The sequence below is a fragment of the Roseovarius sp. YIN77 genome, from assembly GCF_057219155.1.
The window spans coordinates 1-100,341 of the sequence record NZ_JBXVVI010000012.1; the positions used below are offsets into that span (position 1 = coordinate 1).

At 55.9% G+C, this 100,341-nt stretch carries 90 protein-coding genes, 2 tRNA genes and 1 other RNA gene; 32 read left to right on the forward strand and 61 right to left on the reverse strand.

Annotated features, from left to right (window positions below; all coding sequences use genetic code 11):
- From AC2D8P_RS11075 to rpsL, 4 genes are all read right to left on the reverse strand, one after another.
- A partial coding sequence (locus tag AC2D8P_RS11075; RefSeq protein ID WP_484702852.1) for a GTP-binding protein occupies positions 1–125 on the reverse strand: 125 nt, incomplete at its 3' end.
- Positions 126–178: 53 nt separating this feature from the next.
- The gene (gene fusA / locus AC2D8P_RS11080) at positions 179–2,296 is read right to left on the reverse strand and encodes an elongation factor G (RefSeq protein WP_484702739.1); all 2,118 of its coding nucleotides are present in this window, start codon (positions 2,294–2,296) and stop codon (positions 179–181) included.
- 18 nt (positions 2,297–2,314) lie between these two features.
- Positions 2,315–2,785 (reverse strand): 30S ribosomal protein S7, encoded by a 471-nt coding sequence (gene rpsG, locus AC2D8P_RS11085; RefSeq protein WP_484702741.1) that lies wholly within the window; start codon positions 2,783–2,785, stop codon positions 2,315–2,317.
- 12 nt (positions 2,786–2,797) lie between these two features.
- Positions 2,798–3,169 carry a 30S ribosomal protein S12 gene (rpsL, locus tag AC2D8P_RS11090; RefSeq protein WP_484702742.1) on the reverse strand — a complete coding sequence of 124 codons (372 nt, stop codon included), beginning with the start codon at positions 3,167–3,169 and terminating at the stop codon, positions 2,798–2,800.
- Between the two features lie 668 nt (positions 3,170–3,837).
- Here rpsL and AC2D8P_RS11095 point away from each other — a divergent pair.
- The 3 genes from AC2D8P_RS11095 to AC2D8P_RS11105 all read left to right on the forward strand — a co-directional run bounded on the left by AC2D8P_RS11095 (position 3,838) and on the right by AC2D8P_RS11105 (position 8,842).
- On the forward strand, positions 3,838–4,749 hold the full coding sequence (locus AC2D8P_RS11095) for a LysR substrate-binding domain-containing protein (protein WP_484702744.1): 912 nt from the start codon (positions 3,838–3,840) through the stop codon (positions 4,747–4,749).
- 102 nt (positions 4,750–4,851) lie between these two features.
- A complete protein-coding gene (locus AC2D8P_RS11100; protein ID WP_484702746.1) occupies positions 4,852–6,405 on the forward strand; it encodes a trimethylamine methyltransferase family protein in 1,554 nt (517 codons plus the stop codon).
- Between the two features lie 25 nt (positions 6,406–6,430).
- Positions 6,431–8,842 (forward strand): FAD-dependent oxidoreductase, encoded by a 2,412-nt coding sequence (locus AC2D8P_RS11105; protein ID WP_484702747.1) that lies wholly within the window; start codon positions 6,431–6,433, stop codon positions 8,840–8,842.
- A 218-nt stretch (positions 8,843–9,060) separates the two neighbouring features.
- On the opposite strand, the gene rpoC is transcribed toward AC2D8P_RS11105, so the two are convergent.
- The 6 genes from rpoC to AC2D8P_RS11135 all read right to left on the reverse strand — a co-directional run bounded on the left by rpoC (position 9,061) and on the right by AC2D8P_RS11135 (position 21,583).
- Complete coding sequence (gene rpoC, locus AC2D8P_RS11110) at positions 9,061–13,305, reverse strand: DNA-directed RNA polymerase subunit beta' (protein WP_484702749.1); 4,245 nt, start codon at positions 13,303–13,305, stop codon at positions 9,061–9,063.
- Between the two features lie 51 nt (positions 13,306–13,356).
- Positions 13,357–17,496, reverse strand: a complete 4,140-nt coding sequence (rpoB, locus tag AC2D8P_RS11115) for a DNA-directed RNA polymerase subunit beta (RefSeq protein WP_484702853.1) — start codon at positions 17,494–17,496, stop codon at positions 13,357–13,359.
- A 248-nt stretch (positions 17,497–17,744) separates the two neighbouring features.
- A complete protein-coding gene (gene rplL / locus AC2D8P_RS11120; protein ID WP_484702751.1) occupies positions 17,745–18,125 on the reverse strand; it encodes a 50S ribosomal protein L7/L12 in 381 nt (126 codons plus the stop codon).
- 69 nt (positions 18,126–18,194) lie between these two features.
- The gene (gene rplJ / locus AC2D8P_RS11125) at positions 18,195–18,710 is read right to left on the reverse strand and encodes a 50S ribosomal protein L10 (protein ID WP_484702752.1); all 516 of its coding nucleotides are present in this window, start codon (positions 18,708–18,710) and stop codon (positions 18,195–18,197) included.
- Positions 18,711–19,164: 454 nt separating this feature from the next.
- On the reverse strand, positions 19,165–21,072 hold the full coding sequence (locus AC2D8P_RS11130; protein WP_484702754.1) for an ATP-binding protein: 1,908 nt from the start codon (positions 21,070–21,072) through the stop codon (positions 19,165–19,167).
- A gap of 7 nt (positions 21,073–21,079) precedes the next feature.
- On the reverse strand, positions 21,080–21,583 hold the full coding sequence (locus AC2D8P_RS11135; protein ID WP_484702756.1) for a putative pterin-binding protein: 504 nt from the start codon (positions 21,581–21,583) through the stop codon (positions 21,080–21,082).
- A 115-nt stretch (positions 21,584–21,698) separates the two neighbouring features.
- On the opposite strand from AC2D8P_RS11135, the gene AC2D8P_RS11140 reads away from it, so the two are divergent.
- Entirely contained in the window at positions 21,699–22,592 is an 894-nt protein-coding gene (locus tag AC2D8P_RS11140) for a sulfotransferase domain-containing protein (RefSeq protein WP_484702757.1), read from the forward strand.
- A gap of 48 nt (positions 22,593–22,640) precedes the next feature.
- Here the strand turns inward: AC2D8P_RS11140 and rplA are convergent, their stop codons facing one another.
- The 5 genes from rplA to irrA all read right to left on the reverse strand — a co-directional run bounded on the left by rplA (position 22,641) and on the right by irrA (position 25,303).
- The gene (rplA, locus tag AC2D8P_RS11145) at positions 22,641–23,339 is read right to left on the reverse strand and encodes a 50S ribosomal protein L1 (RefSeq protein ID WP_484702759.1); all 699 of its coding nucleotides are present in this window, start codon (positions 23,337–23,339) and stop codon (positions 22,641–22,643) included.
- Between the two features lies 1 nt (position 23,340).
- Entirely contained in the window at positions 23,341–23,790 is a 450-nt protein-coding gene (rplK, locus tag AC2D8P_RS11150; RefSeq protein ID WP_484702761.1) for a 50S ribosomal protein L11, read from the reverse strand.
- A 104-nt stretch (positions 23,791–23,894) separates the two neighbouring features.
- Positions 23,895–24,428 (reverse strand): transcription termination/antitermination protein NusG, encoded by a 534-nt coding sequence (nusG, locus tag AC2D8P_RS11155; protein ID WP_484702762.1) that lies wholly within the window; start codon positions 24,426–24,428, stop codon positions 23,895–23,897.
- A gap of 192 nt (positions 24,429–24,620) precedes the next feature.
- Positions 24,621–24,818, reverse strand: a complete 198-nt coding sequence (secE, locus tag AC2D8P_RS11160; protein WP_484702764.1) for a preprotein translocase subunit SecE — start codon at positions 24,816–24,818, stop codon at positions 24,621–24,623.
- Positions 24,819–24,886: 68 nt separating this feature from the next.
- On the reverse strand, positions 24,887–25,303 hold the full coding sequence (gene irrA, locus AC2D8P_RS11165) for an iron response transcriptional regulator IrrA (RefSeq protein ID WP_484702765.1): 417 nt from the start codon (positions 25,301–25,303) through the stop codon (positions 24,887–24,889).
- 182 nt (positions 25,304–25,485) lie between these two features.
- Between irrA and fabA the strand changes: the two genes are divergently transcribed.
- The 3 genes from fabA to AC2D8P_RS11180 are packed head-to-tail and all read left to right on the forward strand — an operon-like array spanning position 25,486 to position 28,046.
- A complete protein-coding gene (gene fabA, locus AC2D8P_RS11170; protein ID WP_484702767.1) occupies positions 25,486–25,995 on the forward strand; it encodes a bifunctional 3-hydroxydecanoyl-ACP dehydratase/trans-2-decenoyl-ACP isomerase in 510 nt (169 codons plus the stop codon).
- Between the two features lie 27 nt (positions 25,996–26,022).
- Complete coding sequence (gene fabB / locus AC2D8P_RS11175) at positions 26,023–27,249, forward strand: beta-ketoacyl-ACP synthase I (protein ID WP_484702768.1); 1,227 nt, start codon at positions 26,023–26,025, stop codon at positions 27,247–27,249.
- Between the two features lie 8 nt (positions 27,250–27,257).
- Positions 27,258–28,046: an enoyl-ACP reductase FabI gene (locus AC2D8P_RS11180; protein WP_484702770.1), complete on the forward strand. Its 789-nt coding sequence runs from the start codon at positions 27,258–27,260 to the stop codon at positions 28,044–28,046.
- A 148-nt stretch (positions 28,047–28,194) separates the two neighbouring features.
- Here the strand turns inward: AC2D8P_RS11180 and AC2D8P_RS11185 are convergent, their stop codons facing one another.
- From AC2D8P_RS11185 to AC2D8P_RS11195, 3 genes are all read right to left on the reverse strand, one after another.
- On the reverse strand, positions 28,195–29,703 hold the full coding sequence (locus AC2D8P_RS11185; protein ID WP_484702771.1) for an HlyD family type I secretion periplasmic adaptor subunit: 1,509 nt from the start codon (positions 29,701–29,703) through the stop codon (positions 28,195–28,197).
- A gap of 5 nt (positions 29,704–29,708) precedes the next feature.
- Positions 29,709–31,409: a type I secretion system permease/ATPase gene (locus AC2D8P_RS11190; RefSeq protein WP_484702773.1), complete on the reverse strand. Its 1,701-nt coding sequence runs from the start codon at positions 31,407–31,409 to the stop codon at positions 29,709–29,711.
- A gap of 96 nt (positions 31,410–31,505) precedes the next feature.
- Entirely contained in the window at positions 31,506–32,147 is a 642-nt protein-coding gene (locus AC2D8P_RS11195; protein ID WP_484702774.1) for a SapC family protein, read from the reverse strand.
- 351 nt (positions 32,148–32,498) lie between these two features.
- On the opposite strand from AC2D8P_RS11195, the gene AC2D8P_RS11200 reads away from it, so the two are divergent.
- Entirely contained in the window at positions 32,499–33,659 is a 1,161-nt protein-coding gene (locus AC2D8P_RS11200; RefSeq protein ID WP_484702776.1) for an IS30 family transposase, read from the forward strand.
- A 500-nt stretch (positions 33,660–34,159) separates the two neighbouring features.
- Here AC2D8P_RS11200 and AC2D8P_RS11205 read toward each other — a convergent pair whose 3' ends face one another.
- From AC2D8P_RS11205 to AC2D8P_RS11245, 9 genes are all read right to left on the reverse strand, one after another.
- Positions 34,160–34,915 (reverse strand): NAD(P)-binding domain-containing protein, encoded by a 756-nt coding sequence (locus AC2D8P_RS11205; RefSeq protein WP_484702777.1) that lies wholly within the window; start codon positions 34,913–34,915, stop codon positions 34,160–34,162.
- Between the two features lie 126 nt (positions 34,916–35,041).
- Complete coding sequence (locus AC2D8P_RS11210; RefSeq protein WP_484702779.1) at positions 35,042–35,815, reverse strand: type 1 glutamine amidotransferase; 774 nt, start codon at positions 35,813–35,815, stop codon at positions 35,042–35,044.
- Between the two features lie 180 nt (positions 35,816–35,995).
- Entirely contained in the window at positions 35,996–36,658 is a 663-nt protein-coding gene (locus AC2D8P_RS11215; protein WP_484702780.1) for a GntR family transcriptional regulator, read from the reverse strand.
- Positions 36,659–36,693: 35 nt separating this feature from the next.
- Positions 36,694–37,659, reverse strand: coding sequence for a threonine ammonia-lyase (locus AC2D8P_RS11220; RefSeq protein ID WP_484702782.1), 966 nt, complete (start codon positions 37,657–37,659; stop codon positions 36,694–36,696).
- Positions 37,660–37,663: 4 nt separating this feature from the next.
- A complete protein-coding gene (locus AC2D8P_RS11225; protein WP_484702784.1) occupies positions 37,664–38,467 on the reverse strand; it encodes an aspartate dehydrogenase in 804 nt (267 codons plus the stop codon).
- A gap of 52 nt (positions 38,468–38,519) precedes the next feature.
- Positions 38,520–39,335, reverse strand: coding sequence for an ectoine/hydroxyectoine ABC transporter ATP-binding protein EhuA (gene ehuA, locus AC2D8P_RS11230; protein WP_484702785.1), 816 nt, complete (start codon positions 39,333–39,335; stop codon positions 38,520–38,522).
- On the reverse strand, positions 39,335–40,003 hold the full coding sequence (ehuD, locus tag AC2D8P_RS11235; protein ID WP_484702787.1) for an ectoine/hydroxyectoine ABC transporter permease subunit EhuD: 669 nt from the start codon (positions 40,001–40,003) through the stop codon (positions 39,335–39,337). Before ehuD ends, ehuA begins: the two co-directional genes overlap by 1 nt.
- A gap of 3 nt (positions 40,004–40,006) precedes the next feature.
- On the reverse strand, positions 40,007–40,672 hold the full coding sequence (ehuC, locus tag AC2D8P_RS11240; RefSeq protein ID WP_484702789.1) for an ectoine/hydroxyectoine ABC transporter permease subunit EhuC: 666 nt from the start codon (positions 40,670–40,672) through the stop codon (positions 40,007–40,009).
- 65 nt (positions 40,673–40,737) lie between these two features.
- Positions 40,738–41,583, reverse strand: a complete 846-nt coding sequence (locus tag AC2D8P_RS11245; RefSeq protein WP_484702790.1) for a transporter substrate-binding domain-containing protein — start codon at positions 41,581–41,583, stop codon at positions 40,738–40,740.
- Between the two features lie 186 nt (positions 41,584–41,769).
- Between AC2D8P_RS11245 and AC2D8P_RS11250 the strand changes: the two genes are divergently transcribed.
- Together AC2D8P_RS11250 and AC2D8P_RS11255 are read left to right on the forward strand one after the other, a co-directional pair.
- Positions 41,770–42,927, forward strand: a complete 1,158-nt coding sequence (locus tag AC2D8P_RS11250; protein ID WP_484702792.1) for a M24 family metallopeptidase — start codon at positions 41,770–41,772, stop codon at positions 42,925–42,927.
- 23 nt (positions 42,928–42,950) lie between these two features.
- Positions 42,951–43,757, forward strand: coding sequence for a phytanoyl-CoA dioxygenase family protein (locus AC2D8P_RS11255; protein ID WP_484702794.1), 807 nt, complete (start codon positions 42,951–42,953; stop codon positions 43,755–43,757).
- 337 nt (positions 43,758–44,094) lie between these two features.
- Here AC2D8P_RS11255 and AC2D8P_RS11260 read toward each other — a convergent pair whose 3' ends face one another.
- On the reverse strand, positions 44,095–44,334 hold the full coding sequence (locus AC2D8P_RS11260) for a helix-turn-helix domain-containing protein (RefSeq protein ID WP_484702855.1): 240 nt from the start codon (positions 44,332–44,334) through the stop codon (positions 44,095–44,097).
- A 67-nt stretch (positions 44,335–44,401) separates the two neighbouring features.
- On the opposite strand from AC2D8P_RS11260, the gene AC2D8P_RS11265 reads away from it, so the two are divergent.
- Positions 44,402–45,313 (forward strand): restriction endonuclease, encoded by a 912-nt coding sequence (locus tag AC2D8P_RS11265; RefSeq protein WP_484702795.1) that lies wholly within the window; start codon positions 44,402–44,404, stop codon positions 45,311–45,313.
- Between the two features lie 138 nt (positions 45,314–45,451).
- Here AC2D8P_RS11265 and AC2D8P_RS11270 read toward each other — a convergent pair whose 3' ends face one another.
- The 4 genes from AC2D8P_RS11270 to AC2D8P_RS11285 all read right to left on the reverse strand — a co-directional run bounded on the left by AC2D8P_RS11270 (position 45,452) and on the right by AC2D8P_RS11285 (position 49,927).
- On the reverse strand, positions 45,452–47,848 hold the full coding sequence (locus tag AC2D8P_RS11270) for a TOTE conflict system archaeo-eukaryotic primase domain-containing protein (RefSeq protein WP_484702796.1): 2,397 nt from the start codon (positions 47,846–47,848) through the stop codon (positions 45,452–45,454).
- Positions 47,845–48,060, reverse strand: coding sequence for a helix-turn-helix transcriptional regulator (locus AC2D8P_RS11275; RefSeq protein ID WP_484702797.1), 216 nt, complete (start codon positions 48,058–48,060; stop codon positions 47,845–47,847). The genes AC2D8P_RS11270 and AC2D8P_RS11275 overlap by 4 nt, the downstream gene beginning before the upstream one ends.
- Positions 48,061–48,156: 96 nt before the next feature.
- A complete protein-coding gene (locus AC2D8P_RS11280; protein WP_484702799.1) occupies positions 48,157–48,789 on the reverse strand; it encodes a hypothetical protein in 633 nt (210 codons plus the stop codon).
- Positions 48,782–49,927, reverse strand: coding sequence for a tyrosine-type recombinase/integrase (locus AC2D8P_RS11285; RefSeq protein WP_484702801.1), 1,146 nt, complete (start codon positions 49,925–49,927; stop codon positions 48,782–48,784). The genes AC2D8P_RS11280 and AC2D8P_RS11285 overlap by 8 nt, the downstream gene beginning before the upstream one ends.
- A gap of 328 nt (positions 49,928–50,255) precedes the next feature.
- Here AC2D8P_RS11285 and AC2D8P_RS11290 point away from each other — a divergent pair, with 328 nt between their 5' ends.
- Positions 50,256–51,143, forward strand: coding sequence for a DNA adenine methylase (locus AC2D8P_RS11290; RefSeq protein ID WP_484702802.1), 888 nt, complete (start codon positions 50,256–50,258; stop codon positions 51,141–51,143).
- Here the strand turns inward: AC2D8P_RS11290 and AC2D8P_RS11295 are convergent.
- The 4 genes from AC2D8P_RS11295 to AC2D8P_RS11310 all read right to left on the reverse strand — a co-directional run bounded on the left by AC2D8P_RS11295 (position 51,106) and on the right by AC2D8P_RS11310 (position 54,713).
- Positions 51,106–51,831, reverse strand: a complete 726-nt coding sequence (locus tag AC2D8P_RS11295) for a helix-turn-helix domain-containing protein (RefSeq protein ID WP_484702803.1) — start codon at positions 51,829–51,831, stop codon at positions 51,106–51,108. The two genes, AC2D8P_RS11290 and AC2D8P_RS11295, sit on opposite strands and share 38 nt — an antisense overlap.
- 143 nt (positions 51,832–51,974) lie before the next feature.
- Positions 51,975–52,607, reverse strand: coding sequence for a hypothetical protein (locus tag AC2D8P_RS11300; protein ID WP_484702804.1), 633 nt, complete (start codon positions 52,605–52,607; stop codon positions 51,975–51,977).
- Between the two features lie 159 nt (positions 52,608–52,766).
- Positions 52,767–52,842, reverse strand: a tRNA-Thr gene (locus tag AC2D8P_RS11305).
- Between the two features lie 191 nt (positions 52,843–53,033).
- Positions 53,034–54,713 carry an ABC transporter permease gene (locus tag AC2D8P_RS11310; protein WP_484702805.1) on the reverse strand — a complete coding sequence of 560 codons (1,680 nt, stop codon included), beginning with the start codon at positions 54,711–54,713 and terminating at the stop codon, positions 53,034–53,036.
- 84 nt (positions 54,714–54,797) lie between these two features.
- Here AC2D8P_RS11310 and AC2D8P_RS11315 point away from each other — a divergent pair, with 84 nt between their 5' ends.
- Positions 54,798–55,676: a hypothetical protein gene (locus AC2D8P_RS11315; protein ID WP_484702806.1), complete on the forward strand. Its 879-nt coding sequence runs from the start codon at positions 54,798–54,800 to the stop codon at positions 55,674–55,676.
- A 46-nt stretch (positions 55,677–55,722) separates the two neighbouring features.
- On the opposite strand, the gene AC2D8P_RS11320 is transcribed toward AC2D8P_RS11315, so the two are convergent.
- Positions 55,723–56,187: a DUF3592 domain-containing protein gene (locus AC2D8P_RS11320; protein WP_484702807.1), complete on the reverse strand. Its 465-nt coding sequence runs from the start codon at positions 56,185–56,187 to the stop codon at positions 55,723–55,725.
- A 210-nt stretch (positions 56,188–56,397) separates the two neighbouring features.
- Here AC2D8P_RS11320 and AC2D8P_RS11325 point away from each other — a divergent pair, with 210 nt between their 5' ends.
- The gene (locus AC2D8P_RS11325; RefSeq protein WP_484702809.1) at positions 56,398–56,949 is read left to right on the forward strand and encodes a 2OG-Fe(II) oxygenase; all 552 of its coding nucleotides are present in this window, start codon (positions 56,398–56,400) and stop codon (positions 56,947–56,949) included.
- A gap of 107 nt (positions 56,950–57,056) precedes the next feature.
- Here the strand turns inward: AC2D8P_RS11325 and AC2D8P_RS11330 are convergent, their stop codons facing one another.
- On the reverse strand, positions 57,057–57,317 hold the full coding sequence (locus tag AC2D8P_RS11330) for a DUF2312 domain-containing protein (RefSeq protein ID WP_484702811.1): 261 nt from the start codon (positions 57,315–57,317) through the stop codon (positions 57,057–57,059).
- A 118-nt stretch (positions 57,318–57,435) separates the two neighbouring features.
- On the opposite strand from AC2D8P_RS11330, the gene AC2D8P_RS11335 reads away from it, so the two are divergent.
- A complete protein-coding gene (locus AC2D8P_RS11335; RefSeq protein ID WP_484702812.1) occupies positions 57,436–57,651 on the forward strand; it encodes a hypothetical protein in 216 nt (71 codons plus the stop codon).
- On the opposite strand, the gene AC2D8P_RS11340 is transcribed toward AC2D8P_RS11335, so the two are convergent.
- The 5 genes from AC2D8P_RS11340 to AC2D8P_RS11360 form a co-directional block, all read right to left on the reverse strand.
- A complete protein-coding gene (locus tag AC2D8P_RS11340; protein WP_484702813.1) occupies positions 57,652–59,757 on the reverse strand; it encodes an enoyl-CoA hydratase-related protein in 2,106 nt (701 codons plus the stop codon).
- A gap of 79 nt (positions 59,758–59,836) precedes the next feature.
- On the reverse strand, positions 59,837–62,491 hold the full coding sequence (locus AC2D8P_RS11345) for an ATP-binding protein (RefSeq protein WP_484702814.1): 2,655 nt from the start codon (positions 62,489–62,491) through the stop codon (positions 59,837–59,839).
- Positions 62,488–62,781, reverse strand: a complete 294-nt coding sequence (locus AC2D8P_RS11350) for a hypothetical protein (RefSeq protein ID WP_484702816.1) — start codon at positions 62,779–62,781, stop codon at positions 62,488–62,490. The genes AC2D8P_RS11345 and AC2D8P_RS11350 overlap by 4 nt, the downstream gene beginning before the upstream one ends.
- Positions 62,778–63,146 (reverse strand): response regulator transcription factor, encoded by a 369-nt coding sequence (locus AC2D8P_RS11355; RefSeq protein ID WP_484702817.1) that lies wholly within the window; start codon positions 63,144–63,146, stop codon positions 62,778–62,780. The genes AC2D8P_RS11350 and AC2D8P_RS11355 overlap by 4 nt, the downstream gene beginning before the upstream one ends.
- Positions 63,147–63,263: 117 nt before the next feature.
- Positions 63,264–64,574: a helix-turn-helix domain-containing protein gene (locus AC2D8P_RS11360; protein WP_484702818.1), complete on the reverse strand. Its 1,311-nt coding sequence runs from the start codon at positions 64,572–64,574 to the stop codon at positions 63,264–63,266.
- 207 nt (positions 64,575–64,781) lie between these two features.
- On the opposite strand from AC2D8P_RS11360, the gene AC2D8P_RS11365 reads away from it, so the two are divergent.
- The 6 genes from AC2D8P_RS11365 (at position 64,782) to acs (ending at position 72,065) form a co-directional block, all read left to right on the forward strand.
- The gene (locus AC2D8P_RS11365; protein WP_484702819.1) at positions 64,782–66,134 is read left to right on the forward strand and encodes a substrate-binding protein; all 1,353 of its coding nucleotides are present in this window, start codon (positions 64,782–64,784) and stop codon (positions 66,132–66,134) included.
- Between the two features lie 112 nt (positions 66,135–66,246).
- Positions 66,247–67,269: a branched-chain amino acid ABC transporter permease gene (locus AC2D8P_RS11370; protein ID WP_484702820.1), complete on the forward strand. Its 1,023-nt coding sequence runs from the start codon at positions 66,247–66,249 to the stop codon at positions 67,267–67,269.
- 3 nt (positions 67,270–67,272) lie between these two features.
- Positions 67,273–68,487, forward strand: coding sequence for a branched-chain amino acid ABC transporter permease (locus AC2D8P_RS11375; RefSeq protein WP_484702821.1), 1,215 nt, complete (start codon positions 67,273–67,275; stop codon positions 68,485–68,487).
- A 13-nt stretch (positions 68,488–68,500) separates the two neighbouring features.
- Entirely contained in the window at positions 68,501–69,256 is a 756-nt protein-coding gene (locus tag AC2D8P_RS11380) for an ABC transporter ATP-binding protein (protein ID WP_484702822.1), read from the forward strand.
- 18 nt (positions 69,257–69,274) lie between these two features.
- Positions 69,275–70,024: an ABC transporter ATP-binding protein gene (locus AC2D8P_RS11385; protein WP_484702856.1), complete on the forward strand. Its 750-nt coding sequence runs from the start codon at positions 69,275–69,277 to the stop codon at positions 70,022–70,024.
- A gap of 97 nt (positions 70,025–70,121) precedes the next feature.
- Positions 70,122–72,065 (forward strand): acetate--CoA ligase, encoded by a 1,944-nt coding sequence (acs, locus tag AC2D8P_RS11390; RefSeq protein WP_484702824.1) that lies wholly within the window; start codon positions 70,122–70,124, stop codon positions 72,063–72,065.
- A gap of 142 nt (positions 72,066–72,207) precedes the next feature.
- Here acs and AC2D8P_RS11395 read toward each other — a convergent pair whose 3' ends face one another.
- A complete protein-coding gene (locus AC2D8P_RS11395; protein ID WP_484702825.1) occupies positions 72,208–72,672 on the reverse strand; it encodes a MarR family winged helix-turn-helix transcriptional regulator in 465 nt (154 codons plus the stop codon).
- A 97-nt stretch (positions 72,673–72,769) separates the two neighbouring features.
- Between AC2D8P_RS11395 and AC2D8P_RS11400 the strand changes: the two genes are divergently transcribed.
- Entirely contained in the window at positions 72,770–73,726 is a 957-nt protein-coding gene (locus AC2D8P_RS11400) for a catalase (protein WP_484702826.1), read from the forward strand.
- Between the two features lie 127 nt (positions 73,727–73,853).
- On the opposite strand, the gene AC2D8P_RS11405 is transcribed toward AC2D8P_RS11400, so the two are convergent.
- The 3 genes from AC2D8P_RS11405 to rpmG form a co-directional block, all read right to left on the reverse strand.
- Entirely contained in the window at positions 73,854–74,765 is a 912-nt protein-coding gene (locus tag AC2D8P_RS11405; RefSeq protein ID WP_484702828.1) for an NAD(P)-dependent oxidoreductase, read from the reverse strand.
- 284 nt (positions 74,766–75,049) lie between these two features.
- A complete protein-coding gene (locus AC2D8P_RS11410; protein WP_484702829.1) occupies positions 75,050–75,559 on the reverse strand; it encodes a GNAT family N-acetyltransferase in 510 nt (169 codons plus the stop codon).
- A 96-nt stretch (positions 75,560–75,655) separates the two neighbouring features.
- Positions 75,656–75,823 carry a 50S ribosomal protein L33 gene (gene rpmG, locus AC2D8P_RS11415; protein ID WP_008554190.1) on the reverse strand — a complete coding sequence of 56 codons (168 nt, stop codon included), beginning with the start codon at positions 75,821–75,823 and terminating at the stop codon, positions 75,656–75,658.
- Between the two features lie 230 nt (positions 75,824–76,053).
- Here rpmG and ggt point away from each other — a divergent pair, with 230 nt between their 5' ends.
- Positions 76,054–77,865: a gamma-glutamyltransferase gene (gene ggt, locus AC2D8P_RS11420; protein WP_484702830.1), complete on the forward strand. Its 1,812-nt coding sequence runs from the start codon at positions 76,054–76,056 to the stop codon at positions 77,863–77,865.
- A 40-nt stretch (positions 77,866–77,905) separates the two neighbouring features.
- Here the strand turns inward: ggt and AC2D8P_RS11425 are convergent, their stop codons facing one another.
- From AC2D8P_RS11425 to gatC, 6 genes are all read right to left on the reverse strand, one after another.
- Positions 77,906–78,817 (reverse strand): AEC family transporter, encoded by a 912-nt coding sequence (locus AC2D8P_RS11425; RefSeq protein WP_484702831.1) that lies wholly within the window; start codon positions 78,815–78,817, stop codon positions 77,906–77,908.
- Between the two features lie 59 nt (positions 78,818–78,876).
- An RNA gene (gene rnpB, locus AC2D8P_RS11430) (RNase P RNA component class A) lies at positions 78,877–79,278 on the reverse strand.
- 12 nt (positions 79,279–79,290) lie between these two features.
- Complete coding sequence (locus AC2D8P_RS11435; RefSeq protein ID WP_484702832.1) at positions 79,291–79,986, reverse strand: N-acetylmuramoyl-L-alanine amidase; 696 nt, start codon at positions 79,984–79,986, stop codon at positions 79,291–79,293.
- A complete protein-coding gene (locus tag AC2D8P_RS11440; RefSeq protein WP_484702833.1) occupies positions 79,987–80,724 on the reverse strand; it encodes a hypothetical protein in 738 nt (245 codons plus the stop codon). It lies immediately after the preceding gene.
- Between the two features lie 36 nt (positions 80,725–80,760).
- Positions 80,761–82,248 (reverse strand): Asp-tRNA(Asn)/Glu-tRNA(Gln) amidotransferase subunit GatA, encoded by a 1,488-nt coding sequence (gatA, locus tag AC2D8P_RS11445; protein WP_484702834.1) that lies wholly within the window; start codon positions 82,246–82,248, stop codon positions 80,761–80,763.
- A complete protein-coding gene (gene gatC, locus AC2D8P_RS11450; protein WP_484702835.1) occupies positions 82,248–82,535 on the reverse strand; it encodes an Asp-tRNA(Asn)/Glu-tRNA(Gln) amidotransferase subunit GatC in 288 nt (95 codons plus the stop codon). The genes gatA and gatC overlap by 1 nt, the downstream gene beginning before the upstream one ends.
- 167 nt (positions 82,536–82,702) lie before the next feature.
- Here gatC and AC2D8P_RS11455 point away from each other — a divergent pair, with 167 nt between their 5' ends.
- Positions 82,703–83,350 (forward strand): imm11 family protein, encoded by a 648-nt coding sequence (locus AC2D8P_RS11455; RefSeq protein ID WP_484702836.1) that lies wholly within the window; start codon positions 82,703–82,705, stop codon positions 83,348–83,350.
- Positions 83,351–83,440: 90 nt separating this feature from the next.
- Here the strand turns inward: AC2D8P_RS11455 and AC2D8P_RS11460 are convergent, their stop codons facing one another.
- Entirely contained in the window at positions 83,441–85,966 is a 2,526-nt protein-coding gene (locus AC2D8P_RS11460) for an ATP-dependent helicase (protein WP_484702857.1), read from the reverse strand.
- A 107-nt stretch (positions 85,967–86,073) separates the two neighbouring features.
- Between AC2D8P_RS11460 and AC2D8P_RS11465 the strand changes: the two genes are divergently transcribed.
- Together AC2D8P_RS11465 and AC2D8P_RS11470 are read left to right on the forward strand one after the other, a co-directional pair.
- Positions 86,074–87,222: an alpha-hydroxy acid oxidase gene (locus AC2D8P_RS11465; protein ID WP_484702837.1), complete on the forward strand. Its 1,149-nt coding sequence runs from the start codon at positions 86,074–86,076 to the stop codon at positions 87,220–87,222.
- A 162-nt stretch (positions 87,223–87,384) separates the two neighbouring features.
- Entirely contained in the window at positions 87,385–90,822 is a 3,438-nt protein-coding gene (locus AC2D8P_RS11470; protein WP_484702839.1) for a pyruvate carboxylase, read from the forward strand.
- A gap of 65 nt (positions 90,823–90,887) precedes the next feature.
- Here AC2D8P_RS11470 and AC2D8P_RS11475 read toward each other — a convergent pair whose 3' ends face one another.
- Entirely contained in the window at positions 90,888–91,616 is a 729-nt protein-coding gene (locus tag AC2D8P_RS11475; protein ID WP_484702840.1) for a hypothetical protein, read from the reverse strand.
- Positions 91,617–91,891: 275 nt separating this feature from the next.
- Between AC2D8P_RS11475 and AC2D8P_RS11480 the strand changes: the two genes are divergently transcribed.
- The 5 genes from AC2D8P_RS11480 (at position 91,892) to pyrC (ending at position 95,795) form a co-directional block, all read left to right on the forward strand.
- Positions 91,892–91,966 (forward strand) — tRNA-Gly (locus AC2D8P_RS11480).
- A gap of 379 nt (positions 91,967–92,345) precedes the next feature.
- Positions 92,346–92,657 (forward strand): hypothetical protein, encoded by a 312-nt coding sequence (locus AC2D8P_RS11485; protein ID WP_484702841.1) that lies wholly within the window; start codon positions 92,346–92,348, stop codon positions 92,655–92,657.
- Positions 92,658–92,803: 146 nt separating this feature from the next.
- Positions 92,804–93,757: an aspartate carbamoyltransferase catalytic subunit gene (locus tag AC2D8P_RS11490; protein WP_484702842.1), complete on the forward strand. Its 954-nt coding sequence runs from the start codon at positions 92,804–92,806 to the stop codon at positions 93,755–93,757.
- 160 nt (positions 93,758–93,917) lie between these two features.
- Positions 93,918–94,517 (forward strand): hypothetical protein, encoded by a 600-nt coding sequence (locus tag AC2D8P_RS11495; RefSeq protein ID WP_484702843.1) that lies wholly within the window; start codon positions 93,918–93,920, stop codon positions 94,515–94,517.
- Positions 94,518–94,520: 3 nt separating this feature from the next.
- A complete protein-coding gene (gene pyrC, locus AC2D8P_RS11500) occupies positions 94,521–95,795 on the forward strand; it encodes a dihydroorotase (RefSeq protein ID WP_484702844.1) in 1,275 nt (424 codons plus the stop codon).
- A 15-nt stretch (positions 95,796–95,810) separates the two neighbouring features.
- Here pyrC and AC2D8P_RS11505 read toward each other — a convergent pair whose 3' ends face one another.
- The 4 genes from AC2D8P_RS11505 to AC2D8P_RS11520 form a co-directional block, all read right to left on the reverse strand.
- Positions 95,811–96,077, reverse strand: coding sequence for a hypothetical protein (locus AC2D8P_RS11505; protein ID WP_484702845.1), 267 nt, complete (start codon positions 96,075–96,077; stop codon positions 95,811–95,813).
- Between the two features lie 63 nt (positions 96,078–96,140).
- Positions 96,141–97,004 carry an NAD(P)-dependent oxidoreductase gene (locus AC2D8P_RS11510; RefSeq protein ID WP_484702846.1) on the reverse strand — a complete coding sequence of 288 codons (864 nt, stop codon included), beginning with the start codon at positions 97,002–97,004 and terminating at the stop codon, positions 96,141–96,143.
- Positions 97,005–97,080: 76 nt separating this feature from the next.
- Positions 97,081–97,248 (reverse strand): hypothetical protein, encoded by a 168-nt coding sequence (locus tag AC2D8P_RS11515; protein ID WP_484702847.1) that lies wholly within the window; start codon positions 97,246–97,248, stop codon positions 97,081–97,083.
- 2 nt (positions 97,249–97,250) lie between these two features.
- Positions 97,251–97,646, reverse strand: a complete 396-nt coding sequence (locus AC2D8P_RS11520) for an SgcJ/EcaC family oxidoreductase (protein WP_484702848.1) — start codon at positions 97,644–97,646, stop codon at positions 97,251–97,253.
- A gap of 129 nt (positions 97,647–97,775) precedes the next feature.
- On the opposite strand from AC2D8P_RS11520, the gene AC2D8P_RS11525 reads away from it, so the two are divergent.
- Positions 97,776–97,901 carry an entericidin A/B family lipoprotein gene (locus AC2D8P_RS11525; protein ID WP_484702849.1) on the forward strand — a complete coding sequence of 42 codons (126 nt, stop codon included), beginning with the start codon at positions 97,776–97,778 and terminating at the stop codon, positions 97,899–97,901.
- A gap of 959 nt (positions 97,902–98,860) precedes the next feature.
- Here the strand turns inward: AC2D8P_RS11525 and AC2D8P_RS11530 are convergent.
- Together AC2D8P_RS11530 and AC2D8P_RS11535 are read right to left on the reverse strand one after the other, a co-directional pair.
- Complete coding sequence (locus tag AC2D8P_RS11530) at positions 98,861–99,112, reverse strand: hypothetical protein (protein ID WP_484702850.1); 252 nt, start codon at positions 99,110–99,112, stop codon at positions 98,861–98,863.
- A gap of 200 nt (positions 99,113–99,312) precedes the next feature.
- A complete protein-coding gene (locus AC2D8P_RS11535; RefSeq protein ID WP_484702851.1) occupies positions 99,313–100,185 on the reverse strand; it encodes a hypothetical protein in 873 nt (290 codons plus the stop codon).
- Positions 100,186–100,341 lie beyond the last annotated feature (156 nt).

Below are 100,341 nucleotides of genomic sequence, written 5' to 3' on the forward strand. Positions count from 1 at the left end.
TAGCTTTGGAAATCGCCAAACTGCTTGGTGATCGCAGCCGTCAGTGTCGTCTTGCCGTGGTCAACGTGACCAATCGTGCCGATGTTGCAATGCGGCTTCGACCGCTCAAACTTCTCTTTTGCCATTATGGCCTCCTGTTATTTTGAGGGGGAAGCGGTGACCGCTTCCCCAATTTCGCTTAGGCAAATTTCGCCTGAATTTCGTCCGAGATGTTCTGTGGAACCGGATCATAGTGATCGAACTGCATGGTAAACTGCGCACGACCCGAAGACATGGAACGCAGAGTGTTGATGTAGCCGAACATGTTTGCCAATGGCACCATCGCGTCGATTGCAATCGCGTTGCCGCGTGGCGCCTGACCGGTCACCTGACCCCGACGAGATGTCAGATCGCCGATGATGCCACCTGTGTAATCTTCAGGTGTGACAACTTCGACTTTCATGATCGGTTCCAGCATCTTGGCGCCCGCTTTGCGCATACCTTCGCGCATGCCCATACGACCAGCGATTTCAAAGGCCAGAACGCTGGAGTCAACGTCATGGAACTTCCCGTCGATCAGGGCGACTTTGAAGTCGATCACAGGGAAGCCAGCCAGCGGGCCGCTATCCATAACCGATTTGATGCCTTTTTCGACGCCCGGAATGTATTCTTTTGGAACAGCACCACCAACGATGCGGGACTCGAATGAATACCCTTCACCAGGTTCAGTTGGCGAAATGATGAGTTTGACCTCAGCATACTGACCCGAACCACCCGACTGTTTCTTGTGGGTGTAGGTGTGCTCTACCTCATGGCCAATCGTTTCACGGTAAGCCACCTGCGGCGCACCGATGTTGGCCTCGACCTTGAATTCACGACGCAGACGATCCACCAGAATATCGAGGTGAAGTTCGCCCATGCCCTTCATGATGGTCTGACCGGATTCCAGATCAGTTTCCACGCGGAAGGACGGATCTTCGGCCGCCAGACGTGCCAGACCGGTCGACATCTTTTCTTGGTCGCCCTTGGTTTTAGGCTCTACCGCGATTTCGATGACCGGATCAGGGAAAGTCATGGTTTCCAGAACCACAGGCGCGTTGATCGCACAAAGCGTGTCACCTGTTGTGGTGTCTTTCAGACCACCCAGAGCGATGATGTCACCTGCGAATGCTTCGGAGATTTCATCACGATCGTTGGAGTGCATGATCATCATGCGGCCAACACGCTCTTTTTTGCCTTTGGTCGAGTTCAGGAACGAGTCACCCTTTTCCAGTTTACCGGAGTAAATACGGGTAAAGGTCAGTGAACCAACAAACGGGTCATTCCAGATTTTGAACGCCAGAGCAGAGAACGGCATGTCATCATCCGCGCGGCGGGCGATGTCACGGGTTTCCGTTTCGTCACCAGGTTTGAAGCCCATGTAATCGACAACGTCCAGCGGGCTGGGCAGATAATCGACAACAGCGTTCAGCAGTGGTTGAACACCTTTGTTTTTGAACGCAGAGCCACACAGAACAGGAACGAATTCCATGGCCAGCGTACCCTTGCGGATCAAAGCGCGCAGAGTTTCAACGGAGGGCTCTTCGCCTTCCAGATAAGCTTCCATGGCATCGTCGTCCATTTCGACGGCCATTTCGATCAGCTCGTTGCGCATCTCTTCGCACTTGTCTTTCAGCTCAGCGCGAACTTCGCGTTGTTCCCAAGAAGCCCCAAGATCTTCGCCAACCCAAACCCATTCTTTCATGGTGATCAGGTCAACAGCGCCTTCCAGCTCGTTCTCAGCGCCGATTGGGCACTGGATTGGCATCGGACGGGCACCGGTACGGTCTGCGATCATGTGAACACAGTTGAAGAAGTCAGCGCCGATCTTGTCCATCTTGTTGACGAACACAATGCGCGGAACTTTGTAGCGGTCAGCCTGACGCCAAACGGTTTCTGTTTGCGGCTCAACACCTGCGTTGGCGTCAAGAACAGCAACAGCACCATCGAGAACCGCCAGAGAACGTTCAACTTCGATGGTGAAGTCAACGTGACCTGGGGTGTCGATGATGTTCATGCGGTGCTTTTCAGAATCCGCAGTTTGGCCATCTTCTGTGCGTTCCCAGAATGTGGTTGTCGCAGCGGACGTGATGGTGATCCCACGTTCCTGTTCCTGCTCCATGTGGTCCATAGTAGCCGCACCGTCATGCACCTCACCGATGTTGTGAGATTTGCCGGTGTAGAACAGGATGCGCTCGGAACAGGTGGTTTTACCTGCATCGATATGCGCCATGATGCCGAAGTTGCGGTAACGGTCGAGCGGATATTCGCGTGCCATTTTCTTGTGTCCTTCGGATTACCAGCGATAATGGCTGAACGCTTTGTTCGCGTCGGCCATTTTGTGGGTGTCTTCGCGTTTCTTGACGGCTGTACCACGGCCATTGACCGCATCCAGCAATTCGCCTGCGAAACGCTCTTCCATCGTGTTTTCGTTGCGCTTGCGAGCCGCAGAGATCAGCCAGCGGATGGCCAGTGCTTCGCGGCGCTCGGGGCGCACTTCGACAGGAACCTGATAGGTGGCACCACCAACCCGGCGGGAACGAACCTCAACCGACGGTTTGACGTTGTCCAGTGCTTCGTGGAACACTTCGACGGGGGCGCGTTTCAGTTTGGCTTCAACCCGGTCAAACGCATTGTAAACGATGCGCTCAGCGACGGATTTCTTGCCGTCGATCATCAGGTTGTTCATGAATTTGGTCAGAACGCGGTCGCCATATTTGGCGTCGGGCAGAACTTCGCGTTTCTCAGCGGCGTGACGACGTGACATGCTCGGCTCTCCTTATTTGGGACGCTTGGCGCCGTATTTCGAACGACGTTGTTTACGATCTTTGACGCCCTGAGTATCCAGAACACCGCGAAGGATGTGGTAGCGCACACCAGGAAGGTCTTTCACACGACCGCCACGGATCAGAACCACAGAGTGTTCCTGAAGGTTGTGGCTTTCACCCGGGATATAGCTGATGACCTCAAAACCATTGGTCAGGCGCACTTTGGCGACTTTCCGCATAGCAGAGTTCGGTTTCTTCGGCGTTGTTGTGTAAACGCGCGTACATACCCCACGCTTCTGCGGGCACGCCTGCAGGTGCTGGGACTTCTGAGATCTTACTTTTGGCTGCCGCGGTTTGCGGATCAGCTGTTGGATCGTTGGCATTCCGGTTCATTCCCCGTGTTGCAACTTTGGTTCATGCACGGGGGCCCCCGCGCGGCTCATTCATTTCGGCACTTAAGACGACCGCAAAGCCAAAAACCGCAATCGTTCCCGTACCGAGGTGAACGACGCGGTGGGCATTCAGAGGATCGGGGTATGGAAGACCCGGATCATGACCACTGGACTATGGGTTCAGGCAAAAGGGTTTCCCCCCAGCCCGGATGCGCGCGGTATATGGAGAGTCGGATGGGTTGTCAACACGCGGACATTTAGAAATCAATCCAACCTAAGTGACGCGGCAGAATACAGCTGTATTTTGCAGGTCGGCAATTTGATCCAGCATCGAACCGAGGCAAGCCTTGATAAACGCACCATCACAATCGGCAGGGCACAATCAAAATGAACCCTTCGCCATTCTGTTTCCAACTATCCACCCAGAGACATCCACGAAATACGCCAATGCAGATACATGGGGAGGAATATGACAATCAAGAACACAACACAAATACGAGAGCGTGATCCATGAGACTGCGTCTGGGCGTCAGGAAATATTTTTGCCCAAGGCGATGATCCCGCGCCGCGAATGACTTTAAATCTGGACACGGGCGTGTCTGGTCGTTCAAGTATTACTTGTCGTCAGTTTGCTCGCATTAATTCCAGGGAATAAACATGTGAGAAAATATCCGCTGCCTGCCCTTTCACAACTGCACACTTTCGAGGCAGTTTCGCGCCGGATGAGCTTTGCCGCTGCCGCAGAAGAGCTGTGCTTGACGCAAAGTGCTGTCAGCCGTCAGATCAAGTCATTGGAAGAGGATCTGGGTCGCGCGTTGTTCCGGCGCAAACATCGGGCCATCGAGTTGACATCCGAAGGGCAGCAGTTGTTTGAGGCTGTCACCCGCGGGCTGGATGAGATCACAGGCTGTGTCTCAGGCCTGCGCGTATCGACTGCCACACCGCAGATCACGGTGGCCGCTTCGGTTGCCTTTTCTTACTACTGGCTGATGCCGCGGCTGGAGCGGTTTGCTGAACGTTACCCTGACATCGATTTACGTGTCCTTGCCACCGATCAGATCGTCGACCTGAACAAGGGCGATGCGGATGTCGCCGTGTTATATGGTCAAGGCGGCTGGGACGGGGTTGAGGCGCGCTGGCTTGTTGGTGAACGGGTTTATCCGGTTTGCAGCCGGGACTATCTCGACAATCATCCCGAGCTTCAACGTCCCAGTGATTTACTGGATCAGACGCTGCTGCATCTGGATGGTGGTGGCGCAATTTGGGGCGCTGTCGATTGGCAGGTTTGGCTGGTGCAGCAAGGCATCACGGGGCAACCCGTGCGCAGGGGTATCCGGTTGAACAGCTACCCGATGGTTTTGCAAGGGGCAGAGGCCGGCCGGGGTGTCGCCCTGGGTTGGAGCTATATCACCGACACAATGATAAGTAGCGGGCAGTTGGTGTGCCCTTTTGAACATCCGCTTGAAACGACGAGCAGCTATTATGTTGGCGCATTAAGTGACAGAATTTCAATTCCGGCAGTTTCGAGCTTTCTTCAATGGATGATAGAGGAAAGCGAGGGGATGGGTTGAATTTCGCATGATTCCTAGGAATGCGTTACATTCAAAATAATCGTTTGAGGCGAGCAGTGTTTCCGGAGTTATTGGCGCTCAGAAATCACCGTGAGGTCTCTGATGCCCGCAACTGCCACCCACAAACCGAACCGCAGAGGCCGCAACAAGGCCGAGGTTAAATCGGCCACCCCACCGATCAATCCGGGCATGGTCGGTGGTCATTATCGCCCGCTGACCACACCAGAGATGGAGCGCATCCACGAGCTGGTGCTACAGCTCTTGGCCGACCTCGGCCTCAGTCAGATCACACCCAGCCTTGAGGCACGCGCCGTGGCGGCTGGATGTGAGGTTGGCAGCGACGGGCGCCTGTGTTTCCCGCGTAGCATGGTCGAAGACATGATCGCGCGCACGCGTCGCAAGTTCACGTTGCACGGTATTGATCCCAGGCACGACATTCAGATCGGCGGTCAGCGTGTGCATACAGGGACCGGAGGTGCCGCGCCGACGATCATGGATTTCAACACCGGCAAGTACCGCGAAAGCACGGTGGCCGATCTTTATGACATAGCCCGGTTGGTGGACCGGATGGACAACATCCACTGGTATCACCGTTCTGTCGTGGCCCGGGATACAAGCTCGGTGCTCGATTTGGATATCAACACCACCTATGCCTGCCTGTCCGGTACTACCAAATCCATCGCCGTCAGCTATACCGACAGCGCCAGCGTCAAGGCAGTTATGCCAATGCTGGATGCTGTGGCGGGCGGCGAGGGAAAGTTTCGCGCGCGCCCCTTCTGCACCGCTGTCTGTTGTCATGTCGTGCCGCCCATGCGCTTTGCCACAGAAAGCTGCGATGCGCTGGAAGCAGCGGTTGAGGCCGGGATGCCGATCCTTCTGGTGGCGGCCAGCCAGGCCGGGGCCACCGCACCCGCGGCATTGGCTGGTGCCGTGGCGCAAGCCTGCGCCGAGGTTCTGGCCGGCTTGATCCTGTGCAACATCATCGACCCTGAATGCCGCGCGATCTTTGCCACCTGGCCCTTTGTCAGCGACCTGCGCACCGGTGCAATGTCGGGTGGATCGGGGGAACAGGCGCTTCTGTCCGCCGCCTGCGCCCAGATGGCTGGTTACTATGACCTGCCAAACTCGGTGCCTGCGGGCATGACCGACAGCAAGCTACCCGACATGCAGGCGGGTGGCGAAAAAGGTTACACCATTTCATTGGCCGCACATGCCGGGGCCTCGATGATCCACGAATGCGCGGGCATGCATGGCAGCCTGATGGGGACCAGCTTTGAAAGCTATGTACTGGACAATGACTTGCTGGGCGCAATCCTGCGCACGGTCAAAGGCATCGAAGTCAACGAAGACACCGTGAATTTTGATGTGATCCGCGAAGTTGTCATGGGCGAAGGACATTACCTGGGTCACCCGCAGACATTTGCGCGGATGAAAACCGATTACCTTTATCCCGACATCGCCGATCGGCGCAGCATCAGCGAATGGGAAAATGCGGGCGGGCGCGATGCGCGGGATAAGGCGCGCGACAGCGTGCGCACTATCCTTGCCGATCACTATCCCAACCATATTCCCGAGGCCGTGGATCGGCAATTGCGCGAAACCTACAACATCGTTCTGCCAAAGGCCCGGATGTTTGCCGGCAACGGCACCTGGTAGCCACAAAAAAGAAAGGAAATCCATTATGCAATCTCATGCAAAGGTCGTGATCATCGGTGGCGGCATGATGGGGGTCGGTCTGGCCTATCATCTGGCGGAAGAGGGCTGGAAGGATGTGGTGCTGATCGAAAAAGGAGAGCTGACAAGCGGCTCCACCTGGCACGCGGCAGGACAATGCCCCAGCTTTATCAGCAACTACAACATGGCCAAGATCCATCATTATTCCAACACGCTCTATCCCCGACTGGAAGAGATCACCGGACAGCCCGCAGGCTGGCACGGTTGCGGCGGTATCCGTCTGGCCACGACACAGAAAGAAGTCGACTGGTTCGAACATGTTGCCGGATTTTCTGCAAATGTCGGTTTCCATATGGAGGTAATCGGCCCGGACCGCATCAAAGAGCTGAATCCATGGCTGGAAACCGACGGTATCCTGGCGGGGGCCTACACGAACATGGACGGCCATGTGGATCCCTCTAGCGCGTGCAACGCGATGGCGGCGGGCGCGCGTCAGCTTGGGGCCACGATCCTTCGGCGCACGCTTGTGACTGATATCAATGTGCTGCCCTGTGGAGAATTCGAAGTGGTAACCGACAAGGGCAACATTCGTGCCGAGCACGTGGTGAATGCGGCTGGATGTTATGCCCGTGAGGTTGGCAAGTGGGTGGGCGTGGAAACCCCGATCACCAATATGGAACACCAGTATCTGGTGACCGAACCGCTGGAAGAGTTCAAGGACCTGGACACCGAACTTCCGGTTATGCGTGACCCAGCCATGGCGGGGTACTACCGACAAGAACAAAATGCCGGGCTTGTCGGCATCTACGAACACTATGGCAGCCGCGAGGCCTGGGCCGGGCGCGGCGGGTTCCCGGAATGGAACAGCGAAAATGAGCTGTTTGAAGGCGACCTTGACCGCATCGTCCCGTGGCTGGAAAAAGCCTTGGACAGGATGCCGACCTTTGCCAATGCTGGCATCAAACGCATCATCAACGGAGCCATCCCGCATACACCTGATGGCAATCCGCTGGTTGGTCCCGCACCGGGGTTGCGCAATTTCTGGCAATGTTGCGGGGCGGCCATTGGCATTGCCCAGGGCGCAGGGACGGGCAAGTATCTTGCGCAATGGATGGTACATGGTGATGCCGAGATCAACATGCACTGCGTCGACCCGCGCCGGTTTGGGGCCTATGCAGATCCCGATTATACCCGCGCCAAAAGTTTCGATGACTATGAGAACATGTTCGAAACACCGCTGCCGGGTCGTGAAATCCATGCAGGTCGCCCCAACCGGGTGACCCCGCTATATGAACCGCTAAAAGCCAAAGGCGCGGTTTACACCGAAGTCTATGGTTGGGAGCGCCCCAAGTATTTCGCGCCCGAAGGGTTCGAAGAAACGCTGCAATACCGGCGCAACAACGTCTTTGATATTGTCGCCAAGGAATGCAATGCAGTCCGCGAACGCGTAGGCATTATGGACTTGTCGAGCTTTGCCAAATTCGACGTGATCGGCGCAGGTGCCGAGGCTCTGCTGGATCGTCTAACCGCCAACAAGCTGCCTGCCAAGACCGGGGGCATAAATCTAACCCATGTCTTGTCGGATAATGGCCGGATCGAGGGCGAATGGACCATCACCCGGCTGGATGATGATCGGTTCTATGTCCTGTCAGGTGCAGGCACCGAACGGATGGTGCTGGATCAGCTGACATTTGCTGCTGGGGACGATGTAACAATTGCCAATGTCACCGATGTTTACGGCATGTTGGTGGTTGCCGGGCCGAAATCGCGTGATGTGCTGGCGCCCCTGACAGATGCTGATCTGACCAATGCCTCCTTCCGCTGGCTGTCAGGGCAAGAGATCACGATCGCAGGGGTCCCGGTTCGGGCCCTGCGGGTGAGTTATGTCGGCGAGCTCGGCTGGGAGCTGCACGCGCCGATGGGTGATCTGGCGAAACTTTATGATGCCATCTGGACCGAAGGTCAGACACACGAAATTGCCGATTTTGGCGTCCATGCCGTAAATTCATTGCGGATGGAAAAGGGCTATCGAGGCTACGCCGCGGAACTGACCAACGAGATCAGCCTGATTGAGGCTGATTGCCAAAGGTTTTACGCCCCGGGAAAGGGTGAATTCAATGGCCGCGCTGCGACCGAAAGGGTGCGTCAGCAAGGCCTTGCGACCACGTTGGTCTATGGCGAAGTGGCCGCAACCGATTGCGATATCTATGGCGGCGAAGCGGTGATGCAGGGTGACAAAGTGGTCGGCGTCTGCACATCGGGCGGGTTCGGCCATGCCACCGGGAAAAGTCTGGCCTTCGCCTATGTTGAACCGGGTGCGACCGAGGGTCTGGACGTCGTCATTTTGGGTGAACGCCGAACGCTGACCCTGCATGACGCCCCGGTTTGGGACCCGACGAACGCCCGGCAAAAGGCCTAGATGAGCATAAACATGGTTGCGGTGAGCCGCCTTTTGCGCCCTCCGCAACGATCAACATGTTGGGCTTTCCTCCGCAGAAGGTCGCGATGTGCAAACATTTCGTTATGGCAGGCGGACGGCAGAGGCTGTCCGCCCAGCCATTTTTGTAGTTAGCCCCACGTCATAAAAAAACCCGCCATCTCTGGCGGGTTTTTTTGTCTCTCAATCAGCAATCGCGATCAATCGCGGCTTTCGAACACGTCGCTCAGGTCGCTGTCGATCACGCCGTCATCGGCAAAGGCTGCGTCCGGTGCGGCAAGCGCGGCAGCGGCTGCTGCTTCTTCCTGACGGGCCTCGATCACGACGTTGTCGCGTTCCTGCGCAACGCGGCGGACCTGCTGTGTGGCCCCGCCGGTTCCGGCCGGGATCAGACGACCAACGATGACGTTTTCCTTCAGACCGACCAGTTTGTCGCGTTTGCCCTGAACCGATGCCTCGGTCAGAACGCGGGTGGTTTCCTGGAAGGAGGCTGCCGAGATAAACGAACGTGTTTGCAGCGATGCTTTGGTGATCCCCAGAAGGATCGGCGCGCCTTTGGCCTCGCGTCCGCCCTTCTTTAGGGCTTTCTCGTTGGCGGCGTCAAACTCTGCCTTATCGACATGTTCGCCTTTCAGCAGTGTGGTGTCCCCAGATTCCTGGATTTCCCATTTCTGCAGCATCTGGCGAACGATGACTTCGATGTGCTTGTCGTTGATCTTCACACCTTGCAGGCGATAGACGTCCTGAACCTCGTCAATCATGTAGTTGGCCAGGGCCTCTACACCCATGATCGACAGGATGTCATGAGGTGCCGGGTTGCCGTCCATGATGTAGTCGCCCTTGCGCACCAGGTCACCTTCGGCGACCGGGATGTGCTTGCCTTTGGGCACCATGTATTCGACGGGTTCGCGGCTGTCATCCAAGGGTTCGATCGAGATGCGACGCTTGTTCTTGTAGTCGCGGCCAAAGCGGACGTAACCATCGATCTCTGCGATGATGGCGTTGTCTTTGGGACGACGTGCCTCAAAGAGTTCAGCCACACGCGGCAGACCACCGGTGATGTCCTTGGTTTTCGCACCTTCACGCGGGATACGGGCAACCACGTCACCAGCTTTGATTTCCTGCTGATCTTCGATCGACAGGATGGCATCCACGGACATCGCATAGGTGACCGGGTTACCAGCATCGTTACGTACTGGTTCGCCATCTTCGCCCATGACGATAATCTCTGGCTTCAGCTCATTACCTTTCGGCGCAGTGCGCCAGTCGACAACGATTTTCTGCGTCATGCCAGTTGCATCGTCGGTTTCGTCCCGCACGGCCACGCCAGACACCAGATCGACGAATTTGGCGATACCGGATTTTTCAGCGATGATCGGCTGGGTGTAGGGATCCCATTCATAGAGCTTGTCGCCCCGGGACACTTTTTGCCCATCCTTGACGTGCAGTTTGGAACCATAGCTGACCTTGTGCGAGGCCAGTTCCTGACCGTTGTCATCCATGATCGCAACCTGCAGGTTGCGGCTCATGGAGACCAGTTCACCGTCAGCATTTTCCAGGATGCTGGCATCACGAAGCTCTACTTTACCTTCGTGACTTGCCTCTTGGAAGGATTGCTGGCCAGACGACTGCGCAACACCACCGATGTGGAAGGTCCGCATGGTCAGCTGAGTACCAGGCTCACCGATGGACTGTGCCGCGATAATGCCGACAGCCTCGCCGGTGTTGACCATAGTCCCGCGGGCAAGATCACGCCCGTAACACATGGCGCAGACGCCTTCCTCTGCCTCACAGGTCAGTGGGCTGCGGATGCGCATGGAAACAACACCAGCCTCTTCGATGGCATCTGCCATACGTTCGTCAAGCAGCTCGCCCGCTTTGACCAGGACGTCCTCGGTTCCGGGAACCAGAACATCATCTGCAGTCACACGACCCAGAATCCGTTCAGACAGAGAGGCGACAACCTCGCCATCATTGATGGCAGCCTCTGCTGTGATTGCACGTTCGGTTCCGCAATCGCGGGCGCGAACGATACAATCCTGTGCCACGTCCACCAGACGACGGGTCAGGTAACCGGAGTTTGCGGTTTTCAGCGCGGTATCGGACAGACCTTTCCGGGCACCGTGGGTCGAGTTGAAGTACTCAAGCACGGTCAGACCTTCTTTAAAGTTCGAGATAATTGGCGTTTCGATAATCTCGCCCGAAGGTTTCGCCATCAGGCCACGCATCCCACCCAGCTGTTTCATCTGGGTGACAGAGCCCCGCGCACCGGAATGCGCCATCATGTAGACGGAGTTGGGTTCCTGTTCTGCGCCATCTTCGTCGCAATCCGCGGTCGAGATGTTGTCCATCATCGCGTCGGTGACTTTGTCGTTACACTTGGACCAGGCGTCGATGACTTTGTTGTACTTTTCGCCCTGAGTGATCAGACCGTCCATATACTGTTGTTCAAAGCCCTTCACCTGATCGCGGGTGTCGTCAACGATGGTCCACTTGTTGTCAGGAATGACCATGTCATCCTTACCAAACGAGATGCCAGCCTTGAACGCTTCGCGGAAACCGGACCCCATGATCTGGTCACAGAAAATAACGGATTCTTTCTGACCACAGTAGCGATACACGGTGTCGATGACCTGCTGCACTTCTTTTTTGCGCAACAGACGGTTGACCAGCTCGAACGGTGCTTTGGCGTTCTTTGGCAACAGTGCGCCCAGGCGCACACGACCTGGTGTGGTATCAAAGCGAACCATCACCTCGTTGCCTTCATCATCGATCTGCGGCAGTCGGGCCTTAATCTTGGCGTGCAGATGCACTTCGCCGGCGTCCAGCGCGTGCTGGACCTCTTCGATATCGGCAAAGATCATGCCTTCGCCCTTCATGCCTTCACGCTGCATCGAGGTGTAGTAAAGACCAAGAACCATATCCTGCGACGGCACGATGATCGGTGCACCGTTGGCCGGTGACAGAACGTTGTTCGTGGACATCATCAGAACGCGGGCTTCGAGCTGTGCCTCAAGGCTGAGCGGCACGTGAACGGCCATCTGGTCGCCATCAAAGTCGGCGTTAAAGGCCGAACAGACCAGCGGGTGCAGCTGAATGGCTTTACCTTCGATCAGGACCGGCTCAAACGCCTGGATGCCCAGACGGTGAAGCGTCGGCGCACGGTTCAGCATGACCGGATGTTCGCGGATGACCTCATCAAGGATATCCCAAACTTCAGGGCGTTCCTTTTCCACCAGTTTCTTGGCTTGCTTGACGGTCGAGGACAGACCTTTGGCTTCCAGCCGCGAATAGATGAACGGCTTGAACAGCTCCAGCGCCATTTTCTTAGGCAGACCGCACTGATGCAGTTTCAGTTCTGGGCCGGTCACGATCACGGAACGGCCAGAGAAGTCGACCCGTTTTCCCAAAAGGTTCTGACGGAAACGGCCCTGCTTGCCTTTCAGCATGTCGGACAGCGATTTCAGCGGGCGCTTGGAGGCGCCAGTGATCACGCGGCCTCGGCGACCGTTGTCAAACAGCGCATCCACAGATTCCTGCAACATCCGTTTTTCGTTGCGGACGATGATGTCAGGTGCACGCAGTTCGATCAGGCGTTTCAGACGGTTGTTCCGGTTGATCACCCGACGATAGAGATCGTTCAGGTCAGAGGTCGCGAAACGGCCCCCATCCAGCGGTACCAGCGGGCGCAGTTCTGGCGGGATCACCGGAATCACGGTCATGACCATCCATTCCGGGCGGTTGCCAGATTCAAGGAAGCTCTCGACCACTTTCAGACGCTTGATGATCTTTTTAGGCTTCAGCTCGCCGGTTGCCTCGGCCAGATCGGCGCGCAGGGTTTCAGCCTCTGATTCCAGATCGATCATGGACAGCATTTCGCGGATCGCTTCGGCACCGATATTGGCGGTGAAGGCGTCCATGCCGTACATGTCCTGGGCGTCCATGAACTCTTCTTCGGTCATCATCTGACCGTAGGTGAGATCAGTCAGGCCCGGTTCGATCACGACGTAGTTTTCAAAGTAGAGAACCCGTTCCAGATCACGCAAAGTCATGTCCAGCATCAGACCGATGCGCGACGGCAGCGATTTCAGAAACCAGATATGGGCACAGGGTGCAGCCAGTTCGATATGGCCCATGCGTTCGCGGCGAACCTTTTGCAGCGTTACCTCAACACCACATTTTTCGCAGACAACGCCGCGATATTTCATCCGCTTATACTTACCGCACAGACATTCGTAATCTTTGATCGGGCCAAAGATACGGGCGCAGAACAGACCGTCACGTTCGGGCTTGAACGTCCGGTAGTTGATGGTTTCGGGTTTCTTGATCTCACCGAACGACCACGACAGGATCCGCTCTGGCGATGCCAAAGAGACCTTGATTTCGTCAAAGGCCTTTTGCGGAGCCAATGGGTTGAACGGGTTGGTTGTCAGTTCCTGGTTCATTTTCAAATCCTTGAATTCGGGCAAAGGGAAGGGTTAGGCGGGGGTCCCGCCTTATTCCTCTTCCTCTGCGTCCAGGAGTTCCATGTTGAGGCCGAGGCCCCGAACTTCTTTCACGAGCACGTTGAACGACTCTGGCACGCCAGCCTCGAAATTGTCCTCGCCCTTGACGATCGACTCGTAGACCTTTGTGCGGCCTGCCACGTCGTCCGACTTGACGGTGAGCATTTCCTGCAGCGTATAGGCCGCGCCATAAGCTTCCAGCGCCCAGACTTCCATCTCCCCGAAACGCTGGCCACCGAACTGGGCCTTACCACCCAACGGCTGCTGCGTAACAAGGCTGTAGGGCCCGGTGGAACGCGCGTGGATCTTGTCGTCAACCAGGTGGTGCAGTTTCAAGAGATACTTGATGCCTACAGTCACCGGACGGCTGAACTGTTCACCGGTCCGACCGTCAAACAGAACCGACTGACCCGAAGTGTCAAAGCCTGCACGTTCCAGCGCGTTGTTGACATCAGCCTCTTTCGCGCCGTCAAAGACCGGCGTTGCGATCGGCACACCACGGGTAACGTTGCCGGCGGCCTCGACCAGATCGGTTTCGTCCATGACAGAGATGCCTTCATCATAGACATCCTCGCCATAGGCGATTTTCATCGCGTCGCGAACCGGGGTCAGGTCGCCAGAGCGGCGGTATTCACCCAGCGCATCGTCGATTTGCAGACCCAGACCGCGTGCGGCCCAACCCATGTGGGTTTCAAGGATCTGACCAACGTTCATCCGGCTGGGCACGCCCAGTGGGTTCAGAACGATATCGACGGGGGTGCCATCGGCCAGGAACGGCATGTCTTCCATCGGGACAACCTTGGAAACCACACCTTTGTTGCCGTGACGACCAGCCATCTTATCACCCGGCTGAAGCTTGCGCTTCACGGCGATGAAGACTTTGACCATCTTCATCACACCCGGGGGCAGATCGTCGCCGCGGCGGACTTTTTCGACCTTGTCCTCGAAACGGGCGTCGAGAGCACGTTTCTGCGCCTCGTACTGTTCGTTCAGAGCCTCGGCGATTTGCGCGTCAGATTCATCTTTCAGCGCCAGCTGCCACCATTGGCCACGGCTCAGGCTATCCAGCAAATCCTCGGTAATCTCCGCGTTCGGCTTCACACCTTTCGGGCCTTTGACAGCAACCTTGCCAAGGATCAGATCTTTCAGACGGGCGTAGATGTTGCGATCCAGAATTGCGAGCTCGTCATCACGGTCACGCGACAGGCTTTCGACCTCTTCACGCTCGATCTGCAGGGCACGTTCGTCTTTTTCCACACCGTGGCGGTTAAAGACGCGGACCTCGACAACGGTTCCGAAATCACCCGGTTTCACACGCAGCGATGTATCGCGCACGTCAGAGGCTTTCTCACCAAAGATGGCACGCAGAAGTTTTTCTTCTGGTGTCATTGGGCTTTCGCCTTTGGGGGTGATCTTGCCAACAAGAATATCGCCCGGCTGAACGTCGGCGCCGATGTAAACGATGCCAGCCTCATCAAGGTTGCGCAGCGCTTCTTCGCCGACATTCGGGATATCGCGGGTGATCTCTTCTGGCCCCAGTTTCGTGTCACGAGCAGCGACTTCAAATTCCTCGATATGGACCGAGGTAAAGACGTCATCGCGCACGATCCGCTCTGAAATCAGGATCGAGTCTTCGTAGTTGTAGCCATTCCAGGGCATAAACGCGACGACCACGTTTTTGCCCAGCGCCAGTTCACCCATATCAGTGGATGGACCGTCGGCAATAACTTCGCCTTTTTGAACCGTTTGTCCAACCTTCACCAGCGGACGCTGGTTGATGCAGGAGTTCTGGTTCGAACGCTGGAATTTGCGCATCCGGTAGATGTCAACACCTGCGTCGCCCAGTTCCAGATCTTCGGTCGCACGGATAACGATCCGTGTGCCGTCGACCTGGTCAATGACGCCTGCGCGTTTTGCAAGGATCGCAGCACCTGAATCGCGGGCCACGACTTCCTCGATCCCGGTTCCGACCAGCGGTGCCTCTGCTTGCAGCAGCGGCACGGCCTGACGTTGCATGTTCGACCCCATCAGGGCGCGGTTGGCGTCGTCATTTTCCAAAAACGGGATCAACGAGGCAGCAACCGATACCAGCTGTTTCGGGCTGACGTCGATCAGATCAACATGTTCACGCGGGGCCAGCATGTATTCGCCGGACTGACGTGTAGAGACCAGATCGTTGATGAAGTTGCCATCCTCGTCCAGCGTCGCGTTGGCCTGGGCCACGGTGTGACGCATTTCCTCGGTCGCGGACATGTACTGCACTTCGTCGGTGACGTGACAGTCGACAACCTTGCGATACGGGGTTTCGATGAAGCCGTATTTGTTGACGCGGGCAAAAGTGGCCAGCGAGTTGATCAGACCGATGTTCGGCCCTTCCGGCGTTTCAATCGGGCACATCCGACCATAGTGGGTCGGGTGTACGTCGCGGACCTCAAAGCCAGCACGCTCGCGGGTCAGACCACCCGGCCCAAGCGCCGACAGGCGGCGTTTGTGAGTGACTTCCGACAGCGGGTTGGTTTGGTCCATGAACTGGCTGAGCTGCGAGGAGCCAAAGAATTCGCGCACCGCAGCCGCAGCTGGTTTGGCGTTGATCAGGTCCTGCGGCATGACAGTGTCGATCTCGACAGACGACATACGCTCTTTGATCGCGCGTTCCATACGCAACAGGCCAACGCGGTACTGATTTTCCATCAGTTCGCCAACGGAACGCACACGACGGTTGCCCAGGTGGTCAATATCGTCGATGTCGCCCTTGCCATCGCGCAGCTCGACCAGTGCCTTGATACAGGCAACGATGTCTTCGCGACGCAGGGTGCGAACCGTGTCTTCGGCATCCAGCGCCAGACGCATGTTCATTTTAACCCGGCCAACAGCGGACAGATCATAACGCTCACCGTCAAAGAAGAGCGTGTCGAAGAGGGCCGATGCGGCCTCCTCGGTGGGTGGCTCACCCGGGCGCATGACGCGGTAGATATCCATGAGCGCCCCGGTGCGGTTCATGTTCTTATCTGCGGCCATGGTGTTGCGGATGTAAGGGCCGACATTCACACCGTCGATATCCAGAACCGGAATATCGGTGAAGCCAGCATCCAGAAGATCCTGCAAAGACCCGCCGGTGACATTGCCCTCTTTGTCAAATTCCAGGGTCAGTTCATCGCCAGCTTCGACATAGATCGCGCCGGTTTCTTCGTTGATGATGTCCTTGGCGACAAAACGGCCAACAATCTGATCGAACGGCACCAGAAGTTCGGTAACCTTGCCCTCGTCGATCAGTTTCTTGACCGCGCGCGGGGTCACTTTCTTGCCAGCTTCGCCAATCACTTCGCCAGTTTTGGCATCAACCAGATCAAACGTCGGGCGTGTTCCCCGGACGCGCTCCGGGAAGAATTTGGTCGCCCAGCCGTTGGCCTTTTTCTTCAGCTTGAAGTTTACCGTGTCGTAATAGGCATCCATGATGCCTTCCTGATCCATGCCCAATGCATAAAGCAGGGTCGTCACCGGCAGTTTGCGGCGACGGTCGATACGGGCAAAGACGATGTCCTTGGCGTCAAATTCGAAATCCAGCCAGCTGCCGCGGTATGGGATGATGCGGCAGGCAAACAGCAGTTTGCCAGAGGCGTGGGTTTTACCCTTGTCGTGATCAAAGAACACACCAGGTGAACGGTGCATCTGGGAAACGATCACACGTTCGGTCCCGTTCACCACGAAGGTGCCGTTTGGCGTCATCAGGGGCATGTCGCCCATGAACACGTCTTGTTCCTTGATGTCTTTGACAGACCGAGCGCCGGTATCTTCGTCGATATCAAAAACGATCAGACGCAATGTGACCTTCAGCGGGGCTGCGTAGGTCATGTCGCGTTGCTGACACTCCTCAACATCGTATTTCGGGGCTTCGAGTTCGTAATCAACGAATTCCAGAACCGCAGTTTCATTGAAATCCTTGATCGGGAAAACCGATTGGAAAACGCCCTTAATGCCTTCGCCATCTGCAGGCTGGGCCAGATCGCCCGACCGCAGGAACAGGTCATAAGAGGATTTCTGAACCTCGATGAGGTTCGGCATCTCAAGAACTTCACGAATTTTGCCGTAATATTTCCGCAGCCGTTTCTGGCCAAGGTAGGTCTGTGCCATGCGCGTGGTCACCTTCTTATCTTCGCGGGCACGGGCAACTGTCGGGGCATCAGCGCCGCGCCGCTTGCGAAAGGGTGTGTTCGGATCAATTCCTGCAAACCGTCCCACCGGTCTGCGCCCGATCCTTTGAACCGCACCTTAGAAAAGCCCCAGCCGAGTAGGGCCTTTCTAAGACGGGTTCGGCTGGACCCGGAAAAATCCGAATCCAGCCAAATAGAAATCGCATCCGGGCCGAAGCCCGGTCTGGATTACTTCAGCTCGACTTCTGCGCCAGCTGCTTCCAGCTTCGACTTCAGCTCTTCAGCTTCAGCTTTGTCGACGCCTTCTTTGACAGCCTTGCCACCGGCTTCAACCAGATCTTTGGCTTCTTTCAGGCCCAGGCCAGTGATGGCGCGGACTTCTTTGATGACGTTGATTTTCTTGTCGCCAGCAGACTTCAGGATAACGTCAAATTCGGTTTGCTCTTCAGCAGCTGCACCGCCGGCATCGCCAGCAGGACCAGCAACCATTACAGCTCCACCTGCAGCAGGCTCGATGCCATACTCGTCTTTCAGGATGGTTTTCAGTTCTTGTGCTTCGAGAAGGGTCAGACCCACGATCTCTTCAGCCAGTTTTTTCAGATCAGCCATTTTACTGTTTCCGTTCTTTCAGATGTGTTCCAACGCGTTGTTTTTTCCAAACGTCGGTCTTCAGATTGCTTAGGCCGCGGCCTTGTCCTCGATGGTGGACAGGATGCCCGCGATGTTTGAAGCAGGTGCGCCAATGGCCCCCGCGATGTTCGAAGCAGGCGCGCCGATGCAGCCAACGATAGAAGCGATAAGCTCCTCGCGGGACGGCATTTTCGACACAGCTTCGACACCGGCACGGTCCAGTGCCGTATCGCCCATTGCACCGCCCAGGACTTGCAATTTCTTGTTGTCCTTGGCGAAGTCCTCGACCACTTTGGCAGCTGCCACCGGGTCTTCGGAATAGGCGAGTACAGTCATACCTGTCAGGAACTCAGCAATGCTTTCGCAAGGGCGTCCATCCAGGGCGATTTTGGCGAGCCTGTTCTTGGCAACACGAACGGCCCCGCCCGCATCACGCATGCGTGCGCGCAGGTCCTGCATCTCAGCAACTGTCAGACCTTCGTAGTGGGATACCACAACGACGCCAGAGCTTTCAAAGATCTGGCCGAGTTCCTCGACCACTTTCTCTTTTTGTGCTCTATCCACAGTTTCACTCCAAGTTTGGGGATCGCTCCCCGGCTCAATTTACCCCGCAATAAATTGCGGAGGATCACAGTCCTATTTTCAGGGATACAGCCAAAACGCCCTCTGTCTGAACAAACAGGGTTATTCTTGCATCTCCCATCTCAGAAAGGTTATTAAGGCCAAAGCCCCCCTTCGTCTCGGACAGAAGACTCACATCGGTGATACCGCGTGAATCAGGGGGCACAGATAATCTGCCTGATCGGATTTGCCAAGGGGTAATCCGCAGGTAATTTTTTGATCTTGGACACCCCTCACCCGATCATAGAGGGTTTTGCCGCCACAAGGCAGGCCAGATCAGTGCTAGAGATGTCTGTGGTTGGGGTATTTTCGTGCAATCAGCAGACGCCCGAATTCGCGGCATCCAATGCTCTCGTGGTCTGGATATGCGGGGTTGTGGTGTCTAACAACTGCCCCGTCACGCCGCCTGTTGTGACCTGAATTCGTCCAGCAGCCTTAGAATTTCTGCTTTCTTCACCGGTTTTGCAATCACCTTGTTCATTCCGTTATCATGGTATTCTTGAACCTGATGAACCATCACATTTGCCGTCACGGCGATGATCGGGGTCGCGGGCACATTCTGTTCACGTTCATAGGCGCGGATACGGCGCGTTGCCTCCACCCCGTCCATTCCGGGCATCTGAATATCCATCAAGATCAGATCAAACTTTTGTGACAACGCCGCCTCGACCGCTTCGCTGCCATTTTCAGCCTCGACAATCAGCCGCGCGCGATCTTTCAGAAACCGTTGGATGACCATCCGGTTTGTGCGGCTGTCATCGACCAGCAACAAGGTCGGAGAACCCGCCTCCGCCCCGGTTTGCGACGTCTGCGTCGTGGCCTCTGGTTGCTCTGGGTTTGACGGATGGGCACGCGGTGTGTCGGGCTGGTTTTGGCTACCCTGCCCTTTCGGCTGCACCGCTGACAATGCTGTTGACGCGCCTTCTTTTGATGCCGCAGCCTGTTGCAGCGCCACCGTTTCTTCCGCACTGAGAGTTTGGAGAAGGAGCGTGGCGACAAATGTACTGCCCTCGCCCACAACGCTTTCGACCGTCAAATCGCCCCCCATCTGGCGGCAAATTCTGCGGCAGATGGTCAGCCCCAAACCGGTGCCACCAGCCTGACGCGCTGTCCCGGCATCGGCCTGGGTGAAGGGATCAAAAATACGTTCAATCGCGCCCGGCTCTATGCCGATGCCCGTATCACGCACCGCGATGTGAATTGCGATGTAACCCGGCATTTCGCTGTCCGTCGACGTGATGGAAACCTCTACCGATCCTGATTGTGTAAATTTCAGCGCGTTGGACACAAGATTGTTCAAAACCTGCCCCAACCGCATCGGATCACCAGCGACAAAACGCGGAACATCTGGTCCCATGTCAAGCGACAGGGTCAATCCCTTCTCTTTCGCGCGCCGGGTGTGAAGGCCCAGATTATGACTCAGGCTTTGTTCAAGGTTCAGCGGCACATGCTCCATTTCCAGCCGGCCCGCCTCGATCTTTGAGATGTCCAACACATCGTCGATGGTCGATACCAACAGTTCACCCGCCCCGATAATCACCTGAACCAGTTCCTGTTGATCGTTTGATAGCGGGCTTTCCCGCAATTCCTGCGCCATGCCCAACACCCCGTTCAGAGGGGTACGGATTTCATGACTGACATTGGCCAGAAAGGCGCTTTTGGCCTCATTGGCCGCTGTTGCCGCCTTACGCAGACGGACCTCTCTTTGTTGCGCGCGTCCGGCCCAGAATAGTTCGGCAACCATGTACAGGATCAACCCCAGAACCAGGACATCCGCCAACCACTCATGGCTTTGATTGCCCCCGATCTGACCCGCCGCCAGCATCGCATCGCGATCCGACAGAAAACCGGATATCCAGAGGGAGCGAATTTGTGAGGCCCGAAGCGCCAATTCTTTCGCGTAATTGTTCGCCACCTGCAAGGACAGCTCTGGCGCGTCATAGACATCATGTTCCCAGCGTATCAACGTCTGGTTCAGGTTTTCCAGCGACGCGATGATATCCGGATGCAAGGGGAGGTCTTCGCCCCTTAACACGCCCAAGCGGCTCCACAGCAATTCGGTTTTTAAAACCACATCTTCGCGCGAACCCAGATCGCTGATGTAGTCATTTAATGTGACCTCCAGGCGCTTGGCCTCGAAAATCGTTTCGCTGATCTTCCACGATACGGCGGTCAGGTTGAACGCAAGTTCACGTTCGTTCTTATCTGCCTCTACCTTTAGCAGCAGCAGATTGTACATCAGCACGCCAGAAAGGATCAGAGCCAGAAATGTTCTTAGGAACCGTGCGGACAGGCGAAATCGCATGAATGGATTACTCCAGCACTTCGATACGGTTCAGCTGCCAGATCATTTCCGTATCAAACGGCTTTTGTTGTGCGGCCTCTTGCGACAGCGGATACACCACCCAGACGGGCCCCTTATCCCTGATCCGCATGGTTTGACCATTCATGTCGAGCGCCAATAGAACATCATGCGCCTCGGCATGATCCGTGGGGATTTCGACAAAATAGTCATTGATGGCCGTGGCGTTCATGGCCTCCCCCTCTGCCCCGACTGCGGTTAAAAGAGAGGCCAGCGTCGGGCCGGCGAAGTTTTGTGGACCCTGGGTAAAGGACGTGTGGGTTTCAATTTCCCGCCAATCGAGTGCTTGCAGCATATCGCGGTCAAATGCCGCCACCCCATCGCCGTTCATATTCTCAATTGCACCCGATACGGTCAGGACCACCTGCCCGTCCGGGGCAGGTAATTCCCCGGCCTGCACAGCCCCTGCACAGACAAATGCCACCGCTGCCAATTTTGAATGAAACCGTCGCATAACTTTTCCTCCGCTCTTGATTCCCCGAAAGCATCGCAGGCGAAGGTTAATCACCAATTTATCCCTATAGATGCGGTGAAGTTGTGCTAGCGTGATCCAAAATCAGGGATGTGAAATGACTGATTTACCTGTGTCTTGGGCCAAGACTTATCATGGTCCGCTTACCGACAGCCGGGCCTGGCCAGAATTCACCCTGCGCAATGGCGATATCATCGTCTCTACCCCACCCAAATGCGGGACCACGTGGATGCAGGCCATCTGTCTGATGATGATTTTTGGCAGGCCGGGGATGGATACGGAAGTGGATTCAATATCCCGCTGGCTGGATTGCGCGTTTCGCGAACGCCGCGATATCATTGCGGCGCTGGACAGCCAGATCCACCGCCGATGCATCAAATCCCATGTCGCGTTGGATGGCATCACCTATGACCCCAACTGCACCTATATCGCCGTCTACCGCCACCCGGTGGATGCGCATTTTTCGATGCGCCGCATGGCCCAGAAAATACGCATTGATCTGCTGCAGGATCGCTTTCCCGACGATGTTCGAGAGGCGTTCATGATGTTTTGCAACGATGCCGATCCCGCGCGCGGCGTTGATGATATGACGCTTTTCGGCTTGGTCGATCACTATCTGTCGTACAAGAAATGGGCACATCTGCCCAACGTGCACTTGTTTCACTACGCCGATATGACACGCGATCTGGAGGGGGAAATTGCCCGGGTGGCCAAGATTTTGGGCTACGCGCATCCTGACAGTTTGATGGCACAGATCATCAAGGGCGCCCGGTTTGACGCCATGCAGTCCAACGCAATATCCAAAACTCCTGACGATCCCAACATCACCGTCATCGCGCCAAAAGATTTCTTTCACAACGCGACCAGCAACAAATGGGACGGCAAACTAAGTGAGGCCGATATGGATCACTATGCACAGGCAATCAGCACGCTGTTATCGCCAGAAGACGTTGCCTGGATGGAATGGGGCAACGCTGGTCACCCGGCATGAAAAAGGGCGGGAAAAATCCCGCCCTTTCAAATTCATTGTCGTCGCTGATTACTCGGCGCTGGCGCTGGCCACGTCGATCGAAACGCCTGGGCCCATGGAGGAGCTCAGCGCGATCTTTTTCAGATAGGCGCCTTTGGCCCCCGACGGTTTCGCCTTGGCAACAGCAGAGATGAAGGCGCGAACGTTTTCGATCAGTTGCTCTTCGCCAAAAGAGGCTTTGCCAACACCGGCGTGAACCACACCGGCCTTTTCGGCCTTGAACTGAACTTCGCCGCCTTTTGCAGCCTCAATCGCGTCTTTGACATCCATGGTCACGGTGCCGATTTTCGGGTTCGGCATCAGGTTGCGCGGGCCCAGGATCTTACCCAGACGGCCAACGATTGGCATCATATCCGGAGTAGCAATGCAGCGATCAAATTCGATCTTGCCGCCCTGAATGGTTTCCATCAGGTCCTCTGCACCGACGATATCGGCGCCAGCGGCTGTTGCTTCTTCGGCTTTCGGGCCGCGGGCAAAAACAGCCACGCGAACAGTTTTACCGGTGCCGTTTGGCAGCGAAACCTTGCCACGAACCATCTGGTCAGCGTGACGCGGGTCAACACCCAGGTTCATTGCAATCTCGACGGTTTCGTCAAACTTGGCAGTTGCATTGCCTTTGACCAGTGCGACGGCCTCTTCGACGGTCACATCAGCTTTGCCAGCAAATGCTTCACGGGCGGCGCGGGTACGTTTTCCAACTTTAGCCATCTTACTTCACCTCGATGCCCATGGAACGCGCAGAGCCCATGACGATTTTCATCGCACCTTCGACACTGGTTGCGTTCAGATCTTTCATTTTCGCCTCGGCGATTTCGCGAACCTGCTTGACGCTTACGGTTGCGACAGTTTCACGGCCGGGGGTTGCCGAACCGCTGATGCGGTTTTTCGGGCCCTTGGGCTTAATGCCAGCGGCTTTCTTCAGGTAATAAGACGCAGGCGGCGTCTTGATATCCATGGTGAAAGATTTGTCGACGTAATAGGTGATCACGGTCGGGCACGGTGCGCCGGGCTCCATATCCTGTGTCTTGGCGTTGAACGCCTTGCAGAATTCCATGATGTTGATGCCGCGCTGGCCCAGGGCCGGACCGACGGGCGGGGATGGGTTGGCTTTGCCTGCAGGAACCTGCAGCTTCATCTTGCCAGCTACTTTTTTGGCCATCTGGCCTCTCCTTCTTACAACGGCTCAGGAACGCGTTCCCTGGCCTATGGTTGCCGTGGTCAGGGTCGGGGCCGCGGCCCGTTGCCTCCCACGTATGAACACGCTCAGCCTTGTTTGGTGACCTGCGTGTATTCCAGTTCGACCGGGGTGGCCCGGCCAAAGATCGACACCGTTACCTTTAGGCGCTGGTTGTCGTCATCCACGTCCTCGACCATGCCGTCGAACCCTTCGAACGGACCATCGCTGACCGAAACTTTTTCGCCCACTTCAAAGTGGATCAGGGTCCGCGGAGCATCCTGGCCTTCCTCAACCCGGTTGAGAATCTGATTCACCTCGGCATCGCGCATCGGCATCGGGCGGCCTTGCGGGCCCAAAAAGCCGGTAACGCGGTTGATCGAGTTGATCAGGTGATAGCCCTGATCTGACATTTCCATGCGCACCAGAACATAACCGGGCATGAAACGGCGCTCTGCGGTGACTTTCTTGCCGCGGCGCACTTCGATTACTTCTTCGGTCGGCACCAGAACCTCTTCGATCTGGTCTTCCAGACCAGCCTCGGCCACAGCATGTTTGATCTGTTCCGCGATCTTTTTCTCGAAATTCGAGAGGACGCTTACAGAATACCAGCGCTTCGCCATAGTTCGTGCCTTACCTTACATCCACGGGCATCGCCCGATATTTCAAAACTTTCAGATGGTTAACCCATCACTATCCGAACAAAAACAGCGTGCATCTCGAATCGATGCACGCTTGCCCTCAATCGTGCCGCCCGCTCTACTCCTGAACTCTCATGAATTCAAGGCCGTGCCCCAAATTCGACACAGGTATTCCTACCCAAAGAAGCTGAACAATCCCTGCAATCCGCTGCGGATAATCAGATCAACGATGGAAAAGAACGTCGCAACCACGATCGTCATGATGAACACCATGACGGTGGTCAGCAAAACCTCGCGACGGGTCGGCCAGACGACCTTGGACACTTCGGCCCGGACCTGTTGGATGAATTGCGCTGGGTTTGTGATTGCCATGATGCACCTATATTCGGATCAGGCAGCAGATACGCCGATTGCGCCGGGGTTTCAAGAGGCCGCAGCGCCTATGTGCGACGAAGTCGGATCACAACATCGACTTTGGCCACTTCGGCCCCTTCCGGTGCCTCCGGCAATTGCGAGATGACCATATCTTCGGCCGGGGCGTCGGTCAGTTCTGCGCTGTCTTCCCAAAAGAAGTGCGGGTGGTCCGAAATGTTGGTGTCAAAATAGCTGCGTGCGCCGTCCACGGTCACTTCGCGCATCAGACCGGCATCGCAAAATGCCCGCAGCGTATTGTAGACCGTCGCAAGCGAAACCTTCTCTCCGGTCACACTGGATGCGGCAAACAGGCTTTCTGCGGTTACATGGCGATCCTTGCCATCACCCACCAAAAGCGCGGCCAAAGACAAACGCTGCCGGGTCGGTCGCAAACCGGCGCCTGCCAGCCATTCTGTCCCTCTGCGAAGTGCGAGATTGTCCATCAATGTTACATCCATAGCCATCGAAACCAACGGTTCACTCAACTATATGCCGCGATGGCGGTATAAATTCAAACGAAAACGCCCTGACAAAGCATAGAAACACACTCTTGCCGCCCTTGCTTCCGCCGCCCGCGCGGTGCTAGATGGGAAACAAACAACAAACAAGACAAGGGGACGCCTATATGGCTGATTATCCATCCAGCTTCGACAAAGAAGGGCTTTTGAAATGCGCACGCGGAGAGCTGTTCGGCCCCGGAAATGCGCAACTCCCTGCCCCGCCGATGCTGATGATGGATCGGATCACCGATATTAGCGGAGATCGCGGCGAGCATGGCAAGGGCCATGTGGTGGCAGAGTTCGATATCACCCCTGATTTGTGGTTCTTTGATTGCCATTTCCCCGGCAACCCGATCATGCCCGGCTGTCTGGGTCTGGACGGGCTGTGGCAGCTGACCGGGTTTAACCTGGGCTGGCGCGGCTGGCAGGGGCGCGGCTATGCGCTGGGTGTCGGTGAGGTCAAGCTGACTGGCATGGTTCGCCCGGATCGCAAAATGCTGACCTATTACGTGGATTTCACAAAGGCCATTCAAACCCGCCGCCTGACCATGGGCGTGGCAGATGGCCGTGTCGAAGCGGATGGCGAAACCATCTATCTGGTCAAAGATATGAAAGTTGCCCTGTCTGAAAGCTGAGCAACCATTAGATAAAGGAGTGCGCCGATGCGCCGTGTAGTTATCACCGGAATGGGCATCGTTTCCTCTATCGGGAACAATGTCGACGAAGTCACCGAGGCGCTGAAAACCGGAAGATCCGGTATTGTTGCCGCCCCCGAATATGCGGAGAACGGATTTCGCAGCCAGATCCACGGGATGCCGCAAATCGACGTGACCGAACATATCGACAAACGTCAGATGCGGTTCATGGGACCAGGCGCGGCTTACAACTATATCGCCATGGAACAGGCGATTGCTGACAGTGGGCTGGAAGACAACGACGTTTCCAACGAACGCACCGGCCTGATCATGGGGTCTGGCGGACCGTCTACATCCAACTTCTTCATGGCACATAACATTGTGAAGGAAAAAGGCGCGCCCAAACGCATGGGCCCCTTCATGGTGACACGCTGCATGTCCTCGACCAACTCTGCCTGTCTGGCAACGCCGTTCAAGATCAAGGGCGTGAACTATTCGATCACCTCGGCCTGCACCACATCGTTGCATTGCATCGGCAATGGGGTTGAACAGATCCAAATGGGCAAGCAGGACATCATCTTTGCCGGCGGCGGCGAGGAGCTGGACTGGACCCTGTCCTGCCTCTTTGATGCGATGGGCGCGATGAGCTCTAAATACAACGACACCCCAACCAAAGCGTCGCGCGCCTTTGACGCCGATCGCGACGGTTTTGTCATCTCTGGTGGCGGCGGCGTCGTGGTTTTGGAAGAGCTGGATCATGCACTGGCCCGCGGTGCCAAGATTTATGCCGAAGTCACCGGATACGGTGCCACATCTGACGGGCATGACATGGTGGCGCCCTCTGGCGAAGGCGCGGAACGCTCTATGAAACTGGCCCTCTCTACTCTGGGCGACCGCAAGGTGAATTACATCAATGCCCATGGCACCTCGACACCTGCGGGCGATGTGACAGAGGTTCAGGCCGCCCGCCGTGTCTTTGGCGAAGGCAACGTACCGCCAATCACCTCGACCAAATCGGTCACCGGTCACTGCCTGGGCGGTGCGGGCGTGCACGAGGCGATCTACAGCTTGATCATGCTGCGGGATGATTTTATCGCGCCATCTGCCAATGTCGAAAATCTCGATCCCGGTATCAATCCGGAAGAGATCGCGACCGAATTCGTCGAAAATGCCGGTCTGGACACAGTGATGTCCAACAGTTTCGGTTTCGGCGGCACCAATGGCACCATCGCCATGAGCAAATATCACGGATGAGATTTTAAATGCCTGAGTTGATGAAGGGAAAGCGCGGCCTGATTATGGGCGTCGCCAATGAACGGTCTATTGCCTGGGGCATTGCCAAGGCACTGGCGGATGAGGGGGCCGAGCTTGCCTTCACCTATCAGGGGGAGGCGTTCGGCAAGCGCGTCGAACCACTGGCGGCAAGCGTCGGATCAGATCTGCTGATCGATGTCGATGTTACCAATGACGAACAGATGGATGCGGCCTTTGCCAAACTGGGCGATGCTTGGGGCAGTATTGATTTTGCCGTTCATGCCATTGCTTATTCCGACAAAAACGAACTGACCGGTCGGTTCATCAATACGACACGGGACAATTTCAAAAATTCGCTGTCGATTTCCTGCTTTTCGTTCATCGATGTGGCGCGCCGGGCTTCCGAGTTGATGCCCAATGGCGGTACGCTGTTGACGATGACTTATCAGGGCTCCAACCGCGTGACGCCGTTCTACAATGTGATGGGCGTGGCCAAGGCGGCGCTGGAAAGTTCTGTGCGCTATCTGGCCAACGATCTGGGCCCACAAGGCATCCGGGTGAACGCCATCTCCCCCGGTCCGATGAAAACATTGGCCGGCGCTGCCATTGGCGGGGCGCGCAAGACCTTCCGCCAGACAGAGGCCAATTCCCCCATGCGGGCTAACGCCACGCTAGAAGCCATCGGCGGTACCGCTGTTTATCTGGCCTCCGATTTCGGGGCCTGCACATCAGGAGAGATCATCGCCGTCGACGGCGGTTATCACGTGCTGGGCATGCCGCAGCCGGAAAACCTGTAAAAAAGCCATCTGCAAGAAAAAGCGGGCAGCCAGATCATGATCTGCGCTGCCCTTTGTTTTTCAGCGGCACCTTAATCCAACAATCATTTCATCACTTACGCAAAACAAAAAAGAGGGTGAGCTTTCACACTCAACTGAAACAATCAGATTACTCTTCCTTGAAGCTTCCCCGGATTGAATCGGCAAAGGGCTTCATCAGGAAATCAAAGAACGTCCTCTCGCCTGTCAAGATCATCACGTCTGCTGGCATACCGACAATCAGTTCAACGTCATCATCCAGGGTTTCGGCCTCACCTGCATCTACGAACACCTTGGCCAGGAAATAGGGTTCCCCTGTGCGTTCATCAACGAAACGGTCGGCGGATACGCTTTGCAGTGTTCCGTACATTCTGGGCAGGTTTCGCTGAGCATAAGCCGTCAAAATAATCTGGGCCGTCATTCCGGGGAAGACTGTATCGATGTCATTTGGCCGGACACGTGCGTCGATGATGAGTGCGGCTTCATCAGGGACGATGTCCAGAATTTCGCCACCCGGCCTTAGAATCCCACCTTCCTCAGTGGTGACCTGAATATTCAGGACCTGCCCGGTAATGGGAGCCTTCACGATTGTCCTCAGCAATGCATCCGCGCGCTCGGGCAATTGGGACCGAATGGTTGCAAGCTCGGTACGCACCTGGCTCAGCTCTTCGCTGACCTGTTCTTTGGTCTGCTGGCCGATCGCGGTGAGCTGAAGTTCTGTTTCTCCGATTTGCTGACCCAACCGGGCAATGGCGGCACGGTTGGTCGCGCGTTCGGCTTTCAGGTTAGCCTCTTGCCGTTGCAGGGCCAGGTAGGGTGACAGGCGTTGCAGGCCTTGGTCAAATAGTTCTTTGGAGGCCTCAAGCTCTTGACCAATCAACCCAAGTTGCTGATTTTGTGCGTCAATGACCTCGTACAGACCCGTGATTTCCTCATTCAACTGATCAATGCGTTTCGCCAAAATACGCTTGCGTGCCTCCTGCGTTTCTCTTCTGTTATCAAAGAGTTGTTGTTGACCCAATCGTGCAACTTCCACCCGCTCAGCGGCCTCTTCGCGCAAATCATCGGGGAAGTGAAAACTGATCTGATCAAGATCACCCATTTCCGCCGCAAGTCTGCTCTCCGTCGCCAGCAGGAATATCATCCGCTCGCGCAGCTCATCCAGCCGGGCCAGAGCACGCACGTTTTCCAAGGTGATCAGCGTGGTGCCGGCCTCAACATGCTGCCCCTCTCGAACATGGATGCCGTGGATAATTCCGCCCTCCAGATGCTGAACGGTTTTGCGCGACCCGTCCGGGCTGACCACACCCGGCGCGACGGCAGCACTGGCGAGCGGCGCGTACCAGGCCCAACCCCCAAGCACGCCAAAGAACAGGATGGCGACCCCAGCGCCCAGCCAACGGGCACTGCGGGTTTGGCTGGACAAGGCCGTACGCGGAGATTGTTTTGGCGACGGTCTGAACAGAACTTTCAGAATAAGAAGAAACACCAGAGCACCGATCAAGGCGACTGTCGCAAACGCGACATTCTGGGCAACGTCAGCATTCACCGACGTGTAGCTGACGATTTCATCCACGATCGAATTTCGCGATCCTTGGATCCAGTCAACGAAAGATGAAAATGTATCAGAAACGGACATATTGATCACTCCGCTGCTGACACTGTGCTGGAGACTTTGCGAGTCTTGGTCATCATTTCGCGCATGATCTCATCCCGGCTACCGAATTTTTTCATGGCCCCATCCTGAATGACCATCACCTTATCCACTTGTCGAAGCAGATGCGGCACATGGGTCACGATCAGCACGGTTTGCTTGGCCTCTTTCATCATTTTCAGGGCCTGTTGCAATGCGATCTCGCCGTTCCCATCAAGGTTGGAATTGGGTTCATCCAGAACCAGCAGGCTGGGATCTTTGTAAAGGGCACGTGCCAGGCCTATCCGCTGCTTCTGCCCACCGGACAGCTGATCACGATACTGACCAAGCTGGGTTTCGTACCCTTCGGCCAGCGACAGGATCATTTCGTGGGCGCCTGCCTTTTGCGCGGCCTTTAAGACCTCTGCGTCATCCACCTGCCCAAGCCGGGCGATGTTTTCGGCAACCGTGCCGGAGAAAAGTTCCGTATGCTGCGGAAGGTATCCTATATACTGGCCCCGCTCCTCTCCATCCCATTCTTTCAGCTCGGCACCGTCCAGACGGATCTCGCCAAAATTGGGCGTCCAGGCCCCAACCAACAGGCGACACAGGCTGGATTTCCCGCTCCCCGATGGGCCAAGAACACCGCAGATTTCACCGGGCTGAAGCTGGAAGGACACCGATTTGATCAACGGGGACCGGGTTTCAGGAGAGACATATTGAACATCTTTGACGGTCAGCTTGCCCTCTGGCTTGGGCAGGGAGACACGCTCCACCGGATCACTGGTGACCCTGAAGAGCTGTATCAGACGGCTTTTCGCCAGCCGGTAGGACCCGAACCCTTTCCAAGCTGAAATCGCGCGTTCCACCGGCGACAGGGCGCGGGCCAGGATAATTGACGCCGCAATCATGCCCCCCGCTGTTAGCTCTGCTTGCAAGACAAGTGCGGCACCCGTGCCCAGAATGCAGATCTGAAGCCCCAGTCGGATAGAGCGAGAGAGATTGAAGAGGATGGATGATATCTCTGCCGCGCCTGCACCGTCCTGCTCGGCCGTGTCATGTCTGTCGCTCCAGCGTTTGGTGGCAGCGCCGATCATGCCCATCCCCTCCAACACTTCGGCGCCGGCGACATAAGCTTCGGCATCGTTTTGAACCTGACGCATTTTCGATGCGGCCTCGGCCTGCGTCCGCCGTGTGACGGCATCGTTCAGAACCCCAATCGCAAAGAGCGTAATCGCGCCAAAAACAGCCACGACCCCCAAAATCGGGTGCATGAGCCAGATGATTGCGATGAAAACCGGTGACCAGGGCGCATCAAAGAACGCAATAATTGCATCGCCACCCACAAAGTTCCGAACATCCCGCACATCGCCCAATCCCGCCGGGCTACGCCCGCTGGTCAGGCGCGCCGCGATCGAGCGGCGGATCACCTCAGGCGAAAGCTCCGCCGCAATCCACGCCCCGGTGCGTGTTAAAATCTTTCGACGGGAAAACTCCAGAAACCCATATGCAACAATCGCCAACACGGCGATGACCGACAGCCAGATCAATGTGTCAAAAGATCCACTAGACAAAACCCGGTCAAACACCTGCAACATATAGACCGATGATGCCAGCAGCAGGATATTGGACAGAAAACTGAGTACAAATAGGCCCGCAAATTGCTTGCGCCCTGCCCGCATAATCTGTGCGAACAACGTGGGTTGCGCCATGCCAAATACCCCTCAAAACCTAATATTCCCCGAGTGTAACCAATTTCGGGGTCGATCAGGCAATTAATTTTTGCAAAATCTGTTTCTTACCTGGTTCTAATGAGTCTGCGTCTTCGATTGCCCGCTTATCCGTGCCGCCAATGAGCGCAAGTTTTTTAGGCTCAGCAGATGGAGATGGATTAACTCCAGCATCCCGGATTGCTGCATCTCTTTCAATGTTTCGGCGGGCAAATCATTCAGCGCTTTACGGTTCACCGCCTGAATTCCCGAAATGCGGCGCTCCTCCCCCGCCTCATTTTTCATTACGGCATGAATCGGAGATAATAAATCAAGCTCTTTCAATCTCTTGCACATTGCTTCGCTTTTCAGGCCGTCACTGGTGATCTTTATCACCAATCCTTGCACGCGGGATGCAAACTCACTCAACTCACCATCCACATTGAATAGTGCGACACCCTTATTCGATGTATTCACACCCGGATGATCCTCTGCAATGCACAGCAGACCCGGCTTCTTGTTGTCGGGATCGCCCATCATTGCGACGAAAGGATACTGCCTCAACATTGCGGGCGTATAACTCGCACCCCAACTGCCATCCGCAGATACAAACAGGTTTTCGTTTTCTTTCAGCCCCAATAGGGCAACGACGCAAACTTTTTCCCCGCGATCCAGGAAAGCGATAGGGTAGTCACTGATCAGCTCTGGAAATTCAGACACCAATGCCGGGACAAAGGACAAGTCTTTAGTGGTGCCCCCACACGGACTCGAACCGCGGACCTACTGATTACAAATTATAGGCGACTACCATTTGAAGGGCTTTGATCGCTTTGTACCAACTTAGATAGATCATTAATAATAAAACAAATATTTCAGTGTCGCTAATTATTGCTTCGGTCAGAGTACGAACTACTTTGACGAAACTCCCCTACTAATACCCTACTAATCTCATCCTCATTATTCGTGCCGGCGATTAACGCAAATTCCATAAAGCCGACTTTCGCCATCCAAACGCCTAACGTCCGTAACGCGGGGCGGTTTCAACGGGTCGCTGCAACACTTTAATCTTTTTGGAAAGATGGAGTGTGAGAGATGAAGTATCGTACGCGGACGTTTTACACGGACAAACAGAAATCGGAGATGTGGGATCGATGGCAGCGCGGAGAGTCGATGAGTTCGATTGGACGGCACTTCAATCGTGCATCGTCTTCGATCTTCCCGCATTTGGCACAGTTCGGCGGGATCCGCCCACCAATCCGAAAGAGATCCCGATTTGCTTTGAGCTTATTGGAACGAGAGGAGATATCCCGCGGCTTGGTCGCAAATCAGTCCCTGCGATTTATCGCTAAAAGCCTGAACCGGTCGCCTTCGACGATCAGCCGAGAGGTTCGCAGGAATGGTGGGCGTCAGGCCTATCGCGCGGCGCGCTCGGATCAGCGGGCCTGGGACTGCGCAACGCGGCCCAAATCATGTAAGCTCTCGTTCAACCACCCATTGTGCCAACTGATCGCACGCAAGTTGCGTCGGAAATGGTCACCGCAGCAGATCGCTGGTTGGCTCAAACGCAAGCACCCAAACGAGGAGCAGTACCGCGTGAGCCACGAAACGATCTACCGCAGCCTTTATGTACAGACCCGCGGGGTCTTGAAAAAGGAATTGCAGGAGTGTTTGCGCAGCCCACGTGCCATTCGACGATCCCGATACGCGACACAGAAAGGGTTGAAGCTGCGCAAGATCAAAGATGCGATCCCGATCAGTGAACGCCCTCCTGAGGTTGAAGATCGCGCCGTCCCAGGGCACTGGGAAGGTGATCTCATCGTTGGCTCGAACAACAGCTACATCGCCACACTGGTGGAGCGCCATTCCCGGTTTGTGATGCTGGCCAAAGTCGAGAACAAGGACACTCAAAGTGTTGTCACGGCCCTGATCAAGCAGGCCCGCAAGTTGCCCAAAGAATTATATCGGTCACTGACTTGGGACCGCGGATCTGAAATGGCAGGACACGCGAAGTTCACGATGGCCACAAAGATCGACGTCTTCTTTTGCGATCCGCAGTCACCTTGGCAACGCGGCAGCAATGAAAATACCAACCGGCTTCTCAGACAGTACTTCCCAAAAGGCACTGATATATCGGGCTTTAGTCAAGCCAAACTCAGCGCCATAGCGCGCCAGCTCAACGAGAGGCCGCGAAAAACCTTGCAATACCAAACGCCAGCAGAGAAATTTGATGCCTGTGTTGCGGCGATCAGTTGAAACCACAGGACAGACCGGCCGTTTGCTTTTGCGGCTATCGTTAACGCAGCATCTGTTCGCAAGTGCGGCGTACCTTTCGCTGCGTTGTATCCAAGTCGCCAGAGCGGTCGTTCGCTGGCTCAGATTTCACCCAGACGGAAACCGTACTTTCGCCGCAGCCGGGTCCGACAGTCCAGACGCGGGATAAGCCGGACTTGTGCAATCGAAGCCATTGCTGATGCAGCATTCGTTCACACAAAAAGCGGGGGTGTTGCGGCGGCGCAACCTAAATCACCGAAGCGGTCATCGCTCATAGGCTTTGGACCCATTCTGCAAACAGCAATAGACCACGCAGCATGCCCTAAAATTCCCTGTTCTCTGCCGCACATTGCTAGGCCAGCTGGCCGTATTCGTTGTTGAAGGTTGGCAGGTGCTACTTCTTTAGATGATGCTGTCACCGGGCTTGTGGTGCATTGGCTATGCCGCCGCTCTTGGCATCAGCGTCACTGTATCCACGAGAACTATAGTTTTAACCGGCGGCTTAGAGCATGAAGTCCTTCATCCAATGAGCGCTCTGCACCAGCGTCCTGCATATGCGTTCTAAGCTGCGCATTCAGTCCACCCTCTGTCGCGAGGGAGCCAAGCGCTTCGTCGATCCGGTCATTTCCGTCTTTTGGCAGGCTCGAAAAGGTGCCCGCCATCAGACTGAGCAAATAGGTTTCGGCACCATTGTTTGACCCAGTGTGCTCACCTAACCATTCGGCCGCCACAGCGAGCTGTGACAATATTGTTGAAAGCATAGCAGTTGCTCCGAAATGCGGAGTTAAAGCGGCTTCATTGGCCACCTCAATCAACAGGTTGCTGCGTCCAAACAAAGCGTCCAGCGCTGGACTGGCGGGATATACAGGAAGCGGACAACCTCCAGTCGCGATCATCGGTAAAGGAATAGTGATGCAGATGTCGGTTACGGGTGCGCAGAGAATGCGAAGTTGACCGAGATTCACCCCGAGCATGAATGAGATCACGCTTTGATTTTCGCGAAAAGTAATCTCTCTCAGAACTTCGCTGGCAACATCATCCATCAACGCCAGACAAACAGTATCTGAACCATCGACAACGCCTTGCACCGAGGAAATGCAGACATCGGTGTAGTTGCTGGCAAGCTTATTGGCAATTTGACGGTTACGCTCGGTAACCAGAATTTGATGACCTTGTCCAACGAGGCCCCTAACACAAGCCTCAGTAATGCGTCCGGTTCCGATGAAGCCAATGCGCATGCAAGTTCTCTCCCCAAGTTTTTTTGTTATATGAAACCAGCTTCTGGCAGGTAGCGATGCGGTTTCAAGCCGTTGGCACCCCAGGTGAAGCTTTGGTTGGTTTCGAGTTAAGATTCCGTTTTGGCCCTATTGGCTCAACGTGTCTGGACGCTGTTTTTTTAACTCTTTCGCGGCAATCTTCATGAAGTTTCGGATCAAACCGGCGCCATCCTGATTGTCCGAGTAGTTCCCGACATGCTCTGGCTCGGTTTGTTCATACATGCAGGACCAGACTGATCGGCGGGATTCCGGATGGAACTGTGTTGTATACCAGTGGCCGCCATGGTCGATGCAGATGGCGCTGCTTTCAGCGATGCTTGCCAGTACCTTTGACTTCTGCACCTCTGAGGGTACGACATGCAGGTAATTGGCAAAATTGAAGCGTGGATTTTTCGAAAGGCCATCGAACAGCGGGTGCCGACGCCCAAGCTCTGTCAGCTCAATCTCGTATGTCCCGGCAAGCGTCCCACCGGTGCGGCCATCGAGTTTACCGCTCTCGAACTGTGTCGACACCAGTTGATGCCCGCCACAAATGCCGAGCAACGGTTTCCCCGCATTGCGGTACTGGCGTAGCCAAACATACAGCGCGTGCAGCCAAGGACGGTCCTCGGTGACCACATGCATCGTTCCCCCCAAGATCACACAATCGACATCATCCACTGCAGGCAGTGCGTCACCGCGACAAATGTCGACGCCGGATAGTGAAAAACCCGTTTCCTGCGCCACTGGCCCAAACCAGTCCACGATCCAGTCTTTTTCCTGGCCGGATGAACATAAGCTTCCAAAATGATCCGGGTTGAAAAGCTCATTTTCGCCCAACATGGAAATGAACAGCAAAGAGTTTCCGGCTGTATCGGTCATGGCGTTTCTTTCGCTATCTTGGATGGGCAGACGCTGCGACCGACCCGATGTTTAATGATTGAATGAATCTAACTTAATTTGTATACCACTGCAACAAAAAAGGCCTAAATTCCCGCGATAATGTGCATTATTGGGGATGTAGGTATACCTATTTCCAATTTCGGCGAAACCTATGACCGATCACTCTGCCTCAAAAAGGACACCACCTTCCTCTTGGATGGCATCAAGACGCGACACGACAACCCCGAGATAGATTTTGTGAATCGAGGCCGTCAGCTTCACATCGCCTATCTCCAGACTGCGGTGCAACATTCGGAGCTCATCCTTCAAATCCTCGACATGGACACGCATTTCGATGCGATCAAGCAACAGGACCCAAAAGCGCGCGGACTGATAGAACAAAGTGTCATTGATGTCCTCCAGCACCGCGTTAGTGGTCAATCCATGCAGGATTTTATGCAGACGCAGAAGCACCCGAGCGAATTCGCGCTTGTCGTGTTTGTGCAGCATTGCATCGCAGCGCACTTCCAGGTCGCGCATTTCGTCCAGTATGGCCGGGCTCCAGGAGGCCGGAGTGGATTCGCCCATCGCATCCATGAGCCGCATGCGCACGATATAGATATCGCGCATGGATTTCAGATCGATCAAAGTAACGATGGTGCCATGCCCGTGCTGGCTGGAGATCAGGCCGTTATGTTCAAGCTTTTGCAGCACATCCCGCATCGGTGTGCGGCTGATGCCAAATTCCGTTGCCAACTCTCGTTCGTTCAGACGCGTTCCAGGTTGATAATCAAGAAGGCAGATACGCTTGCGCATTTCGAGATAAATATCGTTTTTGGTCATGTGTTGCTCACTATCGATGGCGGGTATTCTCCAACTTATGCCATCCACCCAAGAAAACTGTCCATATCGACGTTGCCGCCCGATACCAGAGCAACGACCGTCTGCCCTTGCAAGGCTTCCTTGTTCGACAACGCGGCAGCCACCGAAACTGCGCCGCCGGGTTCGGCAACGACCTTGAGCTCGGTGAATAAAATCCGCATTGCGGAGACAACGTCCGGCTCGTCGACGGAGTAGCCACCTGACAGGGTTTTCAGGTTGATTGGAAAGGTCAGCTTTCCGGGTCGCGCTGTCACGATCGAGTCGCAAATCGAGCTTTGACCAGGATCAATCGACAGGGCATTTCCCGCTACTAGAGAGCGCTTGGTATCATCAAAATTCCGGGGTTCAGCCGCCCAGATTTCAGTGTCCGCATGGCGCGCGAGCATGGCAGTAGACAGCCCGGCGATTAGCCCGCCACCTCCGGCAGGGCAAATGACTCTATCCGCCCTTTGGTCAAGCGCGTCCAATTGCGCAGCTATTTCCAGTCCAGTTGTACCTTGCCCGGCCATCAGGTCGTAATCGTCATAGGGCGGCACCAGCGTTGCACCGGTTTTTTCGGCGATGTCCTGGGCAATTTTGGCCCGGTCACCCGTCTGTCGGTCATAGGTGATAACCTCGCCCCCCCACTGGGCGGTGTTGTCCAGCTTTATGCGGGGCGCATCTGCTGGCATCACAATCTTAGCCGAAACCCCCATCGCGTTTGCGGCAGCCGCAACGCCTTGCGCGTGGTTGCCGGAGGAATATGCCACGACCCCTGCCTTGCGCTGGCCTTCGCCAAGCGACGCAATCTTGTTGTAAGCACCACGTATTTTGAACGAGCCGGTCTTTTGCAGGCATTCCGATTTGATCAGCAACCGGAACCCAAGCGCGTTGTTCAGCAGTGGAGATTCCAACAACGGGGTTCGGATCACGGCATCCTGTAGCCGCTCGGCAGCCTGAGTGATCATTTCAATGGTCAACACTGCGTCACGTCCCCACCTGCAAAGTTGAATGAAAGCGGCGTAGAAGGGCGATCACGCTTCGGGCGGTGATGATGCCGGTGGCCGGGTTTTCAGCGCTCGGCCGGTTCTGAATAGACATTGTGAAATCCGAGCTGTCGGAAGTTACTTCTACCGAATGTGTGTTTCTTGTCAGGGATGGATCAGCCCAGACTTCCATGCGGGTCTTGTCGGGGCCAAGCCCGGCCAGGCTGATCGCTGCCGCGACATTCACGTTGGCGGGAAACTCGCGTGCGACTTCGGTGACGCTGCCTGCAATGACCAGCATCGGTTCATGTATTGCGGTCAAGTTAATGCCCGATCGCGCAACAAACGGAGCCTTTATCAGGCCATCGACGGGTTTTCGGGTGATAATCTTGACTGTATGGATTTTCCCGACGTTCGCCGCATTCAACGCGTCCAGCCCCAGCATCGCCCCTGATGCGACAAGGATGCGGCCTCCGCTCTTGTCCGCAAGCGAGATCAGGTCATCCCGGCCAAGCAACTGGCTGGCCGAAAGCACAATCAGCTTCTTACCCGCCCGCAACACGGGTTCAGCCAAATCACCGAACAACGCAGGAGGCAACGCCTCGACAACGCAATCGCTTGCCTCCGCCAAATCTGCGAAGTCGAGCACTGGCACCGGCCGTCTCAGACTTTCATTCAACGCGGCTGCTTTTTCGACCGTGCGCGCCGCTATGCCGCTCAGTCCGCACCCGGGAACGTCGCCACGATCCAATGACCGCGCAACCGCATCGCCAACAACACCGATACCGGCAACTCCAATCCTCATGGCGCGCCTTTCCTGAGCAGCGGATCTTCTGGAGACAGGTGTAATCTCATGCTCAATCCGCCGCCTTCACGGCGGACAGGAATTGCTGTGTGCGCTCACGCTGGGGATTGCCGAACAGGCTCTCAGGGGCGCCTTGTTCTTCGATCTTCCCCTGGTAGAAGAAACAGACGCGGTCCGAGATATCTCGTGCAAATCCCATCTGGTGTGTCACCATCAACATGGTGAGGTTGTGCTCGGCCACCAGCTTGCGAATGACACCGGTCACTTCACCGATCACCTCGGGATCAAGCGCCGAGGTGACTTCATCAAACAGCATCACCTTTGGGCGCATAGCCAACGCCCGGGCGATAGCAACACGTTGCTGCTGACCGCCCGACAGGCGCGAGGGGTGCTGGTCCTTCTTGTCGATCATGCCGACCATCGACAACAACTCTTCGGACCGTTCTCGGGCCTCAGCCTTTGGCAAACCCAGCACCTGCACAGGCCCTTCCATGCAGTTCTGCAGGGCGGTCATATGTGGAAACAGGTTGAAATGCTGGAAACACATGCCGATTGAGGACCGGGCCCGGCGCAGATATTTTGCGTCGGCTCGCACCAGAACCCCGTTCTTTTCCATATGCGTAAGCGGTTTGCCATCAACATAGATGACGCCGCCATTGATGGTTTCCAAAGTCATCAGCATGCGCAGAACGGTTGTTTTGCCCGATCCGGACGGGCCGATCACGGTGACCATCTCACCCTCTGACACATCCAGGTCCAAACTGTCCAGAACGGTCAGGGCACCATAGCTTTTGGTCACGTTCATGAACCGTACCATCGGCACGTCGGGCCCGGTCAGTTCCAGTGGGTATTGCGACATATCTTCCATCAGTTCATTCCCAGTTTCTTACGCACCCAGGCTTCAAAGACCCGGATCAACCCGGCTGCGGGCAGTGAGATCGCCAGGAAAATGATCCCGACCATGGTATAAGGTTCCAGATACCGGTAGTGTGACCCACCAATGGCATTCGCCGCCTGCATCAGCTCGGCCACACCGATCACCGACAGCATCGGCGTGTCCTTGAATATCCCGACCAGATAATTGCCCATCCCAGCCAATGAGGGCGGTAAAGCCTGCGGGATGATGACGCGGAAATAGGTCTTGCTTGTACTCAGATTCAGCGCAGTACAGGCTTCCCACTGCCCCTTGGACACAGACTCGAGGCCGCCGCGATAAACTTCGGACAGATAAGCCGAATAATGCAACCCGATCGCGATCATCCCCGCCACCCAGGGACTGAGGCGTATCCCAAATTGCGGTCCGACGAAGAACACAAAGAAAATCTGCAGCACCAAAGGGGTAGAGCGGATGAACTCGACACATTCCCGCACGACCAGTGTGACGATGCGCGACGGTGTGCGTTGCGCCAGCGCAAAAACCAATCCCAGTACCACTGCGATCCCATAGCCGATTCCTGCAGCGGCCAGCGTGTTCAGCGTCGCCTGCAAAAGCCGGGGAAGAATTTCAAAGGTAAAATCCCAACGCCAGTCAAACATAGCTTACGCCCTCCCCAATTTGCGCGCCATGAAGCGTTCGATCCACCGCATGAACGGGGTCACGATCAGACGTGCAAAGACATAGTATATGATCAGTGCCGTCCCGAAGGCCTGTGCGGACAGGAAAGTCGACCCATTAATTTGCTTGGCTTGGAACATCAAATCTGCGACCGAGATCAGCGACACCAGCGCAGTCGCCTTCAGCAGTTCGATCATCAGGTTGCCCCAAGGCGGCAGCATGTTCAAAAGCGCCTGTGGCAGAATGATGCGAAACATTCGTTTGGTTGGGGACATCGAAATCGCATAGGCCGCTTCCCACTGCCCTTTGGGGACCGACTGAATTCCGCCGCGCACGAGTTCAGCGCCATAAGCGCCCAGGTTCAGCCCGACTGCAATGAAACCGGCAAAGAACTTGTCCAGCGTCAATCCAAAGAGGGGCAGGACAAAGAAAATCCAATAAAGTTGCACTAAAAGAGACGTGCCCCGGAAGATTTCAATGTATGTCCCTGCGGTCCAGCGCACCGCAATATTGCGTGACAGTTTCATCAGCCCTGCAGTCAGAGCGAGCACAATGGCAAGTGCTGCCGACAGAAAAAACTGCGCGATTGTGACCAGCGTTCCGTCCAGAAAACGCGGCGCGTTTTCGGCGAGGAATTCCCAATATGACATGACTTATCCCGGATGGCGGATGTAAATGGCGGGCCGAACCTGGCCCGCCTGCTAAAGGAATACCGTCAGCGGTTCTGGCAAATCCATTCGGTTTTCACGCTTGGATCCGGAACCTGCAGTTTGGTGTATTCGAATGGCGCGACGGCCGCGAGCATCTCTTCGGAACCAAGGTAATCCGCCTGGGCGGCGTTGAAAGCCTCAAGAAAGTCGCTGTCTTCCGGGCGGAAACCAATGCCAACCCAGTTCTGGGTCCATTCGGGCAATGCGTTGGGATCGGTGACCTCAAGCTCGCCATCAGATTGGGCCGCCAGATTTTTCCCGGTAAAGAATGTTACTGCGCCCGCATCAGCGCGACCAACACGCATTGCGGCAAGTATCTCGGTTGGCCCGGGCACTTCGAGGATCTGCTCGGCTGCCACGCCTTCGCGTTTGGCGGCATCAACCGTGTTGTAACCGGCGCCAGTGACCATCAAAGCCCCCTGATCTTTGATGTCAGCATAAGAGGTGATGTTTTTCGGGTTGCCAGCGGGAACCACAAAGGCATCGCCAAAAATCCCCATCGGTTCGGAGAAATCAATACTCTCACACCGTGCTTCAAGAATGTACATGCCACCCGTGATGATATCAAAGCGATTGGCTTTGAGGCCCGGGATCAATCCACCCCAATCTGTCACGACGGGCTCGATGTTGTCGTAGCCCATCGCCTTCAGGACACCCAGCGTGTGTACGTTTGCAAATCCAAGGGGTTCATCGTCGTAGCCGGGGTAAGCCCACGGCACTTCATTGGAGAAACCAATCCGAATGGTCTCACCACTTTCGATACGGTCCATGAGTGGACCCGCCAGCGCCGATGTCGCGACACCCACAATCGTTGTGGCGGCGATAATAGTAGTTCTTAGTATCCGGCTCATTGAACTCTCCCTGAGTTGTTTTTTCGATTCATAGCTTATTGGTATACCTTATGAAGAAATATTTGACAACACAAATGCAATAATTGCGGAAAGTTACGATTTTAGTTGCTAGAAATATCACTTGACTGATTAATGGTATACCTTAATGGTTAATACTGAGAAATCAACTTTAGTACGGAGTTACAGATGATCGAACATGCCCCGTTCCCCAAAGACGAGCTGGACCGTCGAATCAACCGGGTAAAGACCGCCTTGGCCGAGCAGGATCTCGACGGGGTCGTGATCGCATCTCCCGAAAACATCTACTATCTGACCGGTTTGGACCACTGGGGGTTCTTTGCGGCTCATGTTCTCGTTGTGAACCGAGATGGCGAGATGGCGTTGGCCTGCCGGGCAATGGAAAAGATCACGTTTGACAATCAGGTGAGAAACGCCCGCTTCTACGGTCATCAGGATCACGAAGAGCTTTCTGATTACGTCGTACAAGCGATGAAAGACTTGCGGCTTTCCGGTGGCCGCGTCGCGCTCGAACGGCGCAGCCTGTTTTTACACCTGCATCATGCCGAAGGGATATTGGCAAACGCGGAGGGCGTCGAATGGGTGGACGGGTCCGGTCTGGTCGACAACCTGCGGCAGGCAAAATCACCGCTAGAGATCGAATACACACGAAAGGCCGCTCAAGCTGCTGATCTAGGAATGAGCGCCTGTATTGACGTGATCCGCGACGGCGCGACAGATTATGAGATTGCCGCCGAGTACATGCGCGCCTCGACCCTGGCGGGTAGCGAGCCGACCGGTTTTGGGCCGTTCATTCGCCCAACCACACGTCTGGGCGAAGAGCATACGACCTGGCGCGGGGAAACCTTCCGCAATGGCGATGCGGTGTTTCTGGAAAACGCCGCATCCTACCGCAAATACCAAGCACCCATGGGCCGACTGGTGTATGTCGGCAGCGCGCCGGAAGGGGCCGAGAAATCGGCAGAGTTGGCCATGGACGGCATGAAGGCAATCTGCGGTGCTTTGAAAGTGGGCGGTAAGGCCGGGGACGCATATGCCGCCTGGCGTAAGGTCGCGGCAAGCGCCGGATTGGCGGACTACGAACGGCACCATTGCGGCTATATGGTGGGCATCGGTTTCCCGCCCAGTTGGACAGGTGGGTCCATGGTAACCAGCCTGTTCCCCGGATCAGAGCGCGCGCTGGAAGTCGGCATGGTGTTCCACGCCCACAGTTGGTTCACGAACACTGATGTCGTCGACTATTTCATCTCGAACACGGTCATCCTGACCGAGGATGGTGCCGAAGTGCTGACCGCCACAACACCTGAAAACCTTGTCATAAAGTGATGACACGCACCGAAAGGCACACAATGCTGACCCAAGAGCACATAGCCGCTTATCAAAACGATGGCGTGGTTCGGATCAAAAACGCATTTTCGCAGGAATGGCTGGACGAAGTTCGAAGTTCGATTGAATTTGGTCGCGCCAATCCGGGGCCGATGTATCTGGATTATTCCAAAGACACCAAACCGGGCACCTACTGCACGGATATGTGGATCTGGCGCGGAAATGCCCACATGAAGAATTTCATTTTCAATTCTCCAGCGGCGGAACTTGCAGGCGAAGTTATGGAGGCAAATTCTGTTGCTCTCGTGACTGACAATTGGCTGGTGCGCGAGGCCGGCGCGGTGAACAGAGCGCCCTGGCACCATGACAACCCCTATTTCGATGTCAGTGGCGAATGGTGTGTGCTGTGGATGGGACTTGAGCCGGTGCGTGAGGGTGAGGGCGTGGTTTTTCTCAAAGGTTCTCACAAATGGGGGCGCAAATTCATGCCTCTCAGCTTTGCCGGCACCGGACAAAAGGCCGCACTGCAAGAACCCTATGAGCCCACACCGGACTTTACTGAAAATCTGGCTGATTATGACGTGCTGGAATTTGATCTGGACCCCGGTGATTGCCTGATCTTCGATTCCCATACATTGCATGGCGCCCCCAATCCCGTTCCACCTGAACGTACCGTCAACCGTCTAACAATGCGCTTTGCCCACGGGAATGCAGCGTTTGAAAAACGAGGCAGTTGGACCGACGCACAGACTGAATACTGGCAGGCTCATGGCATGAAAGAGGGCGAACCTATTGCGGGCGATCTGCTGCCTCTTGTGTGGAGCCGGTAGCTGTATTTGACAGGCTTATGTGTTTGCAACCACATGGGTAAAGACAACGCATAAATCGATCAATCTTTAATTCACTCTTCAACGAGAGAGAAGAAGATAGGCGCCCCAAGGTTGGATCAGAGCTTGCATTAACGACCGGTTTTTCCGCTGTGACGCGGCACCGGGTTTAATGCGATGACAGCATCTTCCTGCTGCGAGCGCGCGCAGCACGAACTAGCAAAGGCAAGGTTGGGCTCACACCCGTCATTCGCTGCACTCATTTCCAATGTCGGTTATTCATAGGAAGCTGCCGCTCGCGGCAGAAACTATGGATCATGGCGACTAGATTTGTTTGATATCATTGTCGCCGGGTTTGAGTATTGCCCTCGCCTTCCTCGTCGAGAAGCAAGAGAGGCCGTATCTCAAGAGCCTTGGCCAGTTTCCCGATTATCTCTACTGTTGGATTTCTTATGCCACGCTCCACCGCGCTGACATACGTTCGGTGAAGCTCGCTCTCAAATGCGAGCTTTTCCTGCGATAGCCCTCGCTTTCGCCGCCAATAGCGCAAATTATTTCCGACTACCCGACGCAAATCCATTGCGTTAGAACGCAACTTTGCATCATATTTATCTACAGACTATTTATCTCATTTTTGGGTGTTCGTAGTGATATCGAACGAAATTCGAATTCAGTATATTAAGCTTGGACCTTCAGGCAGATGGTTCCATCAATGCCTCAAAGACAACTCCCTTTTGCTCGACCATCGCGAGATCGCACATGCAGATGTCGTCGAACAAAACTGGGACAAAATTCGAGACGCCTTGGTGTCTGACGGCTTTGCCCTCCAGACGACAACGAGTAAAATCCGAGAGGTAAAAAGTTTTTATGATCCCACGCCGACACTTTGGATCACGTTCGCTGATGGAATGTTGTGGTGGTGCACCTCTAAGGGGCAGGCAGAGGCTGTTAAAGATGGCCTAGGAAGCCGCCAGCGTCGCTGTGAAGCTCCATGGAGCGCTCAAAGCTTAAAGGGTGCGCCGCTATCTATCACCTACCTCTCCGGCCACCTGACGAAGACCGGTGCGTATCGCGGGACGATCTGCGATGTTGAGGCGCAGGAATATCTGATCGCGCGCTTAAATGATGCGTCACTACCACAGGTCGAGGTGGCTAAGCGGGCAAACGGCAACTACGCACAAGCCCTTGAAGGCGTCATTGGTTTGCTCACGTGGCGGGACTTTGAGACCTTTGTTGAACTGCTGTTTGCGAACAGCGGATGGCGACGGATCAGCGCCACAGGGGGGACTCAGGAAACGATTGATGTTGAACTGAACCAACCGGTGACCGGGGAGCGGGCCTTTGTGCAGGTCAAGTCCTCGACTGATCAAGCGCAATTCGACGATTACCTCCGCCGCTTTGCAACCCGCGATGAAAACCGAATGTTCTATGCCTTTCATACCAGCGCTACAGACATCAAAAACACTTCAGAGGATGTCACCCTGCTGGACCGATGCAAACTGGCATCTATGGCAGTTGAGGCGGGTCTGGGTGGCTGGCTCATCGAGAAAACAAGCTAGGTGAATCTCGGTCAAATCAATCTCAAATCTTTGAATCGAAAAGCATATATGAAGTATAGCTAATATAGGCAAATTATATTTCGACAGTAACGTAAGGGTAAAGGGGCGCCCAGCGCCCCCCTAACTTACTTATATTTCCTAAATTGGAGAATCTGGATCGTTCAGCCTTCTGATTAAATCATCGGATTGCCATTCACCTGCATCCCCTGACCCCCAACTCTCAAGTTTGTTGCTCCAAGGTATGCCCTGCCCCATGTGCCTTTCGAAGTCTTTTCGGCAAGCACTTAGTGCCGGAAACGTCAGCTCAGTGGAGCGCGCAGTTTTGGCCCGCCCTTCGCCGATCCAGCGGACCAGATACTTGCCGTTAGGCCGGGATGTGATGCCTGGAATAACATCTCTCAGATAGCGGCTCAGGCTGGATTCACTCACACGGTTGGCATTCACTTCAAGTCGGATGAAGTCTTCGCGTAGCGCTCGAATTGTGGTGATACCGACCCCGTTCCATTCTTCCTCTTCTTGCGGCAAGCCGCCGTTATCCAGCAAGTGATAGAGGTACCGAATTTCAGGGCGTCCAGCGCGCATCACTTGCTCAAACAGACCTTCATTTTTGATAGTCACACGCGGGTCAGGTCCTTTGCTGATATCCCGGTTCAGCAGGTCGCGCATCATTGCCTCGTACCCTCCGGCATCCAACTCTTTCTGGACCGAGGCAAAGAAGCCATGATCCTGACGCTTGGCATCACACAACTCAAAAATCTGCCAGCGCCTATCTGAAATATCGGCCGGAACTACCGACAATTCATTGGAAGCAACCATTATCAGAAGACGGTTTTTTACGTAGATCGGGTCTTTCCCCTTAGCCTCCAATAGTATGCGTGGCTCAGTCACCCGTGTTTTCAAAACGCCCGCATCTTTTCGATTGCCGCCAAACGTGCCCTCATCAATAAACAGCAGCCTTTTGGCAAATAGGTGACTGCTGAATCTCCCGGTCACCTGCTCCTGATGGGTCACCGTTACATAGTGAGGGCGCCACAGTTCTCCGTAAGCGTTGACCAAGAAACCTTTCCCCGTTCCGGGGCTCCCAACAAGCACAGGCGCTGTCCCTATCACGGCCGAGGGTTTTTGCAGGCCCAGCGCCATCCAATTCAGCAGCCAGTCATTTAGCTTGGCATCGCCGCAGCATACATTTTCAAGAATATGCTGCTGAAGGAGTCGCCAGCTGCCCGGTGCAGGATGCCGAGGGAATCCAAGCCACAGGTTCCACATTCTACCCACTCGTCCCGGAGGGCGGCTCGGGTCAAAAATTAAACCTTGGTACTGATCTGCAAGAGCGTGATTGAGCCAATACGGCACGACCAGCCTTCTATCCAATTCCCCACCGGGCCTACTATGTTCGATCCACTCTGATGCGTGGCGCTGCTTTAGCGCCGCCACCGAAAGATAGTTCAGTCCCTCTTCGACCAAATCCGGGTCTGGCTGCTTCTCGATTATGAAAATGTCGCTTTTATGGGTCAGAATCCCGTAAAGCGCATTCATCTCCCGGATACGCATGTTTGCGGGACCGTTCCATCCTCCCTCTTGTGCGAGGTGAAAGATAGTACCAATACCGACGCGACCATCAGGCTGAAACCCGCGCCATTTGACGGTTGTTTCGTCGTTGTCTGGATACTTTGCGGAAGTCTTTGACCATTCATCCCAGATGCTAAACCCATCTTTGCCGAAGCAGTTTTTAAGCGCCAAACCGATCAGGACCCATGTGTCATATCCGTCAGCGTCGACGTGTTTTAGGGCACTCGCCACCTCTTCCTCATCACCCGGCAATACCGCGTTGGGTAGTGAGTTGGGGGGAATTGACACAGCATCCGAAGTCTCATGATTTCTCCTGCTTCGAGGAGACTCAATATCGGCCGAAATGCCACTGTTGAGAACATTAGCCAGTTCGAATTTTACCAATTCTTCTTCGGTAACAAGCGACAGGTTGCGACTTAGCAATACCGATTTACGGGACAGCGGCAATGCAATCAGGTTTCCATATTTTCCGTCTTCCACCTGATCCTGCTTAGGGAAAAGCTCGACTTCTCCATTCTCAATTCCACCATTTCCAAGTTTGAAGTCTATCTCTTCTAACCCCTGTGTCAGCATCCGCCTCAGGTGTGACGCTTTCTGATCTGTGGCGAAGGGAATCCAGATATGAATTCCACATCCGCCCCCGGACCGAAAGGCAACCCAGTTGAGCTTTAGCGCATCCAACTTACGACATATGGGAAGGGTCAACTCGACGGCTTGATCCCATGTCAGGTTGCCGTCATGGTCGTCTATATCGAGTACCGCAAAGCGGGCCGTATCCCCTGAGACAACATATGTTCCGATTGGTTTTTTCGAGGATAAGTGATCAGCAATGTCCTCGTCAGAAACGGCCCCTTTGCAGGGACGGTAGCCACCCTGTTTATTCATCGCAGCATGGACGTCTTTACGGCCCAGATTAACGAATGATCGAACAACCACGTGAGCCGGTGATGTGGAATACGAAGTCATTTCCCACCCCCAGTCTCAACGATATTGGCGTTGATATACGCGACCAGATCATCATACCGGTACCGCACAGCCCGGCCAGCAGGGCCGCCAACTTTTACGAATTTTGGGCCAATCCCCAAATAGCGTTGCTTTTGCATCCAAGCGATAGATACGCCTAAGATTTCAGCTGCATCACGCTCATGCATGAGCGCAAGTTTGTTCTGGATGTTCATTCCAGCCTCCTTTGTTTGAGTCGAAGGCTGAACCGGTTCGCCACTGATGCTTTTACCTTTTCGGGAGCACTCAGTGGATTGGGTTAATAAGGGGTATTAACCACTATTTATTCTTTTGTCGCATGAAATCAATTCCTTAAGTAACTCAATAATTCTATCCTCTCGACTTTTACGAGACATCTGCACTTCATCATGTTGGCCGGTTTCATATTTTAGCACCGCATCCTTGTGAATTTTGAACGACTTCCTCAGCTCTTCTTGTTCAGTCTTTTTTTGCGACTCTGATAGATGATCCAATTCTTCATCTTCTAAGACTACTTTTCTCAAAAGTGCTGCTAGATTTGGGTTCTTATTGGGGTTGTTTGAAAACTCCACCCAAAAGAGGGCCGCCAAATCTCGAAGTTGCCGACGTCGTTTTAATGACAGTGATAATCCGCGGTTAAGAGGAAAGCCGGTCAGCCAGTGCAGTGCATTGTCAATTCGAGTTTCATCGTTGAGTGCGCGATTGGGATAAGCCTTAATTATCGTTTCGACGATTTTCTCAAGTATATGGATGTACCCCAACATATCGTAAATCCACTCTTCGGGGTCTTGCCCTCCATCCTTCCCGGGGTAAATTGTATCCTTAGGGTCCGTGGAGTACCCCAATCCTGTCCCATCTCCTGCAAAGCTCTCAAGTAACTCTTTCGTCTTTTTGTCAGGATTATTTGTCCAAAATTTCTTAGGCATAGACCAACTCCAAAATCTTCTGCTCAATGCGCTGCATTGGCTCACGCAGCCGCTCCACATCTATCACAATATAGCCGCCGGTCACATCACCAGTGCTCCTGTGGTTGAGCAATTTCTTCAACGCATAGTGAGGGATATCGAGGCTTTCGGCGATGGTTACAAAGGTCCTCCGGAGGTCGTGCATCGTAAATTTTACGCCGGAAGCTGCTGTGACTCGATGGATCATCGATTTGGTTTCAGTTAAGTGACCCGTTTTTCCCACGCCGGGGAAAACCCACTCTGTCTGCCCTGCAACTTCACGACGAGCGCCAAGAAGGTCTAAGACGAAGCCACTCATAGGAAGATGCAGCGGATCACCGTTCTTGGTTATTGGCAAATGAATTGAGCCATCGGTGAAGTCGAGATTTGCCCATCGCAGGGTAAGAATCTCAGATCGACGCATACCAGTGAATAGAGCGAGCTTAACAATGTCATGCGCATCACCCGTATCGGCGTCGAGCGTCCTCCATAGCACTGGAAGGTCGGCCCTAGTCACCACCCCCTGACGGCGGCGTTCAGTGTTCCATGCGCGCGCCTGCGATAGAATTAGAACCGGATTGGGCGGAAGCTGATCATCGGTCGCGGCGGTGTAGTTATACACCGTACGCAACACCCGAAAGGTCAGATTTGCGGTAACTTCTCCGTTCTCTTCTGAGATACGTTGATGCCGTTTCAGGATGTCAGTCTTAGATATGCAATCGAGGGGTTTCTTCTGCCAGTCACATAGGTAGACATCAATGGTTCGCCTGTATTGAGTGCGTGTACTTTTGGCAAGGCCGCGCTTGTCGTCCAGATACCTGGTGAATGCCATCTCCAACGTTGGAGATACTTGCTTTGCAGAGCCATCAATACCCTGTGCCATCTCTGATAGAAGTGTAACTGCCTTCTTGCGCGCCAACTCGGGCGCAAATAGGTCCGCCCGCCCAATGGTGATGCGCTTTGTGCGCCGCTCCAATTGCCCTTCCGCGAAGTACACCTTGGACCTTGCGCCTACACGCAAGCCAAACCCTCGCTGCACGGTGTCGCGATATAGAATTTGCCCCTTTGTGGGATGCGGGATGTTTTCAATGGCGGTCTTGGTAAAGCGTAACTCAGGCATTCCTCAAACTCCTCTCTCAAGTTCGAGTTACGCTCAAGTTGTCAAGAACGAAAGTGAGTTCACGTCTGCTTCAAAGGCAATCAAAGATAATCCAAGACTATCGAATAACCGATGTTACGCAGCTAACGAAGCGGGCGAAAACCGTTCTTTCGCTGCTTTGGGAACGAAAGATCGACCTGGACTCGGGTTAATGTGTGGTCCCTTTTACATTGTGGGAGCAGTAAGTCGGTGGACACTAGAAATAGATTAATAAAGTTAATGACACACTGAATGTTGTGCTTTACGGCGATCACTTGCGCGCGCTACAGTTCTTAAAAGGACCTATATTATGCGACTGCCTCACCCAATCCCTTACCAAGGAAGCAAGCGGAAACTTGCGCCAGTGATTGGACGCTACGTTCCAAATACTAACACCTTTTATGAGCCTTTCTGTGGCTCAGCCGCCATGACCATTTACGCTGCTCACAATCGTTTGGCAGACAGATTTATCGTCGGCGACAGCCTCGAACCAATCGTACGCCTTCACCAATCCATCGTTGAACTTCCGGACGAGACTGCTTCCGAGTACCAAGCGATTTGGGAAGGTCAAAAAGAGGGCGACTACAGCTACTTTAACGGTGTTCGCGACCGTTACAACGAATACCACAATCACGTTGACCTCCTTTATCTAATTTGCCGCTGCGTAAAGAATGCAGTTAGGTTCAATCGAGATGGCCGGTTTACACAATCTGCGGACAAGCGACGCCTTGGGATGAGACCCGAAAAAATGAGGGCAGCAATTTTGGGTGTGTCCGCCCTTTTGAAGGGCAAGACTGAATTCCGCGTCGGTGACTGGCTTGAGACAACTGCAGACGCAACATCCAAGGATTTTGTCTACATGGACCCGCCGTATCTTGGCACATCAATAGGGCGCGACAAGCGCTACCACTTACAGATGACGCAGGAACCATTGATCGAAGGCCTCGCGCGTTTGAATTCACGCAGTATTCCATTCGCACTGTCCTACGACGGAATGACGGGCGAAAAAGAATACGGCCCGCCACTGCCAGATCATTTGGAAATGACGCGCCTGTTGCTGCACGCTGGAACATCTTCCCAAGCAACGCTTTCGGGGCGCAAAGCGGAAACCATCGAAAGCCTTTACGTGTCGCAAGGCCTTGCAGAACCCGTTGAAGAAGTTATCCGCGCCCCACAGCAGATGCCGCTAGCGATTTGAGCATAGCAGAGACCGTCGTTCCGCGAGCGTCCGCCTCCGCTTTTAGCTCATCGTAGATGGCAGTTTCGTCGTCTTGCCACCGAACGTCGACGCGGCGAACCTCCTTCATTGCGATGTGGGTGTAGTCCTCAGGGAACGCCCACATGCAAGAAGCGCAAATGGTTTCTCTCTGTTTTTCCTGCCAATTTACACAGGCCTCACAAGACCATGATTTTGCGCGCTGGCTGGAGGCATCTAAAAGCATGTAGGAGTCCGGATTGGTTTCGTCGTGTGCCTCGTCACCCGCAACTTCATAAGGAACACGATGGTCGATCTGGAGATATCGCCCATCCAGCTTTTCGTTTGTGAACGCTTCACGCGAGTCGTAGTAGGCAAGCAACTTGTCTTTGAACGACTTCGAGAATGCTTTACGTCCGCCGATGCGGCCCCTCTTTATCTTTGAGGGATCACCGAAAATATAAGCGCCGATCTGACGACCAGTCCGCTCGCTTGTCACGCGTATCGTATCAAGCGGAATGCCTTGCTCACGAACATCGCGTGCCGCACGTGGCGGGTGATCATAACCATAGACGTTCTGTAACTCTTCAGTCGTAATCTGCCCATGCTTAAGGATGTGGTCGATTACGGTACGTGGTCGCTTGGCCGTAACCTTTTCACACAATTCAAGAATCTTTTGATCAACCGTCATACTCACTTTCTATTCCGAGCGATAATGGAAGTCATCTTGAAATACGGTAGAAGTCAGGGCCTAACTCGCCAGATCATTCCCACAGTTCTTTATGGGGATGATTGGAGCGGTTCTTTAAAACTGATAAAAACCGTAATTGCCAACTAACCTTGTTTGACCCAAATCGAGTGTCTCTCAATAACATGCCTCTTTTGGGGCTCCGTAACTTCTATCAAGCAGGCATACTGCGCTAGTTCATTTTTGCTAAACGAATGAGCCGCCTTTTTCACCGTACGAACGCTATAAAGTTGTTCAGTCTCCGGAATAATATAGTTCGTTCTAATTGCATTACCTTTTGCACTCACAAAACGCTTTGGGCGAGCAGATTCGGAAACCACCACAAGGTAAGCTTTGACATCAGGTAATCGCTTTTTGATCTCTGCAAGTCGGCGCAAATCGTTATCGATCTTGATATCACCCGATGAATTGCGCTTCACTTCGACAACAAACTCGATGGAATTCTGAGATTTGTTGTAGACGACAAGATCTGCTCTTGTTTTTGGAGATACAACTGAATCTACAGCTATACCGCCTATTAGATCTTTATGCTGAACTTCGCATTTCAAAGTTTGATCCGAAGAAAGGTGCGAGAAAATCAAGTTGCATATTTCGGCGACGAGAGCCGATTCACCAAGTGGATAACCACTATAAAGGGCTCGGCGATGCCCAATCCAGTAAGTAATTCCTTGGAGAGAACTTATTATCGACTTAGGTGGTCTTTCCAATCCAAGCTTCATATTGACGTCACCACAGGAAAACTATCGTTTATCTACAAGAATACGTATTCTTAAGCGTCGGTTTTGGGACTCACAGGAGTTTATAACAGTTTATAACTCCAGCATATATACTGAACCGACGAAAATTATCTCTTAAGTGTTTTGTTTTATTATGATAAATGGTGCCCCCACACGGACTCGAACCGCGGACCTACTGATTACAAATCAGTTGCTCTACCAGCTGAGCTATAGGGGCCTAATTTTGCAGAGCACCCTACTAATGCCCTACTAATTTGCCAAGTAGCACCCTAACTCACTGACCTCAATACGGTATCTGGATTCGACCGTATAATTACAAATCAGTTGCTCTACCAGCTGAGCTATAGGGGCACTGGGGCGGGATTTACTGGGTTCATTCGTCCAACGCAAGAGGTCGGAGAGAAAAATTCACAGGTGTTTGCTGGATCGGGCCATGATCAGAACGGCCACCAGCCCCACCAGGATAATCATCAACGCGGCGGGAGAGGCGTCTTGGATGTTTTCCAGCGAGGCTTGCTCATAGACACGCGTGGATAACGTGTTGAAATTAAAGGGTCTCAGCAGCAATGTCGCGGGCAATTCTTTAGTGCAATCCACGAAAACCAGCAGCAACGCTGTTGCCGCGCTGCCCCTGATCAGGGGGAAGTAAACCTCGCGCAAAACGCCGCCCGAGCTGCGCCCCAAGGAGCGCGCCGCCATCGGCAGGCTGGGGGATACGCGACCCAACGCTGCATCTGCTGCACCTTGCGCAATGGCGAAAAACCGGACGGCAAAGGCGTAGATCAGAACCACGGATGTGCCGGTCAGCAAGAGCCCCGGATCATATCCGGTCAGCGCCAGAATACCATCTGCCAGGCTGTGATCCAGATAGGCCAGCGGCAACAGGATGCCCACCGCCAACACCGCCCCCGGCGCGGCATAGCCGATGGTGGTCACCGGCAACAGCATGGCGGGCAGCGCGCGCCCGGTCAGTCGGACACCGTAGACCATGAACAGGGCCGCCGCCACGGTGATCACCGCAGCCGCACCACCCACCCAGATCGTGTTGAACAGCGCGCTTAAAAGACCCGCAGACAGCCATAGGTCGGCCTCGGCCAAAGCATGCGATCCGATCACCCCGACGGGCAGAACGAAACCGACGACAAAGGGAACAAGGCATGCCGCGCAGGCCAGCCACCCCGTCCACCCTGCCAATAAGGCCGGGCGCGACGGGCGGCTTTGGCGGGAGGTGTTAAAATATCGGTGTTTGCGTCGGCTGGTCTTTTCAAACCCAACCAACAGCAGCACCAGCATCAGGATGATCCCGGCGATTTGGGCGGCGCCACCGGCATTTCCGGCCTCCAGCCAGGTTGTGAAAATCCCGGTGGTCAGGGTTTGGACGGCAAAGAACTCGACAGTGCCGAAATCGGCCAATGTCTCCATCATCACAACTGCTGTGCCTGCTGCGATGGCGGGGCGGGCCAAGGGTAGGCCCACTTTGAAAAACCGGGCAAAGGGGCCCGCGCCCAATGCTTGAGCAACCTCATACCCGGTGGCGGAATTTTCGCGAAACGCCGCCCGGGCCAGCAAATAGACATAAGGGTAAAGCGCCGCCGACAGAACAACAATTGCCCCCCCGTTTGACCGGATTTTCGGGAACCAGTAATCGCGCGATGTTTCCCAGCCGAACATGTCGCGCAGTGCGGTTTGCAAGGGTCCGGCATATTCCAGAAAATCCACCAGCGCATAGGCACCAACATAGGCCGGGATGGCCAAGGGCAACAGCAGGGCCCAAGCCAGCCAGCGCGCCCCGGGAAACCGGTACATGGTCAAGAGCCATGCTGCCCCGGTCCCCATTGATGCCGACAGAACTGCCACAGCAACCATCAGGCTGATGGTGTTGGTCAGATAGCGCGGCAACGTGGTGGCCAACAAATGCGGCCAGATATTTTCTGTCGGGTGAAAGGCAATCCAGATAACAGAGATCACCGGGCAGATCACCAAAAAGGCAATCACAATCGCCCCCAAAGACCACCGATCCACGCTCAACCTGCGGCGCAGGGCGGAATGGTGGGATTCTGATCCTTTTGTCTGTCGGGCGATGGTCATTTGCGCGGGTTATCCGAAACTGTCTTCACTGTCCAGAAATGCCCCTATACTAATCATCGGGAATCTCTGGACGAAGCGGGCAATATGCAGGTCGCATATCATATCGGTGCACATGTGACGGACGAAGACAGGCTGTTGCGGTGTCTGTTGAAAAATGTCGACCGTCTGCATCGGTCGGGCATATCCGTTCCGGGGCCCAGCCGTTATCGCAAACTGATTTCTCAAACGCTCTCCTCCCTATCCCTGACCGGGCGCGGTTCGCTTTCGCCGGCAGAGCTGCTGGAAGAGATTGTCGAGGAAACCGATGTCTCCCGCCTGATCCTTTCCTTTGAAGGCTTCAGCGCCGGGCCGAAACAGGTGGTCCGGGACGGGCAGCTTTATGGCCGCCTGGAACGACAGGCCGAACGGCTGGCCATGTTGTTTGATGGGGCCGAGATCGAATTTCACATGGCGATTCGCAATCCGGTGACCTTCCTGCCTGCACTGGCACGGCGGGAAAACACGCCGAGCCTGCCTGACATGCTCTCTCAGATCGATCCGGGGCGGGTCATGTGGTCCGATGTTGTGCGGCAACTCAAAGAGGCGGTACCAGACGCGCGCATTGTCATCTGGTGCAACGAAGATACCCCATTGATCTGGGGCGATGTCTTGCGGTCCCTGGCTGACCTGCCGCCGGATGCAGAAGATCTGATCGGCAGCTATGACCCCCTTGAACCGCTGCTGACCGAAGAAGGCTATGCCCGGTTTACCACGCGTCTGGCCGCACGGCCGTTTCACACACCTGAAACGCGGCATCAATTGATCGAGGAGCATCTGGATAAATTCGCCCGCCCCGATCAAATCGATGAAGAGGTCGATCTGCCCGGCTGGTCCCAGATCGATGTCCAGAACGCCACTGACACCTATTACGAAGATGTGGATGCCATCGAACAGATGGAAGGGGTCGAACTGATCGCCCCGTAGGGATGAAGGATCGAATGCGCGGTGTCTTTGGGGCTATGGCGCCATGTCATATTGCGGCGAAGATCAGCACCGCAGATCCAAAGCACAATCCCGCCACCACAACGATCGAGGGCCAACCCGGCACATCCAGATAGGATTTCTGCGGCTTTCGCGGATTGTAAAACACAGTGACCTTTGATCCGCCCTGCCGGTCAATTCCGCGAAACTGCAACTTTAAAAGCGCGCGCAGATTATGGGTGGCACTGACCAGCCAGGGGTTCAGCCGGTCATTTTCATATCTCACCCCGTCAACATGATAGCTGTAATTCACCACTGCCTCATATTCGCGTTCATCTGGGGAAAAGGCCCCGATGCCAGTGCGCCCGATCTTTTCGTCATGCAATTCTCCAATGACACTTGGCCATCGGCTCATCCGGGTCATGTTGATCACCGCAAACACCCCGACCAAGGCGAAATAGGCTGTTGCGGCCAATAAAACGGCGTCACGTTCACCAGATATAAGACGTTGCACAAAGCTGCTCATAATGGTTTGGTAACACGGTGCCGCCGCTTGGTTAATGCGTAATCTGAAAGGCTCTTTCAACTCTGCGCCCGGCATCTTTTCTTCGGCAAATGCAGCAGCTGATTTTCAGGTCGTTTTCGAACCGTCAGGTCGAAATCAGCGCAGATTCATTTGACCACTCAAGTAAACTGAAATCGGTTTGTGAAATGGATGTCGACCATGATGACAGTGCATTCAATTTCTGATGCATTTTCCGGCGAAGAATGTGAAAAAATTGTAAACGCAACAAAAGCTTACCCAGCAAATGAGGCGCTTTTGGTGGGGCATAACCGCGACTATAATCTGCGACGGGCTGAATTGGTTTGGCTGGACGATGTCGAAGGGATGGGATGGGTGATGGACCGGCTCATCGATCTGGTTCGCATCTCTAACAGAGAGCGCTTTGATTTTGACCTGCGCGAATTCGCAGAAAGCCCGCAAGTCGCACGATACAACGCTGCCGATAACGGTCATTTCGCCTGGCACGCGGATATCGGGGACGGGCTCTCTGCCAGCAAACGCAAGTTGACCATGGTGATTCAGCTCAACAATTCCGGCGATTATGATGGCGGTGATCTGGAAATTCTGCCCGGCACGCATACGGTTGCTGCCAGCCGCTATCAGGGAAGCGCCTCTATTTTCCCCAGCTTCCTGCTCCATCGCGTCACCCCGGTGTTGCATGGTGAACGAAATTCGCTGACCGTTTGGGCGCACGGGCCAGCGTTTCGCTAGACTTGTGTCAAGCCAACCATCAGGCACAGGGCCAGTTTATTGATCACATAAGGCACTGTCGGCTAATGGCCGGCTGGGAACACCTGCACCGGGCGCAATATCCCGTATCACGACATGCCCAGCGCCTGTTTATACATATCCAGCACGGCCTCTTCCTCCGCCAGGTCCTCGGCATCACGCTTGCGCAGGGCGATCACCTTGCGCATGACCTTGGTGTCATAACCGCGACCCTTGGCCTCTGCCATCACCTCTTTTTGCTGCTCTGCGATGTCTTTTTTCTCGGCCTCCAGCCGTTCAAAACGTTCGATGAACTGGCGCAGTTCATCTGCTGTCACACGGTAGCTGCTGTCGGGGGATAATTCGGTCATGACGGGCCTCAATCTGTTGATTGTGCCCTAGCTAGCCTGCCCGTCCCGGCGCTGCAACCCGCTTGCTGTCGGGCACGCAATCCGGTAGCCACGTCGGCACGAATAAAGGGGTTAGGCGATGGAAATTCTGATCTGGGTTGGGGCCGTGCTGTCACTGGTGGGAATCGCCGGGCTGATCTGGTGCGTGATGATCGCGGCCCGCGCCCGCAAGGATGGGCTGGAAGGCCCAGATATGCAGGCCCGCCTTCAGCGCGTGGTGTTTCTGAACATGGGGGCGCTGTTTGTTTCGGCCATCGGGCTGATGCTGGTCGTGTTGGGCATATTTCTGACCTGATCAGCCGATCCTGTCCGGCGGGGCCGGATTTAGGGCCGAAAACCCGCGACCATTTTTGATTAATTCATCAAACAGACCCGATGGTCGCCAAAACGCGTCACCCGTTGCGTCGAACTGATGCAACAACCGGGCGCGCACCATCAACAGATCCTCTTGGTCGGCCAGAAACATCGGCCCACCGCGCCACCGCGGAAATCCGAATTTGTGGACCATGACCAGATCAATATCTGACGGAATGCCGGCGATACGGTGTTCCAACAGTTTGGCGCCGGTGTTGATCAAACCATCCACCAACACTGCTTCGGTCGGGGGTCTGTGATCGCCGACGGCGCTGTCGCCCGGCGGAACGCGCAAGCTGTCGATCAGGTCCAGAACTTCGGGATCTCCATTGCCCGGATCAGCCTCTGACATATAGCGATAAAATCCCTTGCCAACCGATCGTCCCAACCGGCCGCGCTCATTCAGGGCGCGCAGAAACGCCCCCAATGCGCGCGTTCTGCTTGTCGAGGCGTCGCTATAGATATGCCGCAAGATCAGATCGATACCCAGTTGATCGATCAGCCAAAATGGCCCCGCCGCAAAGCCCCAGTTTCGCATGCTTGTGTCAATGTCGTAGGGCGATGCACCGGCCTCGATCAGCGTGCTGCAAGTCTCGATCAACCCCGATAGCAAGGCCTGACTGATCAAGGCATTCCCATGCCCATTTCGCACCGGCAATCGGTTAAGCCGATCGATCAGTGTGGCGCAGATACCCACTGGCGCGGCCCCGGTTTGGGCGAACACCTGTATCTCTGCCATCCGATCGGAAAACGGGCTCGACAAATGACCCATCCCGACCAGATCTGCAGCACGGGGGGAGGTCTCCACCCAATCCATCGGATGCTCACCAGCCCCCAACACGATAATCGACATACCGGACGGCAAGACCGCATCCAGATGAACCATAACCTCGGACGGGCCGCCCAGGGGTTCAGCCAGGGCATCAACAACGCAGTCCACAGCGGCAAACTCGGCGCAATCCTGGGCCATCGCCAATCGATCCGCCCAACCTTGCGCCTCCGCCGTGCTCAGCCCGCGTTCCGTAGATATGTGCTGAAGCCAGGCATCAAAGCGCAGCTTCGCTGCGGCCATGGCCTGAAAATCAGGGTCGAACCAAACACAGTGCAGGCCTGCAGTAATCAGCATCTGCACCAGTGACAGTCCATCGGCCCCCGCCCCGATCACACCGACCCGGTTCAGTTTCAGCCCCTGTTTGCGAATTTCGGCTTTCAACCGCTGCTCCGCATGCCAGATGTGGCGCAAGGCGCGTGATTGCGGGGATATCAGGCTCTCGGCATGCTGCCAGCGCTCAAATTCCAGCCCGGCCTCAGTCGGCAACAACATCGCGGCCTCAATGCAATCAACAACCCGTCCGGCGAGTTCGCGGCGCCGTTTGGCCGCCGCCGTTCGCGCCGCGCCAACCTCTGACAGATATTGCGCCGGGGGTTCAAATCCGGGCCGCCGATCCCGTCCCAATGCCGCGTCCAGACCGTGCTCTAGGATATTAATGGCCAGCTCCCGCGCCTCTGCCCAGGGGCCCGTGTGGGATATGCGATCAATCAGGCCGATGGCACGGGCCTCATCGGTCCGGATACGCCGACCTGTCGTCAGCATGGTCACGGCGTTTTGGGCCCCGGCCAAACGCGGCAATCGCTGTGTCGCCCCGGCACCCGGGACAATCCCCAACGACACGCCTGGAAAGCCCATGACCGTGTCCACTGCCGCCACCCGCGCATCTGCGGCGAGCGCCAATTCCAGCGCCCCACCCAATACCGACCCATGCAGCACGGCAATGACGGGTTTGTCACACTCCGCAATGTTATTGCAAAGTTCTGCCAATGTCGGGGACGCCTCTGGCTGATAGGATTGTGTCAGTTCCAGCCCACTGGCAAACATTTCCCCGCGACCGGTCAACAGGATCGCGTGAGTATCTACATCTGCAGCGGCTTGATCAAAGGCCTCCAGCAATGCCGCACGTATGGGTTGGGTCAGAAAATTCAGCGGTGGCATATTCAAAGTCAGCGTGACAATCCCGCCATCTGACTGACTTACAACCATTTCTGTCATCGCCGTCGTCGCCCCCCGCGCCCACTATGACATGGTTTTCCTAAACACCAAACACCCGGACCCCTGCCGGTTTATCACATCATGCAATCGGCAGGCTCACGCGGAAGGCCGCCCCGCTCTGCCCCGGAAGATACCGGATGGAGCCGCCCATGTTCACCATGATCTCGCGGCAGATCGCCAAGCCCAACCCGGCCCCGCCTGCCTTGTGCTCATCCCCCAAGCGCGAAAATTTTTCAAAGATCAGATCCTGTGCCTGCGGGGGAATGCCATCCCCATTGTCGATGAAATCAATATCCACATGGGCCTGACGTACCGATTGCCTGATGACCAGGTGCGGTTCGGGATTGTTGCAGTATTTATGGGCATTGGTCACGAGGTTCAAAAAGACCTGCGCCAAACGATCCGCATCGGCCAGAACCGCCGGGCTCTGCCCGGTTTCCATGCGGTCAATCGCGATGTCGTCCTCCCCAATGCCAGAGGCCATGATCGCCCGGTCCAGACTGTCGGAAATCATAATCGGGCCGACCGTCATATCGACCCCGCCATTTTCCAGAACACTCAGATCCAGCAGATCGTCCAACAGACGGGTCAGACGCCGGGCCTCATCATGGATGATCGCGGCATAGCGGGTTTGTTCCTCTGGCCCCAAATCCGACATGTCGCGCAATATTTCGGAAAATGACCGGATCGACGTCATCGGCGTGCGCAGTTCATGGCTGATCTGGCTTAAAAACGCGTCCTTTTGCGCCGACAGTTCCGTCAATTTGGTATTGGCATCGCGCAATTGGCGGGCGGTGCGGGTCAGCTCATGCGACTTAGCCTCCAATTGGCTGGAATATTCCATGATCTGCGCCGTTTCATCGGCCATCGCAATCAGATCATCGACGGTGACCCGTGCCCCACCCATAACCTGTGCAATCATCGCATGCGACGTTGACGCACCGACCGATCCGGCCAGTTCGCGTTCCAATGTTTCCAGAAAGGCGGGCGTTGGATCGGGCAGAAAACCATCTTTACCCTGATCCGCCGCCCCGGATTGAAAGAGCCTCTGTGCCTGATCCGCACCAATGATGCGCTGCGACATCGCCAGCAGATTTTCAACCCCGGCAACATCGCCCGCCCAGCCCCGGTTGCTGCCGCTGACGGCGGGCAGCCCGACAAATTCGGCCCCCTGCAATCGTTCCAGCGGGGTGGGAATGGTCAGCAAAGACACACAGGCAAAGGTCATCGTGTTCAGAAAGATGCTCCAGAAGGTCGCATGAACCACCGGATCCAGCCCCTCTGTCCCAAAGAGCGCTTGCGGCCGCAACCACCCAATGCCCCATGGCCCACCGGCCATCACCGTGTCGGGGATCACGGACGCACTGCCAAAGGAAGGCAGAAACAGGCTATAGGCCCAGATCACCGCGCCGACCACCAAACCGCAGGCCGCCCCGATCCGGGTAGCCCGTCGCCAAAACAGCCCACCCAACAGCGCCGGCAGTACCTGCGACACCCCGACAAAGGCGATCAACCCGATCGCTGCCAAGGCCTCCCCCCCGCCGGAGAAGCGGAAATAAAGATAGCCCAGAAACAGGATCGCCGCGATCGAGATGCGGCGCGACAACAACACCACATTGCGCACATCGCCCGACACGGTGGCCCCCTGTTGCCGCCACATCAGCCAGATTGGCAAAACGATGTGGTTCGATACCATGGTCGACAATGCAATCGCTGCCACGATCACCATCGATGTGGCCGATGAAAACCCACCAAGAAAGCTCAACAGCGCCAATTGATCCTGCCCCGCCGCCAGCGGCAAGGTCAGGACGAACAAATCCGGGTTAGACCCATCGGGCAGCAGATCCAGCCCAACCACTGCGATGGGCAGCACGAAAAGGCTCATCAGAAACAGATAAAAGGGAAAGGCCCAGGACGCGGTGCGCAGGTTTCGCTCATCGGTGTTTTCGACCACCATGACCTGAAACATGCGCGGTAGGCAGACAAAGGCCGCCGCCGACAGGAAAATCAGGCCAAACCAACGCCCGGTTCTGACCTCCCATTCCGAAATGGGCGAGTCATCGATCCGGCGCAGAATATCGGCCGTGCCGTCAGCAATGCCCCAAACCACAAATGCCCCAACCGCCAAAAGCGCGATCAATTTGACCACCGCTTCAAACGCAATCGCCGTGACAACACCATAATGGCGTTCATTCGCATCCAGGTTTCGGGTGCCAAAAAGCACCGTAAACACCGCCAGGCCCGCCGCCACCCACAAGGCAGTGGCGTTCAGATCAATCGCCTCTTCCGGGGAAAAGACCGCCACCGACAAGGTCACGGATTGCAGTTGCAGCGCGATATAGGGCGTGGTGCCGATCACCGCCAACAGGGTCACCAGAACCGCCAACATGGCGGATTTGCCATAACGCGACGATATCAGGTCAGCGATCGATGTGGTGCGCTGGCTGCGGCCCAATTGCACCAGGCGGCGCAACAACCACCACCAACCAACCATCACCAGTGTCGGGCCCAGATAGATAGTGGCAAATTCCAACCCGGACCGCGCGGCATAGCCCACCGCGCCATAAAACGTCCAGGCCGTACAATAAATCGACAGCGACAGCGTATAAATCAATGGCGATTGCAACCATCCCAGCCGCCCCTGATCGGCACGCCGGTCGGCATAAAACGCAATCGCAAACAGCAATGCCACATAACACAGGCAGGCAACGACCAGCCCGTTCAGACCGATCACTGATCTTCCTCCTTGCCCCGATTGTCATCTGCCCGGTCCAGATTTTTCTCTGCGCGCCGTAACGCTAAAGACAGGATCAACGCCAACAGGATCAGCCCGGCCCAGACCAGAAACAAGTAAATGGTTCCATCGGCAGTGCTGCGCGACCCGGCAAGGTCGGGGTTTCGCACCGCAGGCAAGGCCCACAGGATAAAACCGATAATAGGCAGCAGATAGGCCGCGTCCGTCAGGCGCCGCAGGCGATAGCGCCGCCGTTCCAGAAACATCGGCTGTCGACGTTCGCTACTCACGTGGCTACCAGCTCGTTCAATGCATCCAACACTTCGGTGTTGGAAAAGGGTTTGGTCATGAACCGGCTAACGCCATAGCGTTCGGCTAGTTCCCGGTCATGGCTTTGGCCGCGCGCGGTCAGCATCAGAACCGGTATATCCCGCATATCCTGATCGGCGCGCATATCACGCAAAATGTCAAAACCGGATCGGTTGGGCAACATCACATCCAGCACAACTACATCGGGGGTATAGCGCTGAACGGCCTCCAACGCCGTATCACCACGTTGATGCGATTCCACCCGCCAGCCTGCACGCGACAGGATAAAGCGGATCGCCTCGATAATGTTGGGTTCGTCTTCGATCAGAAGAACGGTTTTCCCCATCTGTCCCTCCCCCAGACAGTGCGGCCAAGTCTCGCCGCAACTATTCCCGCATTTTCAAGCCGTGTCAAAATTCAGATGAAAGGCTTGTGGTGACGGATCAGCGCAGGCCCCCACGGTTCAAGTCTGAAAAATCGAAACCTCCCGCCGTGCATCGCAGGCTTTGCGTGGACATGTCAGGCAGGATTGCCCAACATCACCGTCGGGCGCACCGGTGGATTGCGCCTGAGCAGCATTGGCCACCATGATCATCTGTGCCTCCACCCCGATCTCACGCCCGTTCGGGCCGATCAGCCGGGTGGTTGCCAGCGCATAGGCCTGTATAGGCCGTGACATATGGCCCAACTGCTCTACCGTCAATTCAACAGGCATATTGGGTTGGATCAGCGCCCGAAACAGCGGCCACAGCGGGCAGGCGGCCCCATGCCCCGGCAATAAAAACCCCGGGATCGGCTTGCGAAATGTCAGATGCCCGGCCCCGTCACAGGCGACACGTCCGATTTCCCATCTTTGGCCCTCATCCGGCACGGTTGCCAGGCGTCGCAAGACCATGGGCAGGTCGGCGTCAAACTGTCTGGCCAGCGCCATCGGATTAATCCCATGCGTGCCAATCGCGGCCAGAAACGGCGCCAAAGGCAAAACCGTGGCGTCCTTCTGATACGTGTTCAGATACGCCCGAAAGACGATGCTTGCCTGCTCGGATGAACAATCTGCATTCGCCAGAACCTGATCAACCGGCCGCCCCTCTTCCAACTCTGGCACGTGATAGTTCCGCGCGCTTAACCATCGTTCCAGCTCTTCCTGTGCCGAAGTTCCGTCGGTGGGTTGTTCCCCGATCTGATCCAGATAAGACACCAGCGCCTGTGATCCATCCGACAGCCGGTGTGATTCATCCTGTATGTTCTTGTGAAACCGTCGCCGCCAGTTCTGATCAATGTCCTCAGACTCCGCCAGAATATCCGCGGTCGACCGGATCGCCGCCGCCGTGGTCAGAACCTCGTGCAAAGAGGCCGACAGATTAACATCATGGGCCAGCCGGTCAGACAGGTTTTCCACCTGCGCCTCCAATCCGTTAACCCGGCTGTTCAACCGATCCAGCAGCCCCGCCCATCCGGGAAACCGACCGGCAAATTCGGCCAGCCGGTCAACCTCTGGCCCAGTTGCACCCACCACGTCAACTCCGCCGGTCGCAGCCACACGCAGTCGGGAAATCAGCGCCGCCTCTGCCCCTTCTAACAGGATGGCCGGATCGACCTCCAGCCGCTCTGCAATATCATGCAGCAGCTTGCCACCAATACGCCGACGGTTATGTTCAATCAGATTAAGGTAGGAGGCCGAAATTCCCACATCCCGGGCCAGATCCGCCTGTTTGACCCCCAAATCCACACGCCGATCCCTGATCCGCGTCCCAAGCGCATCAAGATAGGCCATGGCTTTTCCTTTCAGTTCAGGCACATCAGGGCATAATTTACAAATTTTTACATATTTGTTTCAATGTTTGTGTATATCTTTACAAAATTATTGTTTCATTAAAAGCATTTGTTGCCTAATTTTCAGTTCATCCCGGATAATACGCTCACTTGGCAAATGCGGATCGCGGTGAGGAGACCCGATCGCATTACAATTCGGGAGGACTACATGGCCAAATCACTCACAACACGTCGCGGCGTGCTGAAATCCGGGGCCCTGGCTGGCGCCGGGCTGGCAGTGCCGACGATCTTTACGGCATCATCCGCAGCCGCATATACAAATGAGCCCACCGGTGGCACCGTCACTCTGGGTTTCAACGTTCCTCAAACCGGCCCTTATGCTGATGAGGGCAATGATGAACTTCTGGCCCAGCAGCTGGCGGTCGAACATCTGAACGGCGAAGGCGACGGCGGCTGCCTGAACACCTTCAGCTCCAAGGCGCTGCAGGGCAATGGCATCCTGGGCAAGAAGGTCGAGTTTGTGACCGGTGACACCCAAACCAAATCAGACGCGGCCCGCGCCTCGGCCAAATCCATGATCGAAAAAGACGGCGCCATCATGATCAATGGCGGCTCGTCCTCAGGCGTTGCAATCGCGGTTCAGGGTCTGTGTCAGGAGGCCGGTATCACCTTTATGGCGGGCCTCACGCATTCCAATGACACCACGGGCAAGGATCGCAAGGCGAATGGCTTCCGCCATTTCTTCAACGCCTACATGTCTGCGGCCGCTTTGGCACCCATTCTGGAAAAGGAACTGGGCGCAGATCGGCGCGCCTATCACCTGACAGCGGACTATACTTGGGGCTGGAGCCAGCAGGAATCAATCGCTGCCGCGACAGAGGCGGTCGGTTGGGAAACCGTCAACAACGTGTTGACCCCGCTGGCCTCTACAGACTTCTCGTCCTACATCGCGCCCGTGCTAAATGCCGGTGCCGATGTTCTGGTTCTGAACCACTATGGCGGAAACATGGTCAACTCTCTGACCAACGCCATCCAGTTCGGCCTGCTGGACAAAGTCGCGAACGGCAAAGACTTCAAGATCGTCGTGCCGCTTTATTCCGAACTGATGGCCGCAGGTGCCGGTGAAAACATCAAAGGCGTGTTCGGTTCCATGAACTATAACTGGCAGCTTCAGAACGAAGGCTCCAAAGCGTTCGTGAAGAGCTTTGGTGAAAAATACGGCAAGCCACCGTCGAACTCTGCACAGACCTGCTATGCACAAACCCTGCTTTATGCGGATGCCTGTGAACGGGCTGGCACCTTCAACCCATGTGGTGTTGGTGAGGCTCTGGAAGACTTCGAGTTTGACGGATTGGGCAACGGAAAGACGCTTTATCGCGGGGCCGACCACCAGTGCTTCAAGGACGTTTTGGTCGTGCGCGGCGCGCAAAACCCGACCAACGCCTATGACACGTTGGAAATCGTGGAGGTCACCCCGGTTGAGCAGGTCACCTATGCACCGAACCATCCGATGTTCGGCGGCGATGATGCCTCCTTGGGCAGCTGCAACTCCGGGGCATAACTCCCCCCGTGTGATATACTTGGCTCTGGGCGGCAATACCGCCGCCCCGGGCCACCATCCATTCAAGCAACCGGTGCTGTGCACCGTTTGACAACGCCAGATGGTGGGAACCATGGACGCTTTTCTTCTACAAGTTCTGAACGGCCTGGACAAAGGATCAGCCTATGCGCTGATCGCACTGGGTCTGACATTGATCTTCGGCACGCTGGGGGTGGTCAATTTCGCCCATGGTGCGCTGTTCATGATCGGGGCTTTCTGCGCCGTCACCCTGCAACGCTTCTTAAGCATCAGCTTCGAGATCGTTGACGACACCCAAGTGGATTTTCTGGGCAACCCGCTCAAGGTTCAGACCCCCTATATTGAACATTGGTTCGGACCAGAGGTCGGCTCTGCAATCATCGACTGGTCTGTGCCCCTGGCGATTCTGATCGCAATTCCAATCATGGTCGGGATCGGATTCATAATGGAACGCGGGCTGATCAAACATTTCTACAAGCGCCCCCATGCGGATCAGATTTTGGTAACCTTTGGCCTTGCCATCGTCCTGCAGGAAATCATCAAGGCCAATTTCGGCGCCAACCCGATCCAGACCCCGCCCCCTGACATCATGTCTGGTGTTGTGAACGTAGGTGCCTTGATCGGGATGGACTTGCCGTACCCCATTTGGCGGGTTACCTATTTTGCCTTCTCGCTGGCGATTATATCCGGCGTCTTTGCCTTCCTGAGATTCACCACCTTTGGCATGGTCGTCCGTGCCGGTATGGCCGATCGCGAAACCGTCGGGCTGTTGGGCATCGACATCGACAAACGCTTTACCATCATGTTCGGCGTGGCGGCTGCGGTCGCGGGGCTTGCCGGTGTGATGTACGGGCCGATCAACCCACCCAATTACCATATGGGTATGGATTTTCTGGTGCTCAGCTTCGTTGTCGTCGTGGTCGGCGGCATGGGATCACTGCCCGGCGCCGTATTGGCAGGCTTCCTTTTGGGGATCCTCGAAAGCTTTGCCTCCACCACATGGGCCACCACCACGATCCCAGGTATCAACCAAGTCATCATCTACGTCGTCGCAATCATCATCTTGCTCACACGCCCACGCGGGCTGATGGGACGCAAAGGCGTGATGGAGGAATAAGACATGTTCGGACTGCACAAAAAAGACACCAATATGCTCTTGATCGTGGCCTTCCTCGCGATCTTTGCCCCCTTCATCCTGAACCCGTTCCCGGCCGAAAGTGCCATGGCACAATTTAATGCAGGCTATCCGGATCTGATGCAGAAATTCGCCATCTTTGGCATCTTTGCGATCGGCTTCAACATCCTCTTTGGCCTGACCGGGTATCTGTCCTTTGGTCACGCGGCCTTTCTGGGTGTCGGCAGCTACAGCTGCGTCTGGATGTTCAAGCTCTTGGGCTACAACATCTTACCCGGCATTGCCCTGTCGGTGATCATCTCTGGCCTCTTTGCGCTTTTGATCGGCGTGCTATGTCTGCGCCGAACCGGGATCTACTTTTCAATCCTCACACTGGCCTTTGCCCAGATGTCGTTTGCGCTGGCCTATTCGGTCCTGTCCAACCCAAAATTCAACCTGACCAACGGTGAAACCGGGCTGCAGGTCTATGCTGATGACCCACAGATTTTCCATTCCGCCAGCGCGCCTGACCTGCCACATCTCTTTGGCCTGTCCATGCGCGCCACGGAAAAGATGCAGATCGGCGGATGGGAGTTTCAGTTCAACGTGGGCTATTACATGTGCGCGGTCGTCCTGCTGATCTGCTTCTACCTTTCGATCCGCATCTTCCGTTCCCCATTCGGGCTGATGCTGCGGGCGGTGAAATCCAATCAACAACGCATGAGCTATACCGGGCTGAACACACGCCCTTACACGCTGGCGGCTTTCGTTATCTCTGGCATGTATGCCGGGCTGGCCGGGGGGCTCTTGTCCGCTGTTGATCCGCTGGCAGGCGCTGAACGGATGCAATGGACCGCCTCGGGCGAGGTTGTTCTGATGACCATCCTTGGCGGTGCGGGCACTTTGCTTGGTCCGGTTCTGGGCGCAGGCTTCATCAAGTATTTTGAGAACATCTTCTCAAAGATCAACGAACAGGTCCTGCACAGCTGGTTTGCCTTCCTGCCTGATGGCATGGAAAACGCCATTGTCTGGGTTCTGCACTTCTTCACCGGAAAGGGCTGGCACCTGACACTGGGCCTGTTGTTCATGATCGTCGTGATCTACCTGCCAGGTGGTCTGGTCGAGGCCGGACAACGCATCAAGGATGCCATCCGCAATCGTGGGAAGGATGACAAAGATCCGACTCACGCCCCGAAACCCAATCCACACATCGCCGAATAAGGAGGGCTGACCAATGGGAATTCTCGAAGTCAAAGATGTCTCCAAACGCTTCGGCGGCCTTCAGGCGCTGGCGGATGTGAACCTCTCCGTGCAGGAAAATTCGGTCCATGCGATCATCGGGCCGAACGGGGCGGGCAAGTCCACCTTTCTGAACTGCCTGGTGGGCAAGCTGATCCCCGATACCGGTACTGTGATGTTTGACGGGCAAAGCGTTCTGGGGCGCAAACCGCACGAAATCAACCAGATGGGCATCAGCCGGGTGTTCCAGACACCTGAAATTTTCGGCGACCTCTCGGTCTTTGAAAATGTGATGATCCCCTGCTTTGCCAAACGCGATGGCGCCTTCCGCCTGCACGCCATTGAATCGGTAGAGGATGAACAAGACATCGCAGAGCGCGCCGAACAGATGCTGATCGATGTGAACATGCAGGACAAGATGCACGCCCATGCTGCATCGCTATCGCGCGGCGACAAACGCCGTCTGGAAATGGCCATGTGCCTGGTGCAGGAACCTCGGTTGTTGCTACTGGACGAACCCACTGCCGGCATGGCGCGGGCCGACACCAACAACACGATCGACCTGTTGAAAGAAATCCACGACAAGCGCAACATCACCATGGCGATCATCGAACATGATATGCATGTGGTGTTCTCGCTGGCCGAACGGATCACCGTTTTGGCGCAGGGCATGCCACTGGTCGAGGACACGCCGGAAAACATCAAGGGCCATCCCAAGGTCCAAGAGGCCTATCTGGGTCAGGCGCATTAAGGGAGAAGGATAATGAATATGGCCGTTACCATCGAAAAAAACGCCAATCACGCCAAAACCGCACCGGCGTATTTCTCCGCCTATGATATCCATGGCTATTATGGCGAAAGCTACATCGTCCAAGGCGTCAGCTTTAACATCCACGAGGGCGAGATCCTTGCCCTACTGGGCCGAAACGGGGCCGGTAAAACCTCCACCCTGCGCGCCATCGCCCGGATGGATGATCCGCAATTGACCCATGGCGAAATCTGGCTCGATCACCAGCGCCTGCACGACATGCGCAGCCACGAGGCCGCGGTGGCCGGTGTGGGTCTGGTGCCTGAGGATCGCCGCATTATCCCCGGCCTGACGGTCGAGGAAAACCTGCAACTGGCCCAAATTGTCGAACCCAAGGGTTGGTCGATCGATCGTCTTTATGACCTCTTCCCCCGTCTGGGCGAGCGTCGCAAACAAGAGGGCGTAACGCTGTCAGGCGGTGAACAGCAGATGCTGGCCATCGCCCGCGCGCTGGCCCGCGACATCAAGTTGTTGCTCTTGGATGAACCTTATGAGGGCCTCGCCCCGGTGATCGTGGACGAGATCGAAAAGACCCTGAAGATCATCAAAGCCCAGGGCATGACCACGATCATCGTCGAACAGAATGCGATCCGGGCGCTGGAACTGGCGGATCGGGCGGTCATTCTGGATACCGGCTCTGTTGCCTTTGACGGAACCGCCCAGGAGGTCCTGGAGAACGAACAGCTCCGGGCTGAATATCTGGCGATCTGACAAGCCAGACTGATAGGCCGATACTTATTTTCGATGTGACAACCGGCCCAGCAAATCTTAGGGTTTGCTGGAAACTAACAGGGACATGATACCGAACATGACTGATACCATCTATCCGCCCTCTGCCGATTTTGCCGCCAACGCCCATGTGGACGCCGCGAAGTATGAAGAGATGTATGCTGCCTCCATTGCCGACCCGGACGCGTTTTGGGGCGAACAGGGCAAGCGGGTCGACTGGATCACGCCATATACCACTGTCAAAAATGTCAGCTACGAATATGGCAATGTTTCGATCAAGTGGTACGAGGATGGCCAACTGAACATTGCCGCCAACTGCGTTGACCGTCACTTGGAAACCCGAGGCGATCAAACCGCGATCATCTGGGAAGCCGACGATCCGCAACTGGCCAAACACATCACCTATGCAGAGCTTTCCGAACATGTGAACAAGCTCGCCAATGTCTACAAATCCTTAGGCATCACCAAGGGCGACCGGATCGTCCTTTACATGCCGATGATCCCAGAGGCCGCCTATGCCATGCTGGCCTGCGCCCGGATCGGTGCGATTCATTCGATCGTCTTCGCAGGCTTCTCGCCAGAGGCACTGGCCGCCCGCGTTCAGGGGTGTGAGGCCAAGTTGATCGTGACGGCGGACGAAGCCCCGCGCGGTGGCCGCAACACGCCGCTCAAGGTCAATGTCGACAAGGCGCTGGCGATCAGTGGCGACACACAGGTTCTGGTGGTTGAGCGCACCGGCGGCGAGGTCCCAATGAAAGAGGGCCGCGATCACGTCTACGGAACGCTGATGGCCCATGCCTCTGCCGATTGTCCGCCAGAGCCAATGAATGCCGAGGACCCGCTTTTTATCCTCTACACGTCAGGCTCCACCGGCGCGCCCAAGGGCGTGGTGCACACCACCGGCGGCTATCTGGTCTATGCTTCCATGACGCACGAGCTGGTCTTCGATTACCATGATGGCGATATCTACTGGTGCACGGCCGACGTGGGCTGGGTCACCGGCCACAGCTATATCGTCTATGGTCCTCTGGCCAATGGCGCCACCACCCTGATGTTTGAAGGTGTGCCAACCTACCCGGATGCATCGCGTTTTTGGCAGGTTTGTGAAAAGCACCACGTCAATCAGTTCTACACCGCCCCCACCGCCCTGCGCGCGCTGATGGGTCAGGGCAACAGCTTTGTCGAGGGCTGCGATCTGTCCAGCCTCAAGGTGCTGGGCACCGTCGGCGAACCGATCAACCCCGAAGCCTGGGAATGGTATCACAACGTGGTCGGCAAGGGCACGGTCCCGATCGTCGACACATGGTGGCAGACCGAAACCGGCGGCCACCTGATGACCCCCCTGCCCGGCGCCCATGCCCTGAAACCCGGCTCTGCGATGAAACCGTTCTTTGGTATCGAACCTCTGGTTCTGGAACCCACGTCGGGCGCGATCATCGAGGGCAACGATGTCGAGGGCGTCCTGTGCATCCGCGACAGCTGGCCCGGCCAGATGCGCACCGTCTGGGGCGATCATGACCGGTTCGAAAAAACCTATTTCTCTGACTACAAAGGCTATTACTTCACCGGCGACGGCTGCAAACGCGACGCGGGTGGCGATTACTGGATCACCGGCCGCGTCGATGATGTAATCAACGTCTCGGGCCACCGCATGGGCACGGCAGAGGTCGAAAGCGCATTGGTTGCCCATCCGAAAGTGGCTGAGTCCGCCGTCGTCGGCTACCCCCACGCGATCAAGGGCCAGGGCATCTATTGCTATGTCACCCTGATGGCGGGCGAAGAGCCCACCGAAGACTTGCGGACCGAACTCAGAAACTGGGTCCGCAAGGAAATCGGCCCCATCGCCAGCCCCGACCTGATCCAATGGGCTCCGGGCCTGCCAAAAACCAGATCCGGCAAAATCATGCGCCGCATCCTGCGCAAGATCGCCGAAAATGACTACGGCGCGCTGGGCGACACGTCTACCCTCGCCGATCCTTCTGTTGTTGACGACCTGATTGACAACCGCATGAACCGCGCCTGATCACCAAAACCCCCGGGGATTGCTCTAACGGCCGCAATCCCCACCCTCGGGCCGCCTCCGGGCGGCCCTTTTTTGTACGGCCTATCGCAAACTGTTTTATTGGAGATAATTACATCGCGTACAGTGCCCAAAGGCCACCACATCACATCGGGGAAATCTTTCCACACAGGCGGATGATCGTGTCTGCCTCCGCCTGTGTCAGGCCCAGGCGCGCGAAGACATCGGATGACACACCGCAGCTCTTGGTCCAGATGCCCCGGCCCGTTTCGGTCAGTGAAACGATCTTTTGCCGCTCGTTTCCTTCCTGAATCTCACGCAGCAACAGGCCCTTTGCCTCCAGCCGCTGCAATAACGGCGTCATCGTTGCCTTTGACACATCCAACCGCCCGGCCAAGGTGGAAATCGACACGCCGTCCTCTTCGGCCAACGCCATCAGAACCAGATATTGCGAATAGGTCAGGCCCTGCGCCTTCAGCAGAGTCTGATAATACTGCTCTACCGTGTGGGACGCGGTATAAAGTGCGAAACACAGCTGATTGTCCAACCGCACATTGGGTCGATCCTTGGACTTCGATGTCTCGGGCACAGGTGCTTGGCCTTCTTTCATGAACAGAAGCGCATTTCTGTTACCATCAAAAGTTTATCTTGCAAATAGTTTGCTAGCTAATTATTAGCAAGCTATACGGCGTAGAAAGGAGCACTCGATGATACGTACGATTCTCATGGCCACATGTCTTTCACTTGTGACAGCCCCTGCAATTGCCGGGGATGACTTCGATACCGAAGGCGGATTTGCCGCGTTTGAACAGCTTTTCGGCGTGACCGAAGGCAAACGCCGCAACCATACCAAAGGGTTCTGCGTCGAGGGTACGTTGACCCCGGTTGACCCCGCCATTCAGGCCTATTCCAACAGCCCGCTGTTCACAGGCACATCCAGCGTGATCGCGCGGGTGTCACACAAGGGTGGCAAGGCCAATCCAGCAGATGACAGCTTTGGTCTGCTGGGCCTGTCGATGGAAATCACCACCTCAGACAACGACCTGCATGTCATCGCGTTGAACACCGAACATTTCTTCCCCGTCGCCACCAGCGATGAATTCATTGAACTCCTGCGCGCCAAGGCCGCCGGCTCTGACGCGACCAAGGCCTTCGCCGCTGCCCACCCAGCGCTAAAGGCATACAAGGCCTATCACGGCGCCCTGGACAAAACCCTGCGCCCATACGAAGGCACCACCTATAACAGCGTGAATTCCTTCTACCTTGTGGATGCAGACGGAACTCAAACCGCCATGCGCTTTTCCTTCCGTCCCTCGGGCGAAGAGGGGATCGTTGTCGACACCCACCCGGATTTCTTTCTGGAAAACATGCAGGCCAATATCGCAGGTGGTGGCGTGTCCTGGGATATGGTGATCACCCTCGCCAACCCAGATGACGCAGTCGCCGATCCATCGATCCTGTGGACAGGTGAACACACCGAAATCGCCGCTGCCCGCTTCACGGCAAGCTCTGCGATGAGCGAGGCCGACGGCCAATGCGATGACCTGAATTTCGACCCGACCGTTCTAAGCGAAGGTTTCGCACCGTCCGAGGATCCGATGCTGCAGGTCCGTTCGATGATCTACGCCCATGGCGCCGGGCAACGCCTTGGCGAAAAATACTAATCCCACACCCATCGACCACCACTCACAACCTAGGGCCGCCCATGGGCGGCCCTTTTTTCACATTCTATTGCACCAGCACAGCATATTTAGCTGCATGTTTACCAGCGCCCACCTATGCCGAAGCTTCTTATTTCTCCCAATGGGGCACCCAATTTCCTTCTAGGCGCAGCGAAACGCCTGCCGCATCCTCTTCAAGCTTAACCACATGAAGTTCGCCTTTGTCGCCGCCATAAGTTTTTCTGGCTTTTTCAAACTGGTCACAGACCAGTCGCGTAGCAGGTGCCAATGTGCCTGCATCATCGCAGGCCTCGACAATCAAACCCAGATCTTTGTGGCACAGATCCAACGTAAAAGAAGGGTCATAATGCCCGGCGAAAACCGAAGGCGCGTCGTGGTGCATACACCAGCTTTCGCTTGCGCCAATCTTCAGCGCGTCCCATGCGCGCGACAACTCGACCCCGGATTTCACCGCCATGACCAGCGCTTCGCCCATGGCTGTCGCGTGGATCGCCCATAGCTGGTTGCTGGCCAGTTTGGTCACTTGCCCGCTGCCATTGCTGCCCATGTAATAAAGCGGGCCCATCAACTCCATCACCGGGCGAATACGTTCAACCGTATCCGCGCCACCACCGGCAAATTGCGGCATATTACCTGTGCGCGCACCGTCAACCGCACCCGATACCGGCGCGTCAATCGCATCAGCACCGGTCTGAATAACCTCATCAGCCAATTCGCGCGCCAACGCCGGTTGATTGGTTGTCATATCGACCCAGACTTGACCTGCGCCCATGACAGACGCAAGACCGTTTGGCCCACGCACAATCTGTTCGATCTGCTTTGGCCCGAAAACCATGGTGAAAACGATATCCGCACCTTGGACTGCATCACGCGGGGTTGGCGCCCAGGTTGCTCCGCGCTCAAGATGCACCTTGGCGCGCGCCTTATCCAGATCGCAGACCAAAAGATCATGACCGCCCTTGATCAAATTTAGCGCGGCGGCACCGCCCATAGTTCCCAGTCCAATGAAGCCAATGCGCATTACATATTCCTTACGTCAGTTTTATCCGGCCGGGTTTGGCTATGGCTATAGAGCCACATGGGAAAAGCTCAACCAATGAATGTCGCTAGTGGCACTAAATTTGCCAACTTTGCTTTTCTGCGCTGCGCGAGCGTACTCAGGAAAATCTGATTGAGCTGGAACCGGGCACTCATCATGCCGCGTTTGGCGTTAACCATTCGCCCACCGTCGCAATACCGACAAAATACCGACGTTGCACAGACAGCCAGATCTGAACATTCAGGGCGGCTCTTACCGCCCCGAACTCACCCCAACGGCCGTACCATCTGCACCGCCGGAAAGCGGATGCCGGGGGCAAGGCTAAGCTCCACATCCCCGATCCGCTGAAACCCCTGGGCGGCGTAGAAAGGCTCTGCCGTCAGGGTGCTCAAACAATCAAGCTGCCTGATCCCTGCGGCCTTTGCGGTGTCGAAAATATGGTTGACCAATGCGTTTCCGATCCCCCGTCTGGTGTACCGGAAATCAGTAACCACATGGCGGATATGGCCCAGCCCCTCCCGGCCCGGACCACCCATCGGGTTGCGATGGCTCCAGCCGCCGGCACCGACGATCTGGCCGGTTTCATCCTGAACCGCATAGTAGGTACCAGATTGCAAAAGGCGCGGATTTGCCTTTGAAATCAAGGGCAACGCCGTGACCATGACCGATGGTTTGTAATCCGGTTTCAACAGAATCGGATAGCTGCGTGACAGCAGTAGATCGATCGCGGCGATATCAGATCGGGTGGTGGGACGTATGGTCAGTGTTGTCGTCATTGCGTGGATCCTCCTGGGTGGTCGGGCCGCGCTGACGGGAAAGAAAAAGGCCGCGTCAGCGATGCTGCGCGGCCCTTGTCTGGTATCAAATCAGGCTTATTTAATTTTGCCTTCTTTGTATTCGACATGCTTGCGCACAACCGGGTCGTACTTGCGTACGACCATCTTCTCAGTCATGGTCCGTGCGTTTTTCTTGGTCACATAAAAGTGGCCGGTGCCCGCAGACGAGTTCAGGCGGATCTTGATTGTGGTCGGCTTCGCCATTTTAATCTCCAGTCAACGGGGCAGCGCAAAGCGATCAGCAACCGCCCGTGGAATCCTTGAAGCCCGCCTTTTAGCGGCTTTGCCGTCCGAGTCAACCGCAATCGCCAAGGAATCTTGCCTTATCGCGGGATGCGATTGATTTACCCAACCACATCGACACGCTTTGAAATAAAGATGTTTTACGGCGCGTGCAGATATGGGAAGCTTTTGGCAGAGATCGGAGAACCCTTATGTCCAAATATTTCTTAAAACTCCTGTCAATTTGCATTCTGACACCCGTTTTGGCGCTTGCGCAGCAAAGCGCTGACGCCATTGATCCAGAGGCCGCAGCCGCCACCGGTGGGATCGTGGTCAGCAGTGACGCACTGGCCGCACTTCAGGCCAAAGAGGCCGGGGAACCAACACGGGCCAGCAACTGGATGGTCGCCGCAGCCAACCCGCTGGCGGTAGAGGCCGGTGCCCGCGTATTGGGCGAAGGCGGGACAGCCGCTGATGCAATGGTGGCTGTGCAGGCGGTCTTGGGATTGGTCGAGCCGCAATCCTCTGGCCTGGGCGGTGGGGCGTTTTTGGTTTGGTATGATGGGGCAAGGGGCGAATTGACAACACTTGACGGGCGCGAAACCGCGCCGTTGGCCGCCACGCCGAGGCTCTTTCAATCTGCGGATGGCGAGCCGATGAAGTTTTTCGATGCTGTTGTCGGTGGCCGGTCTGTCGGAACCCCCGGAACCCCTGCCCTGTTGCAGGCCGCACATGATCGGTGGGGCCGATCAGAGTGGGCGAGACTGTTCACAGAGGCAATTGATCTGGCGCAAAATGGCTTCGCCGTCTCGCCCCGTCTGGCCAGCCTTGTGGCCGGGGATGCGGATCGCCTCGGTCGGCATCAAACCACCCGTGACTATTTCCTGCCGGGTGGTACCCCGATTGCTGAGGGGGCGATCCTGATCAACTCTGATTATGGTGCAACATTGCGTGCCCTTGCCACCAACGGCGCCAAGGCATTCTATACCGGCGAAATCGCACGCAACATCGTCCACACTATTCACAACGTCGACGGCAATCCCGGTGTGCTGAGCGAAACCGATCTCGCCATATACGCGGTCAAGGAACGCCCCGCCGTGTGCGCGACGTACCGCGCCCATGACATATGCGGTATGGGGCCGCCATCGTCGGGCGCGCTGACTGTGGGCCAGATTCTAGGGGTTTTAGATAACTTTGATCTATCCGCAGGGCCTGACAACCCAGACACATGGCGCCTGATCGGGGATGCCTCGCGGCTCGCTTTTGCGGATCGCGGGCGATACATGGCCGACAGCGACTATGTCCCCGTACCCGTCACGGGATTGGTTGACCCGACCTATCTGGAAGAACGCGCGGGCCTGATCGAGGGCGACCGCATCGACGGATTTGACGCGCTTTCCGCAGAGGCGATCCAACCCGGCAACCCCCAATTTGACCATGCGCTGTTTTGGGCGGATGACGTGTCAATCGAGTATCCCTCTACCAGCCACATCTCCATCGTCGACCAGTACGGCAACGCCCTGTCGATGACCACGACGATTGAAAATGGCTTTGGCTCGCGTTTGATGACGGGCGGCTTTCTGCTGAACAACGAACTGACGGATTTTTCCTTCCGCACCCATTCCGATGGCATCCCCATCGCCAACCGGTTGGAACCGGGCAAACGCCCGCGTTCGTCAATGGCGCCAACAATCGTCTTGAAGGACGGCAAGGTCGAACTGGTGATTGGCTCCCCGGGCGGTAGCCGGATCATCGGTTATGTCGCCACGGCAATTATCGCCCATCTCGATTGGGGTCTGGATGTGCAAGCGGCCATCACCCTGCCCCATGCGATCAACCGGTTCGGCACCTTTGATCTGGAGGAAGGCACATCGATGACGGGTCTGCAGGGTGCGCTGGAAGCCATGGGGTATGAAACCAGCATTCGCGCGCTGACATCCGGCCTGCATGGCATCGATGTCACCCCTGATGGCCTGTTAGGCGGGGCAGACCCGCGCCGCGAAGGCATCGCACTGGGGGAATAATTCGCCAATTCACCACGGCGCTGCCCGCTGTCGGTTGGGCTCAGAACAGGGCCCTGACCACCGCAATCCACAGGGGAAGTGTAATCGCGCTTAATAAAGTGGATTGTGCAATCAGCGTTGCAGCCAGTTCGCGATTGGCACCAAATCCCGCAGCCAACACATGTGCGGCAGAGGCTGTGGGCAAGGCCGCAAACAGAACCAAAACTGTAATAGTCGGGCCTGAGAACCCTCCGATTAATCCCGCCAAAACCACCACCCCCGGAAGGATCAGCAACTTGGTCGCCGTGATCATCGCGCTGAACCGATCCAGACGGGCCAGCGCCCCCCAGTTCATCGTTGCACCGATAGAAATCAAGGCAATCGGAATTGCCGCCTGTGACAGCATTCGGAGCGGCGCCATGACAGGATCAGGAATATATAATCCGGTCAGACCCACCGTGACCCCAGCGAGACTGGCCAATAAGAACGGGTTGAGAGCAATCCGCCGAACCGTTCCCCAAAATCCCAAATTGCCACCACGCGACAGCGCCGTGACTGCAAAAAGGTTGGCCACTGGCACCGCCATGCCCACCGCAACGGCCAATATCCCCAGATCTGCCGTCGGTACGGTTGCGATCACGACAAATCCCAACGCGGTATTGAACCGCCATGCGTTTTGCCAAGCGCCCGCAAAGTCCAGAAATCGTTCTGGTCCGACTGACCGCGCCAGCCAACCCAGGGCCAACCCCACAATCAGGATCGCCCAAACGGCCGGGGCAACGACATAGACTTGAGGCAAGGTAATCGGACGGTCCGAAGCCGCAACAAACAGCAGTGCCGGAAAGAGAATTTCGAAGTTTAACTTGTCCAACCCTTGCCAGGCATTCACTGACAACCGACTGCGGATCAAACCGCCCAAAACGACCATCAAAAACACCGGCAACAGCCCCATCAAGATCGTCGCAAAGGTCATTTTCGCCCATCCCCTTCAGCGGGATAAGAGGCCTGATCCAAGTCAGTTGCAAGTGCGATTTGTGCGGATGACCTATAAGCCGGGTTCTGTACCGGGGCTGATGCCCCTTTGATGACCATTCCTCTGGCCTGCCCGTTGCCGGACAGGTCTAGCTGCCAACCCGGACCTGCTGGGGAGAAGCATCCCTGCAAGGCTGACGCCCTGCGCGCGGTCCCTATTCGGCATTGCTCCCGGTGGGGCTTGCCTTGCCGGTGCTGTTACCAGCCCCGCGGTGGGCTCTTACCCCACCGTTTCACCCTTGCCCACGGATAGTTTCGGTTGCCCGACCCGTCCGCTGGCGGTCTATTCTCTGTGGCGCTTTCCCTCGGGTTTCCCCGGCCGGGCATTACCCGGCACCGTCACTTCATGGAGCCCGGACTTTCCTCGAACCTTTGCAGGCCCGCGGCCATCCAGCCATCCGCACAAGGGTTGATTTAAGATGTGAACGGGGCGCGGTCAACGGGGAAGCGACGGGCAAGATTGTTGATCACCCACAGATCACCTGAATCACAGGGACCCGTTTTCCAGGGTGCAAACCGTAAACGAACCGCATTCAACAAGGTTTCCCCGTCGCAATCGGGCGGATAGCCGAAAGCAACCGCTGCCTGCGCGAAGGATAAATCCAAATCGCTGTCGTTTCGCGTTGGCCAGACTGACAGCCCCTGGCGCGCCAATCGTTGCCAATCAAATCGCCTGCCCGGGTCACCTTTGCGCCCCGGCGCCATATCTGAGTGTCCGATCACGCGCTCGGCCGGGATAGGGTAGCGCCCCATCAAATCGGCCAACAATAACTCCAACGCTGCCATCTGCGGTTCTGGAAAAGGGGCAAATCCTGTATTGGCAAGCTCGATCCCGATGGAATGCGAATTGACATCCATCACCGCGCCCCACTGCCCTGCTCCGGCATGCCAGGCGCGCTTATCCTCTTCAACCAGTTGATAAATCACCCCGGCTTCCGAAATCAGGTAGTGGGCAGACACTTCGATTTCTGGATCACATAACCGTTCCAGCGCCGCATCTGTGCTGTCCATCGCCGTATAATGCAGAACGATCAGATCGGGGCTGTCGCAGCCGCGCCGCTCGCCCCAATTGGGCGACGGGTGTTGAAGACATTGAACTGTCCCGGACACCTAGTTTCCAGAGGCAGCCTGCCGCGCTGCACGGAACGGGGCCGGATCCCAATAGCAGGCGAACCCGTCCCCATCAGGGTCAAGCCCCATGCGGTCGCGTTGCGGGCCACCCTTGGTCAGAAAATCTTGCTGTGCCAGATCAGATGAAGAGTATTTGGCACAGTTCCTGTTAAATCGGCTGTCAGACAGCAGGTTCAGGCGAGAGTATAGCGGCTGACCCACAGGGTTGTTGGTGGCCAAAGCATAATCGACAATGCTGGGGCCCAGATTTCCCGGACGTTCCGGCAAATCGGTGGGTTCAATCACCACATATTGCTGCCGGTTGGCGGCAATTCTTTCGGCGTCGCTTTCGATCGATTCACGGCTCGACACAGCATCAAAATCCTGTTCATCGGAAATGCCTGCGCGTGCCTGACGCTGTTCTTCTGTCAGTTCACCTTCGGCCTCTTCCGTTAAAGGGACATCGCCAGCATCTGCTTGGCCCGCTGCATCGCCCGCGGTTGCAATCGCCGCGTTGGCCTCGTTCACCAGCGCCTCGGTTTCAGTGCCAGCAGTGGCGGTGCGTTCCGGTGGCTGAACCACCTGAAACTCCCCACGCAGGGCTGCCTCGCGCGCTTCGCGCTCGCGCATATACTCTTCATAGGTCTTGAACCCTGCGCCCGTGGCAGGAGGCTGCGAGGATTGCCCACAGGCCGTCAAGACCAAGGCCGAGCACACAACTAAAATCGAAAATCGCATTAAAACCACACCTGCCCCTGTTATTTTAGCAGAGCTCTACCACCATTTCGACGGTTTGGAAACAAAGCCTGCGGCCCGCTCCAACACATAGGCCGAATTCAGCAAATCGCCCTCTTCCCAAGGACGCCCGATCAACTGCAGCCCCAGCGGCAAACCCTGTTTGTCCAGCCCGGCGGGGACGCAGACTCCGGGCAAACCGGCCAGGTTCACGGTCACGGTAAAGACATCGTTCAGATACATCTTGACCGGATCGGCATCGGCCATTTCCCCCAGGCCAAAGGCCGCAGACGGGGTGGCCGGTGTCAGGATCGCATCGATCCCTTGCGCAAACACATCCTCGAAATCTTTCTTGATCAGCGTGCGGACCTTGCGGGCCCGGTTGTAATAGGCATCGTAAAACCCTGCCGACAGAACATAAGTACCGATCATCACCCGGCGCTGGACCTCTGGCCCGAACCCTTCGGCGCGGGTTTTCTCATAAAGGTCATTGATCCCTTCGCCCTTGCCCAGCGTTGCGCGGTGGCCATAGCGCACCCCGTCATAGCGCGCGAGGTTCGACGACGCCTCTGCCGGCGCAATCACGTAATAGGCCGGCAGCGCGTATTTGGTGTGTGGGAGCGAGATATCGACGATCTCGGCGCCTGCATCGCGCATCATCTCGGTGCCCTGCGCCCAAAGCTTTTCAATCTCTTCCGGCATCCCGTCCATCCGGTATTCCTTGGGGATACCGATTTTCTTGCCGCGAATGTCACCGGTCAGCGCCGCCTCGAAATTCGGCACGGCCAGATCGGCAGAGGTCGAATCCTTCGGGTCATGGCCGCACATCGCCTCTAGCATGATGGCAGAGTCGCGCACGGTTTTGGTCATCGGCCCGGCCTGATCCAGCGACGAGGCAAAGGCCACAATCCCCCAACGCGAACACCGCCCATAGGTCGGTTTGATGCCGGTGATGCCGGTAAAGGCCGCGGGCTGACGGATTGAGCCACCCGTATCGGTGCCGGTCGCACCCAAACACAGATCGGCCGCCACGGCAGAGGCTGAACCGCCCGACGATCCACCCGGTGTCAACGCCGCATCATCATTGCCACGTCGCCATGGGTTCACCACATTGCCATAGCAGGACGTTTCGTTGGACGATCCCATGGCGAATTCATCCATGTTCAGCTTGCCCAGCATGACCGAACCCGCATCAAACAAATTCTGACTGACAGTCGACTCATATTCAGGCGTGAAGCCCGACAGAATGTTCGACGCCGCCTGGCTTGGCACGCCCTTGGTGCAAAACAGATCCTTGATCCCCAGCGGAATGCCGCACATGGCAGGGGCATCGCCCGCAGCGATCCGCGCATCGGCGGCCTGTGCCTGCTCCCGCGCAATCTCTGGTGTGTTATGCACAAATGCGCCCAACGCATCGGCGCCCTCGATGGCGCTCAGGCACGCCTCCGTCAGTTCACTCGATGTGATGTCCTTGGCGCGCAGTTTATCGCGCGCATCAGCGATGGTCAGTTGGTTCAGATCAGACATTATTCAACCACCTTTGGCACGGCAAAGAACCCCTCGCGCGCATCTGGCGCGTTTGACAGAACCTTGGCCTGCTGATCGCCATCCGTCACCTGATCCACCCGCCGCTTCAGGCGCTGCGGGGTCACAGATGTCATCGGCTCCACGCCCTCGACATCGACCTCATTCAGCTCTTCTATAAAGCCAAGGATCGCGTTGAATTCGTTAGCCAGCGCCGGCAGGGCCTCTTCTTCCACCCGGATCCGGGCCAGATGCGCCACCCGGCGCGCGGTATCGGTGTCGATCGACATCGGGATCTCCGTCATACATTCAGGAACCGCGTTTAACGCCAAGGCGCGCGGGCTTCAATCCCAACTGGGGTGATGGGTCACTATTCTATGAAAATCCACGCTTGAACCCGCGCTCGCAAACTCGCAACTATAGGACGCGGGGCGACGGCATTACCTGAAGGACATTCATGAGTAAATCAAAAATAAAAATCTGGGATACAACGTTTCTCAGCAATTCGATTAGCGGCAATTCCAAGATGTATTTGGTGCTAAACATGCCGGAATACGTTCCAGATAGATACCTTGAATGGCAGCGTCAGTATGAGGCGGGCATTCCGTTTAACTCCGATCAAGTGCCGAAATATCTTCACTTCATGTTTTCAGATCTGAGGCCCAGTGAAAGGGCGAAGATTTTGAGTCGACATATGTATACCACGCATATGCGGGTCATCCTTGTTTCTGAAGAAATGCATGATCTTCTACAGAGCTTCGAACTTGGAGAAACAAAATTTTACCGTGTTCCGGTGCGTGAGAATGATCAGAAAACCGAGCGGGATGAAGTGGTCTATCTGATGCAGATTTGTGAGCGGCGCAAAGCCTTTGTTCCAGAAGAATCTGAAAATGTGGAAGAGATCAATGGAAGCGGGATATGGCGACAATCCGTTTTCCACAAGGATAAGCTTGCTGTGAGAGCGGAAGCAGCTGAAGGCGCGGATATGTGGGTTGACCCACATTTACGACAACGCATTTTTTTCTCTGATCGCTTGAAAGAAGCCATCAAAGAGGCGGGCATAAAAGCCAGTGGATTAACCTTCCGAAGGTGCAAGGTGGTTTGAAGCCACCCCTTTATTTTGCCAAAATACGCCCGCCGGAGGCACCTGCTCGAAGTGTCAGAAAGAACACGCCCGTAAGGGCGCTCCTTTTATTTAAAATGGGACGTCGTCGGCTTGCGCGGCGGCGACAACAAACCGCGCGACGACCTTTTTAGCACCGGCCTTGTCAAATTCGACATCCAGCTTGTCGCCCTCGATACCCATCACCGTGCCGTAACCGAATTTCGAATGAAACACCCGCTCCCCCTTGCCAAAGGCGGGCAGAGCCTGCGCATCGATGATCAGATTGCGGGTCTCTTTCGGCTGCCCCATGGGCCGGGCGCTTTGCGCCGATTGCATCCGCCGCCAACCGGGGGAGTTATAGGCATCGGCGCGGGATGCCCGCGCCTCCATCTGCGCGCCCACATTGCCGGACGCGGCGCCATACCCCCCGCCATACAGCCCGGGTGGTGTCAGCACCTCGACATGATCCGGCGGCAATTCATCGACAAACCGCGACGGCATCTGCGATTGCCACTGCCCATAGACCCGGCGGTTGGCGGCAAAGGATATCGTGCAGATCTCCTCCGCCCGGGTGATCCCGACATAGGCCAGGCGGCGTTCCTCCTCTAACCCTTTCAACCCGCTTTCATCCATGGATCGCTGGCTGGGGAACAGGCCATCCTCCCACCCCGGCAAAAACACGGCGGGAAATTCCAACCCCTTGGCGGCATGAAGGGTCATGATGGTGACCTTTTCATCCCCCTCGCCCGCGTCATTATCCATGATCAGCGCGATATGTTCCAAAAACCCTTGGAGGTTTTCAAACTCTTCCAGCGCTTTCACCAGTTCCTTCAGGTTTTCCAGCCGCCCGGGCGCCTCTGGCGTTTTGTCGTTCTGCCACATGGTGGTGTAGCCGGACTCGTCCAGAATTTGTTCGGCCAGTTCGATGTGGCTAACATCATCAGAGCCAACCATCCTGGACCAGCGATCCAACTGCGACACCAGCTGTGTCAGTGCGCCCTTGGCCTTGCCCTTGATCTCTCCGGCCTCCAGCAAAATGCGCACACCGTCGATCAACGGCACCCCATGCGCCCGTGCCGCGCGCTGGATGTTTTGCAAGGCCTTGTCGCCGACGCCGCGTTTGGGCGTGTTCACGATCCGCTCGAACGCCAGATCGTCCTCTGGGCTGACCACGACGCGGAAATAGGCCATGGCATCGCGGATTTCCATCCGTTCATAGAACCGGGGGCCACCGATCACGCGGTAGGGCAAGCCGATGGTCAGGAACCGATCCTCGAATGCGCGCATCTGGTGGGAGGCACGCACAAGAATCGCCATGTCGTTCAGGCTTTTCGGGGCCATGCCACGCGTGCCGCTTTGCATCGCCTCGACCTCTTCGCCGATCCAGCGCGCCTCTTCCTCGCCGTCCCAATGGCCGATTAGGCGGACTTTTTCGCCGTCTTCTTCCTCGGTCCACAATTCCTTGCCCAACCGATCCTTGTTGCCCGCAATCACGGATGATGCGGCAGCAAGGATATGTGGGGTGGAGCGGTAATTCTGTTCCAGCCGCACCACATGGGCACCGGGGAAGTCTTTCTCGAACCGCAGGATATTGCCCACCTCTGCCCCGCGCCAACCATAGATCGACTGATCATCATCACCCACACAGCAGATGTTTTTGTGCCCCCCGGCCAAAAGGCGCAGCCACAGGTACTGGGCGACGTTGGTGTCCTGATATTCGTCAACGAGGATGTAATTGAACTGGGTCTGGTACTTTTGCAGAATATCGGGGTGTTTTTGAAAGATCGTGATGACGTGAAGAAGTAGGTCGCCAAAATCAACGGCGTTCAGTTCGAGCAATCGTCGTTGATACTGCGCATAAAGCTCCGGGCCTTTGCCGTTGAAGGCAGAGGTTTCAGCGGCGGGTAAAGTCTCCGGCGTCCAGGCGCGGTTCTTCCAGTTGTCGATGATGCCTGCCAACAGGCGCGCGGGCCAGCGTTTGTCATCGATATTGGCAGCTTGGATGAGCTGTTTAAGCAACCGAACTTGATCGTCGGTATCTAAAATTGAAAAGTTTGATTTTAAATGTAGATGAGACTCGCCAGCGCCAAATGATCGAATGCTCTCGGGTCTCGGCACAGCGCCATCCTGATATGCACCCTTGTCGCTTGTATCAATAAGATCACCTTCATCTGACGGCGCATTTTTATTCTTTGTGCTGTCACCGATCAATTCCGCATGACGGCGCAATAGCTTAACTCCGATTGCGTGAAAGGTGCCCATCCACTGCATGCCGCTTTCCAGATTGACCGGATACGCCTGCACTCTATCTTTCATCTCTTTTGCGGCTTTGTTGGTAAATGTGACTGCGAGAATTTGGTTAGACCACGCGTGCCCTTTATGTAGGAGTTCAGCAATGCGTGAGATTAGACATCTGGTTTTTCCAGTTCCTGCACCGGCCAACACAAGCAATGGTCCGTCTAGCGTTGTCGCTGCATCCAATTGCGCATCATTCAACCAATTCAGATGATCCGAAGGCTCGACACTAGGCGCGGGCCGTGCGGCCATCGCCATCTGGCTCAGCTTGGGTTTGGATACGGCGGCCTCAAAGGCCTCTTCTTCATCGAACCTGCTCATGGCGGCAAAGGTTAACGACATTCCACAGAAAGGGAAAGAGGTGTTCCACTTATGTTCCGTCCAATTTTATCCTATGCACATTGGGCCGGGACGCGTAGGAATTGCATATGGATTTGCACAGCAAATATCCCGCAATTGCCGATTTGCGCGCCCGGGCCCAGCGGCGTATCCCGCATTTTGTCTGGGAGTATCTGGACAGCGCGACCGGGCGAGAGCAGGCCCACGCCCGCAACCGGGCCGCCCTTGATCAGCTGCGATTCTACCCGTCGATCCTGCACGGGGAGATTTCGCCGGATCTGTCCGTTGATCTGTTGGGGCACCGCTTCGCCCTGCCATTTGGTGTCGCCCCTGTCGGGATGTCCGGGTTGATCTGGCCGGGTGCCGAACGGGTGCTGGCGCGGGCGATGGCGGATACGGGGCTGCCCTATACGATGTCCACCGTTGCCACCCAATCCCCCGAAGATATCGCGCCGCATATCGGTGACCATGGCTGGTTTCAGCTCTACCCGCCGCGAGACGAAGATATCCGCCGCGATATGCTCCGCCGTGCGCGCGATGCTGGATTTCGGACCTTGGTCCTGACCCTGGATGTGCCGGTGGCCAGCCGTCGGGAACGGCAGGTGCGGTCAGGCCTGACCAATCCGCCCCGGCTGACACCCCGCCTGTTGGCGCAAGTTCTGCGATGCCCCGCCTGGGCCGTTCAAACTACGCGGTTTGGGCGTCCCCGGATGCGCATGTTGGACAAATATTCCGACGGACAGCAGGCGCGATCCTCTATTGCCCATCTGGGATATCTGCTGCGCACTTCCCCCGATATCACCTATCTGCGCTGGCTGCGCGGGGCATGGGAGGGCCCGTTGATCATCAAGGGCGTTCTGAACCCGGCAGATGTCCCTATGCTTCAGGCCGAAGGCGTGGACGCCATCTGGATTTCAAACCATGGCGGGCGGCAATTTGATGGCGCCCCGGCCCCGATAGAGGTTCTGCCGGATATCCGCGCCAGAACCGACCTGCCCCTGATCCTGGATGGCTGTATGGGGGGGGGCTTGGACATTCTGCGCGCCATGTCACTGGGGGCGAATTTTGTGATGCTGGGCCGGGCCTGGCACTATGCATTGGGGGCGCTGGGCGAAAGGGGCCCCGCCCATCTGACCGATATTTTGCGACAGGACCTTCTGGCCAATATGGGCCAGATGGGTTTGAGCAACCTGCGCGGCCTGCCCGAACCGCTCTTATCCGGAAATGGTGCTGAGTGATTTGCCGCAGTCGCAGAAGAAAATGTCGTGAATTGAGCGTTGCTTTGGCGAAGAATCCGGCACTACTCATGCAAACTGTTGCGCTGCAGCGCAGCAAAACGTAAAACCGTCACCAAATGGCGCATGGACAGGCGCCATTTCACTAGCATTTGGGGGGGTACCGTGGCCGAATTCAAGAAGATCCTAATCGCAAACCGGGGTGAAATTGCCATCCGCGTCATGCGGGCTGCAAACGAGATGGGAAAGCGCACCGTCGCCGTTTTTGCCGAAGAGGATAAACTCAGCCTGCACCGGTTCAAGGCGGATGAGGCCTACCGGATCGGCGCGGGAATGGGACCGGTCGCGGCCTATCTGTCGATCGACGAAATCATCCGGGTGGCAAAGGAATGTGGCGCTGATGCGATTCACCCCGGCTATGGCCTGCTATCCGAAAACCCGGATTTCGTGGATGCCTGCGCGGCCAATGGCATCACGTTCATTGGCCCCAAGGCTGAAACCATGCGTGCCCTGGGGGACAAGGCTTCGGCCCGGAAGGTGGCAATCGCTGCCGGTGTTCCGGTTATCCCCGCGACAGAGGTTCTGGGCGACGATATGAATGCGGTCCGGGCGGAGGCTGCTGAAATTGGCTACCCCTTGATGCTGAAGGCCAGCTGGGGCGGCGGCGGTCGCGGTATGCGCCCGATCCACGGCGAACACGAGGTCGAGGAAAAAGTTCTCGAAGGACGCCGCGAAGCCGAGGCCGCCTTTGGCAATGGCGAGGGCTATCTGGAAAAGATGATCATCCGCGCCCGCCATGTCGAAGTCCAAATTCTGGGCGACAAGCATGGCGGCATGTATCACCTCTATGAACGCGACTGTTCAGTCCAGCGCCGCAACCAAAAAGTGGTCGAACGCGCGCCCGCCCCCTATCTGACCGAAGAACAACGCGCCGAGATTTGCGAACTTGGCTACAAAATCTGCAAGCACGTGAATTATGAATGTGCGGGAACAGTCGAGTTCCTGATGGATATGGACAGCAGCAAGTTCTACTTCATCGAGGTAAACCCGCGCGTGCAGGTCGAACATACTGTCACCGAAGAGGTCACCGGCATCGACATCGTGCAGGCCCAGATCCGCATTGCCGAGGGCGCGACCATTGCCGAGGCCACGGGGAAATCGGCTCAGGATGACGTCCGGCTAAACGGCCACGCGCTGCAGACCCGGATCACAACCGAAGACCCCCTGAACAATTTCATTCCGGATTACGGTCGGATCACCGCCTATCGCTCTGCCACTGGCATGGGCATCCGCCTGGACGGTGGCACCGCCTATTCCGGCGGCGTGATCACCCGCTACTATGACAGTTTGCTGACCAAGGTCACCGCCCATGCTCAAACGCCCGAAGCGGCGATTGCACGGATGGACCGCGCCCTGCGTGAGTTTCGAATTCGCGGCGTATCGACCAACATTGCCTTCGTCGAAAACCTGCTGAAGCATCCGACCTTCCTATCGAATGAATACACGACCAAGTTCATCGATGAGACGCCTGATCTCTTCCGGTTCAAAAAGCGCCGGGATCGGGCCACCAAGATTTTGATCTACATCGCCGACATCACCGTCAACGGACATCCCGAAACCCAAGATCGCGTTAAGCCTGCGGCAGACCTGAAACGCGCGCCCACACCGGCACTACGTGCAGAGCCAGCCTATGGCACGCGCAATTTGTTGGAAGACAAAGGACCGCAAGCCGTCGCCGACTGGATGGCGGAACAGAAACAACTGTTGATCACTGACACGACCATGCGCGACGGGCATCAGTCGCTCTTGGCCACCCGGATGCGGTCAATCGATATGATCAAGGCCGCCCCATCCTATGCCGCCAACCTGCCGGGGCTGTTCAGTGTTGAATGCTGGGGCGGTGCCACCTTTGATGTGGCTTACCGGTTCCTGCAGGAATGCCCGTGGCAGCGCCTGCGTGATCTACGCGGGCGCATGCCCAACCTGATGACCCAGATGTTGCTACGCGCATCAAACGGCGTTGGCTACACCAACTACCCCGACAATGTGGTGCAGGCCTTTGTGGCCGAAGCGGCAAAGGGTATCGACGTTTTCCGCGTCTTTGACTCGCTGAACTGGGTCGAAAACATGCGCGTCGCCATGGATGCGGTGGTTGAAAACGGCAAAGTCTGCGAAGGCACGATCTGTTACACTGGCGATATCCTGAACCCGGACCGGTCGAAATACGATCTGCAGTACTATGTCGATATGGGCAAAGAGTTGAAAGCAGCCGGCGCCCATGTACTTGGACTGAAAGACATGGCGGGCCTTTTGAAACCGGCATCTGCCCGTGTTCTGGTCAAGGCCCTGAAAGAAGAGGTCGGCCTGCCGATCCACTTCCACACCCACGATACATCAGGCATCGCAGGCGCCACTATTCTGGCCGCGGCAGAGGCAGGCGTGGATGCGGTGGACGCAGCCATGGATGCGTTTTCCGGTGGCACGTCGCAACCGTGCCTTGGCTCAATCGTCGAAGGTCTGCGCAATACGGACCGCGACACCGGGCTGGATATTGGCGCGATCCGCGAAATCTCCAACTATTGGGAAGGGGTGCGCGGGCAGTATGCGGCGTTTGAGTCGGGCCTTCAGGCGCCCGCATCAGAGGTCTATCTGCACGAAATGCCCGGCGGACAGTTCACCAACCTCAAGGCTCAGGCCCGTTCCTTGGGGCTAGAAGAGAAATGGCCAGAGGTCGCGCAGGCCTATGCCGATGTGAACCAGATGTTTGGCGACATAGTAAAGGTCACGCCGTCCTCCAAGGTTGTTGGCGACATGGCCCTGATGATGGTCAGTCAGGGCCTGACCCGCGGACAGGTCGAAGACCCGCAAACAGACGTGGCCTTCCCTGACAGTGTCGTCGACATGATGCGTGGCAATCTGGGCCAGCCCCCAGGTGGCTTCCCGACACTGATCCAATCCAAGGTGCTTAAGGGCGACACACCGGCCACAACACGCCCCGGCGCCCATATGCCGCCTGTCGATCTGGAAGAAACCCGGGCCAAATTGTCTTCGGATTTGGAAGGGTTCAAAGTCGATGACGAGGATCTGAACGGCTATCTGATGTATCCCAAGGTCTTCCTGGACTACATGGGTCGCCACCGCATGTATGGGCCCGTTCGCACCCTGCCCACTAAAACGTTTTTCTACGGCATGGAACCCGGCGAAGAAATCTCGGCAGAGATTGATCCGGGCAAAATCCTCGAAATCCGCCTGCAAGCGGTCGGCGAGACCGATGAAAACGGCGAGGTCAAAGTGTTCTTTGAACTGAACGGCCAACCCCGGGTGATCCGGGTGCCCAACCGACTGGTCAAATCTCAAACTCAAAGCCGACCCAAAGCCGAACCCGGCAACCCCAACCATGTTGGCGCTCCAATGCCGGGTGTTGTGGCCTCTGTTGCCGTGACCGTCGGACAGGAAGTGCATGAGGGCGATATGCTCTTGACCATCGAAGCAATGAAAATGGAAACCGGAATCCACGCCGAGCGCGACGCGGTGGTCAAAGCCGTCCACATCCAGGCCGGCGGCCAGATCGACGCCAAGGACCTGCTGGTGGAACTTGAATAGTACGGAACATCAACGGAAAAAGGCGGGCCATAAGGTCCGCCTTTTTTAGTTTAGTTCAGTTAAAATCAACTTTCCGCAGGCTCTTCAGCGTCGCCTTCAGCTCCTTCGGCGCTCTCTCCTGCGTTGGCTTCGTCGTCGTCATCTCCCTCACTGCCTTCGGGGTCTTCAGTATTGAGGCCCAAGTTCACGTGAAGCTCATTCAAAGCCTCTGGTGACAACTCATCTCCACCGGTCAGCTCGCTCAACGGATCAGATTCAGTGCTTTCTTCACCTTCGACACCTTCGCCTTCGGCAACTTCACTCTCGGTGCCTTCACCTTCAGTGTTTTCGCCTTCAGTGACGTCGCCTTCTTCTCCGTCGCCTTCATCATCAGCAGTTTGTTGTGCCTCAATCGCTTGGCGATAAGTTTCTATCTTGCCAACCATGCTATCCGGATTGGCATTGTCCCAAGCGGTCGGGCTGGAATGGGACGCATTCATGCCCTTCAATTCAGATGCAATCGCACCATGGTTTGTCTTGCCTTCACCATCATCGGTAGAATTGGCGTTTTTACCACCCTGCCCGGAGCTGTTTTCAGAGTTTCCACCGCCGTTTCCACCACCATTGCTACCTCCGTTTCCACCGCCGTTTCCACCACCATTGCCACCGCCGTTGCCACCGCCGTTGCCACCGCCGTTGCCACCTTTGGCTTCTGCGATCTCAGTCGTAATTGGCAAGACGATCATACTGACAGCGCCCGTGAGCAATGCGAAAACGCTGGCGGACTTCAACAGTACAGCAACTCGATGTTTCATCTTCATATCCTTCGAATGGGTAACAGCAGCACGCGACTGCCCTCATTGTTTCCAAGATCGACAAAATCCCTTACGATTTGGAAACAGATTGGGCAAAACTGTGGCAAAAGATTGGCGTACAGCCACAAATGCTGATCACGACCACCTGCCTGTCCAGTGACTTTGCCGCTGCCACGCGGTTCTTGGCCAGCGATTACGGAAATTTTTTCAAACCACCGAATTTTTCACTTGCAGCCGTTTCGTGCAGTCGTTATCTGACGCCTCACCTACAGGATGCGGGCGTAGCTCAGGGGTAGAGCGTTACCTTGCCAAGGTAAATGTCGTGAGTTCGAATCTCATCGCCCGCTCCAAAAGGTCTTCCAGAAAATCAAAGACTTGCAAACTCAGGGTGTTTATAGCGCTTCTGATATCAACATTTGTTCACATCTAGAAGTACGAACGTTCACCTTTGGAATCGGGGCGTGAGCCGGGGTTTCATACTTGGCAAGGGGCTCGAAGCACGCTTCGGCGGCAACCTCGCGCTAACTCAACGAGCGACCTTGCAAAACCTTGCAATACCAAACGCCAGCAGAGAAGTTTGATGCCTGTGTTGCGGCGATCAGTTGAAACCTCAGGGACAAAGCAGACCTTGAGTGAACGCGCTTGCAGTGCCAGAAACACTTCACAGAAGAAACAAGTCGGCAACTGCTTTATCAGAGAATTCGTACCCACTTAATCGAATTGCTTGACATGTATTCGTCTTTCGACGGCATCGCTACACTTGGGGCCTATGAAATAGTTGAATTGGCCGGGGACTTGTTGCCGCTACATTTCGATCATGCTCCCAAAGCATTCAGCGAAAGGGAGATAGAAGCCATTTCTAAGTTTACAGAGCTTGCTGAACACGCAGCCGATGCAACTGAACAAGATACTTGGGGCATTGACTGGTTTAAGAGTTCGCAGGAATGGGTCAGCGTATCCAAATTTACAAATCAGACATCGGCTATCTTCTCCGAACACGGACGCTTTATCGCGGATCACGAAGAGGGTATTGCGACATAGGACGCAGCCACTTTGAACTCAAACCGACCATCCACCCAGATACGATGCGTGCGCCAAAATCCTCGGTCCCATAAATCTGTCGTGCCACCCCCTTGCCCCGGCCCGCCAACCCCCTCTATAAGCACCCAAATCAGGATGGAGCGACAATGACTTTCCGCCAGCGCCACCTTTTGGGGATCGAGGGGCTCGCCCCCGATGAAATCACCGCCATTCTGGATCTTGCCGACAGCTATGTGGATCTGAACCGCAGTCAGGTGAAACACTCCGATGCATTGGCCGGTCTGACCCAGATCAACATGTTTTTTGAAAACTCCACCCGCACGCAGGCGAGTTTTGAGCTGGCGGGCAAGCGACTGGGCGCGGACGTGATGAATATGGCCATGCAGGCCTCTTCGATCAAAAAGGGCGAAACCCTGATTGATACCGCCCTGACGCTCAACGCCATGCACCCCGATCTGCTGGTCGTGCGGCATCCGCATTCGGGCGCGGTGGATTTGCTGGCGCAAAAGGTCAACTGCGCGGTTCTGAACGCAGGCGACGGGCGCCATGAACACCCGACGCAGGCCCTGCTGGACGCGCTGACCATCCGGCGGCGCAAGGGGCGACTGCATCGCCTGTCGATCGCGATTTGTGGTGACATCGCCCATTCCCGCGTGGCGCGGTCGAACTTGATCCTCCTGGGCAAGATGGAAAACCGGGTGCGGCTGGTGGGCCCGCCCACCCTGATGCCCAGCCAGATTGATCAGTTCGGGGTCGAGGTCTTTCACGATATGAACAAAGGGCTGCAAGATGTGGATGTGGTGATGATGCTGCGCCTGCAACGCGAACGCATGGATGGCGGTTTCATCCCGTCAGAGCGCGAATATTACCACCGCTACGGGCTGGACGCGCAAAAGCTGTCAAATGCCAAACCCGACGCCATCGTCATGCATCCCGGCCCGATGAACCGGGGGGTCGAGATTGACGGAACATTGGCCGACGACATCAACCGGTCGGTCATTCAGGAGCAGGTTGAAATGGGCGTGGCCGTGCGCATGGCCGCGATGGATCTGTTGGCGCGGAATTTAAGGGCGCGGACAGATGACGGAGTGATGGTTTAAACACTGTGTTCTCGCAACATGACTGGACAGAATAGTAAACAACATGTGAGAATTGCAAAAACGGGACACTGGGCAGTTTCAAAATGCCATAATAAGACAAATAGATTTTAATCCTTGGAATATTCGCTAATTTACAAGGACGTGACGTAGAGGAACCTTTATGACCGATCCGCATTTCTCTCCAGCTGGTGAACAACGCCGGGTTTGGCTGTTCTCTTTGGACATGTCTGAGGAAGAGGTAAAAAGCTTCGCCGATGAGCAGTTCAACGAAGAGGGCACATCAACCGGATGGCCGCTCAGAGACGCTTTGGGTGTCGTGCGGTTGGACAAGGATTATGTTGAGGTGTTCAAGACCGACACGTTTTCCGAATACGGGCTGGATCGCTACCTGACTGAGGCACACGGCATGTCAGAGGCGCAAGTCACGGCAGATGCTGAGAAGCTGAAGGAGCTGAACGGCCATGCGGTTCTGGTGGTGTCCAAGGCCTTTGGTGGACGGGCGGCGCAGTTTAACCCGTCCGACAAGCTGACCCTGATTGGCAGTTATGAGGCCGAAAAGCCCAGCGCCGCGATCCTGAAGTTGGAGGCCAAAGCCGCCAAGCAACAGGAACTGGAAGAGAAGAAGGCCGAAAAGCTGGAAAAGCGGCGCGAGAAAGTCGCGCGAAAGCAATCTGACGCTTCGATCGGCGGGCGGGTTGCCTTGCTGGTCCTGCTGGTACTGTTTGTGCTTGTCGGCGCGATGATACAAATTTCGGGATAATCCATGACAGTCACGACCCTGACGAATGCGCGCCTGATCGACCCGGAGGCGCTGTCTGAAACTGCGGGCTGGTTGCGGGTAGAGGATGGCGTGATTGCCGGGGTCGGAACCGGTGATGCACCAACCGGGAGCGATGTCATCGATTGCGGCGGCAAATATCTGGCCCCCGGCATTGTCGATATCGGCGTCAAAATCGGCGAGCCGGGAGAACGGCACAAGGAAAGTTTCAAATCCGCCGGATTGGCCGCTGCGGCCGGGGGCGTCACCACGATTGTGACCCGCCCCGACACAACACCTGCACTGGACACGCCAGAGGCGGTAGAGTTTGTCATCCGCCGCGCCAATGAGGCCACACCGGTTCGTGTGCATCCGATGGCCGCCCTGACCAAGGGCCGCGTTGGGCGCGAAATGACCGAGATCGGGTTTTTGATGGATGCGGGTGCCGTCGGCTTTACCGATTGCGACCATGTGATCGGTGACACCAAGGTGTTTCAGCGCGCCCTGACCTATGCCAATTCCATGGGCGCGCTGATCATGGCCCATCCGCAGGAACCGGGGCTCAGCCACGGCGCTGCGGCGACATCGGGCAAGTTTGCCTCGTTAAAGGGCATTCCGGCGGTATCGCCCATGGCTGAACGGATGGGGCTGGATCGCGACATGGCGCTGGTTGAGATGACCGGTGCGCGCTATCACGCCGATTGCATTTCCGCCGCACGCGCCCTGCCCGCACTGGAACGGGCCAAGGCCAACGGGCTGGATGTCACGGCCGGGATATCGATCCATCACTTGACCCTGAACGCACTGGATGTGGGCGATTACCGGACGTTTTTCAAACTGAAACCACCCTTGCGCGATGAAGACGACCGTCTGGCGATGGTCCAGGCGGTGGCTTCTGGGGTGATAGATATCATCTCCTCCTTCCACACCCCGCAGGACGAGGAGAGCAAACGCCTGCCGTTTGAGGAGGCCGCCTCTGGCGCGGTTGGGTTGGAAACCCTGTTGCCGGCGGCGATGCGGCTTTACCATTCCGGGGATCTGAGCCTGCCACAGCTTTGGCGTGCTATGTCGCTAAACCCGGCCAAGCGGTTGGGCCTGCCGGGCGGGCAACTGGCAACAGGCGCACCTGCGGATCTGGTTTTGTTTGATCCTGACGCCCCCTTCGTCATGGATCGCTTTGCGCTGCAGTCGAAATCCAAAAACACGCCCTTTGACGGGCAGCGGATGCAGGGCCGCGTCCTGCGCACCTTTGTTGGTGGGGCAGAGGTCTACGCGCGCTAAACCGCCAGCCCCGTGTCAGGAAACTCGACCGGCGAAGGACATGACCAGTGCCAACGCCACGAAAAACAGCAGGGCGATGCCCCAAGCGGCAAATTTCAGCGCCCTTGATGCCGGTTTTCCGGCCTTGATACGCTGAAACAACAGCCATCCCGTCACCAGCGACATGGCCCCATAGGCCACAGACATCAGCCCCCCGGTTGAGTTTAGTGCCGGACCAGACAGCGTTTGATACAATACCGTTAAGCCAAGGGCGATAAACAGGGTTGGGATAATAAGTTTCATCAAATATCTCCTGATCAGCGGGCGGGGTGACCCGCAACCGTTTCAGACTATCGCCAGATCATCTTAGGCCTTTGCCATCATTTCAACCAGTGATGTCAGTTCTTTTTCGGCAAGGCCTTGATCAATCGCCTGTTTGGTCAGATCCCGCATAAGGCGCGGCAACGCATCCGTCGTGCCGGTTAAGGCAAACGTCGCCATGACATCCTCCAACGCATTCAGGTAAACCTGCACTGTCGCACCCGCGTCATCATATTGCCCATCTGGAACCGTAGCAGCAAAGAGCTTGGAATAGTTTGCGGCCATGCCAAATGTCACGGGCACTTGATCGACAAAGGCTTGAACCGGCAGACCCGCCTTTTTGCACACAGCACCGCCATAGATCAGACCAAACATCCAGGCCTGTCGGGCGGTGAACATCGCCGCAAAAAGGCCCGGAATCGCGGCGGCCGTGGTGCCCACATGGGCCGACGCCCCGCCCAGCGTTTTAATGACATCCGCGCACCTGCCCCAAACGTCCGCAGGCCCGGCACACAGGATCGCGGTTTCCGCCTTTCCGATCCCGGACGGGTAGGCATTGATCATCCCGATTTGCCAAGTGGCCCCGGCACCCGTCAACATTTCCACCAGGTCTTCGGCCTCTTCCGCGCCGCCGGTCGACAGATCAACAATGGTTTTGCCCGCCAGAACATTTGCCTCTGGGGTCAACATCTGGGTGGTTGTTTCATGGGTTTTGACGCAGGTAATAATGATATTACTGGCCGAAATGGCATCCGCCAAAGACTGTGCCACCAGCGCACCTTGATCCACCAACGGCGCAGCCTTATCCGCCGATCGGTTCCACACGGTCACGGTTCGCCCGCTCTCCAGCAACGTCGCCGCCAACGCCGCCCCCATCTTGCCCAATCCAATGATGCTAATATCTGTCATTTTACGGCCCCATAAAAAAGGAAAGCGTAGCAAAGCCAGACCCGTCTGTCGAATTTTGTCTCGTATAATCCGCGCGTTATTTCTTGCGCAGAACCGGGATCATCCAGATCAAACAGGAAATGATCCACACGGCGCTGCCCACCACAGTCAGCATATCGCCAAAGCGAATACCCACCGCGACAAAGATCATTCCGGCAATGATGAAACCGATCAGGCCGATCAGTTGATAATGATCATCGGTCATAACTAGCCTCCTTCGACCTGGCGGGTATAGTCGGCCTCATCAAACCAGCCCAGCGACCGGATGATGCGCATGTCATCATCAAATTCTGACTCTTCCCAACCGCTAAAGCTGACAGGATTGCCGGTCTCCACATGATGGCCGGTCACCGTCCAGCAAAACACCGCATGATTGCAGGCAAACCTGAACTCGTCCAGCGTCAGGGCCAGATCAGGAAATTCGATGCAAAACCCTGCGACCATCTCGACTATTGCGCTGCGCCCCACCATCGGATCGCCGTTATTGATGACAAAGACGGCGTTGGGGGCGTAAAACGCGCCCACGGCCGCGGCGTCATGGGCGCTCCAGGCTCGGGGGTAGTCGGCGCGCAACTGCGCGATTTTTTCTTCGCCATTGTTCATCAAGATGGTCCCTCAAAAGGCCACAACGCTCTCAGGCTCAATTCCGCCCGGACGGGTTGCAGCGTTCATTTCCGGCTTTTCCAAGCTCTTTCATCTGCTTATACTCCGCCAAAATCTTTCGGAGGCAACATGAAAAAAGCATATCTACTGATCGCCCTGATGCTCGCGTCGCTCGGGCTGAGCGCTTGTGAAACCATTCAGGGCGCCGGGCGCGACATTACCAACGCTGGTGAAGCACTCGACGACGCGCTGTAAGCGGGGTTTCAACCGCCAACCACCATATCTGGACCAAGCAAACAGATATTGTGAATAATTGCACTGAGCCACCGACATATAGTTGATCTTGGGCAATGAACCGTGTATCGAGACCCTACAGGTGCATAGACGCGGTAGCATTCTGACTTTCGGGGCTCGATTGCCACAGGCAATTCGGGCCCCGTTTTCATGTGGCGATCTGAAATTTTTGATGAACCATAGAAAAAGGCGCCAGGTGCTCAGACGCGGTCCTTGCATTGTGCCCGAAGACACACCCTGACGCCTTTCTGAAACATCCACCCCGAGGGGTATCGGCTTCAGAAGACAAGGATCCCGAAAAATCCCCATCTAATGCCATTGGTCCGAAAACCTCTGGCGACCCAATTAGATCCGAAGATCATCTTGGGGGTGCTCTGGCCCTAGATCACCGACCGGTTTCATCCTTCCCGAGGGAATTCAGCACCCTGCCTGCGCCCTATAGTCCTTTGCGGATAACACTTGGTCTGAAAACCTCGCCCCACCCGCGCCAGCCTCGAGGGGCCTTTGCGTCCCGCCGCTGTTCTAAGAACCGCTGCGGTAAAGACACGTTCACAAAACCCGCGGCACGAGGCAAGAAAATAGCACTGCAGCATGAAAATTAGCTGGGGATAAACTGTTGATAGGCCTGTGACTGATTATGTGGATAAGTCGGCAAAATGCAGACGGCAGAACCAGATGCGCGGGGATAAGGTCAAAATCGAAAAAAATGCCCGAAATTTCGGTTTTTCTGCGGGTGCGAACAGGCCATCTCAACCGGCAGAGGCAATCGGGCAGAATCACCTGCCCCAATACCCACCCGAGTATGCCTGTTTCAGCCGTTAAATTAGAATCGCCGCAACCTCTGCCAAGCCGACCAGTGCCAGCAAACCGGTCGAGATTGTTTTCAACATCGGCAGGTTTCGGGCCGCGACCGATTTACCTTAATTCGAATTGGCCGTCGCCTCATCCATATCGTCGCGCAGGGCGATCATATCATCCAGCGCCGCGCCACCGGCCAGAATACCGTAAAGCGTCGCGGCAATCGTCAGCGTGATCAGTGGTGCCGAATAACCGCCCGGCCCAAATTCAATCATCGCCGCAATCGCCGCCATGGTGAAAATCGTCGTGCGCATGATCGACATGAGATGATCAATCCGTGCGATCAACAATTTCGTGCGAATATCTGGTGTCATTATCTGTCCCCTCTGTTGTGCCGGATGATCCGGCGTGAGGGGAGGATAGCACAGAGCGGCGCTTCAGCTAATGTTCCGCCCGGCGGCACCGCCGGGCCGCGCCGACCCGCCCGTCAAACCGAAGGTTTGCATGCGGCAAATCGGGCGGCGCGATTGCGCCACCCCGGGTCAGTCGCGGCACTCAGCATCATGATCCGACCTTAGGGAAGAAGAGAAAGCCATTTTTGAGCAGCTTCGACGACAGCGGTGACCTTTTCGGGTCCAATCATTTGGTATGCACCGTAAACCCCGGTTGCCGGCACACCGACCTTCATGGCCATTGATATTCCTTCTTTGATCGTCGTATCGACCGCTAGGTCAGCCTTGCGCCCCGCCCACTTGGCGCATTCGGCACCGATCCTAAGAAGCGCATCAATCGCCTTTTGAATTTTGCTTCTATCTGGCTCTTCGCTTGACGCTTCTTCCTGTAAATCCTGAAGCGGCTTCCACACAGCTATAAATTCACTGGAAATGGTTGGTGCCGCCTCTATTGGTTCCGGCGGATTGTTCCCACCAATCCCAAGCCGCGATTGGGAGGCAACAGCAAGCTCTTGCTCCAATTCCTCAATCCGCTTCTCCAGATCAAATCGGGCGCGGATTTCCTCAATCACATTTGCAATATGCTCTGGCCCCTGATCCCAATCCTCATCCGGGATCAACGCCACCCGGCGTTGCAGTTCCCAATCCATCGGGTTGCCATCAAGGAAGCCTTGGTACCATTCGCGCCAGAACGACCAATGTGGATCGTAATCAAAGTAGATACTTAACTCTGCTATCGCTTTATCATCATTTGTAATCATATCGCTTTCAGCCCGCCATAGCACTTGGGATTCATTGAGGTGCTTGACGCTTTTTATGTCTCGCTGAACTGCGTCTGCATTTCCCGATTCTAAATTTGGAGCACTCAAAATGCCTGACATCGGGGCAACAGCAACTTGTCTTGCGTTGTTAGATACATTGGCCGCTCTAGATGAGGCCCAAGCTACATCTGGCAAATTAACCGAAACCTGGGAAGCATTAAAACCAGTCTTCAACGCTGGAGTCCCCCCGGTTTGAAGGACGGTTATGGGCTTATTCCGTTGAAAAAGTCTTCTTGATTGGATGCCGTTTCACTGATTCAATTTCCCTATTGAAGCGGGGGATTAATGCCGATGATGGGGCCTAGACAAGAAGCACAGGCGGCACTGTTT

What these genes read in the sequence shown, in the direction of transcription:
- fusA (WP_484702739.1), bottom strand. Translation starts at nt 2,296, where the DNA reads ATGGCACGCGAATATCCGCTCGACCGTTACCGCAACTTCGGCATCATG.
- rpsG (WP_484702741.1), bottom strand. Translation starts at nt 2,785, where the DNA reads ATGTCACGTCGTCACGCCGCTGAGAAACGCGAAGTTCTGCCCGACGCC.
- rpsL (WP_484702742.1), bottom strand. Translation starts at nt 3,169, where the DNA reads ATGCCAACGATCCAACAGCTGATCCGCAAACCGCGGCAGCCAAAAGTA.
- AC2D8P_RS11100 (WP_484702746.1), top strand. Translation starts at nt 4,852, where the DNA reads ATGCCCGCAACTGCCACCCACAAACCGAACCGCAGAGGCCGCAACAAG.
- AC2D8P_RS11105 (WP_484702747.1), top strand. Translation starts at nt 6,431, where the DNA reads ATGCAATCTCATGCAAAGGTCGTGATCATCGGTGGCGGCATGATGGGG.
- rpoC (WP_484702749.1), bottom strand. Translation starts at nt 13,305, where the DNA reads ATGAACCAGGAACTGACAACCAACCCGTTCAACCCATTGGCTCCGCAA.
- rpoB (WP_484702853.1), bottom strand. Translation starts at nt 17,496, where the DNA reads ATGGCACAGACCTACCTTGGCCAGAAACGGCTGCGGAAATATTACGGC.
- rplL (WP_484702751.1), bottom strand. Translation starts at nt 18,125, where the DNA reads ATGGCTGATCTGAAAAAACTGGCTGAAGAGATCGTGGGTCTGACCCTT.
- AC2D8P_RS11130 (WP_484702754.1), bottom strand. Translation starts at nt 21,072, where the DNA reads ATGCGATTTCGCCTGTCCGCACGGTTCCTAAGAACATTTCTGGCTCTG.
- AC2D8P_RS11135 (WP_484702756.1), bottom strand. Translation starts at nt 21,583, where the DNA reads ATGCGACGGTTTCATTCAAAATTGGCAGCGGTGGCATTTGTCTGTGCA.
- AC2D8P_RS11140 (WP_484702757.1), top strand. Translation starts at nt 21,699, where the DNA reads ATGACTGATTTACCTGTGTCTTGGGCCAAGACTTATCATGGTCCGCTT.
- rplA (WP_484702759.1), bottom strand. Translation starts at nt 23,339, where the DNA reads ATGGCTAAAGTTGGAAAACGTACCCGCGCCGCCCGTGAAGCATTTGCT.
- rplK (WP_484702761.1), bottom strand. Translation starts at nt 23,790, where the DNA reads ATGGCCAAAAAAGTAGCTGGCAAGATGAAGCTGCAGGTTCCTGCAGGC.
- nusG (WP_484702762.1), bottom strand. Translation starts at nt 24,428, where the DNA reads ATGGCGAAGCGCTGGTATTCTGTAAGCGTCCTCTCGAATTTCGAGAAA.
- secE (WP_484702764.1), bottom strand. Translation starts at nt 24,818, where the DNA reads ATGGCAATCACAAACCCAGCGCAATTCATCCAACAGGTCCGGGCCGAA.
- irrA (WP_484702765.1), bottom strand. Translation starts at nt 25,303, where the DNA reads ATGGACAATCTCGCACTTCGCAGAGGGACAGAATGGCTGGCAGGCGCC.
- fabA (WP_484702767.1), top strand. Translation starts at nt 25,486, where the DNA reads ATGGCTGATTATCCATCCAGCTTCGACAAAGAAGGGCTTTTGAAATGC.
- fabB (WP_484702768.1), top strand. Translation starts at nt 26,023, where the DNA reads ATGCGCCGTGTAGTTATCACCGGAATGGGCATCGTTTCCTCTATCGGG.
- AC2D8P_RS11180 (WP_484702770.1), top strand. Translation starts at nt 27,258, where the DNA reads ATGCCTGAGTTGATGAAGGGAAAGCGCGGCCTGATTATGGGCGTCGCC.
- AC2D8P_RS11185 (WP_484702771.1), bottom strand. Translation starts at nt 29,703, where the DNA reads ATGTCCGTTTCTGATACATTTTCATCTTTCGTTGACTGGATCCAAGGA.
- AC2D8P_RS11190 (WP_484702773.1), bottom strand. Translation starts at nt 31,409, where the DNA reads ATGGCGCAACCCACGTTGTTCGCACAGATTATGCGGGCAGGGCGCAAG.
- AC2D8P_RS11200 (WP_484702776.1), top strand. Translation starts at nt 32,499, where the DNA reads ATGAAGTATCGTACGCGGACGTTTTACACGGACAAACAGAAATCGGAG.
- AC2D8P_RS11205 (WP_484702777.1), bottom strand. Translation starts at nt 34,915, where the DNA reads ATGCGCATTGGCTTCATCGGAACCGGACGCATTACTGAGGCTTGTGTT.
- AC2D8P_RS11210 (WP_484702779.1), bottom strand. Translation starts at nt 35,815, where the DNA reads ATGACCGATACAGCCGGAAACTCTTTGCTGTTCATTTCCATGTTGGGC.
- AC2D8P_RS11215 (WP_484702780.1), bottom strand. Translation starts at nt 36,658, where the DNA reads ATGACCAAAAACGATATTTATCTCGAAATGCGCAAGCGTATCTGCCTT.
- AC2D8P_RS11225 (WP_484702784.1), bottom strand. Translation starts at nt 38,467, where the DNA reads ATGAGGATTGGAGTTGCCGGTATCGGTGTTGTTGGCGATGCGGTTGCG.
- ehuA (WP_484702785.1), bottom strand. Translation starts at nt 39,335, where the DNA reads ATGGAAGATATGTCGCAATACCCACTGGAACTGACCGGGCCCGACGTG.
- ehuD (WP_484702787.1), bottom strand. Translation starts at nt 40,003, where the DNA reads ATGTTTGACTGGCGTTGGGATTTTACCTTTGAAATTCTTCCCCGGCTT.
- ehuC (WP_484702789.1), bottom strand. Translation starts at nt 40,672, where the DNA reads ATGTCATATTGGGAATTCCTCGCCGAAAACGCGCCGCGTTTTCTGGAC.
- AC2D8P_RS11245 (WP_484702790.1), bottom strand. Translation starts at nt 41,583, where the DNA reads ATGAGCCGGATACTAAGAACTACTATTATCGCCGCCACAACGATTGTG.
- AC2D8P_RS11250 (WP_484702792.1), top strand. Translation starts at nt 41,770, where the DNA reads ATGATCGAACATGCCCCGTTCCCCAAAGACGAGCTGGACCGTCGAATC.
- AC2D8P_RS11255 (WP_484702794.1), top strand. Translation starts at nt 42,951, where the DNA reads ATGCTGACCCAAGAGCACATAGCCGCTTATCAAAACGATGGCGTGGTT.
- AC2D8P_RS11260 (WP_484702855.1), bottom strand. Translation starts at nt 44,334, where the DNA reads ATGGATTTGCGTCGGGTAGTCGGAAATAATTTGCGCTATTGGCGGCGA.
- AC2D8P_RS11270 (WP_484702796.1), bottom strand. Translation starts at nt 47,848, where the DNA reads ATGACTTCGTATTCCACATCACCGGCTCACGTGGTTGTTCGATCATTC.
- AC2D8P_RS11275 (WP_484702797.1), bottom strand. Translation starts at nt 48,060, where the DNA reads ATGAACATCCAGAACAAACTTGCGCTCATGCATGAGCGTGATGCAGCT.
- AC2D8P_RS11280 (WP_484702799.1), bottom strand. Translation starts at nt 48,789, where the DNA reads ATGCCTAAGAAATTTTGGACAAATAATCCTGACAAAAAGACGAAAGAG.
- AC2D8P_RS11285 (WP_484702801.1), bottom strand. Translation starts at nt 49,927, where the DNA reads ATGCCTGAGTTACGCTTTACCAAGACCGCCATTGAAAACATCCCGCAT.
- AC2D8P_RS11290 (WP_484702802.1), top strand. Translation starts at nt 50,256, where the DNA reads ATGCGACTGCCTCACCCAATCCCTTACCAAGGAAGCAAGCGGAAACTT.
- AC2D8P_RS11295 (WP_484702803.1), bottom strand. Translation starts at nt 51,831, where the DNA reads ATGACGGTTGATCAAAAGATTCTTGAATTGTGTGAAAAGGTTACGGCC.
- AC2D8P_RS11300 (WP_484702804.1), bottom strand. Translation starts at nt 52,607, where the DNA reads ATGAAGCTTGGATTGGAAAGACCACCTAAGTCGATAATAAGTTCTCTC.
- AC2D8P_RS11310 (WP_484702805.1), bottom strand. Translation starts at nt 54,713, where the DNA reads ATGACCATCGCCCGACAGACAAAAGGATCAGAATCCCACCATTCCGCC.
- AC2D8P_RS11315 (WP_484702806.1), top strand. Translation starts at nt 54,798, where the DNA reads ATGCAGGTCGCATATCATATCGGTGCACATGTGACGGACGAAGACAGG.
- AC2D8P_RS11325 (WP_484702809.1), top strand. Translation starts at nt 56,398, where the DNA reads ATGATGACAGTGCATTCAATTTCTGATGCATTTTCCGGCGAAGAATGT.
- AC2D8P_RS11330 (WP_484702811.1), bottom strand. Translation starts at nt 57,317, where the DNA reads ATGACCGAATTATCCCCCGACAGCAGCTACCGTGTGACAGCAGATGAA.
- AC2D8P_RS11335 (WP_484702812.1), top strand. Translation starts at nt 57,436, where the DNA reads ATGGAAATTCTGATCTGGGTTGGGGCCGTGCTGTCACTGGTGGGAATC.
- AC2D8P_RS11340 (WP_484702813.1), bottom strand. Translation starts at nt 59,757, where the DNA reads ATGACAGAAATGGTTGTAAGTCAGTCAGATGGCGGGATTGTCACGCTG.
- AC2D8P_RS11355 (WP_484702817.1), bottom strand. Translation starts at nt 63,146, where the DNA reads ATGGGGAAAACCGTTCTTCTGATCGAAGACGAACCCAACATTATCGAG.
- AC2D8P_RS11360 (WP_484702818.1), bottom strand. Translation starts at nt 64,574, where the DNA reads ATGGCCTATCTTGATGCGCTTGGGACGCGGATCAGGGATCGGCGTGTG.
- AC2D8P_RS11365 (WP_484702819.1), top strand. Translation starts at nt 64,782, where the DNA reads ATGGCCAAATCACTCACAACACGTCGCGGCGTGCTGAAATCCGGGGCC.
- AC2D8P_RS11370 (WP_484702820.1), top strand. Translation starts at nt 66,247, where the DNA reads ATGGACGCTTTTCTTCTACAAGTTCTGAACGGCCTGGACAAAGGATCA.
- AC2D8P_RS11375 (WP_484702821.1), top strand. Translation starts at nt 67,273, where the DNA reads ATGTTCGGACTGCACAAAAAAGACACCAATATGCTCTTGATCGTGGCC.
- AC2D8P_RS11380 (WP_484702822.1), top strand. Translation starts at nt 68,501, where the DNA reads ATGGGAATTCTCGAAGTCAAAGATGTCTCCAAACGCTTCGGCGGCCTT.
- AC2D8P_RS11385 (WP_484702856.1), top strand. Translation starts at nt 69,275, where the DNA reads ATGGCCGTTACCATCGAAAAAAACGCCAATCACGCCAAAACCGCACCG.
- acs (WP_484702824.1), top strand. Translation starts at nt 70,122, where the DNA reads ATGACTGATACCATCTATCCGCCCTCTGCCGATTTTGCCGCCAACGCC.
- AC2D8P_RS11395 (WP_484702825.1), bottom strand. Translation starts at nt 72,672, where the DNA reads ATGAAAGAAGGCCAAGCACCTGTGCCCGAGACATCGAAGTCCAAGGAT.
- AC2D8P_RS11400 (WP_484702826.1), top strand. Translation starts at nt 72,770, where the DNA reads ATGATACGTACGATTCTCATGGCCACATGTCTTTCACTTGTGACAGCC.
- AC2D8P_RS11405 (WP_484702828.1), bottom strand. Translation starts at nt 74,765, where the DNA reads ATGCGCATTGGCTTCATTGGACTGGGAACTATGGGCGGTGCCGCCGCG.
- AC2D8P_RS11410 (WP_484702829.1), bottom strand. Translation starts at nt 75,559, where the DNA reads ATGACGACAACACTGACCATACGTCCCACCACCCGATCTGATATCGCC.
- rpmG (WP_008554190.1), bottom strand. Translation starts at nt 75,823, where the DNA reads ATGGCGAAGCCGACCACAATCAAGATCCGCCTGAACTCGTCTGCGGGC.
- ggt (WP_484702830.1), top strand. Translation starts at nt 76,054, where the DNA reads ATGTCCAAATATTTCTTAAAACTCCTGTCAATTTGCATTCTGACACCC.
- AC2D8P_RS11425 (WP_484702831.1), bottom strand. Translation starts at nt 78,817, where the DNA reads ATGACCTTTGCGACGATCTTGATGGGGCTGTTGCCGGTGTTTTTGATG.
- AC2D8P_RS11440 (WP_484702833.1), bottom strand. Translation starts at nt 80,724, where the DNA reads ATGCGATTTTCGATTTTAGTTGTGTGCTCGGCCTTGGTCTTGACGGCC.
- gatA (WP_484702834.1), bottom strand. Translation starts at nt 82,248, where the DNA reads ATGTCTGATCTGAACCAACTGACCATCGCTGATGCGCGCGATAAACTG.
- gatC (WP_484702835.1), bottom strand. Translation starts at nt 82,535, where the DNA reads ATGTCGATCGACACCGATACCGCGCGCCGGGTGGCGCATCTGGCCCGG.
- AC2D8P_RS11455 (WP_484702836.1), top strand. Translation starts at nt 82,703, where the DNA reads ATGAGTAAATCAAAAATAAAAATCTGGGATACAACGTTTCTCAGCAAT.
- AC2D8P_RS11460 (WP_484702857.1), bottom strand. Translation starts at nt 85,966, where the DNA reads ATGAGCAGGTTCGATGAAGAAGAGGCCTTTGAGGCCGCCGTATCCAAA.
- AC2D8P_RS11465 (WP_484702837.1), top strand. Translation starts at nt 86,074, where the DNA reads ATGGATTTGCACAGCAAATATCCCGCAATTGCCGATTTGCGCGCCCGG.
- AC2D8P_RS11475 (WP_484702840.1), bottom strand. Translation starts at nt 91,616, where the DNA reads ATGAAACATCGAGTTGCTGTACTGTTGAAGTCCGCCAGCGTTTTCGCA.
- AC2D8P_RS11485 (WP_484702841.1), top strand. Translation starts at nt 92,346, where the DNA reads ATGTATTCGTCTTTCGACGGCATCGCTACACTTGGGGCCTATGAAATA.
- AC2D8P_RS11490 (WP_484702842.1), top strand. Translation starts at nt 92,804, where the DNA reads ATGACTTTCCGCCAGCGCCACCTTTTGGGGATCGAGGGGCTCGCCCCC.
- AC2D8P_RS11495 (WP_484702843.1), top strand. Translation starts at nt 93,918, where the DNA reads ATGACCGATCCGCATTTCTCTCCAGCTGGTGAACAACGCCGGGTTTGG.
- pyrC (WP_484702844.1), top strand. Translation starts at nt 94,521, where the DNA reads ATGACAGTCACGACCCTGACGAATGCGCGCCTGATCGACCCGGAGGCG.
- AC2D8P_RS11505 (WP_484702845.1), bottom strand. Translation starts at nt 96,077, where the DNA reads ATGAAACTTATTATCCCAACCCTGTTTATCGCCCTTGGCTTAACGGTA.
- AC2D8P_RS11510 (WP_484702846.1), bottom strand. Translation starts at nt 97,004, where the DNA reads ATGACAGATATTAGCATCATTGGATTGGGCAAGATGGGGGCGGCGTTG.
- AC2D8P_RS11515 (WP_484702847.1), bottom strand. Translation starts at nt 97,248, where the DNA reads ATGACCGATGATCATTATCAACTGATCGGCCTGATCGGTTTCATCATT.
- AC2D8P_RS11520 (WP_484702848.1), bottom strand. Translation starts at nt 97,646, where the DNA reads ATGAACAATGGCGAAGAAAAAATCGCGCAGTTGCGCGCCGACTACCCC.
- AC2D8P_RS11525 (WP_484702849.1), top strand. Translation starts at nt 97,776, where the DNA reads ATGAAAAAAGCATATCTACTGATCGCCCTGATGCTCGCGTCGCTCGGG.
- AC2D8P_RS11530 (WP_484702850.1), bottom strand. Translation starts at nt 99,112, where the DNA reads ATGACACCAGATATTCGCACGAAATTGTTGATCGCACGGATTGATCAT.